Source organism: Nocardioides kongjuensis (genome assembly GCF_013409625.1).
Classification (GTDB): Bacteria; Actinomycetota; Actinomycetes; order Propionibacteriales; family Nocardioidaceae; genus Nocardioides; species Nocardioides kongjuensis.
The window spans coordinates 4,719,181-4,831,922 of sequence record NZ_JACCBF010000001.1; the positions used below are offsets into that span (position 1 = coordinate 4,719,181).

Annotated in this window: 111 protein-coding genes and 1 tRNA gene (2 of these 112 only partly in view); 68 read left to right on the top strand and 44 right to left on the bottom strand. The window is 72.0% G+C overall.

Annotated features, from left to right (window positions below):
• From nadC to BJ958_RS22655, 4 genes are all read left to right on the top strand, one after another.
• On the top strand, positions 1–190 hold the 3' portion of the coding sequence (nadC, locus tag BJ958_RS22640) for a carboxylating nicotinate-nucleotide diphosphorylase (protein WP_218865943.1). Its footprint begins 725 nt before the window's first position; the window shows 190 of its 915 coding nt (coding positions 726–915); its start codon lies off the left edge, out of view; its stop codon occupies positions 188–190.
• 2 nt (positions 191–192) lie between these two features.
• Positions 193–969, top strand: a complete 777-nt coding sequence (locus tag BJ958_RS22645) for a type III pantothenate kinase (RefSeq protein WP_179729079.1) — start codon at positions 193–195, stop codon at positions 967–969.
• Between the two features lie 540 nt (positions 970–1,509).
• Positions 1,510–1,845: a histone-like nucleoid-structuring protein Lsr2 gene (locus tag BJ958_RS22650; RefSeq protein ID WP_179729080.1), complete on the top strand. Its 336-nt coding sequence runs from the start codon at positions 1,510–1,512 to the stop codon at positions 1,843–1,845.
• Between the two features lie 236 nt (positions 1,846–2,081).
• Positions 2,082–4,655: an ATP-dependent Clp protease ATP-binding subunit gene (locus BJ958_RS22655; protein ID WP_246319090.1), complete on the top strand. Its 2,574-nt coding sequence runs from the start codon at positions 2,082–2,084 to the stop codon at positions 4,653–4,655.
• A 103-nt stretch (positions 4,656–4,758) separates the two neighbouring features.
• On the opposite strand, the gene BJ958_RS22660 is transcribed toward BJ958_RS22655, so the two are convergent.
• Positions 4,759–5,085 (bottom strand): DMT family transporter, encoded by a 327-nt coding sequence (locus BJ958_RS22660; RefSeq protein WP_179729081.1) that lies wholly within the window; start codon positions 5,083–5,085, stop codon positions 4,759–4,761.
• Between the two features lie 80 nt (positions 5,086–5,165).
• Between BJ958_RS22660 and BJ958_RS22665 the strand changes: the two genes are divergently transcribed.
• Positions 5,166–5,750 carry a TetR family transcriptional regulator gene (locus BJ958_RS22665; protein WP_179729082.1) on the top strand — a complete coding sequence of 195 codons (585 nt, stop codon included), beginning with the start codon at positions 5,166–5,168 and terminating at the stop codon, positions 5,748–5,750.
• A gap of 6 nt (positions 5,751–5,756) precedes the next feature.
• Here the strand turns inward: BJ958_RS22665 and BJ958_RS22670 are convergent, their stop codons facing one another.
• Positions 5,757–6,653, bottom strand: coding sequence for an A/G-specific adenine glycosylase (locus BJ958_RS22670; RefSeq protein WP_179729083.1), 897 nt, complete (start codon positions 6,651–6,653; stop codon positions 5,757–5,759).
• 87 nt (positions 6,654–6,740) lie between these two features.
• Between BJ958_RS22670 and BJ958_RS22675 the strand changes: the two genes are divergently transcribed.
• Positions 6,741–7,481, top strand: a complete 741-nt coding sequence (locus BJ958_RS22675) for a hypothetical protein (protein WP_179729084.1) — start codon at positions 6,741–6,743, stop codon at positions 7,479–7,481.
• A gap of 62 nt (positions 7,482–7,543) precedes the next feature.
• Positions 7,544–8,842 (top strand): esterase-like activity of phytase family protein, encoded by a 1,299-nt coding sequence (locus BJ958_RS22680; protein WP_179729085.1) that lies wholly within the window; start codon positions 7,544–7,546, stop codon positions 8,840–8,842.
• Here BJ958_RS22680 and disA read toward each other — a convergent pair.
• Both disA and radA read right to left on the bottom strand, forming a co-directional pair.
• A complete protein-coding gene (disA, locus tag BJ958_RS22685) occupies positions 8,799–9,872 on the bottom strand; it encodes a DNA integrity scanning diadenylate cyclase DisA (protein ID WP_179729086.1) in 1,074 nt (357 codons plus the stop codon). The two genes, BJ958_RS22680 and disA, sit on opposite strands and share 44 nt — an antisense overlap.
• 121 nt (positions 9,873–9,993) lie before the next feature.
• The gene (radA, locus tag BJ958_RS22690) at positions 9,994–11,427 is read right to left on the bottom strand and encodes a DNA repair protein RadA (protein ID WP_179729087.1); all 1,434 of its coding nucleotides are present in this window, start codon (positions 11,425–11,427) and stop codon (positions 9,994–9,996) included.
• A gap of 80 nt (positions 11,428–11,507) precedes the next feature.
• On the opposite strand from radA, the gene BJ958_RS22695 reads away from it, so the two are divergent.
• Complete coding sequence (locus tag BJ958_RS22695; RefSeq protein ID WP_179729088.1) at positions 11,508–12,545, top strand: substrate-binding domain-containing protein; 1,038 nt, start codon at positions 11,508–11,510, stop codon at positions 12,543–12,545.
• Here the strand turns inward: BJ958_RS22695 and BJ958_RS22700 are convergent.
• The 3 genes from BJ958_RS22700 to BJ958_RS22710 all read right to left on the bottom strand — a co-directional run bounded on the left by BJ958_RS22700 (position 12,520) and on the right by BJ958_RS22710 (position 14,795).
• The gene (locus BJ958_RS22700) at positions 12,520–13,224 is read right to left on the bottom strand and encodes a methyltransferase domain-containing protein (protein WP_179729089.1); all 705 of its coding nucleotides are present in this window, start codon (positions 13,222–13,224) and stop codon (positions 12,520–12,522) included. The genes BJ958_RS22695 and BJ958_RS22700 overlap by 26 nt on opposite strands.
• Positions 13,225–13,313: 89 nt before the next feature.
• The gene (locus BJ958_RS22705; protein WP_179729090.1) at positions 13,314–13,952 is read right to left on the bottom strand and encodes a VOC family protein; all 639 of its coding nucleotides are present in this window, start codon (positions 13,950–13,952) and stop codon (positions 13,314–13,316) included.
• An 81-nt stretch (positions 13,953–14,033) separates the two neighbouring features.
• A complete protein-coding gene (locus tag BJ958_RS22710; RefSeq protein WP_179729091.1) occupies positions 14,034–14,795 on the bottom strand; it encodes a DUF3109 family protein in 762 nt (253 codons plus the stop codon).
• Positions 14,796–14,854: 59 nt separating this feature from the next.
• Here BJ958_RS22710 and BJ958_RS22715 point away from each other — a divergent pair, with 59 nt between their 5' ends.
• From BJ958_RS22715 to proC, 7 genes are all read left to right on the top strand, one after another.
• Positions 14,855–15,793 (top strand): Ppx/GppA family phosphatase, encoded by a 939-nt coding sequence (locus BJ958_RS22715; RefSeq protein WP_179729092.1) that lies wholly within the window; start codon positions 14,855–14,857, stop codon positions 15,791–15,793.
• A gap of 10 nt (positions 15,794–15,803) precedes the next feature.
• Positions 15,804–16,616 carry a sugar phosphate isomerase/epimerase family protein gene (locus tag BJ958_RS22720; protein ID WP_179729093.1) on the top strand — a complete coding sequence of 271 codons (813 nt, stop codon included), beginning with the start codon at positions 15,804–15,806 and terminating at the stop codon, positions 16,614–16,616.
• Complete coding sequence (locus BJ958_RS22725; protein WP_179729094.1) at positions 16,613–17,203, top strand: TetR/AcrR family transcriptional regulator; 591 nt, start codon at positions 16,613–16,615, stop codon at positions 17,201–17,203. Before BJ958_RS22720 ends, BJ958_RS22725 begins: the two co-directional genes overlap by 4 nt.
• A gap of 39 nt (positions 17,204–17,242) precedes the next feature.
• Positions 17,243–17,959 carry an ABC transporter ATP-binding protein gene (locus BJ958_RS22730; protein WP_179729095.1) on the top strand — a complete coding sequence of 239 codons (717 nt, stop codon included), beginning with the start codon at positions 17,243–17,245 and terminating at the stop codon, positions 17,957–17,959.
• Positions 17,956–18,690, top strand: coding sequence for an ABC transporter permease (locus tag BJ958_RS22735; protein ID WP_179729096.1), 735 nt, complete (start codon positions 17,956–17,958; stop codon positions 18,688–18,690). The genes BJ958_RS22730 and BJ958_RS22735 overlap by 4 nt, the downstream gene beginning before the upstream one ends.
• Positions 18,691–18,752: 62 nt before the next feature.
• Positions 18,753–19,610, top strand: coding sequence for a proline dehydrogenase family protein (locus tag BJ958_RS22740; protein WP_179729097.1), 858 nt, complete (start codon positions 18,753–18,755; stop codon positions 19,608–19,610).
• Positions 19,607–20,425 carry a pyrroline-5-carboxylate reductase gene (gene proC / locus BJ958_RS22745; RefSeq protein ID WP_343052770.1) on the top strand — a complete coding sequence of 273 codons (819 nt, stop codon included), beginning with the start codon at positions 19,607–19,609 and terminating at the stop codon, positions 20,423–20,425. The genes BJ958_RS22740 and proC overlap by 4 nt, the downstream gene beginning before the upstream one ends.
• A gap of 10 nt (positions 20,426–20,435) precedes the next feature.
• On the opposite strand, the gene BJ958_RS22750 is transcribed toward proC, so the two are convergent.
• The 4 genes from BJ958_RS22750 to BJ958_RS29215 form a co-directional block, all read right to left on the bottom strand.
• Positions 20,436–21,128: an HAD family hydrolase gene (locus BJ958_RS22750; RefSeq protein WP_179729098.1), complete on the bottom strand. Its 693-nt coding sequence runs from the start codon at positions 21,126–21,128 to the stop codon at positions 20,436–20,438.
• A gap of 43 nt (positions 21,129–21,171) precedes the next feature.
• Complete coding sequence (gene trpS / locus BJ958_RS22755; protein WP_179729099.1) at positions 21,172–22,140, bottom strand: tryptophan--tRNA ligase; 969 nt, start codon at positions 22,138–22,140, stop codon at positions 21,172–21,174.
• Positions 22,141–22,309: 169 nt separating this feature from the next.
• Complete coding sequence (locus BJ958_RS22760) at positions 22,310–22,930, bottom strand: TetR family transcriptional regulator (RefSeq protein ID WP_179729100.1); 621 nt, start codon at positions 22,928–22,930, stop codon at positions 22,310–22,312.
• Complete coding sequence (locus BJ958_RS29215) at positions 22,927–23,340, bottom strand: hypothetical protein (RefSeq protein ID WP_179729101.1); 414 nt, start codon at positions 23,338–23,340, stop codon at positions 22,927–22,929. Before BJ958_RS29215 ends, BJ958_RS22760 begins: the two co-directional genes overlap by 4 nt.
• Before the next feature lie 247 nt (positions 23,341–23,587).
• On the opposite strand from BJ958_RS29215, the gene BJ958_RS22770 reads away from it, so the two are divergent.
• The 4 genes from BJ958_RS22770 to BJ958_RS22785 all read left to right on the top strand — a co-directional run bounded on the left by BJ958_RS22770 (position 23,588) and on the right by BJ958_RS22785 (position 26,420).
• Positions 23,588–23,803 carry a helix-turn-helix domain-containing protein gene (locus BJ958_RS22770; protein WP_179729102.1) on the top strand — a complete coding sequence of 72 codons (216 nt, stop codon included), beginning with the start codon at positions 23,588–23,590 and terminating at the stop codon, positions 23,801–23,803.
• Positions 23,804–24,026: 223 nt separating this feature from the next.
• Complete coding sequence (locus BJ958_RS22775; protein ID WP_008356322.1) at positions 24,027–24,128, top strand: 30S ribosomal protein bS22; 102 nt, start codon at positions 24,027–24,029, stop codon at positions 24,126–24,128.
• A gap of 44 nt (positions 24,129–24,172) precedes the next feature.
• Entirely contained in the window at positions 24,173–25,234 is a 1,062-nt protein-coding gene (locus BJ958_RS22780) for an NAD-dependent epimerase/dehydratase family protein (protein WP_179729103.1), read from the top strand.
• A complete protein-coding gene (locus tag BJ958_RS22785; RefSeq protein WP_179729104.1) occupies positions 25,227–26,420 on the top strand; it encodes a lysophospholipid acyltransferase family protein in 1,194 nt (397 codons plus the stop codon). The genes BJ958_RS22780 and BJ958_RS22785 overlap by 8 nt, the downstream gene beginning before the upstream one ends.
• A 98-nt stretch (positions 26,421–26,518) precedes the next feature.
• On the opposite strand, the gene BJ958_RS22790 is transcribed toward BJ958_RS22785, so the two are convergent.
• The 3 genes from BJ958_RS22790 to BJ958_RS22800 all read right to left on the bottom strand — a co-directional run bounded on the left by BJ958_RS22790 (position 26,519) and on the right by BJ958_RS22800 (position 29,608).
• Positions 26,519–27,658, bottom strand: a complete 1,140-nt coding sequence (locus tag BJ958_RS22790; RefSeq protein WP_179729105.1) for a DUF5667 domain-containing protein — start codon at positions 27,656–27,658, stop codon at positions 26,519–26,521.
• 133 nt (positions 27,659–27,791) lie between these two features.
• On the bottom strand, positions 27,792–28,586 hold the full coding sequence (locus tag BJ958_RS22795) for a sigma-70 family RNA polymerase sigma factor (protein WP_179729106.1): 795 nt from the start codon (positions 28,584–28,586) through the stop codon (positions 27,792–27,794).
• Between the two features lie 134 nt (positions 28,587–28,720).
• Entirely contained in the window at positions 28,721–29,608 is an 888-nt protein-coding gene (locus tag BJ958_RS22800; protein ID WP_179729107.1) for an HAD family hydrolase, read from the bottom strand.
• Between the two features lie 41 nt (positions 29,609–29,649).
• Here BJ958_RS22800 and BJ958_RS22805 point away from each other — a divergent pair, with 41 nt between their 5' ends.
• From BJ958_RS22805 to hemB, 9 genes are all read left to right on the top strand, one after another.
• A complete protein-coding gene (locus BJ958_RS22805) occupies positions 29,650–31,281 on the top strand; it encodes a class I adenylate-forming enzyme family protein (protein WP_179729108.1) in 1,632 nt (543 codons plus the stop codon).
• A gap of 5 nt (positions 31,282–31,286) precedes the next feature.
• Entirely contained in the window at positions 31,287–31,523 is a 237-nt protein-coding gene (locus BJ958_RS22810; protein ID WP_179730343.1) for a glutaredoxin family protein, read from the top strand.
• Between the two features lie 160 nt (positions 31,524–31,683).
• Positions 31,684–32,376: a redox-sensing transcriptional repressor Rex gene (locus BJ958_RS22815; RefSeq protein WP_273518460.1), complete on the top strand. Its 693-nt coding sequence runs from the start codon at positions 31,684–31,686 to the stop codon at positions 32,374–32,376.
• Positions 32,373–33,680, top strand: coding sequence for a glutamyl-tRNA reductase (locus tag BJ958_RS22820; RefSeq protein ID WP_179729109.1), 1,308 nt, complete (start codon positions 32,373–32,375; stop codon positions 33,678–33,680). Before BJ958_RS22815 ends, BJ958_RS22820 begins: the two co-directional genes overlap by 4 nt.
• Complete coding sequence (gene hemC / locus BJ958_RS22825) at positions 33,677–34,699, top strand: hydroxymethylbilane synthase (protein WP_179729110.1); 1,023 nt, start codon at positions 33,677–33,679, stop codon at positions 34,697–34,699. Before BJ958_RS22820 ends, hemC begins: the two co-directional genes overlap by 4 nt.
• Positions 34,696–36,369: a bifunctional uroporphyrinogen-III C-methyltransferase/uroporphyrinogen-III synthase gene (locus tag BJ958_RS22830; protein WP_179729111.1), complete on the top strand. Its 1,674-nt coding sequence runs from the start codon at positions 34,696–34,698 to the stop codon at positions 36,367–36,369. Before hemC ends, BJ958_RS22830 begins: the two co-directional genes overlap by 4 nt.
• Positions 36,370–36,532: 163 nt before the next feature.
• Entirely contained in the window at positions 36,533–37,057 is a 525-nt protein-coding gene (locus tag BJ958_RS22835) for a SigE family RNA polymerase sigma factor (protein WP_179729112.1), read from the top strand.
• Positions 37,051–38,400, top strand: coding sequence for a hypothetical protein (locus BJ958_RS22840; RefSeq protein WP_179729113.1), 1,350 nt, complete (start codon positions 37,051–37,053; stop codon positions 38,398–38,400). The genes BJ958_RS22835 and BJ958_RS22840 overlap by 7 nt, the downstream gene beginning before the upstream one ends.
• A gap of 137 nt (positions 38,401–38,537) precedes the next feature.
• Positions 38,538–39,533, top strand: a complete 996-nt coding sequence (gene hemB, locus BJ958_RS22845) for a porphobilinogen synthase (RefSeq protein ID WP_179729114.1) — start codon at positions 38,538–38,540, stop codon at positions 39,531–39,533.
• Here hemB and BJ958_RS22850 read toward each other — a convergent pair.
• The 4 genes from BJ958_RS22850 to BJ958_RS22865 all read right to left on the bottom strand — a co-directional run bounded on the left by BJ958_RS22850 (position 39,493) and on the right by BJ958_RS22865 (position 43,350).
• Positions 39,493–40,500 (bottom strand): glycosyltransferase, encoded by a 1,008-nt coding sequence (locus BJ958_RS22850; RefSeq protein WP_179729115.1) that lies wholly within the window; start codon positions 40,498–40,500, stop codon positions 39,493–39,495. The genes hemB and BJ958_RS22850 overlap by 41 nt on opposite strands.
• Positions 40,501–40,504: 4 nt before the next feature.
• Entirely contained in the window at positions 40,505–41,431 is a 927-nt protein-coding gene (locus tag BJ958_RS22855; protein WP_179729116.1) for a Gfo/Idh/MocA family protein, read from the bottom strand.
• Complete coding sequence (locus BJ958_RS22860; protein WP_179729117.1) at positions 41,428–41,973, bottom strand: dTDP-4-dehydrorhamnose 3,5-epimerase family protein; 546 nt, start codon at positions 41,971–41,973, stop codon at positions 41,428–41,430. The genes BJ958_RS22855 and BJ958_RS22860 overlap by 4 nt, the downstream gene beginning before the upstream one ends.
• Positions 41,974–42,126: 153 nt before the next feature.
• Positions 42,127–43,350: a lytic transglycosylase domain-containing protein gene (locus BJ958_RS22865; protein ID WP_179729118.1), complete on the bottom strand. Its 1,224-nt coding sequence runs from the start codon at positions 43,348–43,350 to the stop codon at positions 42,127–42,129.
• A 222-nt stretch (positions 43,351–43,572) separates the two neighbouring features.
• Between BJ958_RS22865 and hemL the strand changes: the two genes are divergently transcribed.
• From hemL to ccsB, 6 genes are read left to right on the top strand one after another with little or no spacing between them, the layout of a single operon-like run.
• Complete coding sequence (gene hemL, locus BJ958_RS22870) at positions 43,573–44,883, top strand: glutamate-1-semialdehyde 2,1-aminomutase (protein ID WP_218866575.1); 1,311 nt, start codon at positions 43,573–43,575, stop codon at positions 44,881–44,883.
• Complete coding sequence (locus tag BJ958_RS22875; protein WP_179729120.1) at positions 44,880–45,575, top strand: histidine phosphatase family protein; 696 nt, start codon at positions 44,880–44,882, stop codon at positions 45,573–45,575. Before hemL ends, BJ958_RS22875 begins: the two co-directional genes overlap by 4 nt.
• Positions 45,572–46,150 carry a TlpA disulfide reductase family protein gene (locus BJ958_RS22880; RefSeq protein WP_179729121.1) on the top strand — a complete coding sequence of 193 codons (579 nt, stop codon included), beginning with the start codon at positions 45,572–45,574 and terminating at the stop codon, positions 46,148–46,150. Before BJ958_RS22875 ends, BJ958_RS22880 begins: the two co-directional genes overlap by 4 nt.
• Complete coding sequence (locus tag BJ958_RS22885) at positions 46,143–46,907, top strand: cytochrome c biogenesis CcdA family protein (protein WP_179729122.1); 765 nt, start codon at positions 46,143–46,145, stop codon at positions 46,905–46,907. Before BJ958_RS22880 ends, BJ958_RS22885 begins: the two co-directional genes overlap by 8 nt.
• Positions 46,904–48,502 carry a cytochrome c biogenesis protein ResB gene (gene resB / locus BJ958_RS22890; RefSeq protein ID WP_179729123.1) on the top strand — a complete coding sequence of 533 codons (1,599 nt, stop codon included), beginning with the start codon at positions 46,904–46,906 and terminating at the stop codon, positions 48,500–48,502. Before BJ958_RS22885 ends, resB begins: the two co-directional genes overlap by 4 nt.
• Complete coding sequence (gene ccsB / locus BJ958_RS22895; protein ID WP_179729124.1) at positions 48,499–49,476, top strand: c-type cytochrome biogenesis protein CcsB; 978 nt, start codon at positions 48,499–48,501, stop codon at positions 49,474–49,476. Before resB ends, ccsB begins: the two co-directional genes overlap by 4 nt.
• A gap of 12 nt (positions 49,477–49,488) precedes the next feature.
• Here the strand turns inward: ccsB and BJ958_RS22900 are convergent, their stop codons facing one another.
• On the bottom strand, positions 49,489–49,728 hold the full coding sequence (locus tag BJ958_RS22900) for a hypothetical protein (protein WP_179729125.1): 240 nt from the start codon (positions 49,726–49,728) through the stop codon (positions 49,489–49,491).
• Between the two features lie 82 nt (positions 49,729–49,810).
• On the opposite strand from BJ958_RS22900, the gene BJ958_RS22905 reads away from it, so the two are divergent.
• Positions 49,811–50,074 (top strand): DUF4229 domain-containing protein, encoded by a 264-nt coding sequence (locus BJ958_RS22905; RefSeq protein WP_179729126.1) that lies wholly within the window; start codon positions 49,811–49,813, stop codon positions 50,072–50,074.
• A 48-nt stretch (positions 50,075–50,122) separates the two neighbouring features.
• On the opposite strand, the gene BJ958_RS22910 is transcribed toward BJ958_RS22905, so the two are convergent.
• The 5 genes from BJ958_RS22910 to BJ958_RS22930 form a co-directional block, all read right to left on the bottom strand.
• On the bottom strand, positions 50,123–51,004 hold the full coding sequence (locus BJ958_RS22910; protein WP_179729127.1) for a 1,4-dihydroxy-2-naphthoate polyprenyltransferase: 882 nt from the start codon (positions 51,002–51,004) through the stop codon (positions 50,123–50,125).
• 10 nt (positions 51,005–51,014) lie between these two features.
• Positions 51,015–52,304, bottom strand: coding sequence for an MFS transporter (locus tag BJ958_RS22915; protein WP_179729128.1), 1,290 nt, complete (start codon positions 52,302–52,304; stop codon positions 51,015–51,017).
• Between the two features lie 60 nt (positions 52,305–52,364).
• Positions 52,365–52,757 (bottom strand): MAPEG family protein, encoded by a 393-nt coding sequence (locus BJ958_RS22920; RefSeq protein WP_179729129.1) that lies wholly within the window; start codon positions 52,755–52,757, stop codon positions 52,365–52,367.
• Positions 52,754–53,743, bottom strand: a complete 990-nt coding sequence (locus BJ958_RS22925) for an ATP-grasp domain-containing protein (RefSeq protein ID WP_179729130.1) — start codon at positions 53,741–53,743, stop codon at positions 52,754–52,756. Before BJ958_RS22925 ends, BJ958_RS22920 begins: the two co-directional genes overlap by 4 nt.
• Before the next feature lie 67 nt (positions 53,744–53,810).
• Positions 53,811–54,785: a glutamate-cysteine ligase family protein gene (locus BJ958_RS22930; RefSeq protein WP_179729131.1), complete on the bottom strand. Its 975-nt coding sequence runs from the start codon at positions 54,783–54,785 to the stop codon at positions 53,811–53,813.
• 55 nt (positions 54,786–54,840) lie between these two features.
• Here BJ958_RS22930 and BJ958_RS22935 point away from each other — a divergent pair, with 55 nt between their 5' ends.
• Entirely contained in the window at positions 54,841–55,287 is a 447-nt protein-coding gene (locus BJ958_RS22935) for a MarR family winged helix-turn-helix transcriptional regulator (protein ID WP_179729132.1), read from the top strand.
• Here BJ958_RS22935 and BJ958_RS22940 read toward each other — a convergent pair.
• Positions 55,277–56,578: an MFS transporter gene (locus BJ958_RS22940; RefSeq protein WP_179729133.1), complete on the bottom strand. Its 1,302-nt coding sequence runs from the start codon at positions 56,576–56,578 to the stop codon at positions 55,277–55,279. The genes BJ958_RS22935 and BJ958_RS22940 overlap by 11 nt on opposite strands.
• 37 nt (positions 56,579–56,615) lie before the next feature.
• Between BJ958_RS22940 and BJ958_RS22945 the strand changes: the two genes are divergently transcribed.
• The 3 genes from BJ958_RS22945 to menD are packed head-to-tail and all read left to right on the top strand — an operon-like array spanning position 56,616 to position 60,168.
• A complete protein-coding gene (locus BJ958_RS22945) occupies positions 56,616–57,626 on the top strand; it encodes an AMP-binding protein (RefSeq protein WP_343052771.1) in 1,011 nt (336 codons plus the stop codon).
• The gene (locus BJ958_RS22950; protein ID WP_179729135.1) at positions 57,623–58,582 is read left to right on the top strand and encodes an o-succinylbenzoate synthase; all 960 of its coding nucleotides are present in this window, start codon (positions 57,623–57,625) and stop codon (positions 58,580–58,582) included. The genes BJ958_RS22945 and BJ958_RS22950 overlap by 4 nt, the downstream gene beginning before the upstream one ends.
• On the top strand, positions 58,579–60,168 hold the full coding sequence (gene menD / locus BJ958_RS22955) for a 2-succinyl-5-enolpyruvyl-6-hydroxy-3-cyclohexene-1-carboxylic-acid synthase (protein ID WP_179729136.1): 1,590 nt from the start codon (positions 58,579–58,581) through the stop codon (positions 60,166–60,168). Before BJ958_RS22950 ends, menD begins: the two co-directional genes overlap by 4 nt.
• On the opposite strand, the gene BJ958_RS22960 is transcribed toward menD, so the two are convergent.
• From BJ958_RS22960 to BJ958_RS22970, 3 genes are all read right to left on the bottom strand, one after another.
• Positions 60,165–61,289, bottom strand: coding sequence for a TIGR03032 family protein (locus tag BJ958_RS22960; RefSeq protein WP_179729137.1), 1,125 nt, complete (start codon positions 61,287–61,289; stop codon positions 60,165–60,167). The two genes, menD and BJ958_RS22960, sit on opposite strands and share 4 nt — an antisense overlap.
• A gap of 23 nt (positions 61,290–61,312) precedes the next feature.
• Positions 61,313–63,223, bottom strand: a complete 1,911-nt coding sequence (locus tag BJ958_RS22965) for an ELWxxDGT repeat protein (RefSeq protein WP_179729138.1) — start codon at positions 63,221–63,223, stop codon at positions 61,313–61,315.
• Between the two features lie 79 nt (positions 63,224–63,302).
• On the bottom strand, positions 63,303–63,980 hold the full coding sequence (locus BJ958_RS22970; RefSeq protein ID WP_179729139.1) for a hypothetical protein: 678 nt from the start codon (positions 63,978–63,980) through the stop codon (positions 63,303–63,305).
• A 141-nt stretch (positions 63,981–64,121) separates the two neighbouring features.
• Between BJ958_RS22970 and BJ958_RS22975 the strand changes: the two genes are divergently transcribed.
• The 20 genes from BJ958_RS22975 to BJ958_RS23070 all read left to right on the top strand — a co-directional run bounded on the left by BJ958_RS22975 (position 64,122) and on the right by BJ958_RS23070 (position 85,255).
• Complete coding sequence (locus tag BJ958_RS22975) at positions 64,122–65,987, top strand: cation:proton antiporter domain-containing protein (RefSeq protein WP_179729140.1); 1,866 nt, start codon at positions 64,122–64,124, stop codon at positions 65,985–65,987.
• A gap of 22 nt (positions 65,988–66,009) precedes the next feature.
• The gene (locus BJ958_RS22980) at positions 66,010–66,648 is read left to right on the top strand and encodes an MBL fold metallo-hydrolase (RefSeq protein WP_179729141.1); all 639 of its coding nucleotides are present in this window, start codon (positions 66,010–66,012) and stop codon (positions 66,646–66,648) included.
• Positions 66,649–66,720: 72 nt separating this feature from the next.
• Positions 66,721–67,380, top strand: a complete 660-nt coding sequence (locus tag BJ958_RS22985) for a hypothetical protein (protein WP_179729142.1) — start codon at positions 66,721–66,723, stop codon at positions 67,378–67,380.
• Positions 67,381–67,385: 5 nt separating this feature from the next.
• The gene (locus tag BJ958_RS22990; RefSeq protein WP_179729143.1) at positions 67,386–68,075 is read left to right on the top strand and encodes a demethylmenaquinone methyltransferase; all 690 of its coding nucleotides are present in this window, start codon (positions 67,386–67,388) and stop codon (positions 68,073–68,075) included.
• A gap of 11 nt (positions 68,076–68,086) precedes the next feature.
• Entirely contained in the window at positions 68,087–68,557 is a 471-nt protein-coding gene (locus BJ958_RS22995) for a hypothetical protein (protein WP_179729144.1), read from the top strand.
• A 184-nt stretch (positions 68,558–68,741) separates the two neighbouring features.
• Positions 68,742–69,098, top strand: coding sequence for an NADH-quinone oxidoreductase subunit A (locus tag BJ958_RS23000; protein ID WP_179729145.1), 357 nt, complete (start codon positions 68,742–68,744; stop codon positions 69,096–69,098).
• 49 nt (positions 69,099–69,147) lie between these two features.
• Positions 69,148–69,702 (top strand): NuoB/complex I 20 kDa subunit family protein, encoded by a 555-nt coding sequence (locus BJ958_RS23005; protein WP_141800511.1) that lies wholly within the window; start codon positions 69,148–69,150, stop codon positions 69,700–69,702.
• The gene (locus tag BJ958_RS23010) at positions 69,699–70,424 is read left to right on the top strand and encodes an NADH-quinone oxidoreductase subunit C (RefSeq protein ID WP_179729146.1); all 726 of its coding nucleotides are present in this window, start codon (positions 69,699–69,701) and stop codon (positions 70,422–70,424) included. The genes BJ958_RS23005 and BJ958_RS23010 overlap by 4 nt, the downstream gene beginning before the upstream one ends.
• Positions 70,424–71,761, top strand: coding sequence for an NADH-quinone oxidoreductase subunit D (locus BJ958_RS23015; protein WP_179729147.1), 1,338 nt, complete (start codon positions 70,424–70,426; stop codon positions 71,759–71,761). The genes BJ958_RS23010 and BJ958_RS23015 overlap by 1 nt, the downstream gene beginning before the upstream one ends.
• Positions 71,758–72,471 carry an NADH-quinone oxidoreductase subunit NuoE gene (nuoE, locus tag BJ958_RS23020; protein WP_179729148.1) on the top strand — a complete coding sequence of 238 codons (714 nt, stop codon included), beginning with the start codon at positions 71,758–71,760 and terminating at the stop codon, positions 72,469–72,471. The genes BJ958_RS23015 and nuoE overlap by 4 nt, the downstream gene beginning before the upstream one ends.
• Positions 72,468–73,778 (top strand): NADH-quinone oxidoreductase subunit NuoF, encoded by a 1,311-nt coding sequence (gene nuoF, locus BJ958_RS23025; RefSeq protein ID WP_179729149.1) that lies wholly within the window; start codon positions 72,468–72,470, stop codon positions 73,776–73,778. Before nuoE ends, nuoF begins: the two co-directional genes overlap by 4 nt.
• A complete protein-coding gene (locus BJ958_RS23030) occupies positions 73,775–76,198 on the top strand; it encodes an NADH-quinone oxidoreductase subunit G (protein WP_179729150.1) in 2,424 nt (807 codons plus the stop codon). The genes nuoF and BJ958_RS23030 overlap by 4 nt, the downstream gene beginning before the upstream one ends.
• Positions 76,195–77,499, top strand: coding sequence for an NADH-quinone oxidoreductase subunit NuoH (nuoH, locus tag BJ958_RS23035; protein WP_179729151.1), 1,305 nt, complete (start codon positions 76,195–76,197; stop codon positions 77,497–77,499). The genes BJ958_RS23030 and nuoH overlap by 4 nt, the downstream gene beginning before the upstream one ends.
• Positions 77,492–78,055, top strand: coding sequence for an NADH-quinone oxidoreductase subunit NuoI (gene nuoI, locus BJ958_RS23040; RefSeq protein ID WP_179729152.1), 564 nt, complete (start codon positions 77,492–77,494; stop codon positions 78,053–78,055). Before nuoH ends, nuoI begins: the two co-directional genes overlap by 8 nt.
• 26 nt (positions 78,056–78,081) lie before the next feature.
• Entirely contained in the window at positions 78,082–78,864 is a 783-nt protein-coding gene (locus BJ958_RS23045; protein WP_218866586.1) for an NADH-quinone oxidoreductase subunit J, read from the top strand.
• Positions 78,861–79,154 carry an NADH-quinone oxidoreductase subunit NuoK gene (gene nuoK, locus BJ958_RS23050; RefSeq protein ID WP_179729154.1) on the top strand — a complete coding sequence of 98 codons (294 nt, stop codon included), beginning with the start codon at positions 78,861–78,863 and terminating at the stop codon, positions 79,152–79,154. The genes BJ958_RS23045 and nuoK overlap by 4 nt, the downstream gene beginning before the upstream one ends.
• A gap of 11 nt (positions 79,155–79,165) precedes the next feature.
• Positions 79,166–81,109, top strand: coding sequence for an NADH-quinone oxidoreductase subunit L (nuoL, locus tag BJ958_RS23055; RefSeq protein ID WP_179729155.1), 1,944 nt, complete (start codon positions 79,166–79,168; stop codon positions 81,107–81,109).
• The gene (locus BJ958_RS23060) at positions 81,109–82,641 is read left to right on the top strand and encodes an NADH-quinone oxidoreductase subunit M (RefSeq protein ID WP_179729156.1); all 1,533 of its coding nucleotides are present in this window, start codon (positions 81,109–81,111) and stop codon (positions 82,639–82,641) included. Before nuoL ends, BJ958_RS23060 begins: the two co-directional genes overlap by 1 nt.
• Positions 82,641–84,242: an NADH-quinone oxidoreductase subunit NuoN gene (gene nuoN / locus BJ958_RS23065; protein ID WP_179729157.1), complete on the top strand. Its 1,602-nt coding sequence runs from the start codon at positions 82,641–82,643 to the stop codon at positions 84,240–84,242. Before BJ958_RS23060 ends, nuoN begins: the two co-directional genes overlap by 1 nt.
• Entirely contained in the window at positions 84,239–85,255 is a 1,017-nt protein-coding gene (locus tag BJ958_RS23070; protein ID WP_379144972.1) for a polyprenyl synthetase family protein, read from the top strand. Before nuoN ends, BJ958_RS23070 begins: the two co-directional genes overlap by 4 nt.
• 241 nt (positions 85,256–85,496) lie before the next feature.
• On the opposite strand, the gene rarD is transcribed toward BJ958_RS23070, so the two are convergent.
• Positions 85,497–86,405: an EamA family transporter RarD gene (gene rarD / locus BJ958_RS23075; RefSeq protein WP_179729158.1), complete on the bottom strand. Its 909-nt coding sequence runs from the start codon at positions 86,403–86,405 to the stop codon at positions 85,497–85,499.
• Between the two features lie 116 nt (positions 86,406–86,521).
• On the opposite strand from rarD, the gene BJ958_RS23080 reads away from it, so the two are divergent.
• Positions 86,522–86,968 (top strand): peptidase associated/transthyretin-like domain-containing protein, encoded by a 447-nt coding sequence (locus BJ958_RS23080; RefSeq protein ID WP_179729159.1) that lies wholly within the window; start codon positions 86,522–86,524, stop codon positions 86,966–86,968.
• A 79-nt stretch (positions 86,969–87,047) separates the two neighbouring features.
• Here BJ958_RS23080 and BJ958_RS23085 read toward each other — a convergent pair whose 3' ends face one another.
• Both BJ958_RS23085 and BJ958_RS23090 read right to left on the bottom strand, forming a co-directional pair.
• Complete coding sequence (locus tag BJ958_RS23085; RefSeq protein ID WP_246319852.1) at positions 87,048–88,130, bottom strand: 2-oxoacid:ferredoxin oxidoreductase subunit beta; 1,083 nt, start codon at positions 88,128–88,130, stop codon at positions 87,048–87,050.
• A gap of 17 nt (positions 88,131–88,147) precedes the next feature.
• Positions 88,148–90,127, bottom strand: a complete 1,980-nt coding sequence (locus tag BJ958_RS23090; RefSeq protein WP_179729161.1) for a 2-oxoacid:acceptor oxidoreductase subunit alpha — start codon at positions 90,125–90,127, stop codon at positions 88,148–88,150.
• Positions 90,128–90,492: 365 nt separating this feature from the next.
• On the opposite strand from BJ958_RS23090, the gene BJ958_RS23095 reads away from it, so the two are divergent.
• From BJ958_RS23095 to BJ958_RS23115, 5 genes are all read left to right on the top strand, one after another.
• Positions 90,493–91,527 carry an extracellular solute-binding protein gene (locus BJ958_RS23095; protein WP_179729162.1) on the top strand — a complete coding sequence of 345 codons (1,035 nt, stop codon included), beginning with the start codon at positions 90,493–90,495 and terminating at the stop codon, positions 91,525–91,527.
• An 83-nt stretch (positions 91,528–91,610) separates the two neighbouring features.
• Complete coding sequence (gene cysT / locus BJ958_RS23100) at positions 91,611–92,372, top strand: sulfate ABC transporter permease subunit CysT (RefSeq protein WP_343052772.1); 762 nt, start codon at positions 91,611–91,613, stop codon at positions 92,370–92,372.
• Positions 92,365–93,213, top strand: a complete 849-nt coding sequence (locus BJ958_RS23105) for a sulfate ABC transporter permease subunit (RefSeq protein ID WP_179729164.1) — start codon at positions 92,365–92,367, stop codon at positions 93,211–93,213. The genes cysT and BJ958_RS23105 overlap by 8 nt, the downstream gene beginning before the upstream one ends.
• Complete coding sequence (locus BJ958_RS23110) at positions 93,210–94,208, top strand: sulfate/molybdate ABC transporter ATP-binding protein (protein ID WP_179729165.1); 999 nt, start codon at positions 93,210–93,212, stop codon at positions 94,206–94,208. The genes BJ958_RS23105 and BJ958_RS23110 overlap by 4 nt, the downstream gene beginning before the upstream one ends.
• Positions 94,209–94,218: 10 nt before the next feature.
• Positions 94,219–94,668 (top strand): hypothetical protein, encoded by a 450-nt coding sequence (locus BJ958_RS23115; protein WP_179729166.1) that lies wholly within the window; start codon positions 94,219–94,221, stop codon positions 94,666–94,668.
• Here the strand turns inward: BJ958_RS23115 and BJ958_RS23120 are convergent.
• Complete coding sequence (locus BJ958_RS23120; protein WP_179729167.1) at positions 94,625–95,107, bottom strand: SRPBCC family protein; 483 nt, start codon at positions 95,105–95,107, stop codon at positions 94,625–94,627. The genes BJ958_RS23115 and BJ958_RS23120 overlap by 44 nt on opposite strands.
• 44 nt (positions 95,108–95,151) lie before the next feature.
• Here BJ958_RS23120 and lhgO point away from each other — a divergent pair, with 44 nt between their 5' ends.
• A complete protein-coding gene (gene lhgO, locus BJ958_RS23125; protein WP_179729168.1) occupies positions 95,152–96,351 on the top strand; it encodes an L-2-hydroxyglutarate oxidase in 1,200 nt (399 codons plus the stop codon).
• Here lhgO and BJ958_RS28800 read toward each other — a convergent pair.
• Together BJ958_RS28800 and BJ958_RS23135 are read right to left on the bottom strand one after the other, a co-directional pair.
• Complete coding sequence (locus tag BJ958_RS28800) at positions 96,330–97,094, bottom strand: lytic transglycosylase domain-containing protein (RefSeq protein WP_179729169.1); 765 nt, start codon at positions 97,092–97,094, stop codon at positions 96,330–96,332. The two genes, lhgO and BJ958_RS28800, sit on opposite strands and share 22 nt — an antisense overlap.
• A gap of 10 nt (positions 97,095–97,104) precedes the next feature.
• Positions 97,105–97,596, bottom strand: a complete 492-nt coding sequence (locus tag BJ958_RS23135; protein ID WP_179729170.1) for a YajQ family cyclic di-GMP-binding protein — start codon at positions 97,594–97,596, stop codon at positions 97,105–97,107.
• A 93-nt stretch (positions 97,597–97,689) separates the two neighbouring features.
• Here BJ958_RS23135 and BJ958_RS23140 point away from each other — a divergent pair.
• Positions 97,690–97,771 (top strand) — tRNA-Tyr (locus tag BJ958_RS23140).
• Between the two features lie 63 nt (positions 97,772–97,834).
• Entirely contained in the window at positions 97,835–98,347 is a 513-nt protein-coding gene (locus tag BJ958_RS23145; RefSeq protein WP_179729171.1) for a nuclear transport factor 2 family protein, read from the top strand.
• 28 nt (positions 98,348–98,375) lie between these two features.
• Here the strand turns inward: BJ958_RS23145 and BJ958_RS23150 are convergent, their stop codons facing one another.
• The 10 genes from BJ958_RS23150 to BJ958_RS23195 form a co-directional block, all read right to left on the bottom strand.
• A complete protein-coding gene (locus tag BJ958_RS23150) occupies positions 98,376–98,528 on the bottom strand; it encodes a hypothetical protein (protein ID WP_179729172.1) in 153 nt (50 codons plus the stop codon).
• Complete coding sequence (locus tag BJ958_RS23155; RefSeq protein WP_179729173.1) at positions 98,525–98,719, bottom strand: hypothetical protein; 195 nt, start codon at positions 98,717–98,719, stop codon at positions 98,525–98,527. Before BJ958_RS23155 ends, BJ958_RS23150 begins: the two co-directional genes overlap by 4 nt.
• Positions 98,720–98,835: 116 nt before the next feature.
• Positions 98,836–100,812 carry an eIF2A family protein gene (locus tag BJ958_RS23160; RefSeq protein ID WP_179729174.1) on the bottom strand — a complete coding sequence of 659 codons (1,977 nt, stop codon included), beginning with the start codon at positions 100,810–100,812 and terminating at the stop codon, positions 98,836–98,838.
• Between the two features lie 15 nt (positions 100,813–100,827).
• Complete coding sequence (locus BJ958_RS23165; protein WP_179729175.1) at positions 100,828–102,207, bottom strand: sugar transferase; 1,380 nt, start codon at positions 102,205–102,207, stop codon at positions 100,828–100,830.
• The gene (locus BJ958_RS28805) at positions 102,204–102,707 is read right to left on the bottom strand and encodes a glycosyltransferase (protein ID WP_179729176.1); all 504 of its coding nucleotides are present in this window, start codon (positions 102,705–102,707) and stop codon (positions 102,204–102,206) included. The genes BJ958_RS23165 and BJ958_RS28805 overlap by 4 nt, the downstream gene beginning before the upstream one ends.
• Positions 102,704–103,153 carry a UDP-N-acetylglucosamine--LPS N-acetylglucosamine transferase gene (locus BJ958_RS23175; protein ID WP_179729177.1) on the bottom strand — a complete coding sequence of 150 codons (450 nt, stop codon included), beginning with the start codon at positions 103,151–103,153 and terminating at the stop codon, positions 102,704–102,706. The genes BJ958_RS28805 and BJ958_RS23175 overlap by 4 nt, the downstream gene beginning before the upstream one ends.
• Positions 103,154–103,273: 120 nt before the next feature.
• Positions 103,274–104,713 (bottom strand): hypothetical protein, encoded by a 1,440-nt coding sequence (locus BJ958_RS23180; protein ID WP_179729178.1) that lies wholly within the window; start codon positions 104,711–104,713, stop codon positions 103,274–103,276.
• 282 nt (positions 104,714–104,995) lie between these two features.
• The gene (locus BJ958_RS23185; protein WP_246319092.1) at positions 104,996–105,682 is read right to left on the bottom strand and encodes a response regulator transcription factor; all 687 of its coding nucleotides are present in this window, start codon (positions 105,680–105,682) and stop codon (positions 104,996–104,998) included.
• Positions 105,683–105,687: 5 nt separating this feature from the next.
• Positions 105,688–107,130 carry a sensor histidine kinase gene (locus tag BJ958_RS23190; protein ID WP_179729179.1) on the bottom strand — a complete coding sequence of 481 codons (1,443 nt, stop codon included), beginning with the start codon at positions 107,128–107,130 and terminating at the stop codon, positions 105,688–105,690.
• 240 nt (positions 107,131–107,370) lie between these two features.
• Positions 107,371–112,742: the 3' portion of a PKD domain-containing protein gene (locus BJ958_RS23195; protein WP_179729180.1), read on the bottom strand. Its footprint extends 142 nt past the window's final position; only the last 5,372 of its 5,514 coding nucleotides appear in the window; its start codon lies off the right edge, out of view; it ends in the stop codon at positions 107,371–107,373.

Genomic DNA, 112,742 nt, shown 5'->3' on the forward strand with positions numbered 1-112,742 from the left:
GGCCGACATGGCCGAGGCGGTCCGGATCAACCAGGACGCCGGTGGCAAGGCCACCCTCGAGGCCTCGGGCGGGCTCACCCTGGAGCGTGCCCGGGAGGTCGCCGAGACCGGCGTCGACTTCATCTCCGTCGGCGCGCTCACCCACTCGGTCGACGTCTTCGACCTCGGCCTGGACTTCCGGACGAGCTGACCGTGCCGCTGCTCGCCGCCGACATCGGCAACGCCCACACCGTCCTCGGGCTCGTGTCCGACGGCGCGGTGCATGCCGACTGGCGGGTCTCGACGGCCGAGCACCGCACCGCCGACGAGTGGGGCGTGCTGCTGCGCGGCCTGCTCGGCACGCGGGAGGACGAGGTCACCGGGATCGCGGTGTGCGCGACGGTCCCGGCGGTCCTCAACGCGTGGCGCGAGATGCTGCCCGCGCACTTCCCCGACCTCCCGTGCGTCATCGTCGAGCCCGGTATCCGCACCGGCGTCCCCATCCTCGTCGACAACCCGCGCGAGGTGGGCACGGACCGCATCGTCAACGCGCTCGCTGCGGCCGCCGACTTCGAGTGCCCGGCGATCGTCGTCGACTTCGGTGGCACCGCCACGACGTACGACGTCGTCGACGAGCAGGGCCGCTACGTCGGCGGCGCGATCACGCCCGGCATCGAGATCTCCCTGGACGCGCTGAGCCGGGGTGGCGCCCAGCTGCGGATGGTCGAGCTGGTCCGCCCGCGCGGGGTGATCGGCAAGAACACCGTCGAGGCGCTCCAGTCCGGCATGGTCTTCGGCGTCGCCAGCCAGGTCGAGGGCATGGTCGAGCGGCTGACCTCTGCCCTCGGCGCGAGCGCCGGCGAGGTGTCGGTCATCTCCACCGGGTACCTCGCCCCGCTCGTCACCGACGAGTGCCGCTGCTTCACCCACCGGGCCCCCTGGCTGACCCTGCGCGGCCTGGAGAAGGTGTTCAGGCGCAACCAGCGCTGAACGTGATCACGCAAAGGCGGTCTTCCCGTCGAACGGGTCGCTGCCGGTGGGACTCCAGCTCTCCGTGCGGCTGTTCGCCGGTTTGGCTGCGTGGACCCGAATAGCCGACTGGACGTCACTGGTGTGCGTTGTCGACGTGCAGCTGCTGGTGATATTCGCTCGGATCGCCGTCACAGTGGTCGGAAGCAATTGCGCGCCACTCGTGATCTCGACTCCGAGGACATAGTCGTGGGGCCGCTGCGTCGTGATAAGTGTCGTCGAGGCTGCGCGCACCTGAGTGCCGGTGAATCCCGACGTGCTCGACCGTCGTCGTCCCGGATCGTGACGGTGGCCGACGCGGTCCTGTCGTGCGCCGGCTCGAACCGCGAATGGCGGCATGGGGGTTCCACCGTGGTCTTTCCGCCTTCGACAGCCGGTTTCGGCGCCGCGTCGTCGGCCTCGGCGAAAGGCCCGGAATAACTGCTAGTGTGAATTCGCCGGGCGATATCGGTGAATGTCGGTGTTCGCTCGAATATCCCTACTTCTCCCAGCGAGGAATTCATGGCTCAGAAGGTCAACATCGTGCTCGTCGACGACATCGACGGCACCGATGCCACCCAGACCGTCAGCTTCGGGCTCGACGGTGCCAATTACGAGATCGACCTCAATGACGAGAATGCCTCCGCGCTGCGCGAGGCGCTCGCGGCGTACGTCGGCCACGGCCGCAAGGTCGGCCGCGCCGGCGGCGGTGCGAAGCGGGGCGGCGGTCGAGCAGCGGCCACCGGCGGCACCTCCGCCAAGGAGATCCGCGAGTGGGCCCGCGACAACGGGTTCACGGTGCCCGAGCGGGGCCGGATCCCGGCCGACGTGCGCGAGGCCTACGAGTCCGCGCACTGACGGCGGCGGCGGAATCGCCGCTGAAGAGGTGATTCCGCCGCTTCTCGCCCTTTGCAACGGTCCAGAAGCAACAGGACCGGTCAGGAAGTCGTCGTACGCCGCCGCGGCGAGGCCGCCTGAGCCGTGGCCTGTTCGCTTTCAGCGCACAGGAATCGGGGGCTCCCATGGAACGCGTAGGGTGTGAGCGGGGTTGTAGACCCTGAGAACAACCCCGTGCGACGTGTGAGGAGCGTGCAATGTTCGAGCGGTTCACAGACCGTGCCCGCCGGGTGGTCGTGCTGGCCCAGGAGGAGGCCCGCATGCTCTCCCACAACTACATCGGGACCGAGCACATCCTGCTCGGGCTCATCCACGAGGGTGAGGGCGTCGCCGCCAAGGCGCTCGAGTCGCTGGACATCTCCCTGGAGGCCGTGCGCGCCCAGGTCGAGGAGATCATCGGCCAGGGCCAGCAGGCGCCGTCGGGGCACATCCCCTTCACCCCTCGTGCCAAGAAGGTCCTCGAGCTGTCGCTGCGCGAGGCGCTGCAGCTCGGCCACTCCTACATCGGGACCGAGCACATCCTGCTCGGCCTGATCCGCGAGGGCGAGGGCGTCGCCGCCCAGGTCCTGCAGAAGCTCGGCGCCGACCTCAACCGGGTGCGCCAGCAGGTCATCCAGCTGCTCTCGGGCTTCCAGGGCAAGGAGGGCACCGCGGCCGCGGCCAGCACCGGCAGCTCCAGCAGCGGCGACGCGCCGTCGTCCTCGCTGGTGCTCGACCAGTTCGGTCGCAACCTGACCCAGGACGCCCGCGAGGGCAAGCTCGACCCGATCATCGGTCGTGCTCAACAGATCGAGCGCGTGATGCAGGTGCTCTCGCGGCGCACCAAGAACAACCCGGTGCTCATCGGTGAGCCCGGCGTCGGCAAGACCTCGATCGTCGAGGGCCTGGCCCAGGACATCGTCAAGGGCAACGTCCCCGAGACGCTCAAGGACAAGCAGATCTACACCCTCGACCTGGGTGCGCTGGTCGCCGGCTCCCGCTACCGCGGTGACTTCGAGGAGCGCCTCAAGAAGGTGCTCAAGGAGATCCGCACCCGCGGTGACATCGTGCTGTTCATCGACGAGATCCACACCCTCGTCGGAGCGGGCGCGGCCGAGGGTGCCATCGACGCGGCCTCGATCCTCAAGCCGATGCTGGCCCGGGGCGAGCTGCAGACGATCGGTGCGACCACCCTCGACGAGTACCGCAAGTACCTCGAGAAGGACGCCGCCCTCGAGCGGCGCTTCCAGCCGATCCAGGTCCCCGAGCCGTCGATCGCCGACACGATCGAGATGCTCAAGGGCATCCGCGACCGCTACGAGGCCCACCACCGGGTGACCATCACCGACGAGGCGCTGGTCTCCGCGGCCACGCTCGCCGACCGCTACATCTCCGACCGCTTCCTGCCCGACAAGGCGATCGACCTGATCGACGAGGCCGGCTCGCGCCTGCGGATCCGCCGGATGACGGCACCCGCCGACCTGCGTGAGTACGACGAGCAGATCGCCGAGGTCCGCCAGCGCAAGGAGGCCGCGATCGACGGCCAGGACTTCGAGGCCGCCGCGCGGCTGCGCGACGAGGAGAAGCAGCTCATCCTCAAGAAGTCCGAGCGCGAGAAGCAGTGGCGCGCCGGTGACATGGACGAGGTCGCCGAGGTCGACGAGGAGCTGATCGCCGAGGTGCTCGCCGTGGCGACCGGCATCCCGATCGTGAAGCTCTCCGAGGAGGAGTCGACCCGACTGCTCAAGATGGAGGACGAGCTCCACAAGCGGGTCATCGGCCAGGAGGAGGCCGTCAAGGCGCTCTCCCGGGCGATCCGTCGTACCCGTGCCGGCCTGAAGGACCCGAAGCGTCCCGGCGGCTCGTTCATCTTCGCCGGCCCGTCCGGTGTCGGAAAGACGTGGCTGTCCAAGACGCTCGCCGAGTTCCTGTTCGGTGACGAGGACGCGCTGATCCAGCTCGACATGTCGGAGTTCGGCGAGAAGCACACCGTCTCGCGGCTCTTCGGCTCGCCCCCGGGCTACGTCGGCTACGAGGAGGGCGGCCAGCTCACCGAGAAGGTGCGCCGCAAGCCGTTCTCCGTCGTCCTCTTCGACGAGGTCGAGAAGGCCCACCCCGACATCTTCAACAGCCTGCTGCAGATCCTCGAGGAAGGTCGCCTGACCGACTCGCAGGGCCGGGTCGTGGACTTCAAGAACTGCGTCATCATCATGACCACCAACCTCGGCACGCGCGACATCGCCAAGGGCATCAACCTGGGCTTCAACCAGGCCGGTGACGCGGCGGGCTCGTACGAGCGGATGAAGGGCAAGGTCTCCGAGGAGCTCAAGCAGCACTTCCGGCCCGAGTTCCTCAACCGTGTCGACGAGATCATCGTGTTCCCGCCGCTGTCGCAGGAGCAGATCGTCGCGATGGTCGACAACATGATCGCCTCGGTCGAGGTGCGGATGCGCGACCGCGACATGCGGCTCGAGCTCACCGCGAAGGCGAAGAACCTGCTCGCCGAGCGGGGCTTCGACCCGGTCCTGGGCGCGCGGCCGCTGCGTCGCACGATCCAGCGTGAGATCGAGGACGTGCTGGCGGAGAAGATGCTCTACGGCGAGGTCGGCCCCGGTCAGATCGTGCTCGTGGACGTCGACGGCGAGGGCGCCAACGCGACCTTCACCTTCGAGGGCCAGAAGGTCGGCACCCTGCCCGACATGCCCCCGCTCGAGACGGTCGCGGAGACCATCGAGCCCGGAGACCTCGGTGACTTCGGTGACGGCGACCTCCCGGCCGCCGGCAACGACTGACCCGGCAGGAACTGGCGTCTGAATCACCTCGACCCGGCAGGAAGTAGCGCTACTTCCTGCCGGGTCGGCGTGTTTTTCGAGCCGGTTCGCGCCGGGTCGGCGGTCAGTGGGCTCCGGCGAGGTTGAGCAGCACCACGCCGAGCACGATCAGCGCGAGGGCGGCCGCCTTCATCAGGTCGAGCCGCTCGTCGAGGAAGAGGACGCCGACCACGGCCATGCCGGCGGTGCCGAGACCCGCCCACACGGCGTACGCGATCGAGACGGGCAGCTGCTTCACCACGAGGGCGAGCAGCCAGATCGACGTGGCGTACCCGGCCAGCACGACCGCGGTCCACATCGGGTCGCGGAAGCTGTGGGTGCGGGGGAGCGCGGCGCTCGCCGCGACCTCGACCCCGATGGCGGCCATCAGGAGCGCCCAGGCGATCGCCATGGCGCACCTTCCTCTCTGCCCGTCCTCACGGGCTGTCTGTAGCAACTGCTACATACTGTAGCACCTGCTACATTCGTGGTGTGGAAACGGGGACGGCCCGGGAGGGCGACCGGCGACGGCAGCTGGCCGAGGCGGCGACCGACCACGTCCTCGAGCACGGCCTGATCGGCCTCAGCCTGCGGCCGCTCGCGGCCGCGCTGGGGACCAGCGACCGGATGCTGCTGTACCACTTCTCCGGCAAGGACGACCTCGTCGCGACGGTCCTGCACACCTCGAACGAGCGGTCGATCGGACTGCTTCGCACGCTGCCGCCCACGTCCTCGGTGCGCGAGGCCGTCGTGGCGCTGTGGGAGGCGTCGACGCAGGGTCAGCTCGAGAGGTGCCAGCGGCTCTACGTCGAGGCCGCCGCGCTCGGGCTGCTCGGCAAGGAGCCGTACGCCAGCGTGGTCGGTCAGTCCAACCAGGCCTGGCTGCGGGCGCTGGCCGACCTGCTGGTCGGGGCGGGGTGCAGCCCCGGGCTCGCTCCCCGGGCGGCGAACCTGCTCGACGCGGCGATGATGGGTCTTCAGCTCGACCTGCCCCTGGACCGCGGGACCGCGGCCCTCGACCAGTCGGTGTCCGATCTCGCGGACGCCGTGGCGGCGATCGCCGCGTCGGGTGACTGAGCGTCGTCAGGGGAGCCGGTAGCGCCCGTCCGCGTCGAGCGTCGCCAGCCCGTCCTCGACGAGGGAGGCGAGGGCGCGTTCGCGCTGCTCGGCGTTCTCCCAGACCGTGTCGAGGCGGGCCTTCGGCACGGCGCCGGGCGCGTCGCGGAGCACCGCGAGCAGCCGGCCCCGGCACTGGCGGTCGGTGCCGGCGTAGGTCTGCACCTGGCGCGGCGGTCCGTCGTACGCCGGAGCGCCGGACTGCTGCCACGCGCACCGCGCGACGACCGGACAGCCGCCGCAGCGCGGCCGGTCGGCGGTGCAGACGAGGGCGCCGAGCTCCATCACCGCGACCGACCAGGTCGCGGCGGTCGGCGCATCCTGCGGCAGCAGCGATGCCCCGAGGTCGCGCTCGGCGCGGGTCACCGAGCGCGGCGGGAACTCGGTCCCGGTCATCGTGCGCGCCAGGACCCGCCGGACGTTGGTGTCGAGGACGACCTGGCGCTGGCCGAACGCGAAGGCCGCGACCGCGGCCGCCGTGTAGTCGCCGACGCCGGGCAGGGCGAGCAGGTCGTCGTACGACGCCGGCACCTCCCCACCGTGCTGCTCGGTGATCGCGACCGCGGCCCCGTGCAGCCGCAGTGCCCGGCGCGGGTACCCCAGCCGGCCCCAGGCCCGCACCGCCTCGCCCGACGACTCGGCCGCCAGCGCCGCCGGCGTCGGCCAACGTGCCAGCCACGCCTCGTGCACCGGCAGCACCCGCACCACCGGCGTCTGCTGCAGCATGAACTCGCTGACCAGCACCGACCACGGGCTCGCCTCCGGTCGGCGCCAGGGCAGGTCGCGGGCGTTCTCGTCGTACCAGTGCAGGACCGTCTCGACCAAGGGGTCCGCGGTGGTGCTCGGGGTGGCGCGCGTCGTCATCGTGGCCCATTGTGACGTGGCCCCCGATCGCGGGTGACGTCGGCGGGTCAGCCGGGTTCGCGGGACAGGGCTGACTACCGTCGTCCCATGCCCTCCTCCCGCCAGCTCCCGCCCGGGGTGTACTGGCGACGCCGGGCGTTCGTGCTCGGCATCGCCTTCGCGCTGGTGTTCGTCATCGCGCGCCTGCTGACCGCGGGAAGTGACGGCAGCTCGGACGAGAGGCCCGCCGCTGAGCAGGCCGGCGGTGAGGTCAAGGAGACCGCGGCCGGCGACGAGGGTGCCGACGCGACTGCAGGCGCGACCGGCGCCGCGACCGGCCCGGCCACGGTGCCGACGACCCCGACGCTCGCTGTGCCGGACGGGGAGTGCGCGGCTGCCGACGTGGTCGTCACGCCGTCCATCGCCCCCGGTGCCACCGCCGGCCGTGACGTGACGATCTCGCTGTCGCTGCAGACCCGGGAGTCGGAGGCCTGCACCTGGCAGGTCAGCGCCGACTCGCTCGTCGTGAAGGTCGCCCAGGGCGCCGAGGACGTGTGGACGACCCGCCAGTGCCAGCAGGCGATCCCGGCCCAGTCGGTCGTCGTACGCCGCGCGGTGCCCGCCACCATCCAGCTCACGTGGGCCGAGGCCCGCGAGTCCACCGACGGCTGCACCCGCCGTGCCGGCTGGGCTGACCCCGGCGACTTCACCGTCGCCGCCGCAGCGCTCGGCGGTGAGCCCGCAGAGGCGGACTTCACGCTCAGCGCCCCTGTCGCCGCCACCATCCAGGTCACGCCGAAGGCCGAGCACACCAAGAAGGCGAAGAAGTCGAGGACGCCGGTCAACTGATCCGCGTCCCGATGACCGGGCCCCACCTCGAGCAGCACACGGGCTGCTGCTGGCATCGCGCCATGCGTCAGCGCCCTCGGCTCCTCCTGGTCTCCGCTCTTGCCCTCGCGACCCTCTCCGTGCCGCTCGGCCCGGCCGTCCCACCCGGCAGCGCCGAGGTGACGACGACGGCGACAGCTGCGCCACGCCTGCTCGGCGTCACCACCATCGCGTCGGGACTGCGCTACGCCGGGACGACCGTGGGGGGCCTGTCGGGCATCGACCGCGATCCCCGCACCGGCGCCTACTACCTGATCTCCGACGACCGCTCCGAGGTCGGACCGGCGCGGTTCTACTCGGCGACCATCGACCTCTCGGCAGGTGCCCCCGACGTGCGGCTGACCGGCGCCAGCGTCCTGCTGCGGGACGACGGTGCCGCCTACCCGTCGCTGAGCGCCTGGACGGCCTCGGGCTGCCAGCAGGGCGCGCCCGTGTGCGACCGCCGGGCCACGGTCGATCCGGAGGACGTCCGCGTCGATCCACGCTCGGGCGACCTGTGGTGGAGCCAGGAGGGCGACCGGCAGACCGGGACGCCGCGGTTCCTCTCCGACCCGTCGATCCGGCGGGCGCTCCCGGACGGGACCTTCGCCGGCCAGCTCCGCCTGCCCGAGGCGCTGCACGTCGCCGCCGGCCCGTACGGCCCGCGGGCCAACCTCGGCCTGGAGGCCTTCACCTTCGCCGACTGCGGCCGCGAGGTGACCTCGGTCCTCGAGGGCCCGCTGCTGCAGGACGGTCCCGAGCCGACGGCGACGAACGGCGCTCTCGTGCGCCTGTCCGTCCAGAACCGCGGAGGAGCGCTGCAGGCGCAGTACGCCTACCCGCTCGACCCGGTCGGCGGAGCACCCGGTGCGAACGGTGTCGCGGCGGTGCTCGCCGATCCCGCGCGGCCGGGCCGCTACCTGGTGCTGGAACGCACCGTGGTGGTCGGGCAGGGGACCCGGATCCGGATCTACGGAGTCGACCTCCCGGCCCCGGGCAGCGCCGGATCCGGAGCCGCCACCGACGTCGCGGGGGTCGAGTCGCTGGCGAGCGGGCTGCCTGTCCGGCCCCTGTCCAAGGAGCTGCTGCTCGACCTCGCCGACCTCGGCGTCCAGCCGGGCATCGTCGAGGGGATCACCTGGGGACCGGCTCTTCCGACCGGCGAGCGAAGCCTGGTGATGGTCGCCGACGACAACTTCGCCGCGCGTGCGATCCCCGGCGTCGCTCAGGTCAGCCAGGTCCATCGCCGTCGCCGTCGCCGGGGGTCCGGCGGTCGCGCAGGGCGGGTGCTGAGCGGCCTCAGACGTAGCGCTCGAGGATGGTTGACTCTGCGAGCCGGCTGAGTCCCTCGCGGACGCTGCGGGCACGCAGCTCGCCCACCCCCTCGACGGCCTGCAGGTCGTCGATGCCGGCGGACAGCAGCTTCTGCAGCGTGCCGAAGTGGTCGACCAGGCCCTCGATGACGTTGGCGGGCAGCCGCGGCACCTTGGTGAGCAGGCGGTAGCCGCGCGGGGCGACCGCGCCGTCGAGGTGCTCGCCGGTGCCGATGCCGAGGACCTTCGCCACCGCCGACGGGTCGACGAGGTCGGTCGAGGACAGCTGCTCGAGCTTGCCGAGGAGGTCGCCCGGCTCGCGGCTGCGTCGCCGGGTCGGCGCGTAGTCGCGGATCACCAGCTCGCGCTCGGTGTCGACGCCGGTCACCAGCTCCTCGAGCTGCAGGGCCAGCAGGCGTCCGTCGGTGCCGAGCTCGAGCACGTAGTCCTCGATCTCGCGGGCGATCCGGCTGACCATCTCCAGGCGCTGGGCCACGACCGCGACGTCGCGCACCGTCACCAGGTCCTCGATCTCCAGCGCGGACAGCGTGCTGGAGACCTCGTCGAGGCGCAGCTTGTAGCGCTCCAGGGTCGCGAGCGCCTGGTTGGCGCGGGACAGGATCTGGCCGGAGTCCTCCAGGACGTGGCGGGTCTCCCCGACGTAGGCCGCGATGATCTGCATCGACTGCGACACGGAGATCACCGGGTGCCCGGTCTGCTTGGCGACCCGGTCGGCCGTCCGGTGGCGGGTGCCGGTCTCCTCCGAGGGGATGCTCTGGTCGGGCATCAGGTGCACCGCGGCACGGATGATCCGGTTCACGGCGCCGTCGACGATGATCGCGCCGTCCATCTTGGCCAGCTCGCGCAGGCCCGTGGCGGTGAACGGGACGTCGAGCTCGAAGCCACCCGTGCACAGGCTGTCGACCAGTCGGTCCTGGCCGAGCACGATCAGCGCTCCGGTCCGGCCGCGGAGGATCCGCTCGAGACCGTCGCGCAACGGCGTGCCGGGGGCGATGGACGCGAGGGCCTCGCGGAGTCGGGGATCGGCCGACGTGACCACTGGTGCTCCCTGCTGATGTGCTGCTCGGACAGGTCTCACCCTATCCGCGCGGGGTGTCCCTCATGCCTGGATATTCGTCAGGCGGTGTCCTCGGATGTGAGTGTCGGCGCCGAGTCCGCGTCTATTCGACCACCTCCAGCGCGTGCTTGGTTCGCCGGTCGAGGTGCAGCGCGACCAGGGCGGAGGCGACGTCGGGGACCTCGATCACCCGCATGCCGTCGACCTTGCGCTCCCGGCCGCCGCTGCGGCGGGCGCCCTGGGCGGTGCCGGGGTCGGCGGGGACGACGGCCATGGCGAAGCCGAGCCGGGCGGCCTCGGCGAGCCGCTGCGGCAGGTCGCGGACCCGGCGCAGCTCGCCGGAGAGGCCGATCTCGCCGAGAGCCACGACGCCGGCGGGCGGAGCGCTGACGAAGTGGGCGGAGGCGATCGCGACCGCCAGGGCGAGATCGGCACCGGGGTCGCTGAGCCGGGCGCCGCCGACCGTCGAGGCGAACACGTCGTGCTGGTGGAGCCGGATGCCGCAGTGCTGCTGCAGCACGGCGAGGATCATCGCCAGCCGGGAGCTGTCGATGCCGGAGGTGGTCCGTCGCGGTCGCTCGGCGGGGGAGAGGGTCACCAGACCCTGCACCTCGGCCAGCAGGGGGCGGCGACCTTCCATCGAGACGGCGACGCAGGTGCCGGGGACCCGTCCGTGGTGCCGCTCGACGAAGATGCCGGTGGGGTCCTCGACGGTGCGGATCCCGTCGGGGCCGAGGTCGAAGCAGCCGACCTCGTCGACAGGACCGAACCGGTTCTTGACCGCGCGGAGCATCCGGAACCGGGAGTTGCGGTCGCCCTCGAAGTGGAGCACGACGTCGACGAGGTGCTCCAGCACGCGCGGGCCGGCGATGGCGCCGTCCTTGGTGACGTGGCCGATCATCACCACGGTGATGTCGCGGCTCTTGGCCATCCGCACCAGCGCCTGCGCGACCTCCTTGACCTGGGTCACGCCACCGGGCACGCCGTCGACGCCCGAGGCGCTGATCGTCTGCACCGAGTCGATGACGACGGTGCTCGGCCGCACCTGCTCGATGTGGGTGAGGACCGCGCCCAGGTCCGTCTCGGCAGCGAGGTAGAGCTGGTCGTGGATGCCGCCGGTGCGGTCGGCGCGCAGCCGGACCTGGGCGGCCGACTCCTCGCCGGTCACGTAGAGCGTGCGCTGCCGGCCGGCGGCGGTGCGCGCGGCCACCTCGAGCAGCAGGGTCGACTTGCCGACGCCGGGCTCGCCGGCCAGCAGCACCGCGGCGCCGGGCACCAACCCGCCGCCGAGGACCCGGTCGAGCTCGGGCACGCCCGAGCGGTGGTGGACGGCCCGCTCGGCCGACACCTGGCCGATGGGGACGGCGGCACTCGTGACCGGGGCGGCCGCCGTGCGGCTGGAGGGACCGGCGCTCGCGACCGCGACCTCGGACACCGAGCCCCAGGCCTGGCACTCGCCGCACCGGCCCACCCAGCGTGCCGTGGACCAGCCGCACTCGCTGCAGCGATAGGTCGAACGTGTTTTCGAACCAGCCATGGCACGACAGTAGAGCAGACCGCCGACGGAACGGTCCTGGCACGCGGCGGCTGTGGAGAACGACGTGGAAGAATCGCGAGGTGGACACTCCTCGCCCGCCGGCCACCCTCGCCGACGTCGCCGAGCGGGCCGGCGTCTCCCGGCAGACGGTGTCCAACGCGATCAACAACCCCGACCTGCTCCGGCCCGACACCCTGGCGCGGGTGCAGGACGCCATCGAGCACCTCGACTACACGCCCAACCAGGCCGCCCGCCACCTGCGCACCCGTTCCTCGCACCTGGTCGGCCTGCGGCTGGGACCGGCGCAGGAGTTCACCGCCAACATGGCGATGGACCGGTTCGTGCACGCGTTGGTGGAGGCCTCGCGCGAGGCCGGCTACCACGTGCTGCTCTTCTCCGGCGGCCGCGTCGCGGAGGGCGAGCTGCCCGACCCTCTCGGTGGGTACGACGACCTGCTGCGCTCCACCGCGGTCGACGCGTTCGTCGTCACCGACACCTATCTCGGCAACCCGCAGACCATCGGTCTCGCCCAGCGCCGCGCGCCGTTCGTGGCCTTCGGGCGGCCCTGGGACGACCCGGGCGCGGCCCACCCGTGGGTCGACGTCGACGGCGCGGCCGGCATCGCCGCGGCCACCGAGCACCTGCGCGCGCAGGGCCACGAGCGGATCGCGTGGCTGGGCTGGCAGCCGGGCTCGCGCATCGGTGAGGACCGGCGGGCCGGCTGGCACCGCGCCATGACCGCGCTCGGTCTGCCGACCGCCGGCCTGGAGGCAGCCGTCGAGGACGGCGTCCTGGCCGGAGGACGTGCGGCCGCGTCACTGCTCGGGTCGAGTGCGCCGACGGCGTTCGTCTGCGCTTCCGACACGCTCGCGGTCGGCGTCCTGGGCGCATTGTCCGACCGCGGCCTCAAGCCCGGGCGCGACGTCGGCGTCGTCGGCTTCGACGACTCGCAGGTCGCCCAGGTGATGGGCCTGACCTCGGTCCGTCAGCCGCTCGAGGAGGTGGCGGTCCACCTGGTCGCCGCGCTCCGCGCCCTGCTCGCGCCCGGTCATGGGGCCGAGAGCGGCGTGCTGCTCCAGCCGACGCTGGAGGTCAGAAGCTCTTCGACCAGAGGTTGACCGCGTAGTCGACCTCGAGCCCCTGGTGCTCGCTGAGCACCTGGTCGGCGACCTCCCGGCTGAGCTCGATGCGCACGACGGCCTCCAGGTCCGCACGCGACGCGAACCGCCATCCCATGTCCACCCGGTCCAGCGTCCAGCCCCGCAGGCTCCAGAACCGCTCGGTCTCCTCGGGCGGGTCGAGGTGCGGGTAGCCGCGGCGGAACCAGCTCCCGAAGGTCGAGCGGGAGCCGTCGTTGTCGATGACGAGGGCGACCCCGCCCCGTCGTACGACGCGGTCGAGCTCGACCAGGCCGGGCTCGCAGCCGCGGCCGAAGAAGTAGGCCCAGCGCGCGTGCACGACGTCGACCGACGCGTCGGGGAGCGGGACCTGCTGCGCCGTGCCCTGCCGGACCTCGGCGTTGGCGACCTGACGCGTGCGCAGCCGGCGGGCCGCCAGCCGGGCGAGCCCGGCGTGCGGCTCGACGCCGACCACGTGCGCCGCCGTCGCCGCGAACGCCGGCAGGTGGAAGCCGGAGCCGCAGCCGAGGTCGAGCACGGTGCGGCCGCCCCAGTCGGCACGCGCCTGCATCGCTGCCCAGAGCCGGCCGTCGGGATCGGCGGCGCGGTTCTCGAGCTCGTACGTCGCGGTGTGGTGCCAGATGTTGGGGCTGGGCACGGTGCCGGGCGGCTGCTTCACGGCGAGGTGCTGCGGGATCGCCGCGGGTCGGGTGATGGTGCGCTGCGAGGCGCCCGAAGGGCGCCCGACCTGCGAGCGGAGCGAGCCAATCAGATGCGGACGATGCCGTTGGGCGTGAGCACCTGGGCGGCGAGGATGCCGGGCGTGCCGTGCGGGGCGACCCACTCGACCTTGACGTCCTCCAGCGGCGCCTCGACGGTCTCGCCGAGCCACTCGCTGACCCGCTGCGGGTCACCGGCGATCTCGATGCCCGCGAGGGACACGGTGCCGTCGGCGCCGGTCGAGGGGTGGAGGTCGGCGGGGACGTCCCACTGCAGGAAGAACGGCAGCTGCGGGTCGGCGATGAGGCCGTTGATGCCGATCTGCTTCCAGCGCAGCTCGGTGCCGTCGGGGCGGTGCCGCGAGCCGGGGACGGCCGAACGGCCGAGGCGCTCCTCGACGATGGTGATGTCGGGCACCGCGACGGCCCAGCCGAGCCAGCCGCCGCCGAGGGCGGAGCGGGCCTTGACGGCCTGACCGAAGGGCGCCTTGTCGGACGCCGGGTGGTCCAGCGCCTCGACGACCTCGAGGTAGGTGCGGTCGGTCAGCGGGAGGATCATGTTGCGCGTGCCGAAGCGGGGGTGGACGCCACCGTCGACGAACTCACGCCCGATCGCCGCACCCAGGCGGGCTGCCGTGCTCGCGAGTCCGTCGGGGCCGGCCGCGTAGGAGAGATGATCCAGGCGCATGCCAGACATTCTGAGCATGTCCTGAGAGGTCCGACGAATCGGGGTCCCTGTCTCTTGACGTCGAGACTGCTGGGTGAGGGCTCAGCGAGGGTCTGCCGGGTGCAGTGCGAGGGCCGATCGTGAGCGCAGGTGGGCCTCGCAGTGCCGCACCAGCTCGTCGTAGGCGTCCTGCCCCATCAGCGCCACGAGCTCGGCCGCGTTGGTGACGTAGACCGGCTCGACGCCGACGTGGGCCTCGGTGTTGCCGGAGCAGTACCAGTCCAGGTCGTGCCCGCCGGCGCCCCAGCCGCGGCGGTCGTACTCGGTGATGGTGACCTCGACGTACGACGTCCCGTCCATCCGCTCGACCTCGCGGAACGTACGCCGGATGGGCAGCTGCCAGCACACGTCCGGCTTGGTCTCCAGCGGGTTGAGCCCGAGCTCGAGCGCGAGGCCGTGCAGCGCGCAGCCGGCGCCGGCGCCGAAGCCGGGGCGGTTGGAGAAGACGCACGAACGCTGGCCGTCGACCTCGTGCATGCGGGTCTTCCGCTCGCCGTCCTCGTCCTTCTCGACCCAGTCCTTGCGCTTGACCGGGCGGCCCGGGTGGGACTGCCAGTGCGCCGGGGTCAGCTGGTCGACGTACGCCGCGACCCGCTTCTCGTCGGCCTTGTCGGCGAAGTGCGCGCCGAGGGTGCAGCAGCCGACGTCGGGGGAGTCGGCGTAGATGCCGGCGCAGCCGCTGCCGAAGATGCAGGTGAAGGACGACGTGAGCCAGGTGAGGTCGCACTTGAGGACCTCGGACTCGTCGGCCGGATTGGTGAACTCCACCCACGCACGGGGGAAGTCGAGCGGGACCTCGGGCACTCACCCCACAGTAGTGGTCGCGTGGTCGCGGGCGAGCCCGCGGCTAGTACCGTGGACACATGCGTCTGGGTGTGCTCGACATCGGCTCGAACACCGGCCACCTGCTGGTGGTCGACGCCCACGGAGGTGCGGCGCCGCTGCCGGCGTACTCCTACAAGGAGCCGCTGCGGCTGGCCGAGCACCTCGACGACAACGGCGACGTGTCGCCGACCGGCATCGCCGCGCTGACCGCGTTCACCGCGCAGGCGCTGGTGGTGGCCGAGGAGAAGGGCTGCGAGGAGATGCTGTCCTTCGCGACCTCCGCGGTCCGCGACGCCGGCAACTCCGAGCAGGTGCTGACCCACGTCGAGGCCGAGACCGGGGTGCGGATCGCCGTGCTGCCGGGCGAGGACGAGGCGCGGCTGACCTTCCTGGCCGTACGCCGCTGGTTCGGCTGGTCGGCCGGCCGCCTCGCGGTGTTCGACATCGGCGGCGGCTCGCTGGAGATCGCGGCCGGGTCCGACGAGCGGCCCGACGTCGCGTGGTCGCTGCCGCTGGGCGCGGCCCGGCTGGCCCGGTCCGAGTTCGCGGCCCAGCCCGACGAGGAGCAGCTGCGCCAGATCCGGCGCCGGATCCGGGCCGACATCGCCCGCGACGCCGGGCACCTCCTGCGCGCAGGTACGACGCACCGCGCGTCCGCGACCTCGAAGACCTTCCGCTCCCTGGCCCGGATCTGCGGCGCGGCGCCGTCCGCCGACGGCCCGCTGGTGCCGCGGACCCTGCCGCTCGCGGAGCTGCGCCAGTGGATCCCGAAGCTGGTCGCCATGACGCCCGAGGAGCTGGCTGCGCTGCCCGGCGTCTCCCCGAGCCGCACCCACCAGATCGTCCCCGGGGCGCTGGTTGCCGAGGCCTGCATGGACATCTTCGACCTGTCCGAGCTGGAGATCTGCCCGTGGGCCCTGCGCGAGGGTGTGATCCTCGAGCGGATCGACAAGCTCAGCGTCAACGACCCGTCATGAGTGCCCGGGCATGAACGACCCGGGCCGTCCCCGGATCGGGCTCTCCACGAGCTCGGTCTACCCGGAGTCGACGGCCCATGCGTTCGCCTACGCCGCGTCGGTCGGCTACGAGGCGGTCGAGGTGATGGTCGGCATCGACGCGCTGTCCCAGCAGGTCGACGCCGTGCGCCAGCTCTCCGAGCACCACGGGCTCCCGATCAGCGCGATCCACGCGCCCTGCCTGCTGTTCACGCAACGGGTCTGGGGCGTCGAGCCGTGGGGCAAGCTCGAGCGGTCCGCGGCCATGGCGAGGGAGGTCGGCGCCGAGGTCGTCGTCGTGCACCCGCCGTTCCGCTGGCAGAGGGAGTACGCGCGCGACTTCGTCAACGGCATCGCCGCGCTCGAGGAGTCCTCGGGCATCGCGTTCGCCGTGGAGAACATGTACCCGTGGCGGGCCTCGCGCCGTCGCCTCGAGATGTACCTGCCCGGCTGGGATCCCTCGGACGAGCCCTACGCCAACACGACGATCGACCTGTCCCACGCGGCGATCGCGCAGTCCGACCCGGTCGCGATGGCCGAACGGCTCGGTTCGCGGCTGCGGCACGTCCACCTGACCGACGGCACCGACTCCGCGAAGGACGAGCACCTCGTCCCGGGGCGCGGCGACATGGGGGCCGACGTCTTCCTGCGCCACCTCGCAGCGACCGGGTTCGCCGGTGAGGTGGTGCTCGAGATCAACACCCGGCGCTGCACGACGCGCGAGGAGCGGGAGGCCGACCTGCGCGAGTCGCTGGAGTTCGCGATCGAGCACCTGGGCGCCGTTCGGGCCGAGGGCGGCTCGTGACCGCCGCGACCCGCGGCCGGCGCCGTGGCAGCCCGGACACGCGCGCGGCCATCCTCGCTGCGGCCCGCGCCCGGTTCGCCGAGTCGGGCTTCGCCGGTACGACGATCCGCGGGGTCGCCGGCGACGCCGGCGTGGACCCGGCGCTGGTGCACCACTACTTCGGCTCGAAGGACGACCTGTTCGTGGCCGCCCTCGAGCTGCCGGTCGACCCGCGGGCCGTGCTCGCCGAGCAGGTCGTCGGCCCGGTCGAGGGCGCCGGCGAGCGGCTGCTGCGGGCGCTCATCGGCGTCTGGGACGACCCGGCGCTCCGGCCGGCGCTGCTCGCGATGGTGCGCCGGCTGATCGAGCCCGGCGGCGACGCGCTGTTCCGCGGCGGCTTCCTCCCCGTCGTGCTGGTGCCGCTGGGAGCGGCGCTCGGGGTCGACCGGCCCGAGCGGCGCATGCAGCTGGTCGCGAGCCAGGTGATCGGGGTGATCGTGCTGCGCTACGTCGTGCGTGCCGACGCGATCGTGGCGATGGACGTCGACACCCTGGTGGCGACGTACGCCCCCGTGCTCGACGGCTTCCTCGCCGGCCCCCTTCCCTGACCCTTGCGCGTGCCGACCGGGAGGCGCATTGTTCAACACATGATGAATTCCGTCGTCGAGGTCGCCGGGCTCCGTGTCGTGCGCGGCGGCACGACGGTGATCGACGGCCTCGACCTGGTCGTCGGCGCGGGGGTGACCGGCCTGCTCGGCCCGTCCGGTTGCGGGAAGTCCACGCTGCTGCGCTCGATCGTCGGGGTGCAGCGCGTCGCCGCCGGCTCGGTGACGGTGCTCGGCGAGCCGGCCGGCAGCGCGCCGCTGCGCGACCGCGTCGGCTACCAGACCCAGTCCTCCAGCGTGTACGACGACCTGACGGTCCTCGAGAACCTCCGGTTCTTCGCGCGGGTGCTGGGCCTGTCGCCCGCCGCGGCCGAGGACTCCCTGTCGGCGGTCGACCTGGGCGGTCGGCGCGATGCCGTCGTCGGCCGGCTCAGCGGCGGCCAGCGCTCCCGGGTCGGGCTGGCCGTGGCCCTGCTCGGCAACCCCAGGCTGCTGGTGCTCGACGAGCCGACCGTCGGCCTCGACCCCGTGCTGCGCCGCGACCTGTGGGCGCTGTTCCACCGCATCGCCGCGGCGGGTACGGCGGTCCTCGTGTCCAGCCACGTGATGGACGAGGCGGAGCGCTGCGACACACTGCTGCTGATGCGCGAGGGCCGGATCATCGCCCACGGCCCCCCGGCCGCGATCAAGGCGGCGCAGGGCGTCTCCGACATCGAGTCGGCGTTCCTGGCCCTCGTGGAGGGGAGGGAGACGGCATGACGCCCCGGGTGACCCTGGCGATCGCCGTACGCGTGCTGACCCAGCTGCGCCGCGACCACCGCACGTTGGCGATGCTGCTCGTGCTCCCGTGCCTGCTGCAGGTGCTGCTGTGGTGGATCTTCCAGGACCAGTCCTTCGTCTTCGACCGGATCGGGCCGGCCCTGCTCGCGATCTTCCCGTTCTTCGTGATGTTCCTCGTCACCAGCATCACCACGCTGCGCGAACGCTCCGGCGGCACCCTGGAGCGGCTGTTCACGATGCCGATGGGCCGCCTCGACTTCCTGGTCGGCTACGCGCTGGCCTTCGGTGCGATCGCCGCCGTGCAGGCCGCCCTCGCCGCGAGCGTCGCGATCGGGCTGCTCGACCTCGACCTGCGCGGCCCCGACGTGCTGCTCCTGCTCGTGGGTGTCGTCGACGCCGTCCTCGGCACGGCGCTCGGCCTGTTCGTCTCCGCCTTCGCCCGCACCGAGTTCCAGGCCGTGCAGTTCCTGCCGGCGATCGTGGTCCCGCAGATCCTGCTCTGCGGGCTGATCGTCCCGCGCGACCGCCTGCCCCAGGTGCTCGAGAAGGTCGCCGACGTGATGCCCCTGACCTGGGCGGTCGACGCGATGGAGCACCTCGCGACCACGACCCGCACCGGCGCGGTGTGGCGCGACGTCGGCATCGTCGTGGCGTTCGCCGTGGCGGCGCTCGCCCTCGGCGCGGCGACCCTCCGGCGTCGTACCGACTGATCGGCGTCACCGCAAGCCCCCGAAGGGCCGGTGGATGACCAGACACCCCCTACTTTTGGGGCATGCGACCGCTGCGGGACACCCTGACGCTGCTGTCCCGCAGCGCGCCGATGCGCCGGGTCCTGCGCCAGCTGGTGGCCGGTGAGCGGGTCGACGACGTGGTCCGGGCCGCCGCGGGGCTGGCCGCGCACGGGTTCCCGGTCGGCATCGACCTGCTGGCGGCGCCGGCGCGGACCGAGGCGGAGGCGTTCGCTGCCGTGGCGGCGTACCGGACCCTCCTCGACCGGCTCGCCGATGCCGGCCTGGCCGCCGGCACCGACGTGGCCGTCCGGCCGGAGGTGCTCGGCGAGCCGCTGCTCGGCGGCGCCCGCAAGGTCTGCCGCACCGCGGCCCGGGTCGGCGCCACCGTGACCGTGGAGCAGCCCGCGTCGGGCGATGTCGACGCGACCCTCGCCCTGGTCGCTGCGCTGCGAGCCGAGTTCCCCGACGTCGGGGTGGCCCTGCGTGCGGGAGAGCCCCGGACGGAGGACGACTGCCGGGCGCTGAGCGCCACCGGCAGCCGGGTGCGGCTCGAGCGCGGCGGCGCGACCGACGTGGCCGAGGTCGACAAGTCCTACGTGCGCTGCCTCAAGGTGCTGCTCGCAGGCGACGGCTACCCGATGATCGCCACCCACGACCCCCGGCTGGTCGAGATCGCGGCCGCCCTCGCGAGCAGGTACGGTCGCGCCCCCTCGACGTACGAGATCCAGATGCGCGACGGCATCCGGGTGCCCGAGCAGCGGCGACTGGCAGCGAGGGGCGAGCAGGTACGGGTCCGCCTGGCCTACGGCGCCGCGTGGCACGGCTACCTGGTGGGACGAGTGGCGGAGCGTCCCGCCGACCTGAGACTCTTCCTCACGTCGTTGGTCTCCAGAAGGTGAGTGAGCAGGGCGTGGGCGAGAAGCGGACCGCAGTCATCGGTGCCGGTGTGATGGGGGAGACCCTCCTGTCCGGCCTGATCCGGGCCGGCCGGAGCGCTGAGGCGCTCGTGGTCGTCGAGAAGCGGACCGAGCGCGCTGCCGAGCTCGCCGGGAGGTACGGCGTCCGCGTCGTCAACGACGTCACCGAGGCCGCGGTGGCCGAGACCGTCCTGCTCGTCGTCAAGCCGCAGGACATGGCCGACGTGCTCACCGAGCTCGGCCCGGCGCTGCGGCCCGGCCAGCTCCTGGTCTCCCTCGCCGCCGGCATCACCACCGGCTTCGTGGAGGCCCGTGTGCCCGACGGCGTCGCCGTCGTCCGGGTCATGCCCAACACGCCCGCCCTCGTCGACCAGGGCATGGCGGCGATCTCGCCCGGCACGCACTGCGACGAGAGCCACCTCGCCGAGGCCGAGGAGCTGATGGCGTCGGTCGGCCGCGTGGTGCGGGTGCCCGAGAAGCAGCAGGACGCCGTCACGGCGATCAGCGGCTCCGGTCCGGCCTACGTCTTCTTCGTGGTCGAGTCGATGATCGAGGCCGGCGTCCACCTCGGCCTGCCGCGCACCATCGCCCAGGAGCTCGTCATCCAGACCCTGGTCGGCTCGGCGACCATGCTGCGCGAGACCGGGGAGCACCCGGCGGTGCTGCGCGAGCAGGTCACCTCGCCCGGCGGTACGACGGCGGCGGCCCTGCGCGAGCTCGAGGTGCACCGCGTGCGTGCCGCCTTCCTCGCCGCCCTCGAGGCCGCCCGGGACCGCTCGCGCGAGCTCGGCTCCTGAGCGGTCCGGGTCAGGCCACCTCCGCCAGGCTGCGCACCGTCCGCACCCGCATGCCCGACCGCCGGGCGTCGTGGCGGCCGTGACGGTCGAGCAGGCGCGCCTGCAGCCCGGCCCGCTGCGCGCCGACGACGTCGTGGCGCAGGGAGTCGCCGACCATCAGCGTCGCGGCGGGATCGGCTCCGAGTGACGCGCACGCGGTCAGGTAGGACCGCGGGTCGGGCTTCGCGGCCGGGAGCGCGGAGGACGCGAACACCGGGACGTCGGAGCGGAGCAGGCCGGTGCGGCGCAGCTTCTCGGTCTGGATCGGGAGCTCGCCGTTGGTGAGGATGCCGACCGGCAGCCCCGCCGCGCGGGCCCGCGAGATCGCCGCAGCCGCGTCGTCGAAGGCCCGCCACGCGGCCCGGTAGCAGCCGAGGAAGCCCGCGTAGACGTCGTCGGCGAGGGTGTCGTCGGCCAGGTCCCAGCCCGGCAGGAAGTCGCGGATCCGCGCCCGTCGGTGCTCGAGGTAGCTGACCTCGCCCCGCTGGGCGCGCTCGTAGTGGCGCGCCTCGAGCACGAACCAGCGCTCCACGTGGGTCTCGAGCTCGGCCGGCGAGTCCGCGAGGCCGAGCCCGGACAGCCACGCCCGCACGCCGCGCTCGGAGGCGCCGCGGTGGTCCACCAGGGTGTCGTCCAGGTCGAGGAGCAGGGCCTGGAACGTCATGCGGAGCAGTCTGCCAGCGGCCACCGACACCGTTCGCGCCCCCTCACAACCCCATCGCCGTCCGCGCGGCTGCCAGCACCGGCGCGGTCACCTCGCGGCAGCGCTCGGCCCCGCTGCGGTAGGTCTCGCTCACGTGCACCGGGTCCGCGGCCAGCTCCCGGTACCTCGCCTGCAGCGGCGCCAGCTCGGCGACGACAGCGTCGGTGACGGCTGCCTTGAGCGCGCCGTAGGTCGTGATCCCCTCCGGCGACCCGCCACAGGCGGTGAGGATCTCGAGCAGGTTCGTGACGCCCGGCTTGGTCTCGCGATCGGACCGGACCGCTGCCGGCCCGGTGTCGGAGTCGGTGACGGCGCGGGCGACCTTGCGGCGTACGACGTCCGGCGGGTCGAGCAGCGCGATCGCCCCGGCGTCGGGTCCGGACTTGCTCATCTTGCTGGTCGGGTCGGCCAGGTCCATCACCCGTGCACCGGCCGTGGGCACGGTGATCTCGGGGACCGTGAACACCTCGCCGTAGGTGGTGTTGAAGCGCAGCGCGAGGTCGCGGGTGAGCTCCATGTGCTGGCGCTGGTCGTCGCCGACCGGCACGTGGGTCGGCCGGTAGAGCAGGATGTCGGCGGCCATCAGCACCGGGTAGGTGAGCAGCGAGGTCCGTACCGACTGCTGGCGGCGCGACTTCTCCTTGAACTGGATCATCCGGCCGAGCTCGCCCGTCGTGGCGACGCACTCGAGCAGGTAGGACAGCTCCGCGTGCGCCGGGACCTGGCTCTGCCGGAACAGGGTGCTGGCGTCGAGGCCGGCCGCCAGCAGCAGGGTCGACTGCTCGGTGATCGCGGCTCGCAGCACGTCGGGGGAGCGGGGCGTGGTCAGGGCGTGCAGGTCGGAGATGCCGTAGAAGCACTCGGCGCCGGCCTGGGCGGCCCGCATCGGTCGCAGCGCGCCGAGCAGGTTGCCGAGGGTCAGCCGACCGCTCGGGGTGAGCAGGGAGAGACGTCGAGACGGGGTGCTGGACATGGTGCTGGCTCCTGGGAGACGAGGCCCACGGGCGCCGGAACCGGTCCGGAGAAGCACGACGGCCGCCCGTGGGCGGCCGGTGGTGAAGGGTGTGTCGAGGAGGCGGCCGCCGTCAGGCGGGCCACCAGGAGAAGGTCATCGAGGTCGACACCCCACGATCATCGCACGCTCAGCCAGCGGCGCGCAGCGCGTCGAGGTCCGGCACCACCTCGCCCGGCGGCGTCAGCAGCCCGAGCATCGTGGCCGCGATCGCCCGCGCCCCCTGGTCGGCGGCCAGCTCACCGGCGTACACCGAGGTCGCAGCGGCATGGGTCACCGTGTGCATCGTCGTGACCAGCCAGGAGACGGGGAGGTCCGCGCGGAACCTGCCGGCGTCCCGGCCACGGCCGAGCAGCCGCTCGACGCGCTCGCGCGGCTCGTCGTGCGCCGCGGCCAGGTCGGCGGCCGGCAGGCTCTTCTCCGCGGCGACCACGAGGGCGCCGTAGCGCAGGGTCACCTGCCAGGTCGCCTCGATCAGCCGGACCAGCGCGGCCGCGGGATCCCCGGAGAGGTCGACGCCGCGCAGCGACACCTCCGAGTCCTGCATCGCCCGCGCGACCACCGCCGCCACGAGCACGCCCCGGTTCTCGAAGTGGCCGTAGAGGGTCACCCGGCCGACCCCCGCCGCCTTCGCGATGTCGTTGACGCTGGCGTCCGGGTCGCGGGCCAGGGTCGCGGTGGCCGCATCGAGGATGGCCTCCACGTTGCGGCGGGCGTCGGCTCGCTGCGGACGGTCGGTACGCGTGGTCACGACGCCATCATCGTCCGGTGGCACCCGGCGTACTCCTCCCACCGCCACGCCATCGCCGCCAGCATCAGCACGAACATCGCGACGTGACCGACCAGCATCAGGCCACCGGCGTCGAGCACGCCGGTCCAGTACAGGGGCAGGGCGACCGCGAACCCGGCGTACATGACGGCGCACATCTCGGCGACCGGGGCCCAGCGGTGGCCGCGCACGCGCATCCAGCCGGCCATCGGCAGCGCCATCGTGGTGGCCATGACGAGCGTCTCGACGCTCTCCGAGCGCAGCCACGAGGTGTCGCCGGCGGCGGTCGTCGTGAGCAGCCACAGCGGCCAGAGCACGGCCATGCCGATCAGCATGGCGGCGACCATCTCGCCGTAGTGGAGCGCGAACCTGCGGATCTGTCGGCTGGCCACCTGACACCTCCTGGAACGAAGTTGAACAACGATGTTCAAGATCGTAAGTCGAACACGCGTGTACGACAAGAGCCGCGGGACAACGTCCTCGTTCCAGGGGCGGTCAAGTCGACACGCCGGAGCGGGAAAGTTTCAATGGTGCATCTCTTCCCCACGAGTCACATCTGGCCCTATTCTCACGCCAGTGGCGTCCGGCGGATCACAGCTGGGGAAGGCGGTGACCTCGGACGCGGAAAGTTGGTGTGTCATGACTCCTTCGTCGCGCGAGCGCGCCGAGTCCCTGCCCGACCCGAAGTTCCTCACCATCGCCGAGGTCGCCTCGGTGATGCGGGTCTCCAAGATGACCGTCTACCGCCTGGTCCACGGCGGAGAGCTCCCGGCCGTCCGGGTGGGTCGCTCGTTCCGGGTCACCGAGGACGACGTCAACGAGTACCTGCGCAAGTCCTTCTACTCCGCCGGCTGAGGCCGATCCGGCACATGGCAGTCGCCGATGCAGGAATCGCCTCTTCAGAGGTGGTTCCTGCGCCGCCGTGCTCCTCGGTGGCGGTGCGATCTTCATCCCATCTCCTGCGCTGATTCACCGCGCTCACGAGGCTCCGGATAGGCTGACCCGGTGCTCCGGGGTCCCCGGGGCGTCGTACGTCACGCCGAGCGCGCCCGCGCCCGGCGCTCTGGAGAGGTTCCACGTGGGTTCTGTCATCAAGAAGCGCCGCAAGCGCATGGCGAAGAAGAAGCACCGCAAGCTGCTGAAGAAGACGCGCGTTCAGCGTCGCAAGCTCGGTAAGTGACCCGAGCAAGCCAGTAGCTTCCTGATTCTGAGGAGTCGGTGGAGATGGGCGCCGGACGCACGGTCCTGGTCACGGGGGTCTCGCGAGACCTCGGCCGAACCCTTGCGCGCACCCTGGCCACCGACCCCGGGATCGACCGGGTCGTCGGTGTCGACGTCGTCCCCCCGCGGGGCGACCTCGGCGACGTCACGTTCGTGCGCGCCGACATCCGCAACCCGGTCATCGCGAAGGTCATCGCCAAGGAGGACGTCGACACCGTCGTCCACATGAGCGTCATCGCGACCCCCGGCTCCGCCGGTGCCCGCGGCACCATGAAGGAGCTCAACGTCATCGGGACGATGCAGCTCCTCGCCGCCTGCCAGAAGGCGGAGGGGCTGCGCACCCTGGTCGTGAAGTCCTCGACGACGGCGTACGGCGCCAGCAGCCGCGACCCCGCCATGTTCACCGAGGACATGGAGCCGCGGCGGCCCGCGCGCACCGGGTACGCCAAGGACGTGGTCGAGGTCGAGCAGTACGTCCGCGGCTTCGCCCGTCGGCGTCCCGACGTCACGACCACGCTGCTGCGCTGCGCCAACGTCATCGGTCCGCGGGTCGTGAGCCCGCTGGCGTCCTATTTCCGGCTGCCGGTGATCCCGACCGTGCTCGGGTTCGACCCGCGCCTGCAGTTCCTGCACGAGACCGACCTCAACCGCGTCCTGCGCCACGCCGTGCGCGAGGACGTCGGCGGCACCTTCAACGTGGCCGGTGACGGCCTGCTCATGCTGTCGCAGGCACTGCGCCGCTCCGGGCGGCCCAACGTCGCCGTCCCGGGCATGGCCTTCGGCGGCCTCGGCTCGGTGCTGAAGTCGGTGCGCCGCGCCGACCTGTCGCCCGAGCTGGTCGCGTTCTTGACCTACGGCCGCGGTGTGGACACCACGCGGATGCGCAGCGAGCTCGGCTTCGAGCCGCACTACACGACGGCCTCGGCGTTCGCCGAGTTCGCCGCCTCGCTCCCGCCCGGCTCGCGCCGCACCGACCAGGTGCTCGGCGCGCTCGCCGAGCGCCTCCCTGCGGTCGACGACGACCGTCCCGCCCAGCTCACCCTCGCTGGAGGCACGGATGGCTGACGCCGAGATCATCCCGATCGGAACCCGCGGCCAGCCCGGCCGTGGCACCGGAAAGCGCCCGTCGGCCGCGGCCCGCGGGCTCGCGCCCAAGAGCGGTACGCCGCGCAAGGCGCCCGCGAAGAAGCCGGCCGCCAAGGCGCTGGCGAAGGACGCCCCGGTCGAGGAGCGGCCGCTCGTCGACGAGACCCCCGTGATCGATACGCCGTCGCTGCTCGACGCGCCGGCCGAGGTCCCTGCTGCGCCGCTGGTGGCGCCGGCCCGCACCGAGGAGCGTGGCACCAGCCCGCTCGCCGGCATCCCGGTCGGGGACTGGCTGGCGGGCTTCCAGCACGCCAGCAAGGAGCTGTTCGGCGACCAGTGGGAGCCCCAGCTGGCGCGCTTCCTGGCCTTCCTGCGGCGCCGGGTGACCGGCGACTACACCGTCGACGAGTACGGCTTCGACGCCGAGGTCACCGAGCGCTTCTTCATGGCCGCGCTGCGGCCGGTGGCGCAGAAGTGGTTCCGCATCGAGGTCCGCGGCGTCGAGAACATCCCGGCCGACGGTGGTGCACTGGTCGTGTCCAACCACTCGGGCACCGTCCCGGTCGACGGCCTGATGACGATGGTGTCGATCCACGACCACACCGGCCGCTTCCTGCGCCCGCTCGGCGCCGACCTGGTGTTCCGGCTGCCCGTGGTGGGCTCGGTGGCCCGCAAGGGCGGCGCCACCTTGGCGTGCAACGAGGACGCCGAGCGGATGCTGCGCGGCGGCGAGCTGGTCGGCGTGTGGCCCGAGGGCTTCAAGGGCATCGGCAAGCCGTTCTCCGAGCGCTACAAGCTCCAGCGGTTCGGCCGTGGCGGCTTCGTGTCCGCCGCGCTGCGCACCGGCGTGCCGATCGTGCCGCTGTCGGTGGTCGGCGCCGAGGAGATCTACCCGCTCGTCGGCAACATCCCGTCGCTGGCCCGCCTGCTCGGCGTGCCGTACATCCCGATCACGCCGTTCTTCCCGCTGCTCGGGCCGCTCGGCCTGGTGCCGCTGCCGTCGAAGTGGCTGCTCGAGTTCGGCGAGCCGATCCGCACCGACGAGTACGACGACGGCGCGGCCGAGGACCCGATGCTGGTGTTCAACGTGACCGACCAGGTCCGCGAGACCATCCAGCAGACGCTCTACAGCCTGCTCATGCAGCGGGAGTCCGTCTTCCGCTGACCCGTCGCACCGCGGCAGGGTTTCGAGACGCGTCGCTCGCTCGTCGCAGGCTCGAAGCGATGGAGCCGACGCTCCTCAGGCGTCGCGCAGGTGCGCGCTCACTTGCCGCCGAGCAGTCCGCCGACGATGCCGGTCAGGCCGTCGACCAGGCCGGGCACGAGACCGGGGTCGGTGGCGGTGCCGTCGGTCGTCTGGGAGCCGCCGTTGATGCCGAGGGTGTCGGTGAGGCCCTTGGTGACGCCCTCGACGGTCTCGCCCAGCGGCTTCTTCAGGTCCTTCGTCGGGTTCGGCACCGTCGGCAGGTCGACCGGCGGCAGCACCGGCGGGACGATCGGGGCGGTCGCGTCCGGCGTGGACGTCGCCTGCGGCGCCTGGTGCGGCTTCTTCGTCGGCAGCGGCGCCGCGTCGTCGACCGGGACCGTGACGTCGCCGGCGAGGACCGCGGCGAGTGGCAGGGCGGCGAAGTCGGGCAGCTCGGCGACAGCGCCGTCGGCGCAGCTCGGGCAGGCCTCCCACGCGGCGGCGTCGATCTGGCGGATCGTCTGGGTCGCGGTGATCAGCGGCGAGCGGCTGTCGGACGGGATGACCGGGGCGAGGCCGGCCAGCACGTCCATGCTCTCGCCGGCGAACGCGCGCAGGTCGGCGATCCGGTCGGACTTGCCGGTGGCCGCGTAGTCGTCGAGCGCGAACTCGGACGCCTGACGGGCCTGGTCGGTGAAGTCCTGCAGGGTCGCGTTGACCTCGTCGGCGCTGCGGTCGCGGGCGACCAGCGACTGGAGCTCGTCGAGGCGGGCCTCGGCGTGCGAGATGAGGGTGTCGGCCTTGGCGGCGCCGTCGGACTGGAGGTTGGTCTGGGCGTTCTCGAGGGCGCGCTTGACCGGGTAGAGCACGTCACCCGGCAGGGCGTCCTGCGAGGCCATCGCCATCGATCCGGTGGCGGAGACCACGGCGAAGCCACCGATGACCGCGGCCAGGCGGCGCTCGCGGGAGCCGCGGCGCTGGCGCGGGGTGAGGCGGACGGCCAGGGCCTCCTCGGCGCGAGCGGGCTCCCGCTCGGCGGCGGCGACCAGCTGGGTGCGCAGGGAGGACACGAACTCGGGGCGGGCGCTGACCGGCGGGACGGCGCGCAGCGCGGCGACCAGCTCGAGCAGCTCGGCGTGAGCCTCCGTGTCACCGGCGCGGCCGGAGACCAGAGCGTCGAACTCCTCGGCGCCGCGCGACCAGGCGTTCCCGCGCATCACAACGACCATCCTCGTGTCGGGAGGGTCCGCACTCCCGTGGAGCACGCCCTCGTGTTCTCTCGAACATCCAACGACAGGGATCGGTGGCTGGTTACGGTCCGTGCGGTCACACCGGAGTAGTCCGAAAGGATCATCGGATCCCCTCCGGCATCAGCTTCGCCAGGTTGCGCACGCCGCGGAGCTGGAGCTGCTTGATCGCGCCGTCGCTGCGCCCCAGGGCCGCAGCGGTCTCGGCGATGCTCATGCCCTGCAGGAAGCGCATGATGAGGCAGTCGCGCTGCTCGTTGGGGAGCTTGGTGAGCGACTCGAGCAGGATCTCGTTGGTGAGGCTGGCGAGCACGGCGTTCTCGGGACCCTCGGTCGCGTCGTCGTGCTGTCCCATGTCCTCGGTGGTCAGCTCGAGGCGGGTCCGGCCGGCCTTGAAGTGGTCGGTGGCCAGGTTGCGGGCGATGGTCATCAGCCAGGCGCCGAAGTCCTTGCCCTGCCAGCGGAACGACGACATGTTGCGCAGCGCGCGGAAGAAGGTCTCCGAGCACAGGTCCTCGGCGACGACGACCGAGCGGGTGCGGTAGTAGAGGAAGCGGTAGACCGACGGCTGGTAGTGGTCGTAGAGCTGGCCGAACGCCTCGGCGTCGCCGCCGCGGGCCAGCTCGACCAGCGCGATCAGGCGCTCGCGCGCCTCGGGCGAGTCCTCGGAGGAGGTGGCGAGGGTGGAGTCGCCGAAGCCGGCCGACGCCTCGCGGTCGTAGCCCTCGGTCTCGGCGTGGGCCTCGCTCAGCAGCCAGTGGTCGGCGCCACGACGACCGCCGGCGGGGCCGGCGGCACCAGCGCCACCGGCGAGGGCGGGCTCGGGGGACAGGGCAGCGAGCACGGCCGCGCGCAGGGCGTCCAGCCCTCGCGACAGGTCAGTGCGCTGCCAGGTCATGCGGGTCCCCTCCCTACTGCCCCCGGAGGGGATCCTACGGTGGATCCTTGCGCAGTGGTACTGGAACGCGACAACCGGTCGCCCGGATCCCGGACCACCCGAAAGGACCAGGTTACCGTCCGGTAGGGGGACCTTCAGGAGACGTGGCGACGCACCTGTCGCCGTACGACCGCACCGGCGATCGCCGCTCCGGTGGCGGCCGAGCCGGCGATCAGGCCCGCCCGGGCAGCCTTGCGGCCGGTCCGGTAGTCACGGATCCGCCAGCCGTTGGCGCGGGCGTGGGCGCGCAGCTTGGCGTCGGGGTTGATGGCGCACGGGTCGCCGACCAGGCTGAGCATCGGCAGGTCGTTGGAGGAGTCGCTGTAGGCCGAGCACAGGGACAGGTCCAGCCCCTCGCGCTCGGCGAGTGCGGTGACCGCGACGGCCTTCGCGGGCCCGTGCAGCATGTCGCCGACCAGCCTGCCGGTGTAGACGCCGTCGACGTGTTCGGCGACGGTGCCCAGCGCGCCGGTGAGGCCGAGGCGCCGGGCGATCAGGCTCGCGATCTCGATCGGCGCGGCCGTGACCAGCCAGACCCGCTGGCCCTGGTCGAGGTGCATCTGCGCGAGCGCCCGGGTGCCGGGCCAGATCCGGTGGGCCATGGCCTCGTCGAAGATCTCCTCGCCGATCTCCTCGAGCTCCTGCACGGTGTGCCCGGCGATGAACGCGAGCGCGGAGTTGCGGGCCTCGGCCACGTGCTCGGGGTCCTCGACGCCGGCGATGCGGAAGTACGCCTGCTTGTACGCCGCCCCGACCAGGTCGCGGGTCGTGAAGAACTTGCGCCGGTACAGCCCCTTGGCCAGGTGGAAGATGCTCGCGCCCTGCATCACCGTGTTGTCGACGTCGAAGAACGCCGCCGCCTTCGGGTCGACCGGGTGCGCGAGCGCGGTCTCGACCTCGGCTGCGGCCGCCGCTGCCTCGCCGGCCAGGCGCGAGCGCTGCTGCAGGTTGAGCCGACGGGGGCGGTCAGCGGGCGGCACCATGTGCCCCAGCCTAGAAGAGAGAAGGCACGTAGGATCCCTCCATGTCGTTGCCGGACGCCGCCGCTGCTGCTGTCCCCGACGTGGCCGCCCTCGTCGCGTCCGCCGCCGCCGAGCATCCCGAGCGGCTCGCCGTCGTCGAGGCGGGTGGTCGGGGACTGACCTGGGCCGAGCTCGAGGACGAGGTCGGCCGGGTCGCCACCGGGCTGGGACGCGCCGGCGTCCTCGCCGGGCACCGGGTGCTGCTCGCCCTTGGCAACCGGCTGGAGTTCGTGACCGGCTACCTCGGGGTGCTGCGGGCCCAGGCGGTCGCCGTACCCGTCAACCCGGGGTCGGTGCCCGCCGAGCTGGCGGCGATGCTCGTCGACAGCGGTGCCCGGCTGGTCCTCGCCGACGGGCAGACCGCGCCCGCGGTTCGTGACGCGGTGGCGCGCACCGAGGTGGTCGCCGCCGCGCAGGACGAGAACCGCCCGGCTCCGCGGGTGGTGCTGGTCGGCGTCGACGCGGACGAGCTCGGTCCCTCCGAGACCAGGTACGACGACCTGCGGGCCGAGGCCGCCGTTCCCGTTCCTCCGCTGCAGGACCCCGAGAAGCTCGCCGTGCTGCTCTACACGAGCGGCACGTCCGGTCGGCCGCGAGCCGCGATGCTCACCCACCGCGCGCTGCTGGCCAACGTCGACCAGGTCGCCTCGGTCGAGCCGCCGATGATCCACTCCGACGACGTCGTGCTCGGCGTGCTGCCGCTGTTCCACGTCTACGGCCTCGGTGCCGTGCTCGGCGGCGTGATCCGGCACCGCGCCAAGCTGGTGCTGGCCGAGCGCTTCGACCCCGAGGGCACCCTCGATCTGGTCGAGGACGAGGCGTGCAGTGTCGTTCCCGTCGCGCCGCCGGTGTTCGCGGCCTGGCAGCGCGTGGACGCGCTGGCCGAGCGGCTGGGGCCGGTGCGGATGATCCTGTCCGGCTCCGCCCCGCTCGCCGCCGAGACGGTCGAGGAGTTCGGCGCGCTGGCGCAGGTGCCGATCCACCAGGGCTACGGCCTGACCGAGGCCTCGCCGGTCGTGACCAGCACGCTGCGCTCGGCCGAGGTGAAGCCCGGCTCCGTGGGCGCCGCGCTCGACGGCATCGACATCCGGCTCGTCGACGACGAGGGCGCGCCCCTCGACGAGGCAGCCGTCGACGACCCCGGCGAGATCCAGATCCGTGGTCGCAACCTGTTCAGCGGCTACTGGCCCGACGGCCAGGACGGCCCCGCCGAGGACGGCTGGTGGTCCACCGGCGACGTCGGCTTCCTCGACGCCGACGGCGACCTCTTCCTCGTCGACCGGGTCAAGGAGCTGGTCATCGTGTCCGGCTTCAACGTCTACCCGAGCGAGGTCGAGGCGGTGCTGGAGGGAGTCGCGGGCGTGCGCCAGGCCGCCGTGCTCGGCGTACCCGACGAGCAGACCGGCGAGGCCGTCGTCGCCTACGTCGTCCCCGAGGCAGGCGAGTCCGGCGGCCCCGACGCCGAGGCCCTGGTGAGCGCGGTGCGGTCGGCGGCGGCCGAGCAGCTGGCGCCGTACAAGCGGCCGGTGCGGGTCGAGGTCGTCACCGCGCTGCCGCGCACCGTCACCGGCAAGATCCGCAAGGGCGTGCTGCGCGGCGCCGAGCGGCGCAAGGCGCTGGGGATCTTGGAGTGAGCGGCGTGAGCGCCCGGGTCACCCTCTACAGCCGGCCCGGCTGTCACCTGTGCGACGACGCCCGGGCGGTCATCGAGGCGGTCTGCGCGGAGCTCGGCGAGAGCTACGAGGAGCTGTCCATCGACGACGACCCGGTGCTCGCCGACCGGTTCGCCAACGAGATCCCGGTGACCTTCGTCGACGGGCGCCAGCACGACTTCTGGCGGGTCAGCCCCGACCGCCTGCGTGCCGCGTTGCGCTGAGCCGTGGGCCGGGCCGCCGCCGGACGTGGTGACGCTTACCACGTCCGGTCGCCGTACCTGATCCGGGGGCCTCTCGTCCATTTTGTTCCCACGTTCACAAACTCCTACAGTGATCGAGCCGCGTGATTGACGCCTGATCGGGCGGCTGGAAAGTGGAGCTGTGACCACACGGAGTTCGACGGATGCCGCCCGGGTCATCCCGGAGGCCACGGTCGCCCGCCTGCCCGTCTACCTGCGGGCGTTGACGGCGCTGGCCGACAGCGGGATCCGCACGTGCTCGAGCGAGGACCTCGCGTCCGCGGCCGGCGTCAACAGCGCCAAGCTCCGCAAGGACCTGTCCTACCTCGGCAGCTACGGCACCCGCGGTGTCGGGTACGACGTCGACTACCTCCGCTACCAGATCGCCCGCGAGATCGGGGTGACCCAGGACTGGCCGGTCGTCATCGTCGGCATCGGCAACCTGGGCCACGCGCTGGCCAACTACTCCGGCTTCCGCAGCCGCGGCTTCCGGGTCGTCGCACTGCTCGACGCCGACCCCGGGATCGTCGGGCGCGAGGTCGCGGGGGTCGTCGTACGCCCCTTCGACGACCTCGAGGAGATCGTCCGCGAGCACGACGTCGCGATCGGCGTCATCGCCACGCCCGCCGTCGCCGCGCAGGACGTCGCCGACCGCATGGTCGCCATCGGCATCACCAGCATCCTCAACTTCGCGCCGGCCGTGGTCGCGGTGCCCGAGGGCGTCGACGTGCGCAAGGTCGACCTGTCGATCGAGCTGCAGATCCTCGCCTACCACGAGCAGCGCAAGGCCAACGGCGCCGACGCGTCCACCGAAGCAGACGGAGGTGCGGCATGAGCGTCCTGGTCGTGGGCATCTCCCACAACTCCGCGCCGGTGTCGCTGCTCGAGCGGGTCGCGCTCGACCGCGACGGCGTGCACAAGCTGATCACCGACGCCGCGTCCTGCGAGCACGTCAGCGAGGCCACGGTGATCGCGACGTGCAACCGCCTCGAGATCTACACCGAGGTCGAGCGCTTCCACGGCAGCATCGAGCAGATCTCCCGCCTCCTGGTCGACCGGGCGGGCGAGACGACCGAGGCGATGCTCCCGCACCTCTACGTCCACTACGACGACGGTGCGATCTCCCACCTGTTCCAGGTCGCCGCGGGCCTGGACTCGATGGCGGTCGGCGAGGGCCAGATCCTCGGCCAGACCCGCGAGGCCCTGCGCCGCGGGCAGGAGCTCGGCACCGTCGGCTCGGCGCTCAACAACCTGTTCCAGCAGGCACTGCGGGTCGGCAAGCGCACCCGTGCGGAGACGGAGATCGACCAGGTCGCCCCGACCCTGGTCAGCGCCGCTCTCGACGAGACGACCAAGGTCGTCGGCGCGGTCGAGGGCAAGCACGTCGTCGTGGTCGGCGCCGGCGCGATGGCCGGTCTGGCGACCGCGACCGCCAGCCGTCTCGGCGCCGGGCGCCTCTCCATCGTCAACCGGTCGGTGGACCGCGCGGTCCGCCTGGCCGTGCAGTACTCCGGCGAGGCCGTCCGGCTGGCCGACCTCGGCGACGAGCTGGCCACGGCCGACATCGTGATCAGCTGCACCGGCTCGTCCGGCACGATCATCGACCGCGCGCTCCTGTCCCGCGTCCGCGGGGACGTCGAGCGGCCGCTGGCGCTGATCGACCTCGCGCTGCCCCACGACATCGCGCCCGACGTGGCCGACCTGGCCGGAGTGCGACGCGTCGGGCTGGCCGAGCTCGCCGACCTGCTCCACGGCGGCGTCACCGGCCGCGAGGTCCAGGAGGTGCGCCGGATCCTGGGCGAGGAGGTCACCGCCTTCCTCGCCGCCCGCCGCCAGGCCAGCGTCACGCCCACCGTCGTCGCGCTCCGCTCGATGGCCACCAACGTCGTCGACGCCGAGATGACCCGGCTCGAGGGCCGGCTGCCCGACCTCGACGACACGGTGCGCGAGGAGATCCGGCAGACCGTGCGCCGGGTCGCCGACAAGCTGCTCCACGAGCCGACCGTCCGGGTCAAGGAGCTCGCCAACGAGCAGGGCGCCGTCTCCTACGCCGCGGCGCTCGCGGAGCTGTTCGCGCTCGACCCGGACGCGGTCGACGCCGTCACCCGGCCCGTCGTGACCGAGGAGGGCCTGTCGTGACCAACCTGCGCATCGGCACCCGCCGCAGCCTGCTGGCGACCACCCAGTCCGGCCACGTCGCCGACGCCCTCGAGGCGCTCGGCACGCCGACCGAGCTGGTCGAGATCACCACCGACGGCGACCGCAGCCAGGCCAGCGGGGTCTCGCTGGTGGGCGCGCCCTCGACCGGGGTCTTCGTCAGCGCGCTGCGCGACGCGCTGCTCGCCGGTGAGGTCGACGTCGCCGTCCACTCGCTCAAGGACCTCCCGACCTATGCGACCGAGGGCATCGCGCTGGCCGCCGTACCTCCGCGTGAGGACCCGCGCGACGTCGTCGTCGCCCGCGACGGCCTCACCCTCGGCGAGCTGCCGCAGGGCAGCAAGGTCGCCACCGGCTCCCCGCGCCGGGTCGCGCAGATCGAGGCGCTCGGTCTCGGTGTCGAGCTGGTCGGGGTCCGCGGCAACGTCGACACCCGGATCGGCCGGATCGCCGAGGGCACCTACGACGCCGTCGTGCTCGCCCGCGCCGGCCTGGCCCGGCTCGGCCGGCTCGACGAGGTCACCGAGGTCCTCGACCCGCTCCAGGTGCTGCCGGCCCCCGGTCAGGGCGCCCTCGCCGTCGAGTGCCGCGCCGACGACACCGAGACCCTCGCGCTGCTCGCCCGGCTCGACGACCCCGGCACCCACGCCGCCGTCACCGCCGAGCGCACCTTGATGGCCACGCTCGAGGGCGGCTGCGCCGCACCGATCGGTGCCCTCGCCGAGGTCGCCGAGGGCGACGACGGGCCCGAGCTGTGGCTGCGGGCCGTGGTGCTCTCCGAGGACGGCGCGCTCGCCGTACGCCGCTCGGCGTCGGCCGCGCTCGGCACCGACCCCACGACCTGGCCGGCCGAGGCCGCCAAGCTCGGCGGCGACCTCGGCGCCGAGATGCTGGCCGACGGTGGCGACGAGCTGATGACCCAGCTGCGCGATGCGCAGTCGTCCACCCCCGAACCGAACGACCCCCCGTCCGCACGATCTGCAGAGGTGCACAACCCATGACGCGAGCCACGACAGCCAAGAAGGCTGCTTCGACTCCCGCCGCCGCCCAGGTCCACCCCGGAGGCCCCGGCTTCACGGCCTTCGTCGGCACCGGCCCCGGCGACCCCGACCTGCTCACCGTGCGTGCCGTCAGGTTGATCGAGGACGCCGACGTCGTGATCACCGAGGACCCGGGTCACGCCGACCTGGTCGCCGTGGTGCGCGCGCGTGCCGCGCAGGTCGGCGACGAGACGGCCGCGGAGCCCGAGATCGTCGACGGCGGGTTCGGTGAGGACGGCCAGCCGCTGACCCACGCCGCTCGGGCGAAGGTCGTCGTCAAGCAGGCCAAGCGCGGCCTGCGCGTCGTCCGCCTGCTCGGTGGGGACCCGTTCCTGTACGCGTCCGGGCCGGAGGAGGCCCAGGCGGTCGCCAAGGCCGGCCTCGCGTTCGAGGTCGTCCCGGGCGTCTCCTCGGTCGGCGCCGTCCCGGCCTACGCCGGCATCCCGCTGACCACCAAGGACCACCGCGAGGTGGCCGTGGTGACCTGCGGTGACAAGGTCGACTGGAGCCGGTACGCCGACACCCCGACCCTGGTGCTGCTCTCGGCCGTCGGCCAGATCGCCGACATCGCCAAGCAGCTCATCGCCATCGGCCGCTCGCCGCAGACCCCGGTCGCGATGACCCGGGTCGGCACGACCACCGAGCAGGAGACGATCACCTCCACGCTCGAGCACATCGCCGCCGACGTCCGTGCCGCGCGGATCGCCCCGCCCGCGATCACCGTCATCGGTGCCGTCGTCGACCTGCGCGAGAAGCTGTCCTGGTTCGAGACCAAGCCGCTGTTCGGCTGGCGGGTGCTGGTGCCGCGCACCAAGGAGCAGTCGGCGTCGCTGTCCAACCGGATCCGCGAGTTCGGTGGCGTCCCGGAGGAGGTCCCCACGATCTCCGTCGAGCCGCCGCGCAACCCGCAGCAGATGGACAAGGCCGTCCGCGGTCTCGTCGAGGGTCGCTACGAGTGGATCGCGTTCACCTCGGTGAACGCCGTCAAGGCGGTCCGCGAGAAGTTCGAGGAGTACGGCCTCGACGCCCGTGCCTTCTCCGGCCTCAAGATCGCCGCCGTCGGCGAGAAGACCGCCCAGGCGATCGCCGACTGGGGCCTGCGCGCCGACCTCGTCCCCTCGGGCGAGCAGTCCGCCGCCGGTCTCCTCGAGGACTGGCCCGAGTACGACGAGCAGCTGGACCCGATCAACCGGGTGTTCCTGCCGCGTGCCGACATCGCGACCGAGAACCTCGTCGCGGGCCTGATCGACCTCGGCTGGGAGTGCGACGACGTCACCGCGTACCGCACCGTCCGGGCCGCCCCGCCGCCGGCGCCGACCCGCGACGCGATCAAGACCGGCAAGTTCGACGCCGTCGTGTTCACGTCGTCCTCGACCGTGCGCAACCTGGTCGGCATCGCCGGCAAGCCGCACCCGTCGACGATCATCGCGGTGATCGGGCCGGCCACGGCCAAGACGGCCGAGGAGCACGGCCTGCGGGTCGACGTGCTGGCCCCCAAGCCGGACGTCGAGCTGCTCGTCGAGGCCCTCGCCGGCTTCGGTGCCAGCCGCCGTGCCGCGATGCTCGAGGCCGGCGAGCCGGTCACGAAGCCGAGCGACCGCAAGCCCTCGGCTCGGCGTCGCAAGGCCTGACCCGGCCCGAACTGGCTCGTTTCTCCCGCCGACCCGGCAGAAAGTGGCTCCTGCACAGGCCACTTCCTGCCGGGTCAGTGCATTTCGGGAGCCAGTTCGTGCCGGGTCGGTGCAACCTGAGGGCGTGGTCACCACGTTGGGTGCGTCATGGAGCGGATGACCGATGCGTGACGAGGACGAGTTCGTCGCCTTCGCCCAGGGGGCGCGCGACCGGCTGCGCCGCACGGCGTACCTGTTGTGCGGGGACTGGGACCGGGCGGCCGACCACGTCCAGGACGCGCTGATCCGGGTGTATGTCGCGTGGCCACGGCTGACCCGGGCCGGGCGCGAGTACGCCTATGCCCGCAAGGCGCTGGTCAGCGTCGTGCTCGACCACGCCCGGCGCCGGTCGAGCACCGAGCTGGTCGTCGAGGCCGACCACCAGCGGCCCGACGGGATCGACGTCGCCGAGCTGGTCAGTGCCCGGGAGGCCCTGCTGCAGATGATGGCCGAGCTGCCACCGCGGCAGCGGGCCTGCGTGGTGCTGCGGTACTTCGACGACCTCAGCGTCGCCGACACCGCGAAGGCACTCGGGTGCAGCGAGGGCACCGTCAAGAGCCAGACCGCGCGTGCGCTGGACCGGCTCCGCTCCGTGTTCGAGGACTCGTCGCTCGGCGAGCTGACCCTGGGAGGAGCGCAGACATGGTGAACGAGATGCGGACCCTGCTGCACGAGGCGGCGGCGACCCCGCCCGCCGACGACATCGACCTGGCGGCCGTGCTCGCCGGCGGCCGTCGGCGGGTACGACGGCGCCGGGCGCGCGTCGCCGGGGGCCTGGCCGTCGCGGTGGTCGGCGTGGTCGCCGTGAGCACGCTCGTCGGCCGCGGGTCCGACGGCCGGGACACGCCGGCGGCGAGCGTCGTACCGCGCCCGGACGGGCCGGTCGTCCGGCTGTCCGACGCCCACCGGGCCAAGGCGGGCGTCGACTACGACCTGCTGTCGTCGTACACGAACAAGGACCTCGACGCCGCCAACGGGCAGTACTACGACGGCGTCACCGACGACGGGAAGATCCTGTTCCGCGACGGCCCGCACGGGCCGCAGAACAAGATCCGCTACGCCCTGCTCGACCCCGCCACGGGCGCGAAGGACTGGCTGCCGCCGATCGACACGGGAGACCAGGTCTGGCCGACCGAGCTCGGTGCCGACCGGTTGGTGCTGGCCTACGCGCCACCCGACGACGGCGCCGACCTGGTGGGACGGCTCCGGGCCTACGTCTACGACCGGGCGGCCCGGTCCTGGTCGAGCGTCACCTGGCCCACGCTGCCCCGGGTGTCGGGTCTTCGCAGCCCGGTGATGGGGCCCGACGACCGGTTGTACGTCGGTGTCCCGGCGACGGTCGGCTCGCCGCCCCCCGGCGGCTGGCCGACAGGACCCGACGGGGAGGCCGACGACGCGGACGCCGAGGGTGACACCTACGACCTGTGGTCGGTCTCGCTGACGGATCCCTCCGACGTGCGCGACGAGGGCTTGCGTGTCGGTGCCGTCGCGTTCACCGGCGACACCATGGTCTGGAGCGCCCGCGCCAACGGGAAGAACGACCGGATCCACGTCCGCGACCTCGCCACCGGCGCCGAGCACGACTTCGACCCGCACTCCGGCAAGCGGTGCAACCTGCTCGGATTCGGGGCGGTGGGAGACCGGATCGTGCTCAGCCAGTACTGCGGCACCTACGACGACGGCCGCGACGACCGGGTCCAGGTCCTCACCACCGACGGCGACCTGGTCACCACGATCCAGGGCAGCGGCATCGACGGCTGGGCGACCGGCGGGCTCCTGCGGGTGACGTCCTACGCGCGCAACCGGGCCGGGACCTACGTCTACGAGCTCGACAGCGGCCGCTTCGTGCGCGTGTCCGACGCCAACTCGTCGTACGGGCTCGGTGGGCCGGTGCCCGACGGCTACCTGCTGTGGGACACGCCCGTCGGTAGGTCGAGCGGCCCGCAGGAGCCGATCCCCGGCGCCACCCAGTGGCTGGCGAGGTGGCGCTGAGGCCCGGCTGGGGAGCGGCTGGGGAGTGGCTGGGAGGCGGCGGGGGCCCTGCGGGACAATGGCGGGGTGAATCACCCCACGAAGCTCTGCGCCTTCCCCGCTGCGCTCTCCCGACGCACAACGTCGTGGGGACCCCGATGAACGAGATCCTGCGACCGATCGTCCGTCCCCGTCGCCTGCGGACCTCGGCGGCGATGCGCGACCTCGTCGCCGAGACCACCCTGCGTCCCGAGCAGCTGGTGCTGCCCGCGTTCGTGCGCGAGGGTGCCAGCGAGCCGACGCCGATCAGCTCGATGCCGGGCGTCGTCCAGCACACGCGGGACTCGCTGCGCAAGGCGGCGGTCGAGGCGGCGGAGGCGGGGCTGCGCGGGATCATGCTGTTCGGCGTGCCGCAGGCCAAGGACGCCACCGGGACCGGCGCCACCGACCCCGACGGGATCCTCAACGTCGCGATCGCCGACGTCGTCAGCGAGGTCGGCGACGCACTGGTCGTGATGGGCGACCTGTGCCTCGACGAGTTCACCGACCACGGCCACTGCGGCGTCCTCGACGCGGCCGGTCGGGTCGACAACGACGCCACCCTGGAGCGCTACGCCGACATGGCCGTCGTCCAGGCGCAGGCCGGCGCCGGCATGGTCGGGCCCAGCGGCATGATGGACGGCCAGGTCGCGGTGATCCGCGCGGCCCTCGACGGCGCCGGGCTCACCGACACCGGGATCCTCGCCTACTCGGCGAAGTACGCCTCGGCCTTCTTCGGCCCCTTCCGCGAGGCCGTCGACAGCTCCCTGCAGGGCGACCGCCGGACCTACCAGCAGGACGGGCGGCGCAACGCCAACGAGGGCGTCCGCGAGGCCCTGCTCGACATCGAGGAAGGCGCCGACGTCGTCATGGTGAAGCCGGCGCTGGCCTACCTGGACGTATTGCGCCGTGTGGCCGATGCGGCCAGCGAGCTCGGCGTGCCGACGGCGGCGTACAACATCTCAGGGGAGTACGCCATGCTCGAGGCCGCCGCGGCGCACGGCTGGATCGACCGCGAGCCCGCGATCCTCGAGACGCTCACCTCGATCCGGCGGGCCGGCGCGGACATCATCCTCACCTACTGGGCCACCGAAGCCGCCGGCCTGCTGCGCTGACCCGGAGCGCCGCGAGCTCCTCGGCGAGCGACTGGTTGCGGGCCCGCAGCCGCCGGATGGCCTTCCGCTTCCTCTCGAGCGCGGCGGACGCGGCCTCGAACGCCCCGCGGGTCCCCTCGAGGTGGGTCCAGAGGTCGGCGATCTCGGCGATGGCACCCTGGTGGGCCGTCGCGACGTCCTGGGCGTACGCCGTCGTGGCGATCAGGGCGGTCCCCAGCTCGGCGAAGGCGCGGGCGCGGAAGTCGCGCTGGGCGAGGTCGGCGCCGAGCAGCTCGGCGCTGATCCGCCGGTTCTCGGCCGCGCGCCGGGCCAGGTCGACGTCGGAGCGCTCCGCAGCCGGCAGGCTCACGCCCTCGACGGCGTGCCGGGTGGCCAGCCGCAGGCCCGGGGTGTCGAGGAACGCACGCCACATGTGCAGGTCGCTCCACACGTCGGTGGGCGCGGGCTGCCACCCGTGCACCAGGCTCCGGTACGCCGCGAGCCGGTAGCCCGCCACGCTGGGGCCGAAGAAGTTGAACCGCTCGGTGCGCATCCGCTCACGGGTGTGCGGGTCGGCGAGGTCGCCGAGGTGCACGGCGAGCCCGCCGTCGGTCAGCAGCCGGACCTGGAGCAGGTTGCCGAAGTCCGCTTCGGCGAGCAGCTGCTGCAGCTCGGTGAGGTGGCCGGGGAACCAGAGGTCGTCGTCGGCGACCTGCGCCACGAGCGGGCGCTCGAACTCGTCGACCTCCTCGAGCACACGGTGGCGGTGCGCCTCGCCGTGCCGCTCGCCCTTGGGCAGGTCGAGGACGCGGACCCGCGGGTCGCGATCGGCGTACTCCTGCGCGCAGGCGGCTGTCTCCGGCGGTGCGCCGTCGCAGATCACCACCAGGTCGAAGTCGGTGACCGTCTGCGCCAGCACCGACTCGATGGCGAGTGGCAGCATCGCTGGTGGGCGGTGCACGGGCAGCAGGATCGTGAACCCGGTCACCTGGTCACCCGGTCGCTCCCGGGAGCCCGGCCATCGTCCGCAGGGTGGCGATGGCCCCGACCACCGCGAGGGCGTCGCCCGCGCTGGACCGGGGCGGCGGGCCGCCCGCCAGGTGGTCGAGGAAGGCCCGCAGCTCCGCCTCGAGCGGGAGGTCCGCGCCGACGGGTCGCTCCCGGGTCTCGGGGGTGATCTCGACCCCGTCGACGGTGCCGGCCAGGACGATCCGGTCGTCCCACGAGTCGGCCAGCTGGCCGGAACCGTGCTCACCGACCACGACGACCGTGCGACGGTTCACCGGGTGGTCGGCGGACACCTCGCAGGTGACCAGCGGTCCGTCGTCGTCGCGCAGGACCGCGAGCAGGCCGGTGCCCGAGGCATCGGGCGCGACCGCGAACCGCGGCTGGGGTACGCGGCCGAGGATCTCGACCGCGATCGACAGGTCGTGGGGCAGCAGGATCCACACCGCGTCGACGTCGCGGTGCGGGTTGCCCCAGCCGAGCCGGTGGCTGGTGATGCTGCGGATCGGTCCGAAGGCTCCGTTGCGGGCCAGTCGGGCGAGCTCGACGACGCCCGGGTGGTAGCGCCACTTGTCCATCACGAAGATCCGCTCGCCGGCGGCCGCGACCAGCTCTGCGGCGGAGGTCGGGTCCGCGGTGAGCGGCTTCTCGACGAACATCGGGCGGTCGCGGGGGAGCAGTGCGCGCACGCACTCGGCATGGCGCACCGTGACCGGCGCGACGACGTACCCGTCGGCGTCGGGGAGCTCCCCGGCCGAGGGCACCACCGAGGCGGCCCCGCTCGCGAGGGCGGCCTTCCGTGAGGCCTCCGACGGCACGGCGACGTGCACCTCGGCGCCGAGCGCCCGCAGGTCCCGGAAGATCAACCGTCCCCAGCGGCCGAAGCCGACGAGGCCGACGACGGGCGCGCTCACCGCTCGGCTCCGGAGAGGTACGCCGAGCGCATGGTCGCGAAGTCCGGTGCCTCGCGGTCTCGCCGGGACAGCAGCGGAGCAGAGTCCAGCCGCCAGTCGAGGCCGAGTGCGGGGTCGTCGTACCTGCAGCCGAGCTCGTCGGCGACGTTCCAGTACCGGTCGACGCCGTACAGGTGGACGCTCGGCACCGGGAACCAGAAGCCGTGGCACACGCCGGGCGGGATCGCGACGGCCGTCGGCTGGTCGGCGTCGATGGTCAGCTGCGTGGACCGCCCCGAGGTCGGGCTGTCGGGGCGCAGGTCGTGCAGACCAAGGACCAGGGTGCCGGCGAGGACGGTGAGGTAGTCGTGGTGGGTGACGTGCACGTGCACCCCGCGCAGCACGCCCGCACGGGAACGGACCGCGTTCCACTGGACAGGGCGGACGTCGAGCGGCCACTCGTCGCGGAACACCTCCACGAACTGACCTCGCTCGTCCGCGTGGGCGGTGAGGTCCACGACCTGCACGCCGGCCGGCACGGTGTCCTCGGTCGTGACCACCACGTCTCCTCCTCCGGCCTCGGTCGACGCCGCGGGCCACGGTAGCCGGTGGGCGAGGTGCCCGGGCGGCTTTCGAGACGGCCGGTGAGGCCGGTGGAAAGACGAGAGCCCCGGGCTGGGGGGCAGTTCCGGGGCTCTCGCGGGTCGTGCGTGGGGCTACGGCTTGAGGCCGTAGCTGAGCAGGCAGTTCAGCAGCTGGACCGACTGGGTCAGCTTCGGGAACTCGTCGCGGCACTGGGTCGCGGCCTGCTGGCTGGTCAGCAGGCCCAGGACGCCGCTGATCAGGTTGGAGGTCACCGCGCCGACGCCGTCGTCGACGGTGTCGAGCGGGGCGGGGAGCGGCGGGAGGGCCGGGGCCGACGGGGTCTTGCCGCCACCGGTGCCGCCACCCGTGCCGCCGCCGTTGCCGCCACCGGTGCCGCCGTTGCCGCCGTTGTCCACGGGCGGAGCCGGGACGGTCGGGTCGGCGGACGGGGTGCCGGTGGAGGTGCCCTTGGCGCCCTTGCCGCTCTTGAACTTGCCGGGGCCGCGGACGTCGAAGCTCGGCGGCTCGGGGACGACGTAGCCTGCGGCGGTCGAGTTGTTCGGCACCGAGGTGAAGTCGCCGGCGAGGTAGGCGTTCATGATCTTGAGGACCAGGTCGACGTAGGCCTGGCTGTGGTTGTAGCGGTAGACCGCGGCGCGCTGGCCGACGACCGTGGAGAGGTCGCCGTCGCCCGAGCAGAGGTAGACGGCGGCGGCCAGGGCCGCGTCGTCGATGTCCTGCGGGTTGCGGGCGGCGTCGTCGTCGGCGTCCACGCCGACGACCTGCCAGGTCGACGGGATGAACTGCATCGGGCCGACCGCGCGGTCCCACTGGGTGTCGTTGTCGTAGACGCCCGCGTCGGTGTCGGAGATGGCCTTGGTGCTGGCCTGGCCGTCGAGCGCCGGGCCGTAGATGCCCGGGGTGGCCACGCCGTCGTTGTCGAGGACGTTGCCGCCGTGGCGGCCGTGGTTGGACTCCACGCGACCGATCGCGGCGATGAGCTGCCAGGTGATGTTGCAGGACTCGTCGGCGGAGTTGATGACCGTCTCGGCGCGCTGGTAGGCGGCCAGGGCGGCGGCAGGAATGGCGTTGGTGGACGCGGCGGAGACGATGCCCGCCTCGTTGCCGTCCTCGAGTCCCTCGATCGAGGCCGGGTCGGAGAGGCTCGCGGGGTCCTCGATGGACTCCTCGGGGACGCTGGTGCCGTCGGTCACCTGACCGGGCGTCTCGGCGGCCTGGACCGGCGAGCCGATCCCGCCGATGCCGGCGACGGACGCGGTCCACGCTGCGGACAGCAAGGCGAGCGGAATGATGGTGGCGACGCGCTGCAGCCGCCCCAGACGCTTCCTCGACATGTGTAACTCTCTCCCCTGGCCACGAGTGGCCCCGTTCGCGCGGGCTCTCCCTCAGTGCCCACCTGTGCACCGAGTCAACGAATCGTGACACACCCGCGTTACGGGTGTCACATGATCCCGCACACAAGTTGGTGAACGTGCTATGGGCGTGGCGCACAAGACAGGTGGCCGGGATGAGGGCCATTGGGACCCATCGGCGACAATGGCGCGGTGTCCGCACCCCTGACCTCGACCTCCGAGGCCCTCTTCGCCCGGGCCCGTGCCGTGACCCCCGGTGGCGTCAACTCGCCGGTCCGTGCGTTCAACGCCGTCGGCGGTACGCCGCGCTTCATCCGCTCGGCCTCCGGGCCGTGGCTGACCGACGTCGACGGCAACGAGTACGTCGACCTGATCTGCTCCTGGGGGCCGATGCTCCTCGGCCACGGACACCCCGCCGTGCTCGACGCCGTCCAGGCCGCCGTGGGCCGCGGGACGTCGTACGGCACCCCGACGGAGGGTGAGGTGGCGCTGGTCGAGGCGATCGTCGCGCGCACCCCGGTCGAGCGGCTGCGCCTGGTCACCTCGGGCACCGAGGCGACGATGTCGGCGATCCGGCTCGCGCGCGGCTTCACCGGCCGCGACGTGGTCGTGAAGTTCGCCGGCTGCTACCACGGTCACGTCGACTCGCTGCTCGCCGCGGCGGGCTCGGGCCTGACCACCTTCTCCATCCCCGGCACCCCGGGGGTGCCCGCGAGCTCCACCGAGCTGACCCTGGTGCTGCCCTACAACGACCGCGAGGCGGTCGCGGCGGTCTTCGCCGAGCACGGCGACCGGATCGCCTGCCTGATCACCGAGGCCGCGCCGGGCAACATGGGCGTCGTCCCGCCTGCTCCGGGCTTCAACAAGTTCCTCGCCGAGACCTGCCGCGCCCACGGCGCGCTGTTCATCAGCGACGAGGTGATGACCGGCTTCCGGGTCTCGAAGGCCGGCCAGTGGGGCACCGACGGCGCGGTCGAGGGCTGGGTCCCCGACCTGATGACCTTCGGCAAGGTGATGGGCGGCGGCTTCCCCGCCGCGGCGTTCGGCGGTCGCGCCGACGTGATGGCCCACCTCGCACCCGAGGGTCCCGTCTACCAGGCCGGCACCCTCGCCGGCAATCCCGTCGCGACCGCCGCCGGCCTCGCCACGCTCACCGCCGCGACCGACGAGGTCTACGCGCGCCTCGACGTCGTCGCCGGCGCGCTGCGCGCCGGGATCGCCGAGACGTTCACCGCCGCCGGGCTCCCGCACGTCATCCAGTCGACCGGCTCGATGTTCTCGGTGTTCCTCACCGACGCCCCGGTGACCAACTTCGCGCAGGCGCAGGCCACCAGCGTGCCGGCGTACGCCGCCCTCTTCCACTCGATGCTCGACCAGGGCGTGCACCTTCCTCCGTCGGCCTTCGAGGCGTGGTTCGTCTCGTCGTCGCACGACGACCGCGCCGTCCAGCGGGTCCTCGACGCCCTCCCGGTGGCCGCCCGCGCCGCCGCTGCAACCTACGGAGCAGCACTGTGAGCACCCCCGACACGATCGTCCACCTGGTCCGCCACGGCGAGGTCCACAACCCCGAGGGCGTGCTCTACGGCCGCCGCGACGGCTTCCACCTCTCCACCCGCGGCCGCGCGATGGCCGACCGGGTCGCCGAGGCCCTCAAGGGCAACGACATCACCGTCATCCGCTCCTCGCCGCTCGAGCGCGCGCAGGAGACCGCCGCGCCGCTCGCCTCCGCGCTCGGCCTCGAGGTCGGCCGCGAGGCGCGGGTCATCGAGTCGGCCAACCGGTTCGAGGGCCTGACCTTCGGCAAGGGCAACAACGCGCTGCGCAACCCGCTGCTGTGGCGCCACCTCTACAACCCGTTCAAGCCGTCGTGGGGTGAGCCCTACAGGGAGATCGTCGCGCGGATGATGGCGGCGGTCCACGACGCCCGCCGCGACGCCGCCGGCCACGAGGCCGTGCTGGTCTCCCACCAGCTGCCGATCTGGACCACCCGGCTGGCCGCGGAGAAGCGCTCCTTCCTCCACGACCCGCGCAAGCGCCAGTGCACGCTGTGCTCGATCACGTCGTTCGGGTTCGCCGGCGAGGAGCTGGTCGAGATCTCCTACGCCGAGCCCGCCATCGACCTGATCCCGACCGGCGACATCGCCGCGCCGTTCTCCGCCGGTGACGCTCCGGAGGAGAACCGGCCCGAGGGGACGCCCTCGGCATGAGACGCACCGCTGTCGCCGTCCTGCTCGGCGTGGTCCTCCTCGCGTCCGGGTGCTCCCGGGTCGGGGGGACCGGCGACCTCGAGTACATCAACGGCGACCAGCAGGTCGTCCTCGTCAAGGACGGCGAGCGGCAGCCGCCGCTCGACATCAGCGGCAAGACGATCCAGGGCGACCCGCTCGACATCGCCGACCTGCGCGGCAAGGTCGTGGTGCTCAACGTGTGGTGGTCCGGCTGCGGCCCCTGCCGCAGCGAGATGCCGATGCTGGTGGAGGCCGAGGACGAGCTGGGCAAGGACCAGCCCGACCAGGTCGCCTTCGTCGGCATCAACATCCGCGACCTCGCCCCCGAGACCGCCGCCGCGTTCGAGAAGGACCGCGGCGTCGACTACCCCTCGCTCTACGACCCCGGCAGCGAGACCCTGCTCGACATGGGCAAGTACGCGCCGTACGCGCCCCCGGCCACACTGGTCCTCGACCGCGAGGGCCGGGTCGCCGCGCTGATCAACGGGCCGATCCCGTCGAGGACCACGCTGACCAGCGTCGTCGAGGACACCCTGGCGGAGTCCGATGGGTGAGTGGTTCCGCGAGCAGGCCATGGTCGGCGGGCTCGGCATCGCCATCCCGGTCGCGATGATCGCCGGTCTGGTCTCCTTCTTCTCCCCGTGCGTGCTCCCGCTGCTGCCGGGCTACCTGTCGTACGCCACCGGCCTGTCCGGTGCCGACCTGGCGGCCGGTGAGGCGAGCCGGCGCCGTGGCCGGATGCTGCTCGGGTCGGTGCTCTTCGTGCTCGGCTTCGCGGTCGTCTTCGTCTTCGCCGGTACGGCCTTCGGCGGACTCGCCTCGCAGCTGCAGCGCTGGCAGGACGTGGTCACCATCGTCCTCGGCGCGGTGCTGATCGTGCTGGGCCTGGTCTTCGCCGGCCTCGTCCCGTGGCTGCAGCGCGACGTACGCATCCACAGGCTGCCCGGCGTCGGGCTCGGCGCCGCGCCGCTGATCGGCGCGCTGTTCGCGATCGGCTGGACGCCCTGCGTGGGGCCGACCTTCGGTGTCATCCTCAACCTCACCTACGCCGACGGCGGCACCGCTGCCCGCGGCGCGCTGCTCGCTCTGTGCTACGCGCTGGGCCTCGGCATCCCGTTCGTCGTCGTCGCGCTGGCCTACAACCGCACGGTCGGCGCACTGAAGTGGGTACGCCGCCACCAGGCGGTCGTGATGCGGGTCGGCGGCCTGTTCCTGGTCGCCATCGGCCTGCTGATGGTCACCGGCTGGTGGGACCACCTCGTCCAGTGGGCGCAGCTGCGCACCGTCGCCTTCGGGGAGACCGCCGTATGAGCGGCACCGAGCGCCGTACGCCCGAGCGCCGTACCGACGAGCGCAGGCCCGGCGAGCTGACCGCGCGCGAGCTGGGCCGGTGGACGTGGCGGCAGATCACCTCGATGCGGACCGCCCTGCTGCTGCTCCTGCTGCTCGCGCTGGCTGCCATCCCCGGATCGGTGATCCCGCAGGCCGACGTCGACTCGCTCGCCGTCACCCGCTGGAAGGACGAGCACCCGAAGCTGACGCCGGTCTACGAGAAGCTCGACCTCTTCTCGGTCTACAGCTCGCCGTGGTTCTCGGCGGTCTACCTGCTGCTCGTGCTCTCGCTGGTCGGCTGCATCATCCCGCGCCTGTTCGTCTACTACCGCGCGCTGCGCGCCCAGCCGCCCGCGGCGCCGCGGCACCTGAGCCGGATGCCGGTGCAGGCGTCGTACACGACCGAGCGGACGCCGGCCGAGGTGCTCGAGGAGGCCCGGCGCGTGCTCGGCCGCCGCCACCGGCTCCGCAGGACCGGCGCTGACGACGACTTCGTCTCCGCCGAGCGCGGGTACGTCCGCGAGGCCGGCAACCTGGTCTTCCACCTGTCCCTGCTGATCGTGCTCGCCGGTGTCGCGATGGGCAGCCTGTGGGGCTACCAGGGCGGCGTGATCCTGGTGCAGGGCACGACGTTCAGCAACAACCTCACGCAGTACGACGACTTCAAGCCCGGTGGCCTGTTCCGCCAGGACCAGATGAAGAACTTCCGGTTCACGGTCGACAAGTTCTCCGTCGACTGGCTCAAGAAGGGACCGCGCTTCGGCCAGGCCCGCAAGTTCGAGGCCGGGCTGACCTACCGGGTCGGCGACGGGAAGCCGCAGGACTACGACCTCAAGGTCAACCACCCGCTCGAGGTCGACGGCACCGACGTCTTCCTCATCGGCCACGGCTACGCGCCGGTGATCACCATCCGCGACGGCTCCGGCGAGGTCGTCTGCACCGGTCCGACCGTCTTCCTGCCGCGCGACGCCAGCTTCTTGTCGTACGGCGTCGTGAAGTGCCCGACCGCGAAGCCCGGCCAGATCGGGCTCGACGGCCTGTTCTTCCCGAGCTTCGAGATGCAGAACGGGAACCCGGTCACCGTCTTCGGCGACGACCTCAACCCGACCCTGTCGATGCTCGCCTACACCGGCGACCTCGGGCTCGACGACGGTCGCTCGCAGTCGGTCTACGTCCTCGACAAGGCGAAGGCGACGCAGATCAAGAAGGCCGACGGCAAGCCGCTGCGCGTCGACCTGCAGCCCGGCGACACCCTGCAGCTGCCCGACGGGCTCGGCTCGGTGACCTTCGACCGGGTCGACCCGTGGATCCGGGTCCAGATCAGCCAGACCCCCGGCAAGGGGATCGCGCTGACCGGCGTGATCCTCGCGCTCATCGGCCTGTGCTGCTCGCTCTTCATCCGGCCCCGCCGGGTGTGGGTCCGGGCAGTGCCGGCCGGTACCGACGGGGACGGCAGTGGCACCCTGGTCGAGGTCGCCGTGCTCGACCGTTCCGGCAATGGTGAGATGGACGAGGTCCTCGCCGCCGTGCTCGACCAGCTCCAGGAGGAACCCGAGATCGTGAGGCAGTCATGAGCAACACCGCGTGGGAGACGCTGAGCAACCAGGCCGTCGCGACGGCCGGCATTGTCTACTTCCTGGCCCTGGTGGTCTACCTGGCCGAGTGGGCCTCGCTGCGCCAGCCGGCGGCCGACCGCGAGCTGGTGGGCGCCGGAGCCGCGACCGACGCACCGAGGGCGGCGGAGCCCGAGCCCGAGGCCGCGCGGACGGCGTTCCTCGGCCGCCTCGGCATCCTGCTCACCTCGATCGCCGTCGCCGCCCACTTCGTGGCGCTGGTCGGGCGCGGCATGGCCGCGGACCCGAACCGGGTGCCCTGGGGCAACATGTACGAGTTCACGCTGTCGGGCACCTTCGTGGTCGCCCTGCTGTACGTCGTGCTCTACAGGAGGTTCGGCCTCGGCTGGATGGGCCCGCTCGTCGTCGGCTTCGTGGTCGCGACCCTCATGGTCGCCGTGATCTGGCTCTACGACGCGGTCGCACCGCTGACCGAGGCGCTCAACTCGCCGTGGCTGGTCATCCACGTGATGTCCGCGATCACCGCCACCGGTGCCTTCACCCTCGGCGGCATCGCCTCGGCCATGTACCTCGTCCGGATGCGTGCCGAGCGCCGCGCGGCCGCCGCGCAGCGCCCGCTGAGCCGCTGGCTCGAGCGGGTCCCGCAGCTCGACGCCCTCGACCGCCTCGCCTACCGCGTCCACGCGTTCGCGTTCCCGGTGTGGACCTTCGCCGTCCTCATCACCGGGCCGATCTGGGCGCACGAGGCCTGGTCGCGCTACTGGAACTGGGACCCCAAGGAGGTGTGGGCGTTCATCACCTGGGTCGTCTACGCCGGGTACCTCCACGCCCGCGCCACCGCCGGCTGGAAGGGCCGCAAGGCCGCCCTGCTCGCGCTCGTCGGCGTCGCCACGCTGTGGTTCAACTTCATCGGCATCAACTACTTCTCGACCACGAGCCAGCACTCCTACGCGGCCGAGCGCATCGTCCCCTGACGGGGCCGGGCCTCAGACGTCGGGGGAGTCCGGCGGCTGCGGCCGGTCGCGGTGCCGCTCCTGCTGGCGGCGGCGCCACTCGAGGTCGCGCAGGAAGCCCTCGTCGTCGTCCGGGGCCACGGGACGCGTCGGCGGGTGCGGCTTCGGCGTACGACGCCGCGCCGGCTGGTCGCCGTTCCCGTGGTCCTGCAGCCAGCGGACCGCGAGGTAGGTCACGGCCGCGAAGACGAGGACGACGAGCAACAGCTTCACGTCTCCAGAGTAGGACGTGGGCGGTGAGATCGTGCCCCGTCCCGATGACCTTCTCCCGTCTCCTGCGGCCTAGGCTGGACGCGTGAAGGAGTTCTGGATCTACACGGCCCTGCGGGCCGGCCTGTTCGTCGGTGCGTTCTGCGTGGTGGGCGGTGTCTGGCTGCTCCTCGCCGACACCGTCAACGTGCTGTGGGTCATCGTGATCGCCTTCCTGGTCAGCGGTGTCGCGTCCTACGTCCTGCTCGAGCGGCAGCGCTCGGCGTTCGCGGCGAAGGTCGAGAACCGCGCGGGCCGGATCACCGAGAAGTACGAGGAGATGCGGTCCAAGGAGGACGGCGAGGACTGAGCCGGGTGGCGCGGAGAGCCTCGGCTCCTCCGCTCCGCTCGCTCCTCCTCAGCCCACGACCAGGCCGACGCCGGCCAGCACGGCCCAGACCAGCTCGGCCACACCGGTCTTCTGCAGCACCGGGATCAGCGCGGGGCCGCGGGCTCCGCCGAGGACGATCCGCGCGCCCGCGACGGCGGGCAGCAGGAAGCCCAGGCCGAGCAGGGCCCACCAGGTGGTGACGGCCGCGAGCACGACGACCGCTGCGGCGGACAGGCCCACGAGGACGGCGTAGAAGCCACGCGTGCGACGCTCGCCGAGCCGCACGGCCAGCGTCATCTTCCCGGCGACCTCGTCGGTGGGGATGTCGCGCAGGTTGTTGGCGACCAGGATCGCGCAGGCCAGCGCCCCGACACCGGTGCCGGCGGCGAGGGCTGCCCAGCCGCTGGTCCCCCACCGCTCGGTCTGCACCCAGGTGGTGCCGACGACGGCGACCAGGCCGAAGAACACGAAGACCATGACCTCGCCCAGGCCGAGGTAGCCGTAGGGCTTCTTGCCGCCGGTGTAGTACCAGGCGGCGAGCACGCTGAGCGCGCCCACGAGCAGGAGCCACCACGACGTGGTGGCGGCGAGGACCAGGCCGGCGACGCCGGCGACCCCGAAGGACAGGAAGGCCGCGCGCTTGACCGCGCCCGGGCTGGCGAGGCCGGAGCCCACCAGGCGCAGCGGGCCGACCCGCTCGTCGTCGGTGCCGCGGATGCCGTCGGAGTAGTCGTTGGCGTAGTTGACCCCGACCTGGAGGGCCAGGCTCACCACGGCGGCGAGCAGCGCCTTCCACCAGACGCCGCGGTCGTCGTACACGGCGACGGCGGTGCCGACGACGACCGGCGCGACCGCGGCCGGGAGGGTGCGGATGCGGGCGCCCGCGATCCAGTGCGCTGCAGTGGCCATAGCGGTCGATTCAAGCAGGCTGGGTCGCGGTGGCGTCCAGCCGGGTCAGGTGCCGCTCGGCGGCGCGGGCGGCCGGGTGGATGAGCACGGCCGCGACCAGGACGATCCCGGCGATCACGAGCCAGCCCGGGGTGCCCCACTCCATGGCCAGGAAGGTGTACGCCGCAGGGGCCCAGACCGTGCCGAGCGTGTAGCCGAGCTGCGAGACGCCCTGGTACTCGCCGCGCCGCGCGGGATCGGACAGCTCGGCCTGCAGGCCCCACTCGCCGGCCGACTGGAACAGCTCGGCGCCGGTCACCGTGACGTGGCCGATCCAGACCAGCGCGATCGTCACCCAGCCGACGGTGTCGTGGGTGACCAGCACGATCCCGCAGGACAGCACGAAGAAGAACGCCCCGCGGCGCTGGGCGCGCAGCGAGTCGGCCACCGTCGTGACGCCGCGGGCGGCGGCGACCTGCAGCAGCACCGCCATCACCGTGTTGGTGCCGAACAGCCACGCCAGCAGCACGTGCGGTGCGTCGGTCTCCTCGACGAGCCACAGCGGGATCACGACGTTGAGCAGCACCTGGTGGGTGCCGAGGACGCCGCCGCAGACCGCCATGGCGACGTAGCCCTTGTTGCGCAGTGCGCTGCGCCGGTCGCCGCGCACGCCGTCCACGGCCGTGTCGAGGACCTCCTCCAGCGGTGCCTCCTCGGCGTGGTGTGCGACGGAGGGCAGCCGGGAGACCAGGGTGGCGTTGAGGATGAGCAGTGCGGCGGTCGCCACCGGCACGGCGCGGATCACGTGGTCGTCGTTGGTCGCCAGGGCGATGCCGGCGAGCAGTGCGCCGAGCGTGTAGCCGACGTTGCGGGCCGCGCGGAAGTAGGCGTTGGAGGAGACGCGCTCCTCGCGCGGGAAGACGTCGAAGCGGTAGGCGTTGCGGGCCGACCGGCTCGCCGACGTCACGTTCTCCAGCACGATCATCATCGCGATGAACGTGAGCAGACCGCCGACGGTCAGCCAGGCCAGGTAGAGCAGTGCCTCGACCAGCGAGGCGATCGCCCAGACCCGCTTGGCGCCGTACCTGTCGGAGAGCTTGCCCAGTGGTACGGCGAGCAGGAAGGTCACCAGGCCCGCGACGGACAGGCCCAGGCCGACCCGGGCCGCGGAGAGCCCGACGATCTGCGTGAAGAACACCGCGCTTCCGGTGAGGAAGACCCCGTCGCCGAAGGCGGAGAGGACGGACTGGCCGGACAGGCGGCGGACGAGCGGGGTGGGTCCGGCGAGGCGGGCGACCCGGTCCGAGAGAAGGGTGGGCATCGAGAGGAGAACCTATGCCCCGCGCCCGCCGGGTGTCGAAGGACTTCCGGGGGATCCGGGTCACATCGCGACGAGTGCCGTCACGCCGAGCGCGACGCCGGACAGGTAGGTCAGCATCGCGCCGGAGTCGCGGACCGGGCCGTGCGCGGCGAGCGTCCAGGTCAGCATGCCGAAGGCGTGCACGAACCGGGCCGTGGTGGCGGCGACGGCCAGCGCGTCGAGCCACCATCCGTCGGTCAGTGTCGAGCAGACGACGAGGAGAACGACGAGCGTCGGGACGTACTCGGCGGCGTTGCCGTGCGCCCGCTGCGCGATGAGCAGGCGGTCGGCCGGGTCGGTCGGCATCTGCGGCCCCTCCGCGCCCCGGATCGCCCGGTGCCGGGTGACGTTGGCGCCGAGGACGAACAGCAGGATGCCCATCAGGGCGATGCAGGTGATCACGATGGTGCTCATGCGATGGCCTCTTCTCTCGGGAGGACGTGCGGGAGGACGTGGGGGAGGAGCCGGCGCAGGGTCGCGCCGGACAGGTCGGTGCCCAGCAGGGCGTCGGTCTTGCTCGTGCCGCCGGGGCAGGTCACGTTGACCTCGATCAGCCGGCCGTCGATCACGTCGAGGCCGGCGACGGCGATGCCGTGGCGGGCGAGCAGCGGGGCGACCGCGGCGACGATGCGCCGGTCGGCGGCGTCGACGCTCGCGGGCGCGGACGGCGGACCGATCCGGAAGTCACCGGGCTCGAGGTGCCGCAGCACCGCTCCGATCAGCTCGCCGTCGACGAGGAACAGCCGCTTGTTGCCGCGGGACACGGCACCGAGGTGGGCCTGGGCGATCACGTGCCGCCGGCCGCCGGAGGTCGCCGACTCGGCCAGCGCCCGGGCGGCCGCGTCGTCGTGGAGCAGCCACACGTCGAGACCGCCGAAGCCGTCGACCGGCTTCACCACCACCGCGCCGTGCTCGGCCACGAACCGCCGTACCTGCTCGGGATCCGGGCTCACCAGGGTCGGTGGGCACAGCTCCGGGAAGCGCAGTGCGACCAGCTTCTCGTGCAGCGCCCGCACGCCCGCCGGTCGGTTGACGACGCGGGTGCCGGCGGACTCGACCAGGTCGAGGAGGTAGGTCGTGTGCAGGTACCGCGCGTCGACCGGCGGGTCGATCCGCAGCAGCACGAGCTGGGCGGTGGCGGCGACGTCGACCGTGCCCGGTGACCCGACGTGGCACCAGGGGCTGCTGACCCGCCACCGGTGGTCGCCCCCGCGGCTGCGCGGCCCGATCGTCACCGGGGCGGCCCGGGCGACCACGCGCCCGGCGCGCACCTCGAGGTCCTCGGGCGTGCAGACCCGGACGGCGATGCCGAGGTCCTGGGCCGCGGCGACCAGGCCGACGGTCGCGTCGACCGCCGGGTCCAGGCCGGCCCACGGGTCGGCGACGACCAGGATGCTCACCGGGGTCCCCGCGACGTCGTGTGCCGGGGGAGCGCAGCGGGCCAGGCGCAGGACTTCGTGGGGTGGTTCACGCCGCTGCCCTCCGCGTGGAGCCGGCCAGCAGGGCCAGCCCGCGCCCGGCGTCGCAGGTGCCCGCGGCGGCGTCGGCCCAGTGCTCGGCGAGCCGGTCGCGCTCGCCGGAGAGCGAGGCGAGGGCGGCGCGACGGTGCTCGTCGTCGTACAGGAGGCGGGCGAGGCCGTGCAGCAGGTCGGCGACCTCGCGGGCCGGACGGGCGTCGGGGAAGCGGACCTCCAGGTAGCGCCCGCGGGGGCGCACCGGCGGGAACAGGGTGCTCAGGTGCGCCTCGACGCCCGCGCCGAGGAAGTCGGTGGCCCCGGCCGCGAACGAGGCGTACGCCGTGACCGGGTCCTCGCCGTGCAGCAGCCGGTCGTCGAAGGCGGTGCGCCCCGGGTCGACCGACAGCCAGGTGGTGAGCCGGCCATCGGGGCCGGTGCTGCGCGCGGTCGCGGCGGCGAGGAACGGGCCGGCGAGCAGCAGCACGCGCCACTGCTCGACGCCGGCGGAACCCGGCCACCAGTCCAGGCAGGCCTGGGTGGAGGCGGTGGACCGCATCATCCGGCGTCCGGCCGGGCCGACCGCGTCGAGGTGGCGCTCCATGGCGTCGTACCGCGGGGTGCGCAGGCGTCGCGGCGTGGCCGGCTCGCAGCGACGGACCGGCCGGGCGTCGAGGACGATCGAGTGCGGCTGGAGGTCGCGCCCGAGCGCGTCGGTGACCTCGGCGAGGTGCCGGGCGGCGGCGTCGGGTGACGGGGCGGACGGCAGGCTGAGCTCCACCTGGCCGCCGGGCTCGAAGCTCAACCACGGCGCGTACCAGCGGCCTGCGGTCGCCTCGCGGACCCGCGCCGGCGCGACGCTGCCACCGCTGAACAGGCCCATCGCGAAGAGCTCCTGCTCGACGGCGACCCGCACCGTCCGGGTGCTGCCGGGCAGCTGCGGGCGGAACAGCCGGGCCACTGCGGACCGGATCGATCGTGCATCCATGGCATCTCCTGATAATGTAAGGCTGCCTGTCGATAATGGAAGGTAACCTGTCGATATGTCAAGAGAACTGATCCGGCCGGACCGGGAGCCGCTGATCGCGCTCGTCGACAAGACCGCTCGGGTGATGCGAGCGGACATGGTCGCCGGTGCGCACCGCGCCGGGTTCGCCGAGGTCGCGCCGTCGCACAACGCGGTGTTCGCGACCCTGCCGCCCGAGGGCGCTCGCGCCGCCGACATGGCCGCCCGGGCCGGGATCACCCGCCAGTCGATGGGCGAGGTGGTCCGCGACATGGTGCGGCTGGGGATGCTCGAGATGGTCCCGGACCCGACGGACGGCCGGGCGAAGCTGGTGACCTACACCGACTACGGCAGGCAGGTCGCCCAGGCCGGCATGGACCACATCAACGCCCTCGACCGGATGTTCCGCGACGAGCTCGGCGAGGCGGAGTACGAGGCCGCACGCCGCGTCCTCGCGCGCGTCCGGGAGCTGCTCACGCCGTGACCGTGGGCGCGTGCTCCCCGTCGTCGACCGAGCGGAAGTTCCGCTCGGCGAAGCGGCGTGCCGCCCGCACCGAGGGCCCCAGCCCGATCGAGGCGGCGAGGATGATCGCGGCGATCACCAGCCACCCCTCGGCGCCCCAGGTCAGGGCGAGGAAGGTGTAGACCGCCGGCGACCACTGGAAGCCCAGGGCGCCGGCGACCTCCTGGACGCCCTGGTACTCCCCGCGCCGGTCGGGGTCGGAGAGCTCGGCCTCGAACGACCAGCTGGCCGCCGAGATGGCGAGCTCGGCGCCGGTCACGGTCACGTGCCCGAGCCAGACGAGCAGCATGGTGATCAGGCCGACCGTCGAGTGGGTGATCATCGTGATGACGCACGAGGTCACGAAGAAGGCCGAGGAGATCCACACGTAGCGCAGGGCGTCGTCGAGGGTCCGCACGCCCTTGGAGGTGTAGGCGGGCAGGAAGATGCACAGCACCGTGTTGGTGCCGAACAGCCAGGCGAGCAGGACCTGCGGCGCGTCGGTGGCCTCGACCAGCCACAGCGGGATCACGACGTTGAGCAGGATCTGGTTGGTCCACATCACGCCGAGGAAGAAGGTCGTGAGGATCCAGCCGACGTTGCGCAGTGGTCCGGGGCCGGAGGGCCGGACGCGGGCCTCGCCGCTGGAGACCCGCAGGTCGTGCGGCGCGGCGGGCAGTCGGGTGATGCCCACGGCGTTGAGCACCATCAGCACCGCCGTGACCACCGGGGTCCACCGGATCACCTCGAGGCTGCCCGTGGCGAGCGCGAGGCCACCGACCAGGGCGCCGAAGGTGTGGCCGATGTTGAGCCAGGAGTACATGTAGGACTGTGTCTGGACCCGGGTCTCGGGCGGCAGCACGTCGTAGACGTAGGCCTGGTGGCTCGACCGGCCGAAGGCGGTGAAGGCGCCCATCAGCGCGGCCGCGACGACGTACTGCCCGAAGCCGTCGACGAACGGCAGCGCGAGGAACACCAGCGCGCGGGCCACCGCCTGCGCCGCCCAGATCCGCTTGGGCCCGACGCGGTCGATGATCCGGCCCGCCGGGTAGGAGAACGCGAACTGCGCGATGCCCATGATCGTCAGCGCCAGGCCGGCGCGACCCGCGGACATGCCCACGACCTTCGTGAGGAACACCGCGCTGCCTGTCATGAACGCGCTCTCGCCGAGCGCGAAGACCATGCCCTGGGTCGCGAGTCGTCGCGGGAGACCGGCAGGTGGCATCAGGCGGGCGAAGAACCCGCGCGGATCGCCCGAGAGAGGAGTGCTCATCACGGACATGATCTCGCCGGGGACTAGCGTCTGTCGCGTGGATTTCTGGTCGCCCGACGCAACGCCTGTCAGCGTGGTGGCGCAGGCGCGTGCCTGGCTCGACGGTCCCGACGACGTCGACCTGGTCGTCGCCACGTCCGGGTCGACCGGGCAGCCCAAGCGGGTGCGGGTCCCGCGGGCCGCGGTGCTGGCGTCCGTCCGGGCCTCGGCCGCGCGGCTGGGCGCGAGCGGGCCGTGGGTGCTGGCCCTGCCGCCGTCGTACGTCGCGGGGGTGCAGGTCGTCGTCCGCTCGCTGGTCGCGGGCCACGAGCCGACGCTGCTCGAGCGCGACGGGTGGCCGACCGGGGACGGGTGGTTCGTCTCGCTCGTGCCGACGCAGCTGACCCGGATGCTCTCCTCGGAGCCCGACCTGGAGGCGTTGCGGCGGGCGCACACGGTGCTGCTCGGCGGCGGCCCGATCGGCGCCTCACTGCGCGCGCGGGCCGCGGACGCCGGCGTGCACGTCGTCGCGACCTACGGCTCGGCGGAGACCGCCGGCGGCTGCGTGTACGACGGGATGCCGCTCGACGGGGTCGCCGTGGCGCTGGGGGAGGGCGGCCGGATCCGGATCGCCGGGCCCACCCTCTTCACCGGGTACGACGGCCGCCCGGACCTGACCGCTGAGGTGCTCGTCGGCGGCTGGTTCCTGACCTCCGACGCCGGCCGACTCGACGAGGACGGACGGCTGGTCGTCATCGGGCGGGTCGACGACGTGATCGTCACGGGTGGGCTCAACGTGCCCGGGCCGGCGGTGGCCGAGAGGCTCCGCGGGCATGCTGGGGTCAGCGCGGCCGAGGTGCTCGGCGTACCGGATCCGGAGTGGGGCAACCGGGTCGTCGCCTTCGTCGTGGGCACGGCCGACCTGGAGGAGCTGCGGGACTGGGTGGGCGCCGCGCACCCGCGTGCCTGGGCGCCGCGTCAGCTGGTCCGGCTGGACGCGATCCCGCTGCTGGCCAACGGGAAGACCGACCGGCAGGCGCTGCTGGCGCTGGTGCAGGTGGGGCGATGAGGGTCGTCTCGATCGCGATGCGGACCCGGTTCCGCGGGATCACGCTCCGCGAGGCGGCGCTGCTGCCCGGCGTGGCGGGGTGGGGGGAGTGGAGCCCGTTCCTGGAGTACCCGCCCGAGGTGGCCGAGCCGTGGCTGCGCTGCGCCGAGGAGGCGGCAGCGGGGTTGTGGCCGGCACCCCTGCGTGACCGGGTCCCGGTCAACGTGACCGTGCCGGCGGTCGGGCCCGAGCGGGCGCACGAGATCGTGCTCGCCGGCGGCTGCCGGACCGCCAAGGTCAAGGTCGCCGAGCCCGGACAGGTCCTCGCCGAGGAGGAGGCCCGGCTGGAGGCGGTCAGGGACGCGCTCGACACCCTCGGCCCCGGCGGCCGGATCCGCGTCGACGCCAACGGCGGCTGGTCCGTCGACGAGGCGGTCGCCGCGATCGGCCGGCTGGACCGGGCTGCCGGCGGCCTGGAGTACGCCGAGCAGCCGGTCGCGTCCGTCGAGGACCTCGCGCTCGTGCGGCGCCGGGTGTCCGTGCCGGTCGCGGCCGACGAGTCGATCCGCCGCGCCGAGGACCCCTACCGGGTGCGCGAGCTCGACGCGGCCGACATCGCGGTGCTCAAGGTGCAGCCGCTGGGCGGGGTCCGCGCGTGCCTGGAGATCGCCGAGCGGATCGGCCTGCCCGTCGTGGTCTCCAGCGCGCTGGAGACCTCCGTCGGGATCGCGGCCGGCGTCGCGCTCGCGGCCGCCCTGCCCGAGCTGCCGTACGCCTGCGGTCTCGCCACGGTGCAGCTGCTCACCGGCGACGTCGTGGACGACTCGCTGCTGCCGGTCGGCGGTGCCCTGCCCGTCGTACGACCTGCGGTCGAGGCGGCGCGGCTCGACGCCCTCGCGGCCGCGCCGGAGCGGGTGGCGCACTGGGAGGCCCGGCTCGCGCAGGTGCGGGCGGTGCGGAAGGATCAGCGTCCATGACGGACAGCTCGTTCGCGCTCGCGGACGCCCTCGTCGACCGGCTCCGGCGAGCCGGCGTGAGCGAGGTCGTGGTGGCGCCCGGGTCGCGCAACGCCCCGCTGGCGATGGCGCTGTGGGCAGCCGCGCAGGCCGGAGGGCTCCGGCTGCACACGCGGATCGACGAGCGCACGGCCGGCTTCCTCGCGCTCGGCCTGACGAAGTCGGGCGCCCGGGCCGCCGTGCTGACCACCTCCGGCACCGCCGTCGCCAACCTGCACCCGGCCGTCCTCGAGGCCGTGCACGCCGGCGTCGGCCTGGTCGTCGTCTCGGCCGACCGCCCTGCCCGCCTGCGCGGCACCGGCGCCAACCAGACCACCGACCAGGTCGGCATCTTCGGCGGCTTCGTGTCGACGTACGACATCGCCGCGGTCGCCGACCTCGCGGCCGTGCCCGTCCCGTGGGACAGCGTCGTCCACCTCAACCTCCAGCTCGACACCCCGCTCGTGCCGCCCGCGGCGCGCACCCCGTGCGAGCTGGCCGCGATCGAGCCGGAGTCGCGACCGGAGCGCACGAGGCGCGGTCCCAGTCCGCTGCAGCCCGGCCCGCGGACGGTCGTGGTGGCGGGGGACGACGCGAGCCAGCGGGCGCGGCAGCTGGCCGAGACGGCCGGGTGGCCGCTGCTCGCCGAGCCGTCCAGCGGCTCGCGCACCGGCGACAACGCGCTGCGCACCTACCGCCTGCTGCTCGGCACCGACCTCGGGGCCCGCATCGAGCGGGTCGTGGTGTTCGGCCGGCCGACGCTGTCCCGGCCGGTGACCCGGCTCCTCGAGCGCGCGGACGTCGAGGTGCTCGTCGTGCCCGGCCCCGGTGTGTGGCCGGTGCGTCCCGACGGGTCCCGCACGATCGACGGGCCGACCTGGGCCGGCGACCAGCCGGACGACCCGGCCTGGCTCGACGCCTGGCGCACGGCGGACCGCGAGCTCGGCAGGCGCATCGACCAGCTGCTGGCCGAGCAGCCCGCACTGACGCCGTACGACGTCGCTGCGGTCACCCACGCCGCCCTCCCCGCCGGGGGCCTGCTCGTCGTCGGCGCCTCGAGCCCGATCCGCGACCTCGACATCATGGCCCGCCCGCCCTCGGTCGGCACCCACCGCAAGGTGATCGCGAACCGTGGTCTGGCCGGCATCGACGGCACCATCAGCACCGCGATCGGCGCCGCGCTGGGTCGGCCCGACGGCACGCGCAACCTTGCCCTGATGGGCGACCTGACCTTCCTGCACGACCAGACCGCGCTCGTGCTCGGACCCGACGAACCCCGCCCGGACCTGACGATCGTCGTACCGAACGACGACGGGGGCGCGATCTTCTCGATGCTCGAGCAGGGCGCCCCCGAGCACGCGGCGTCCTTCGAGCGGCTCTTCGGCACGCCGCACGGCCACGACCTCGCCAGCCTCTGCGCGGCCGCCCGGATCCCGCACCTGCGGGTCACCTCGCGCCCGGAGCTGGAGCAGGCGCTGGCCAGCCCCAACGGCGGCATCGAGGTCGTCGAGGCCGTCGTGTCCCGCGCAGGACGTCGTGACCTGGACCTGCGGATCCGGTGCCTCTAGGCGATCCAGATCTCGCCGGTGTCCGGACCGCTCAGGGCGGGGCACCGGACGTCGGGCAGCACCTGGACGTCGAAGATCTCCTCGACGGCGGTGGTGAACTCGAAGGTCGCGACGGTCGTCCCGGTCGCCAGGTCGATGACGCCGAGGCCGCACTTGAGCTGGTCGTGGTACTCCGCGAGGGGGACCTCGCCGAAGATGGCGGTCTCCCGGATCCGCGAGAGCCCGACGAACGCGAGGCCGTCGTGGATCGCGAGCCCGCGGGCGTAGCCGGGCAGGGCCGCGACGACGTCGCGGCGCCCGGAGGCGAGGTCGACGCGCTGCAGGTGACCCATCCCCGAGTTGAGGACGTAGAGGTGCCCGTCGTGCCACCGCGGCGAGTGCGGCATGACGATCCCAGTGGTCACCGGCTGGCCCGAGGCGACGTCGAGGACCATGCCGCTGGCCTTCGGCAACCGGCGCCACCCGGTCGGCTCGTCGGTGGCGGCCATCAGGCTGACGTACGCCGGCCGGCCGTCGCGCAGCGCGAGCCCGTTGAGGTGGCACCGGTCCTCGGCGGCCAGCGAGGTGATGAACGGCGGGCGCCAGCGCGGTACGAAGTTGTGCTCCGCGCGCTCGGGAGCCGTGAGCCCGACGAGGCAGGAGAAGGCGGTGTTCACCATCCAGAGCTCGGGTGCGCCGTCCGCGTCGCGTCCCCAGACCATCTCGTGTCCCTGCACGGGGCCGGTGAAGGTCGAGCTGCGCGGCAGGTAGCAGCCGTCGTACCGCGCACCGGGGAGCCGGCGGGCGATGTCGGGGAAGGAGCGCAACGACCACACCTGGTTCTTCGAGCCCACCGTGAGGCCCGGGCCGGTGCGCCCGGCTGCACTGGGCGCGTCGGCCGGGTCCACCGCGACTCCCATCGCCCGGTCGAAGTGCCGGAAGGACAGGTTGACCCGCCCGTCGTCCACTCCGACCGCGACCAGCTGGCCGGCCTGGTAGGTGGAGACCAGCAGCGAGCACCCGGCCTTCGTCAGGATCTCCGGCAAGGACGCGCTGTGGGTCCAGGACACCGGCGTACCGATGTCCTTCCCCGCGGGCCTGTCGCTCGCCGTGGCGTCCTCGATGTCCGCACTCGTGGGCATGGCAGAGTGTTGCACCGGTCCCGTCAGCTGCAGGACGCGGCCTGGTTGGCGGCGGCGGCCGCGGCGGCCGCCTTGGCCTTCTTGAGCTTGGCCTTGGCCTTCTTGATCTTGGCCGCGTTGTGCGACTTCTTGGCCTTCTTGAGCTTGGCCTTGGCCTTGGTCACCTTTGCGGCGGCATCGGCGGACGCGGTGGTCGCCGGTGCGCAGGCCGGGTTCACGGCTGGGGCACCGCCGGTCCCGCCCGTGCCGCCGGTCCCGCCGGTCCCGCCGGTCCCGCCCGTGCCGGGGTCGGCGATCCCGCGCACCCACAGCTCGCGTCCGTGCGCGGCGTCGGATCCGGTGAAGAACAACGCCGTGCCGACCGCGGCGAACCCGTTGGGCGAGGAGGAGTTCGGGTAGGTCTCGGTGTGACCGTCGTAGGTGTAGGTGTACGTGCCGGGGTAGAGGTCCTGGACCAGTGCCGTGCCGCCGGCAGTGCCGTCGGACGACCACAGCTCGCCACCGTGGTCCGGGTCGTAGCCCCGGAAGAAGAGCGTGCTGCCGATCATCGCGCCGGCGCCGGAGGAGTGGGAGTACGAGTACGTGCCGCTCCCCGCTCCCGGGTTGATGTCCTTGACCAGGACGGTGCCGGCCGCGGTGCCGTTGGACCTCCACAGCTCGCGGCCGTGGGCGTCGTCGCGTGCGGAGAAGTAGAAGGTCGCACCCGCGGAGGCCAGACCGTGCGGGTCGGACTGGTTCGTGTACGTGTCGGTGTGCTCGACGCCCTCGTCGTCGGTGTAGGTGTAGGTGGTGGTCCCGGGGTAGATGTCCTTGACCAGCGTGGTGCCCACCGCGGTGCCGTCGGACTTCCACAGCTCACGGCCGTTGGTCCCGTTGTCGGCCGAGAAGAACAGCGTGTTGCCGATGGCGGACACTGGCCGTGGGCCGGCGCTGTTGGGGTAGGTGAAGGTCTCGGTGTGCTCGACGCCCTCGTCGTCGGTCCAGGTCTCCGTGTAGCTGTAGGTCCCGGGATAGATGTCCTTCACGAACGCGGTGCCGCCGGCCGTGCCGTCGGACTTCCACAGCTCGCGACCGGTCGTCTCGTCCCAGCTCGAGAAGAAGAGCGTGGTGCCTGCGGCGGAGAAGTCGGCCAGGCTGGAGCCGTTGGGCCAGGTGTAGGTGTGCTCGACGCCCTCGTCGTCGGTGTAGGTGGAGGTGCTGGTCCCAGGGGTGATGTCCTTGAGCAGCACGGTCCCGGCGGTCGTGCCGTCGGACCTCCACAGCTCCTGGCCGTGGTCGGCGTCGTTCGCGGCGAAGTAGAGGGTCCCGCTGGCAACCGCGAATTCGTTGCCGTACGAGCCGTAGTACTCGCCATAGCCGTAGGACGAGCCAGCCGGCCCCGGGTTGATGTCCTTGACCAGCACCGTGCCTGCCGGGGTGCCGTCCGTCTTCCAGACCTCGCGGCCGTGGTCCGGGTCGTAGGCGGAGAAGAAGACGCTGCCGCCGAGCGCCACGAAACCGCTGGGCCCGGAGCTGTTGGGCTCGGTGTAGGTGTGCACGACACCGCCGTCGTCGGTGTAGGTGTCGGTGTAGGAACCCGGGTAGATGTCCTTGACCAGCACCGTGCCGGCGGACGTGCCGTCCGACTTCCACAGCTCGGTCCCGCCGCCGTCGGTGGAGGCGGCGAAGAAGACGGTGTTGCCGAGGACGGCCTTGTCGCCCGGGTAGCTGCTGTCGGTGCCGGGCCGGATGTCGGCGACGACGTGGGGGTCGGTCGAGGCGGCGAGGGCGGGCGCCATGCCGAGCCCGGACAGGCCGAGAGCGGTCACCGCGACAGCAGCGCCTGACCGGGCGCTGGCCTGGCGGAGGCGGCGGCGGCGCTGCTTGCGCTCGGCCTTCTGCGCTGCCCGGCGCTGGATCGACTTCTCGCGTGCCTGACGCTGCCCCATGCTCATGCGGGCGAAGGTAGTGATGCCGCGCACGGGCAGGACGAAAGTCCCGGAAATCTTTACCTGTGGCGGCGTTCCGGTCTAGTCAGGATCCGCATCGGTGGCTCAGGAAGTCCACGAGGGCCGGCGCGAACCGCGCGTAGACGTCCTCCGTGAGCTGCTCGATCCGGTCCTTGTCCTCGGCTTCGAGGGGGCCCTCCCGGCCGTCCGTGCCGACGACCTGACCGACGCGGCGGTAGTAGCTGCGCAGGCCCTCGACGTCCTGCGCAAGCGCCGGTGGGGGTGAGATCTCGCGCAGCAGCTGCAGGTTGGCACCGACCTGGTGCCGGACCTCCGTCGTGGTCGCGTCATCCGTGACCGGCGACAGCGGAGCGCGCTGTGAGCCACCCCAGCACGCCACGCCACTCGGTTCGGCCGCTCCTGGGGCCCTGCCACCCTGGCCGGATCGGCCGCCGTTGCCCCGGGCCTTTCCGGGGCCGCGGCCGTCGGCCGGTCCGCCCGCGCTGTTGGTCGGGGTGCCAGTCGGCGTGCCGGTCGGGGTGCCGGCGGGGGCATCGGTCCCGGACGCCTGCGGGCCGGGTGTCGTGCCCGACAGCCCTTCGCTCGGCCCCGCCGTCGGCGTGGACGTGACGTCCGAGGTCGACCGAGCGGTCGACGTCGCGTCGGTGTCGTCACGCTGGAGCACCCAGGCCAGCGCGCCCACGGCGACCAGGACGACGATCGCGGCGGCGATCCAGCGGCGGTTCGGTCGGAGCGTGGGCATGCCCGGGATCGTAGGTGCGGCGTGCCGGACGCGAACTCGAATCCGCGAATCCGCCATGTTCCTGGTGACGGGAATCCGCGCGTGGCCCCCTAGGTTGGGCGTGCAAGCCGTGCGACCAGCCACCCAGACAAGGACGGACCCGTGGAGATCGCCTTCCTGCTCGTCGCCATCGCGGCCACGGTGCTCGCCGTGACCGCGATCTCGGAGCACGTCGAGGTCCCGGCACCGCTCACGCTGGTCGTGGTCGGCGTCGCGGCGTCGTACGTCCCGGGTGTGCCGGAGCTGCGCCTCGAGCCCGAGGTGGTGCTGCTCGGCCTGCTCCCGCCGCTGCTCTACTCCGCCGCGGTCAACACCTCGCTCGTCGACTTCAACGCCAACCGACGCCCCATCCTGCTGCTGTCCGTGGGCCTGGTCGCCTTCACGACCTTCGGTGTCGCGGCGGTCATCCGCATGGTCATCCCGGAGGTGGAGTGGCCGCTGGCGCTCGCCATCGGCGCGGTCGTCGCGCCGCCCGACGCCGTCGCCGCGACCGCGATCGGCCGTCGGATCGGCCTGCCGCGGCGGATCGTCACGATCCTCGAGGGTGAGTCGCTGTTCAACGACGCCAGCGCGCTGGTGGCGTTGCGGGCGGCCGTCACCGCCATCGGTACGACGGTCACCGCCTGGCAGGTCGGCCGCGACTTCGTCATCGCGGCCGGGGGCGGCGTGGCCGTCGGCGCGCTGACCTTCGTGGCCGTGGGCTTCCTGCGCAAGAAGGTCACCGACCCCCTGATGGACACCGCCATCTCGCTGGTGATCCCGTTCGCGGCGTACATCGTGGCCGAGAAGATCCACGCCTCCGGCGTGGTCGCGGTCGTGGTGGCCGGCCTGGCGCTCGGGCACGTCGCGCCGGTCCTGCAGACCGCGCAGTCGCGGATCGCGGAGCGGATGAACTGGCGCACGATCGCCTACGTCCTGGAGAACACCGTCTTCCTCCTCATCGGCCTGCAGGCCGACTGGCTGCTCAACGAGGTCGGCAAGAGCGAGTTCGGGGTCGGGACCGTCGCGGCTGCCTGCGCCGCCGCCTTCGTCGCCGTCGTCGTGCTGCGGATGGTGTGGGTCTTCGCCGGTCAGGCGCTGCTCTTCCGCCACGGCCCCGACCCGGTGACCGGGGAGCAGCGCTCGTGGCGCTACTCGTTCCTCATCGGCTGGGCCGGCATGCGCGGCGTGGTCACCCTGGCCGCGGCGTTCACGGTCCCCGAGCACACGGCCCACCGGGAGGTGCTGCTCATCGTGGCCTTCACCGTCGTGGCCGGCACCCTGCTGGGCCAGGGGCTGACGCTGCCGATGATCGCCCGCAGGCTGCACGTGCCCTCGCCCGACCCGCACGACGACGCCCTCGCCCGGGCGACCCTGCTGCAGCAGGCCGCGAAGGCCGGCATCCACCGGCTCGACGAGCTGGCCGCCGACTGCGACGACCCCCACCAGGTCCGAGCCCTGATCGTCCAGCGGATCGAGCAGCGCAACTTCGCCGCCTGGGAGCGGCTCGGCACCACCGCGGGCGAGGAGAGCCCGAGCGACCTCTACTCCCGCTGGCGCGGCGAGATGATCGAGGCCGAGCGCCGCCGGGTCCTCGAGATCCGGTCCACCGGGTCGGTGCCCTCGGAGATCGTCAGCGAGGTGCTCGCGATGCTCGACGTCGAGGAGTCGATGCTCGACGCGGCCGAGGCCGCCCGTGCCGACCTGCGCGACACCAGCCGCGTCCAGCGCTACGACGGGTGCGAGCACCTCGCGCACGCCCCGCTCCTCGACCCGCCCGACGAGCCGGCCTGTGCCGCGTGCCTCGCCGAGGGCACCCGCTGGGTCGCGCTGCGGATGTGCCTGTCCTGCGGCCAGGTCGGCTGCTGCGACTCCTCCCCGAGCCGGCACGCGACCGCCCACTTCCGCTCCACCCAGCACCCCGTCATGCGCTCGGTCGAGCCGGACGAGGACTGGCGCTGGTGCTACGTCCACCACCAGACCGGCTGAGCCGCAGGACTACCGTGGCGCCATGCGCCTCACCAAGTTCGGCCACTCCGCGGTCCGGCTCGAGCACGCCGGCACGACGCTCGTCCTCGACCCCGGTTCCTGGAGCCAGCGCGAGTGCGTCGAAGGCGTCGACGCGGTGCTCATCACCCACGAGCACCCCGACCACTACGCCCCCGAGCACCTGCGTGCGACGGATGCGCCGATCTTCACCATCGACGCGGTCGCGGCCCAGATCCGTGAGCACGCGCCCGACCTGCTCGAGCGGGTCACCGTGGTCGCGCCCGACGAGACCTGGACCATCGGCGACATCGCGGTTCGTGCCGTGGGGGAGCTGCACGCGGTGATCCACCCCGAGCTGCCGCGCTTCCACAACAGCGGCTACCTGCTGACCGCGGGGGAGAGCACCGTCTTCCACCCGGGCGACGCGCTGACCCCGCCGGGCGTGCCGGTCGACGTGCTCCTGGCGCCCGTGTGCGCGCCCTGGATGCGGGTGTCCGAGGGGGTCGACTTCGCGCGCGAGGTCGGCGCGGCCCGTAACGTCGCGATCCACGACCGGGTGTTCTCCGCCGAAGGGCTCGGCGTCGCCGACGCGCAGTTCGGCCGCTTCCTGGAGGCCGCCGGCCAGGAGTACGCGCGACTGGCCGACGGCACCGACCTCTGATCCGGGCCAGGACCCGATCTCTCTGAGCGGCCCGGTCAGCAGACGCTCAGGTCGACCCGGCATGATGGCCTGATGCCGATCGCTCGATCCACCGTCGTGGGCGCCACCACCGGCGTCCTCCTCCTCGCCGGAGCCGTGGGCTTCGGTGTCGGCCTGCCGAAGGTCGTCGACGACCCGGCTGCGGTGCCCACGCTGCCGACCAAGCTCGACAACCGCTTCGTCGCGCTCCAGGCGATCACGCCGGAGCAGGCGGGCGCGACCTCGCCCGACCAGGCCGCGCAGATCAAGACCTTCACCGACCGCGCCGCCAAGTCGGAGGCGGAGACCCGCAAGATCCTGGTCAAGCAGTACGACGCCGCCGCCGTCCGTGCCTACATCGACGTGCCCGCGGCGTCCGCCTCCTCGCAGTCCATCCCGGCGCAGATCGCGGTGACGGTCATCCCGGGCGACGCCGGCCTGGTCAACCCGAGCGGTCCGTTCGTCGTCGACGAGTCGGGCTCGCACTACACGCTCGAGGTCATCCACGGCAGCCACTGCGCCGTCGCCTGGAACGAGCCGGTCGACCAGACCGCCGGCACGCCCACCGGCCAGAAGCCGACGGGCGCCGACTACCGCGTCCAGTGCCGCAAGGAGGTCGACGGGCTCACCTACGACCTCTACACCAACGGCCTGACGCCCAACGAGGTCGCGTCGTACGTCGACAAGGTGCTCGAGCTCACCGGGAAGGCCTGACCGGCGTGGCCCGTGCAGCCCTCGACAAGCAGCCGGCCGACGTCCGCCGGATGTTCGACACGGTCGCGCGACGCTACGACCTGACCAACGACATCCTGTCCTTCGGCCAGGACCGTCGCTGGCGACGCGACGTGCTCGCCGCGGTCGACCCGTCGTACGGCGACCGGGTGCTCGACCTGGCCGCCGGCACCGGCACCTCCAGCCAGCCGTTCCTGGACGCCGGCGCGGAGGTCGTGCCGTGCGACTTCTCGATCGGGATGCTCCAGGTCGGCAAGAAGCAGCTGCCCCACCTGCCCTTCACCGCCGGTGACGGCACCAGGCTCCCGTTCCGCGACGCCACCTTCGACGCGGTCACGATCTCGTTCGGCCTGCGCAACATCGTCGACCCGCTGGCGGGCCTCGCGGAGATGCGCCGGGTCACCAAGCCCGGCGGCCGGCTGGTGGTGTGCGAGTTCAGCCACCCCACGTGGAGCCCGTGGCGCACGGTCTACATCGAGTACCTGATGAAGGCGCTCCCGGCCGTCGCGCGCACCGTCTCCTCGGCCCCCGACGCCTACGTCTACCTGGCCGAGTCGATCCGCGCCTGGCCCGACCAGCGCGGCCTGGCCGACCTGATCGCCGAGGCCGGCTGGACGAGGCCGGAGTGGCGCAACCTGTCGGGTGGCATCGTCGCCCTGCACCGCGCCACGGCCTGACGGGCGAGCGCGTGGACCCGCTCGCCGACCGCGTCGAGTGGACGGTCACCAGCGAGGAGCAGACCGCCCTCATCCGTACGTCGACGTGGCGCCTGTGGCGCAGGCTCGCGCTCTACCTCGTCGTCCTCTTCGCCTGCGGCATGGCGGTGCTCGGCTCGGCTCGCTGGGGCGTGCCCGGCCTGGCCCTCGGACCGGTGGCCGGCGTGGTGATGGGGGCCTGGTTCTGGCTGTCGGCCCGCTCGTCGGTGCGCCGGATGCTGCTCGCCGCCTACCCGGTCGGTGCCACGGTGGCCGCGGAGGCGACCGAGGACACCCTGCGGCTCGAGACGGCGGCCGGGGCCAGCGACCTGCCCTGGGACCGACTGGTCCTGGCGTCGCCGGGCCCCGTCGTCGTCCTGGCCCGCGACGCGGTCGACAGGCAGTGGATCACGCTCCCGCGCCAGCTGGTGCCGGACGCCTGGCTGCACCACCTCGCGGCCTGAGGTCGCGCGGAGGAATTACGCAACCCTCTCGTTGCTGAATCCGCAGGTCAGGGCGGGTTTCGGCCTGCGCGAGCGTGCCGGACGGCTTCGATGGCCACCCCCCTGTGACGAGGTCTGCGGGCAGTGGCAGGATGTGTGCCACACCACTAGTGATTCTGTTCACAAGATCACGAGAGGGAGGCTCATGGAGCTCTACACGCCGGTACTGGTGCTGGCGGCGCTGGCTGCGTTGTTCGCGGTCGGGTCGGTCGTCATGAGCACGATGGTGGGGCCGCGGCGCTACAACCGCGCCAAGTACGACTCCTACGAGTGCGGCATCGAGCCGACCCCCCAGGCGCTGACGGGCCGCTTCCCGGTGAAGTACTACATCACCGCGATGCTCTTCATCGTCTTCGACATCGAGATCGTCTTCCTCTACCCGTGGGCCGTGCGCTTCGACGCCATGGCCTGGTACGGGCTGATCGAGATGGTCCTGTTCATCGCCACGGTCTTCGTGGCCTACGCCTACGTGTGGCGCCGCGGCGGACTGGATTGGGATTGAGGACCACGGTGCACGTCAGCGGATCGCGGTCCTCAACGGGAGGTAGATGATGGGTGTCGAGGAGAAGCTCCCCAGCGGAGTCCTGCTGAGCACGGTCGAGGGCCTCGCCGGCTACATGCGCAAGGCCAGCTTCTGGCCCGCGACCTTCGGCCTGGCCTGCTGCGCGATCGAGATGATGACGAGCGGCGGCCCGAAGTACGACCTCGCGCGGTTCGGCATGGAGGTCTTCCGGGCCAGCCCGCGCCAGGCCGACCTGATGATCGTGGCCGGCCGGGTCAGCCAGAAGATGGCGCCGGTGCTGCGCCAGATCTACGACCAGATGGCCGAGCCCAAGTGGGTGCTCGCGATGGGCGTGTGCGCCAGCAGCGGCGGCATGTTCAACAACTACGCGATCGTCCAGGGCGTCGACCACGTCGTCCCCGTCGACATGTACCTCCCCGGCTGCCCGCCGCGCCCGGAGATGCTCATCGACGCGATCCTCAAGCTGCACGACAAGGTCCAGCACACCCCGCTCGGTGCCAACCGCCAGGCGCAGATCCGTGAGCTCGAGGCCGAGGGCCTGGTCGCCCTGCCGACCAGCGACATGAGGGGGATGCTGCGGTGAGCGACGAGAAGCCGGCCGAGAAGTCCGTCGAGCAGCGCGCCACCGACCAGTCGCCCGAGAACGCCCCCGAGGCCCTCGGCGAGCCCGGCCTCGAGGTCCGCGCCGTCGGCGAGCGCCACGGCATGTTCGGCGTGAAGGGCTCCGGCGACACCAGCGGGTACGGCGGCCTGGTGGCCCCCGTGGTCCTGCCCGGTGCCGCGCAGCGCCCCTACGGCGGCTGGTTCGACACCGTCGCCGACGTCTTGGACCCGCTGATCGAGCAGGTCGTGATCCACCGCGGCGAGATCACCTTTCACGTCCACCCCGACCACCTCGTCGAGGTGGCGAGGAAGCTCCGCGACGACCCGAGCCTGCGCTTCGAGCTGCTCTCGGGAGTCAGCGGCGTGCACTACCCGGGCGACACCGGGCGCGAGCTGCACGCGGTCTACCACCTGATGTCGTTCACCTGGAACCGCCGGGTCCGGGTCGAGGTCGCCGTACCCGACAGCGACCCGCACCTGCCGTCCCTCGTCCCGGTCTACCCGGCGGCCGACTGGCACGAGCGCGAGACCTGGGACATGTTCGGCCTGCAGTTCGACGGCCACCCGGCGCTGACCCGGATCCTGATGCCCGACGACTGGCCGGGCCACCCGCAGCGCAAGGACTACCCGCTCGGCGGCATCCCCGTCGAGTACAAGGGCGCCAGCGTGCCACCGCCGGACCAGCGGAGGAGCTACAACTGATGAGCACCGACTTCTACGCCGACGGCACCGACACCGCCGAGGGCAAGGTCTTCACCGTCACCGGCCAGGACTGGGACGAGATCGCCGCCGACATGGGCGAGGGTGACGCCGCCGAGCGCATCGTCGTCAACATGGGCCCGCAGCACCCGTCGACGCACGGCGTGCTCCGGTTGATCCTCGAGATCGAGGGCGAGACGGTCACCGAGGCCCGCTGCGGCATCGGCTACCTCCACACCGGCATCGAGAAGAACATGGAGTTCCGCTCCTGGACGCAGGGTGTCACGTTCTGCACCCGGATGGACTACCTCTCCCCGTTCTTCAACGAGATGACCTACGTGCTGGGCGTCGAGCGGTTGCTCGACATCGAGGACGACATCCCCGAGAAGGCCCAGATCATGCGGGTCCTGCTCATGGAGCTGAACCGGATCTCCTCCCACCTCGTGTGCATCGCCACCGGAGGCATGGAGATCGGCGCCCTGACGGTGATGACCATCGGGTTCCGCGAGCGTGAGCTGGTTCTCGACCTGTTCGAGCTGATCACCGGCCTGCGGATGAACCACGCGTTCATCCGTCCCGGCGGTGTCGCGCAGGACCTGCCGCCCGGTGCCCTCGACGAGATCCGATCCTTCGTCGCGCTGATGAAGAAGCGCCTCCCGGAGTACGCCGCGCTCTGCAACGCCAACCCGATCTTCAAGGCACGCCTGGAGAACGTCGGCCACCTCGACCTCGAGGGCTGCATGGCGCTCGGCCTCACCGGCCCGGTGCTGCGCAGCACCGGCTACGGGTTCGACCTGCGCAAGGCACAGCCCTACTGCGGCTACGAGACCTACGACTTCGACGTGCAGACCTGGGACACCGCCGACTCCTACGGCCGCTTCCGCGTGCGCCTCAACGAGATGCACGAGTCCCTCAGGATCATCGAGCAGGCCGCCGACCGGCTGGCGCGGCTCGAGGGGGCGCCGGTCATGGTCGCCGACAAGAAGGTCGCCTGGCCCAGCCAGCTGTCCATCGGCAGCGACGGCATGGGCAACAGCCTCGACCACATCCGCCACATCATGGGCGAGTCGATGGAGGCCCTGATCCACCACTTCAAGCTGGTGACCGAGGGCTTCCGGGTCCCCGCCGGGCAGGCCTACGTGCCGGTCGAGTCGCCGCGCGGCGAGCTCGGCGCCCACGTCGTCTCCGACGGCGGCACCCGTCCGTTCCGGGCGCACTTCCGCGACCCGTCGTTCAACAACCTCCAGGCGATGGGCGTGATGAGCGAGGGCGGCCAGATCGCCGACGTCATCGTCGCCATCGCGAGCATCGACCCGGTCATGGGAGGCGTCGACCGATGAGCACCCAGCCCCTCGACGACAAGACGATCGCCGAGCTGCGCGAGATCGCCGAGCGCTACCCCGAGGCGCGCTCGGGCCTGCTGCCGATGCTGCACCTGGTGCAGTCGGTGCAGGGCCGGATCACCCCCGAGGGCATCGAGGCCTGCGCCGCGATCCTCGAGATCAGCGCCGCCGAGGTCAACGGCGTCGCGACCTTCTACACGATGTACAAGCGCCACGGCGTCGGCGACTACCACGTCGGCGTCTGCACCAACACGCTGTGCGCGGTGATGGGCGGCGACGCGATCTTCGAGCGGCTCAAGGACCACCTCGACATCGGCAACGACGAGGTCGCGGTCCAGCGGCAGGGCGACTCCCGCACGGTCAGCCTCGAGCACATCGAGTGCAACGCCGCCTGCGACTACGCGCCGGTCGTGATGGTCAACTGGGAGTTCATGGACAACCAGACCCCCGAGTCGGCGGTCCAGATGGTCGAGGCGCTGCGGGCCGGCCACGAGGTCAGCTCGACCCGCGGCCCCAAGCTCTGCACCTGGCGGGAGGCCGAGCGGGTGCTCGCCGGCTTCCCCGACGGCCGCGTCGACGAGGGACCCTCTGCGGGCTCGGCCTCGCTCGCCGGTCTCGAGATCGCCCGCCAGCGCGGCTGGCACGCCCCGGACCCGGCGGCCGCGCCCGCCGTCGAGGCCGCACAGAAGTCGGAGACCGACGCATGACCGACGTGCTGACCCCCGTCCTCACCGACATCTGGGACGCCGAGCAGTCCTGGAAGCTCGCGACGTACGCCGGCAGGGGCGGCTACTCCGCCCTCGACGTCGCGTTCGCGATGAGCCCCGACGACGTGATCGCCACCGTCAAGGACAGCGGCCTGCGCGGCCGCGGCGGCGCCGGGTTCCCGACCGGCATGAAGTGGTCCTTCATCCCCCAGGACAACCCGAAGCCCAAGTACCTCGTCGTCAACGCCGACGAGTCCGAGCCGGGCACCTGCAAGGACATCCCGCTGATGATGGGCAACCCCCACGTCCTCGTCGAGGGCGTCATCATCAGCTCCTACGCCATCCGCGCCAACAAGGCGTTCATCTACATCCGCGGCGAGGTCGTCCACGTCATCCGCCGGGTGCAGGCCGCCGTCGCCGAGGCGTACGCCGCCGGCCACCTCGGCAAGGACATCCACGGCTCCGGCTACGACCTCGACGTCGTCGTCCACGCCGGTGCCGGCGCCTACATCTGCGGCGAGGAGACCGCCCTCCTCGAGGGCCTCGAGGGCCGGCGCGGACAACCGCGCCTGCGCCCGCCGTTCCCCGCCGTCGCCGGCCTCTACGCCAGCCCGACGGTCATCAACAACGTCGAGTCCATCGCCTCGGTCCCGGCGATCGTCAAGAACGGCGCTGCCTGGTTCGGCTCGATGGGCACCGAGAAGTCCAAGGGCCACGGCATCTTCTCGCTGTCCGGGCACGTGCAGAAGCCAGGACAGTACGAGGCGCCGCTCGGCATCACGCTGCGCGAGCTGCTCGACCTCGCCGGCGGCATCCGCGAGGGCCACCAGCTGAAGTTCTGGACTCCTGGCGGATCCAGCACGCCGTTGCTCACGGCCGAGCACCTCGACGTACCCCTCGACTTCGAGGGCGTCGGCGCGGTCGGCTCGATGCTCGGCACCCGCGCGCTGCAGATCTTCGACGAGACGGTCTGCGTCGTGCGCGCGGTGCTGCGCTGGACGGAGTTCTACAAGCACGAGTCCTGCGGCAAGTGCACGCCCTGTCGCGAGGGCACCTGGTGGCTGGTGCAGGCGCTCACCCGCCTGGAGAACGGCCAGGGCAGCGAGGCCGACCTCGACCAGCTGCTCGACCAGTGCGACAACATCCTGGGCCGCTCGTTCTGCGCGCTCGGCGACGGCGCGACCAGCCCGGTGTCGAGCTCGATCCAGCACTTCCGCGAGGAGTACCTCGCGCACCTCGCCCAGGGTGGCTGCCCGTTCGACCCCGCGCGGTCGACGGCCTGGTCCGGAACGGAGGTCTCGGCGTGAGCGCCCCGGAGATCGAGAAGACCGACCTGGTCACCGTCACCATCGACGGCGTCCAGGTCAGCGTCCCCAAGGACACCCTGGTGATCCGCGCCGCCGAGCAGGTCGGTGTGCAGATCCCGCGGTTCTGCGACCACCCGCTGCTGGCGCCGGTCGGCGCGTGCCGGCAGTGCCTGGTCGACGTGCCCGATGCCGGCAACGGCCGCGGGTTCCCCAAGCCGCAGGCCTCCTGCACGCTGCCGGTGGCCGAGGGCATGGTCGTCAGCACCCAGGTCACCAGCCCGGTCGCCGACAAGGCACAGCAGGGCGTGATGGAGCTGCTGCTCATCAACCACCCGCTCGACTGCCCGGTCTGCGACAAGGGCGGCGAGTGCCCGCTGCAGAACCAGGCGATGTCCAACGGCCGGGCCGAGTCGCGCTTCTCCGACGACCGCAACCGCGGCGTGAAGCGGACCTTCCCCAAGCCGATCAACCTCTCGCCGACGGTGCTGCTCGACCGCGAGCGCTGCATCGTGTGCCAGCGCTGCACCCGGTTCGCCGACGAGATCGCCGGCGACCCGTTCATCGCGCTGGTCGAGCGCGGCGCCCAGCAGCAGATCGGCATCGCCGAGGACGCGCCGTTCCTGTCGTACTTCTCCGGCAACGTCATCCAGATCTGCCCGGTCGGTGCGCTCACCTCCGAGCAGTACCGGTTCCGCTCGCGGCCCTTCGACCTGGTCTCGACGCCCGGCATCGCCGAGCACGACGCCTGCGGGTCCGCGATCCGCGTCGACCACCGCCGCGGCACCGTGCTGCGCCGCCAGGCGGGCAACGACCCCGACGTCAACGAGGAGTGGATCAGCGACAAGGACCGGTTCGCCTTCGCCTACGCCCACGGCGACGACCGGATCACCTACCCGCAGGTCCGCGACGAGGACGGCTCGCTGCGCGCGGCGTCGTGGCCCGAGGCGTTCGCCGTCGCCGCCCGCGGTCTCGCTGCCGCCAAGGAGGCCGGTGGCGTCGGCGTGCTGACCGGTGGCCGGCTCAGCGCCGAGGACGCCTACGCCTACGGGAAGCTCGCCCGGGTCGCGCTCGGCACCAACGACATCGACTTCCGGGCCCGCCCGCACTCCGCGGAGGAGGCGGCCTTCCTCGCCGCGTCCGTCGTGCTGACCGGCCCCGGCAACGGCGGTGTCACCTACGACGACCTCGAGTCGGCCGCGAAGGTCGTCCTGGTCGGCCTGGAGCCCGAGGACGAGGCCGCCGCGATCTTCCTGCGGCTGCGCAAGTCGGTCCGCGCCGGCGGGACCGAGGTCATCAGCCTCGCACCGTTCACGACCCGCGGCCTGGCGAAGCTGTCCGCCCGCGTCCTCCCGACCGTGCCCGGCGACGAGCCGGCTGCCCTGCGGGCCCTGGCCGGCGAGCTGGACGCCACCACCGTCGTGCTCGTGGGGGAGCGGCTCGCCACGGTGCCCGGCGCGCTCACGGCCGCCGGCGAGGTCGCCGCATCCACCGGAGCCCGGCTGGCCTGGGTGCCGCGCCGCGCCGGTGACCGCGGCGCGCTCGAGGCCGGCTGCCTGCCGACCCTGCTGCCCGGCGGACGCCCGGTCGAGGACCCCCGGGCCCGGGTCGACGTCGCCGCCGCCTGGGGCGTCGAGCACCTGCCGGAGGCCGAGGGCCGCAGCGGTGACGCGATCCTCGAGGCGTTGTCCAGCGGCGAGCTCGGCGGCCTGGTGATCGCCGGCGTCGACCCGCTCGACACCAGCAACCCGACCGCAGCGCTGGCCGCGATCGACGCGGCCGGCTTCGTGGTCGCGCTCGACCTGCGCCGCACCGAGGTCACCGACCGGGCCGACGTGGTCTTCCCGGTCGCGCCCACCACCGACAAGGCCGGCACCTTCGTCAACTGGGAGGGCCGGGTCCGCACCTGGGAGGCCGCCCTGCACAACCCGGCCTCGCTGCCCGACCTGCGTGCCCTGGCCGGCATCGCCGACGAGATGGGCGCCCCGCTGGGCTTCCGCACCGTCGACGAGGTCCGCGCCGAGATGGCGCAGCTCGGGCCGTGGGACGGTGAGCGGCCGCGTCTCGACTCCTCCACGCTCGTTCCTGACGAGGGCCACCCGACGGGCTCGGGCACGGTGCGGCTCGCCACCTGGAAGCAGCTCCTCGACAACGGCTCGCTCCAGGACGGCGACAAGTTCCTCAAGGCGACCGCCCGCACGCCGGTCGCCCTCGTCACGCCCGCGGACTTCGACCGCTACGGGCCGACGGTCACCCTCACCGGTGACCGCGGGTCGATGACGCTGCCGGCCGAGATCTGCGACGACCTCGTCGAGGGCGTGGTCTGGGTGCCGGCCAACTCGGTCGGCAACGGCGTCCTCGCCGACCTGGCGTCGCCGGGCGCCACGGTCACCATCACGGGAGCGGAAGGGGTGCACGGGTGAGCCAGTCGCTCGCACTGTTCGGCAAGGACCCCTGGTGGGTCGTCGGTCTGAAGACCCTCCTGATCTTCGTGATCCTGGTCCTGCTCACGCTGTTCAACATCTGGTGGGAGCGCCGGGTCGTGGCCCGGATGCAACACCGGATCGGCCCCAACGTGCACGGCCCCTTCGGCCTGCTGCAGTCGCTGGCCGACGGCGTGAAGCTGGCCTTCAAGGAGGACCTGATCCCCAAGGCCGCCGACAAGGTGGTGTTCGTGCTCGCCCCCGTGATCGTCGTGGTGCCGGCGTTCGTGACGTTCAGCGTCATCCCGTTCGGCCCGGACGTGAACTTCTTCGGGCACCGCACGCCACTGCAGCTCACCGACATGCCGGTGGCCGTGCTCTTCGTGATGGCGATCGCCTCGATCGGCATCTACGGCATCGTCCTCGGCGGCTGGTCCAGCGGCTCGACGTACTCGCTGCTCGGCGGCCTGCGCTCGAGCGCGCAGATGATCTCCTACGAGGTCGCCATGGGCCTCGCGCTGGTCGCGGTGTTCATGTACGCCGGCTCCATGTCGACCAGCGAGATCGTCGCCGCGCAGGGCGACTGGTGGTTCGGGCTGATCCTGCTGCCGTCGTTCGTCATCTACACGATCGCCATGGTCGGTGAGACCAACCGGGCGCCCTTCGACCTCCCCGAGGCCGAGGGCGAGCTGGTCGGCGGCTTCCACACCGAGTACTCCAGCCTGAAGTTCGCGCTGTTCTTCCTCGCCGAGTACATCAACATGGCGACCGTCTCCGCGCTCGCGACCACGCTCTTCCTGGGCGGCTGGCACGCGCCGTTCTGGATCGACCACGTCTGGGCCGGCGCCAACGAGGGCTACTGGCCGGTGCTGTGGTTCTTCGGCAAGGTGCTGTCCTTCATCTTCGTGTTCATCTGGCTGCGCGGCTCGCTGCCGCGACTGCGCTACGACCAGTTCATGGCGTTCGGCTGGAAGCGGCTGATCCCCGTCTCGCTGGTCTGGATCGTCGCGGTCGCCACCATGCGGGCCGCCCGCAACGAAGGCGTGTTCGGCGAGAGCTTCGGCACCAACCCGCAGTTCTGGCTGATCCTGGCCGGCGTGCTGCTGGTGGTCCTGCTGGTGACCTTCTTCGTCCCGGAGAAGGACGAGGAGGCCACCGTCGAGCCGGCCCGGCCGCGGGCCGGGGGCTTCCCGGTGCCGCCGATGCCCGCGGGCGGTGCCGTCCGCGGCGCCGCCGCTCCGCTGGTGTTCCGCACGTCCGACACTGAGACCGTCCGCGATTCAGGGGTGAGCAATGGCTGACCAGCCCAAGGGTCCGTCCCTCAAGGAGCAGTTCTGGGACCCGGTCGCCGGGTTCGGGGTCACCTTCCGGACGATGTTCCGCAAGGTCGTCACCGAGCAGTACCCCAAGGAGAAGTTCCCCACCGCGCCGCGCTTCCACGGCCGCCACCAGCTCAACCGCTGGCCCGACGGCCTCGAGAAGTGCGTCGGCTGCGAGCTGTGCGCCTGGGCGTGCCCGGCCGACGCGATCTACGTCGAGGGCGCCGAGAACATCGACCAGCCGGACAGCGACGGCATCTCGCAGCGCTACAGCGCCGGTGAGCGGTACGGCCGCGTCTACCAGATCAACTACCTGCGCTGCATCCTGTGCGGGCTGTGCATCGAGGCCTGCCCGACCCGGGCGCTGACGATGACCAACGAGTACGAGCTCGCCGACGACAGCCGCGCCAGCCTGATCTACGAGAAGTCCGACCTGCTGGCGCCGCTGCTGCCCGGCATGGAGCAGCCGCCCCACCCGATGCTGCTCGGCAACGACGACGACTACTACCGCGGAGACTTCAAGGGGGCCGAGCAGTGACCGCCTTCTGGGTCCTCGCGCCGATCATGGTGCTCGCCGCGCTCGGCATCCTGTTCGTGCGCAAGGCCGTCCACGCCGCGCTGCTGCTGGCGGTCGTGATGATCAGCCTCGCCGTGCTGTACGCCGTCCTGGAGGCGCCGTTCCTCTTCGCGGTGCAGATCATCGTCTACACCGGCGCGATCCTGATGCTGTTCCTCTTCGTGCTGATGCTGGTCGGCGTCGACGCCTCCGACTCCACGGTCGAGACGATCAAGGGCCAGCGTCCGCTGGCCTGGCTGGTCGGCCTCGCGTTCGTCGTGGTGATGGTGGTCGGCCTGACCCAGCTCACCTTCGGCACCGCGGTCGGCCTCGACGAGGCCAACTCCGGCGGCAACGTCCAGGCGCTCGCCGACCTGCTGTTCTCGCGCTACGTCTTCATCTTCGAGGCCACCAGCGCCCTGCTCATCACCGCCGCCGTCGGCGCGATGGTGCTGGCCCACCGCGAGCGCCTGACCCCGAAGCGCACCCAGGCGAGCATCGCCGCCGACAAGATCCGGGCGTACGCCGAGACGGGCGCCCACCTCGGCCCGCTGCCGCCACCGGGCGTCTACGCGCGTCACAACGCGGTCGACACCCCCGCCCTCCTGCCCGACGGCAGCCCGGCTCCCGCATCGGTCTCCCGGGTGCTCGCGGCTCGCGGCACCATGCAGAAGACCGGCTTGCGCGACATCGACGTGATCACCGACCAGCTCGGCGTCGATCCCGCCGAGATGCCCGAGGAAGCCGGCAAGGCCGGGGCCACGGCGTCGAGCGAGGAGGACGTGAAGTGACCGAGTACGTCGTCCTCAGCGCCATCCTGTTCACGATCGGCTCGATCGGGGTGCTCACCCGCCGCAACGCGATCGTCGTGTTCATGTGCGTCGAGCTGATGCTCAACTCCTGCAACCTGGCGTTCGTCGCCTTCGCGCACCAGCACGGCAACCTCGACGGCCAGATCGCCGCCTTCTTCGTGATGGTGGTGGCGGCGGCCGAGGTCGTCGTCGGCCTCGCGATCATCATGACCATCTTCCGGACCCGTCGCTCGGCCTCGGTCGACGACGCGAGCCTGCTGAAGTTCTAAAGGATCAGACGATGCACGCACTCACCGCGCTGACCCTCAAGGCCAGCGAGACGCACGTCCCCGTGGTCTCGCCGACCGACGCCGACGGGCCGTTCACGCTGCTGTGGCTGATCATCGCGCTGCCGCTGCTCGGCGCCGCCGTGCTGCTGCTCGGCGGCCGCTACACCGACAGGTGGGGCCACCTGCTCGGTACGGCGACCTCCGCGACCTCGTTCGTGATCAGCCTCGTGCTGTTCGTGAACCTGCTCGGTCGCGACGAGGGGGACCGTCAGGTCTCGCAGCACCTCTACGACTGGATCGACGCCGGCAGCCTGCACATCGGCATGGACCTGCTCTACGACCCGCTGTCGGCGCTCTTCCTGCTGCTGATCACCGGCGTCGGCTCGCTGATCCACGTCTACTCGATCGGCTACATGGCCCACGACCCCCGCCGGCGCCGGTTCTTCGCCTACCTGAACCTGTTCGTCGCGGCCATGCTCATGCTGGTCCTCTCGGAGAACTACGTGGGCCTGTTCCTGGGCTGGGAGGGTGTCGGCCTCGCGTCGTACCTCCTCATCGGGTTCTGGCAGCACAAGCCCTCGGCCGCCGCCGCGGCCAAGAAGGCGTTCGTCATCAACCGGGTCGGCGACATGGGCATGGGCCTGGCGATCTTCCTGATGATCGTCACCTTCGGCACCACCAGCTTCAGCGGCGTCAGCGCCCTGGCCGGCGGTGCGACCGAGACCACGCTCAACTGGATCGGCGTGCTGCTCCTCGTCGGCGCATGCGGCAAGTCGGCACAGGTCCCGCTCCAGGCCTGGCTCCTGGACGCGATGGAGGGCCCCACCCCGGTCTCCGCCCTCATCCACGCCGCAACCATGGTCACCGCCGGCGTCTACCTGATCACCCGGTCCAACTTCGTCTTCGAGCTCGCGCCCACCGCCCAGACCGCGGTGGTCATCGTGGCCACCGTGACCCTGCTGTGGGGCGCGATCATCGGGTGCGCGAAGGACGACATCAAGAAGGGCCTGGCCGGCTCCACGATGAGCCAGATCGGCTACATGATGCTCGGCGCCGGCCTCGGCGTCGCGGGCTACGCCTTCGCGATCTTCCACCTGCTGACGCACGGCTTCTTCAAGGCCAACATGTTCCTCGGCGCCGGCTCGGTGATGCACGCGATGGACGACGACGTCGACATGCGCCACTACGGCGCCCTGCAGAAGGCGCTGCCCATCACCTTCGCGACCTTCGCCCTCGGCTTCCTCGCGATCATCGGCATCCCGCCGTTCGCCGGCTTCTGGTCGAAGGACAAGATCATCGAGGTCGCGCTGACCGAGAACCCGGTCGTGGGCATCTGCGCGCTGCTGGGCGCGGGCATCACCGGCTTCTACATGACCCGGATGATGCTGATGACCTTCTTCACCGAGAAGCGCTGGGAGAAGGGCGTCCACCCGCACGAGAGCCCGCTGGTGATGACCATCCCGCTGATGGTCCTCGCCGCGCTGTCCGCCCTCGGTGGCCTGATGCTCGCCGGCAACTGGATCGTCGACTTCCTCGGCCCCGTCGTCGGCCATGCCGAGCACGAGGAGCCGCCGCTGCCGGTGATCGTGCTCACCCTGATCACGATCGCCGTGGTCGCCGCCGGAGTGGCACTGGCCTGGGTCCTGGTCGGCCAGCGCGACGTACCGCGCACCGCCCCGGCCGACGTCTCCTTCGCCACCAGGGCCGCCCGTGCGGACCTCTACGGCGACGCCATCAACGAGGGCCTGGTCGTCAACCCCGGTCGCGCCACGGTGCGCGCTCTCACCGACGGTGACCGCACCCTCGTCGACGGCCTCTTCACGGGCGGTACGACGGTCCTCGCCGGCACCGGCGAGCTGCTCCGGCGGCTCCAGAACGGCTACGTCCGGTCCTACGCCCTCGGCATCCTCGGTGGCGCACTGCTCGTCGTCCTGACCCTGGTGGTGGTGAACTGATGTTGAGCTTGCTCGTCTGGCTGCCGATCGCCGGTGCGGTCGCCGTCGCGCTTCTCCCGCGCACGGTCAGCAAGACCGCCGGTCTCGGCGTCGCGTTGGCGACCCTGGTCGTCGGCGTGGTCGTCGCCGCGTCGTACGACGCCGACGGCGGCCGCCAGCTCACGGAGGAGCACGAGTGGATCGAGGCGTTCGGCGTGCACTACGCCCTCGGCGTCGACGGTCTCGGCCTGCTGCTGGTCCTGCTGACGGTCCTGCTCGTCCCGCTGGTGCTCGGCGCGGAGTGGTTCAAGGCCGACGCCGAGGGCTCGGCCGGCGCCCGCGCGTTCGTGGCGTGGACCCTCGCGCTCGAGGGCCTCTCGCTCGCGGTGTTCTGCGCGACCGACGTGTTCTTGTTCTACGTCGTCTTCGAGGCGACGCTGATCCCGGCGTACTTCCTGGTCGGCGGCTTCGGTCGCGAGGGCCGGGGCGCCGCGGCCCTGAAGTTCCTGATGTTCCAGCTCGCGGGCGGCCTGATCCTGCTGGCCGCGGTGATCGGCCTCTACGTCGTCTCCGCCCAGCAGGGTGAGCCGTCCTACCTGCTGTCCGACCTCGAGAAGCTCGACATCGGCACCGAGGCCGGCCGCTGGCTGTTCTTCGGCTTCTTCATCGCCTTCGCGATCAAGGCCCCGCTGTTCCCGTTGCACACGTGGCTGGCCGACACGACCGAGAAGGCGACGCCCGGCACCGGCGTGCTGCTCGTCTGCATCCTCGACAAGATCGGCACCTTCGGGATGATGCGGTTCTGCCTCGGCATCTTCCCCGAGGCCTCGCAGTGGGCGACCCCGCTGGTGATCACCCTCGCGCTGATCTCCGTGGTCTACGGCGCCTTCATCGCGATCGGCCAGGACGACATCTTCCGCCTGATCGGTCTCACCTCGCTGAGCCACTTCGGTCTGATCACGCTGGGCGTCTTCACGATGACCAGCCAGGGCGGCACCGGCGCGATCCTCTACATGATCAACCACGGCCTGGGCACCGCCGCGCTCTTCCTGGTCGCCGGCTACCTCTACGACCGCAGCGGCACCTCCTCGATCCGCGAGATGCGCGGCGTCGAGAAGGTCGCGCCCGTCCTGGCCGGACTGCTGCTCGTCGCCGGTCTGGCCACGCTCGGCCTTCCCGGCCTCTCGCCGTTCGTCAGCGAGTTCCTGGTGTTCGTCGCCGCCTTCGACTACGGCTGGTACGTCGGCGCGATCGCCGTCACCGCGGTCGTCCTGTCCGCGATCTACGTGCTGTGGATGTACCAGCGCACCATGACCGGTCCCACGCCGCCGGAGGTCGAGGCGACGACCAGGGACCTCGGCGTCCGTGAGGTCGCCGCCGTCGCTCCGCTGGTGGCCGCGCTCGTGTTCTTCGGGTTCTACCCCGCACCGCTGCTCGACGTGAGCAACCCGATGGTGGGCGACCTGATGCACCAGATGGGGATCCAGGACGACGCACCGACCGTCGTCCACGCCGACCTTGATGCCGGCCACGAGGGCGAGGGGGCCAACTGATGGAGTTCGTGAAGCCCGAGCTCGAGTACGCCGAGCTGCTGCCGATCCTCATCGTCCTCGGCGGCGCCTGCGTCGGCGTCGCGCTGGAGGCCTTCCTGCCACGCGGCACCCGCCGGCTGCCCCAGGTCGGCCTCGCCGCCGTCACCGTCCTCGCCGCGCTCGTGTCGACCGTCCTCGTCGGCACGAACCTCGACGTGCACAAGGGCGCCGACGGCGCCGAGGGACGCGGCCTGGTCGGCGCGATGGGCAGCGTCGTCGTCGACGGCCCGACGGTCTACCTGTGGGGCCTGCTCCTCGTCTTCGCCCTCGGCGGCATCGCCCTCTTCGCCGAGCAGCGGCTCGAGGGTGGCGTCTCCGCCTTCACCGGCCAGGCAGCCGCGCTGCCGGGCACCGAGGGCGAGCGGGAGGCCTCGACCCGCGGTCTGGAGCACACCGAGGTCTACCCGCTCCTCCTGTTCGCCGTGAGCGGCATGCTGCTGTTCCCGGCGTCCGGTGACCTGCTCACCATGTTCGTCGCCCTGGAGATCCTCTCCCTGCCGCTCTACCTGCTCTGCGGCCTCGCGCGCCGGCGCCGCCTGCTGAGCCAGGAGGCGGCGATGAAGTACTTCCTCCTCGGCGCCTTCGCCTCCGGGTTCTTCCTCTACGGCGCCGCCCTCGTCTACGGCTACGCGGGCTCGGTCTCCTTCGCCGGGATCAACGAGGCGGTCCGTGCCGGCACGGCCAACCACGGCCTCCTGCTGGCCGGCATCGGCCTGCTCGCCGTCGGCCTGCTGTTCAAGATCGGCGCCGCGCCCTTCCAGGCGTGGACCCCCGACGTCTACCAGGGCGCGCCCACCGCGGTCACCGCGTTCATGGCCGCCGGCACCAAGGTCGCCGCCTTCGGTGCGCTGCTCCGGCTGCTGTACGTCGCCTTCGGCGGCGAGCGCTGGAGCTGGCAGCCGATGCTGTGGGTGATCGCGATCGCCTCGATGGTCCTCGGCGCGGTCCTGGCCATCGTCCAGAACGACGTCAAGCGGATGCTGGCCTACTCCTCGGTCGCCCACACCGGTTTCATCCTGGTCGGCGTCCTGGGCGTGCAGAGCGCCGGCGAGCTCGCGAAGGGGCAGTACACCTCGCTCGAGGGCGTGCTCTTCTACCTCACCACCTACGGCTTCGCCATGATCGGCGCCTTCGCGATCGTCACGCTGGTCCGCGACGCGGGCGGCGAGGCGACGGCGTACGAGCGCTGGGCCGGCCTGGGCCGGACCTCGCCGCTGGTGGCCGGCGCCTTCGCCTTCTTCCTGCTCTCCATGGCCGGGATCCCGCTCACCGCGGGCTTCATCGGCAAGTGGGCCGTGTTCACCTCGGCGCTGTCCGCGGGGGCGTGGCCGGTGGTCCTCGTGGCGATCGCGTGCAGCATCCTGGCGATCACGTTCTACGTGCGGCACATCCGGCTGATGTTCTTCACCGAGCCCAGCGCGGACGGTGCCGGCGTGGTCACCCGGTCCTCGCTGCTGACCTCCGCCACGATCGCGGTGTGCCTGGTCGCGACCCTGGTCATGGGCGTGGTGCCGGGCCCGGTTCTCGATCTCGTGACCCGTACGGGAGACTTCATCAGGTGAACACACCTGGGGCCGAGCTTGCGCTGCCGATCGACGACTCCGCTCTCGCCGACCGCCTGCGGGCACGGATGGCGACGGTCGAGGAGGCTCTCTACGGGCACGCGTCCAGCCGGGCGCCGTACGTCACCGAGGCGGCGCGCCACCTGCTGGCCGCCGGGGGCAAGCGGTTCCGGCCCTTGCTGGTGCTCCTGGCGGCCGAGGCCGGTCCCCGGCCCGACGCCGACGAGGTGCTCACCGCGGCCTGCGTCGTCGAGATCACCCACGTCGGCTCGCTCTACCACGACGACGTGATGGACGAGGCCGCGCTGCGCCGCGGCGAGGACTCGGCCAACGCCCGCTACGACAACCTGGTCGCGATCCTCACCGGCGACTGGCTGTTCGCGAAGTCCTCGGAGCTGACCGCCCAGCTGGGTCCCGAGGCCGTCCGCATCCAGGCGGAGACGTTCACCCGTCTCGTCGAGGGCCAGATCCTCGAGACCGTGAAGCCCGGCCCCGACGAGGACGCCCTGGCCCACTACCTCGAGGTCGTCGCCGGCAAGACCGGCTCCCTGATCGCCACCTCGGCCCGCTACGGCGCGCTGTTCTCCGGCGCCGCGCCCGAGGTCGTCACCGCGCTCACCGAGTACGGCGAGTTGGTCGGCACCGCGTTCCAGCTCTCCGACGACATCCTCGACATCGCCTCCGAGAGCGAGGAGTCCGGCAAGACGCCCGGCACCGACCTCAAGGAGGGCGTGCCCACCCTGCCGGTCCTCATGGCCCGGGCCTCGACCGACCCGGCCGACGCCCGCCTGCTCGAGCTCCTCGACCCGTCCCGGTCCGACCTGGCCGCCGATGCCCAGCTGCACGCCGAGGCCCTCGACCTGCTCCGCAAGCACCCCGCGATGGCCCAGGCGCAGGCGTACGTCGTCGCCCGCGCGCAGGAGGCCAAGCAGCGTCTCCAGGCCCTCCCCGAGGGCTCCGTCCGCACCGCCCTCGAGGCGTTCGCCGACGTCGTGGCGGTCCGCTCCGCCTGAGCCGGCTGCCGGATGAGCGGCCCCTCCGGCGTACGTCGCCCGATCCGGCAGTGATCGGCGAGACCTCTCACACGGTCGGCCGTTCCGTTGCAGCATCCGCTCGGCGAACACGAGTAAAAGGGCTAACTTTGTCATCATGACGTCGCTGGCCACGAACCAGGACCTCGAGCGCTCGTTCCGAGTGACCCCTTGAACGCCTCGCGCGGCGGCGACGTGCACCCCGTCCGCCGCCGCGCCTGGCTCAGACCGCGCAGGACTCCGCCGCGAGGGCGAGCTGGCGACGGTGGTGGCGCAGCGCCTCGGCGGTGAGGACGAGGAGCGCCAGCCAGACGAGCGCGAACCCGATCCAGCGGCCGGTGGGCATCTGCTCGCCGAGCAGGGTGACGCCGAGGGCGAACTGGATGGACGGCGTGAGGTACTGCAGCAGGCCCAGGGTGGTCATCGAGACCCGGGTGGCCGCGCCGCCGAAGCACAACAGGGGGACGGCGGTGACCACGCCGCTGGCGACCAGCAGGAAGACGTGGCCGGGGCCCTCGCCGGCGAAGTGGGCGCGGCCGGTGCTGCCGAGCCAGACCAGGTAGCCGAGGGCGAACGGCGCGATGACCGCGGTCTCGAAGGCGAGGCTCTCGATCGCGCCGACGCCGGCGGACTTCTTGGCCAGCCCGTACGTGCCGAAGGAGAGGGCCAGGACGAGCGCGATGACCGGGGGCCGGCCGTAGTCGACGGTGAGCACGACGACCGCGGCGAACCCGATGGCCAGCGCCGTCCACTGCACGGGCCGCAGGCGCTCGCCGAGGACGAGGACGCCGAGCAGCACGGTGACGAGGGGGTTGATGAAGTAGCCCAGCGACGTCTCGACCACGCGGTCGGTGTTGACGCCGTAGATGTAGGTGCCCCAGTTGGCGGTGATGGTGGCGGCCGCGACGACCAGCAGCAGTGCCGTACGACGGTCGCGGAGCACCGCCCGGAGCGCGTCCGCCCGGCGCAGCGCGACCACGAGCACGCCCATGACGACCAGGGACCAGACCATGCGGTGGGCGAGGATCTCGAGCGCGCCGCTGGGTTTGAGCAGCGGCCAGTACAGGGGAAACGCACCCCACATCAGGTAGGCGAGGAACCCGAGGGTGAATCCGCGGCGCTGGTCCGACACACTGGGACCCTAGCGACGTGGTGCTGCCTTGCATGGGGCGAGGTGGTTTCAGGTCCTGGCCAGGTGGGCACGAAGGCCGTGTCCACGAACGACCCGATCTCGAGGGGGAGTCCCCGATGCGATTCACTCGCACCATCACCGTCCTGGTGGCGGCACTGACCGCCGCCCTGCTGGGCCTGACGCTGGCGCCGACCAGCGCGCAGGCCGCCGATTCCATCCAGGTCCAGCCGGCCAAGGCCGTCGTCGCCGCGAAGGGTGTCACCCCGCGTACTGTCGGCATCGCCGACTGTGGTCCCCACCCGGCTGCCGGTTGCTACGGCAAGCGCCTGTGGGCGAAGTTCGCCACCAACCCGCTCGCGCCGGGCGTGAAGATCTCGCTCTACGTCAAGCGCAACGGCCACTGGGTCCGGATCGCCAAGGTCAAGACCAAGGCCGACGGCCTGACCAAGAAGATCTACGTGCGCGCCGAGCGTCGCAAGACCACCCGCTACAAGGTCGTCGCCAAGGGCGACGCCGTGTACGCGAAGGCGGTCGACAAGTTCAAGGTGACCCCGCGGTACTGACCGCCGTCGCCCTGCGCAACACGAAACGCGCCGCCGAGCTGGGCTCGGCGGCGCGTTTCGTCGTTCGCGGGGCGGACCGTCAGTCGATGGTCCAGGTGTCTCCGGCGTTGATGAGGGCGGTCAGCCGCTCCTCGGGCGTGCCTTGGGCGGCGGCGGCCTCGCTGGCGGTGGCGACCTGGGCACGCGCCTGGTCGTCGTACGTCGGCCGCTCGACCTGGCGGAAGATGCCGATCGGGCTGCGGTTGAGGTAGCCCGCGTCGGTGAGCCGCGAGATCGCGAACGCCGTGGACGGGTCCGGGTCCTGCGCGTCGTGGACGATGATCGCCTCGGCGGCCACGGACGCGGTGTCCGCGACCTCGACGCCGCCCCCGGCGCCGCGGACCAGGGCCTTGTCGCCCAGGCCGGTCGCCTCGTCGCGCACGCCGAACGTGATCGGCTCGCCGTGGGTGAGCGGGATCAGGGCGTGCGCGTTGTCGCGGTCCTTGATCGCGTCGAAGGCACCGTCGTTGAAGATCGGGCAGTTCTGGTAGATCTCGACCAGCGAGGTGCCGCGGTGCGCGGCCGCGGCAGCGAGCACCGCGGTGAGGTGCTTGCGGTCGGAGTCGATGGTCCGGGCCACGAAGGACGCCTCGGCGCCCAGCGCCAGCGAGACCGGGTTGAACGGGTGGTCGAGCGAGCCCACGGGGGTGGACTTGGTGACCTTGCCGACCTCGGAGGTGGGGGAGTACTGGCCCTTGGTGAGGCCGTAGATCCGGTTGTTGAACAGCAGGATCGTCATGTTCACGTTGCGGCGCAGCGCGTGGATCAGGTGGTTGCCACCGATCGAGAGCGCGTCGCCGTCACCGGTGACCACCCACACCGACAGGTCCTCGCGGGCCGTGGCGATGCCGGTCGCGATCGACGGCGCGCGGCCGTGGATCGAGTGCATGCCGTAGGTGTCGAGGTAGTAGGGGAACCGCGAGCTGCAGCCGATGCCGGAGACGAACACGATGTTCTCGCGGCGCAGGCCCAGGTCGGGCAGGAAGGACTGCACGGCCTTGAGGACGGCGTAGTCGCCGCAGCCGGGGCACCAGCGGACCTCCTGGTCGCTGGAGAAGTCCTTGGCCGTCTGGGTCTCGCCCTCGGCGAGGGTGGGGACCAGAGCGGTGCCCAGGGCGGGCATGGGGAGATCGATGGTGCTCATGCGTTCGGAGCCTCCTCGTGGTCGGCGGGAAGGTTGAGGCCGTGCTCGCCGAGGTCGACCTCGCGACCCTCGGCGTCGCCGACGAGCACGCCGATGGCCTCGGCCAGCTCGGCGGCCTTGAGCGGCAGGCCGTAGACGTGGTTGTAGCCCTGGGCGTCGACGAGGTACTCGGCGCGCAGCATCTTGGAGAGCTGGCCGAGGTTCATCTCGGGGACGAGGACCTTGTCGTAGCCCTTGAGGATCTCGCCGAGGTCCTTGGGGAACGGGTTGAGGTGGCGCAGGTGCACCTGCGCGACGTTGTAGCCGGCGCGGCGGACCCGGCGGCAGGCGGCGCCGATCGGGCCGTACGTCGAGCCCCAGCCGATCACCAGGACCTTGGCCTCGCCCGACGGGTCGTCGACCTCGAGCGGCGGGAGCGAGTCGGCGATGCGCTGGATCTTCTCCTGGCGCAGCCGGACCATCTGGTCGTGGTTGGCCGGGTCGTAGGAGATGTTGCCGTGGCCGGTCTGGAGGGTGCCGGCCTTCTCGAGGCCGCCGATGCGGTGCTCGAGGCCCGCGGTGCCCGGGATGGCCCACGGGCGGGCCAGGGTGTCGCGGTCGCGGGCGTAGGGCCAGAACTCCTCGACCTGCTCGCCCTTGGCGTTGGTGGAGGTGTGGTTGGGCCCGGTCGCGAAGCCCGGCTCGATCTTCGGCAGCTCGTCGATGGACGGGATCGCCCACGGCTCGGAGCCGTTGGCGAGGTAGCCGTCGGAGAGCAGGAAGACCGGGGTGCGGTAGGTGATCGCGATCCGGGCGGCCTCGACCGCGGCAGCGAAGCAGTCGCCGGGCGACTGCGGCGCGACGATCGGGACCGGCGCCTCGCCGTTGCGGCCGTACATCGCCTGCAGCAGGTCTGCCTGCTCGGTCTTGGTCGGCAGGCCGGTCGAGGGGCCGCCGCGCTGGACGTTGACGACGACGAGGGGGAGCTCGGTCATCACGGCCAGGCCGATCGCCTCGGACTTGAGCGCGATGCCGGGGCCCGAGGTGGTGGTGATCGCGAGCTGGCCGGCGAACGAGGCGCCGATCGCGGCGCCGATGCCGGCGATCTCGTCCTCGGCCTGCAGCGTGGTCACGCCGAACGCCTTGTGCTTGCTCAGCTCGTGGAGGATGTCGGAGGCCGGGGTGATCGGGTACGACCCGAGGAACACCGGCAGCTCGGAGCGCACGCCCGCGGCGACCAGGCCGTACGACAGGGCCAGGTTGCCGGTGATGTTGCGGTAGGTGCCGGCGTGCATCCGGGCCGGCTTGATCTCGTACTGGACGACGAAGGTCTCGGTGGTCTCGCCGTAGTTCCAGCCGGCCTTGAAGGCGGCGATGTTGGCGCCGAGGATGTCGGGGACCTTGGCGAACTTCTTCTCCAGGAACGCGATGGTCGGCTCGGTCGGGCGGCCGTACATCCACGACAGCAGGCCCAGCGCGAACATGTTCTTGGCCCGGGCGGCGTCCTTGCGGGACAGGCCGAACTCCTTGACCGCCTCGACGGTGATGCCGGTCAGGTCGACGGGCTGGACCTGGAAGCCGGCCAGGATGTCGTCGACCTCGCCCAGCTTGTCGAGCGGGTTGGAGGTGTAGCCGGCCTTGTCGAGGTTGCGCTTGGAGAAGTCGTGGGTGTCGACGATGATCGTCGCCCCGCGCGGCAGGTCGCCCAGGTTGGCCTTCAGGGCCGCCGGGTTCATCGCCACCAGCACGTCGGGTCGGTCGCCCGCGGTGAGGATGTCGTGGTCGGCGAAGTGGATCTGGAACGACGAGACGCCGGGGATGGTGCCCTGGGGCGCACGGATCTCGGCGGGGAAGTTGGGCAGCGTCACCAGGTCGTTGCCGAACACGGCCGACTCCTGGGTGAACCGGTCACCGGTCAGCTGCATGCCGTCACCGGAGTCACCGGCGAACCGGATGATGACCCGGTCCAGCTGCTTGACCTGCTTGGTCTGGCTCACACCTGCTCCACTTCTCTCGACATCGACGTCGGCCGTGGGGAAGCGGCGACGGCGTCAGGTGGGTCGATTCTAGAAGCAAACTAGAACACGTTCCACCTTCCGGTGAATGTCTTTCGTCGTCCCCCGTGGCCTGCGTGCGACGCGGCGCTCGAAAACTCCTCACCACGATAGACCGCCACGCCCGCGCACCCCGCCCCGTGCCGCCTGATGAGCCTCCCGGGGGCCCGTGGAGGCGTGTGACCTCCGTCATGTCGTCGATTTGTCTAGAACCGAGTCACTTAACTCTCTAATGTGTATTATTCCGATCTAGTTTGAAGGAACCGGCCACCCGAGAGGCCGGCCTGAGCAAGCAAGGAATGGGTGCAATGAAGCGAGTTCTCAAGGCTGCGGCCCTGGCGATGACCGGCGCTCTGGCGCTGACCGCCTGCGCCAGCGCCGACGGTGGCAGTGGCGACGACAAGGGCTCGACGGTCAACATCGTCGGGTTCGCCGTCCCGGAGGCCGGCAACAAGGCCGCCGCGGCGGAGTTCAACAAGACCGACGCCGGCAAGGACGTGAAGTTCTCCGGCTCCTACGGCCCCTCGGGTGACCAGAGCCGCAAGGTCGCCGACACCAAGGGCAAGGACGTCGACTACGTCGTCTTCTCGCTCGAGCCCGACATGACCCGCCTGGTCGACGCCGGTCTCGTGGCCGACGACTGGAACGCCGGCCCCAACAAGGGCATCGTCTCCAAGTCCGTCGCCGTGATCGCCACCCAGAAGGGCAACCCGCTCGGCATCAAGGACTGGGACGACCTGACCCGCGACGACGTCAAGATCGTCACCCCCGACCCGGCCAGCTCCGGCTCGGCGAAGTGGAACATCCTCGCGCTCTACACCTACGCCAAGCAGAACGGCGCCACCGAGGAGCAGGCGGACGCCTTCTTGAAGAAGGTCTTCAAGAACGTCACCACCTGGGCGGCCAGCGGCCGCGAGGCGACCGAGGCCTTCAAGAAGGGCGTCGGCAACGTGCTGCTCACCTACGAGAACGAGGCCATCCTGGCCCGGCAGAACGGCGAGGACCTGGACTACATCGTCCCGCCGCACACCTTCCTGATCGAGAACCCGGGTGCCGTGCTGAAGAAGTCCGACCCGGCCGCGAAGGACTGGCTGGACTTCGTCCTCAGCGACGCAGGCCAGACCGCGTTCGTGGAGAAGGGCTTCCGCCCCGTCGGTGACCTCGACATCTCCGGCATCGAGGTCCAGGGCGCCAACGACCCGGCCAACCCCTTCCCGACCCCGACCTCGCTGAGCACCGCGGCCGACCTCGGTGGCTGGAGCGCCATCAACGCGGAGTGGTTCGGCAAGGACGGCGAGAAGCTCCGCTTCGACAAGCTGTACGCCGAAGCGACCAAGCAGTGACGGACACACTCGTTGCACCCCCTGGGCCGGCTCGCACGACGAGCCGGCCCAGCGGGCTGTTCCGCCTCACTCCCGCCTCGGGGGTGGGGCTGGGCGTGGCCCTGGTCTGGTTCAGCGTCCTCGTGCTGCTGCCGCTCGCGGCGGTCGTCGGGGCCGCTGCCGCCGGCGGCTGGAGCGCGTTCTGGGGCACCCTGACCGACGCGCAGACCTTCGCCGCGCTGCGGCTGACCGTCGTCGAGGCCGCGGGCGTCACCGTCGTCAACGCCGTCATCGGCACCGTCGTCGCGTGGGTGCTGGTCCGTGACCAGTTCTTCGGCAAGCGGGTCCTCGACGTCGTCATCGACATCCCGTTCGCCCTGCCGACGATCGTCGCCGGCCTGGTCCTGCTCAGCCTGTGGGGCCCGGAGAGCCCGGTCGGCGTGAACATCGTGAACACCCGCCAGGGCATCTTCCTGGCGCTGCTGTTCGTGACGCTGCCCTTCGTCGTGCGCACGGTCCAGCCGGTGCTGCTCGAGCTGGACGCCGACGTCGAGGAGGCGGCGGCGTCACTGGGCGCCTCGCGGCTCACGACGTTTCGCCGGGTGATCCTGCCGAGCCTGGTGCCGGCGATCGCGGCCGGCTCCTCGCTGGGCTTCGCACGGGCGATCAGCGAGTTCGGCTCGCTGGTCCTCATCTCGGGCAACACGCCCTACGAGACCGAGGTCGCGTCGCTGAAGATCCTCAAGTTCCTCGAGGGCGACAACCAGGCCGGGGCGGCGGCCGTGGCCGTGCTCCTGCTGATCGTCGCGGTGCTGACGATCGTCGTGCTCGACGTCTTGTCCAGGAGGGTGGCGCGCCGTGGCTGACACCCGACAGATCCGGGCCCGTCGCGGGCTCGTGGCGTACCTCCTGCGCACGCTGGTGATCGTCTACCTGGCCGTGCTGGTCATCTGGCCGCTCTACGAGGTCGGCAAGCAGACCTTCGCCCCGAGCAAGGCGGGCGCGGAGGGTGGCTTCTCCGCCTTCCTCGACCGGCTCAGCGACCCGTCGGTCACCTACGCCTTCAACCTGACCGGGACCGTCGCGTTCTGGGCGGTCCTGATCAACACCCTGTTCGGGGTGGGCATCTCGCTGCTCATCGTGCGCTACCAGTTCCCGGGCCGGCGGATCCTCTCGGTGCTCGTCGACCTGCCGATGTCCGTCTCGCCGGTCGTCGTCGGTCTGGCGCTGGTGCTGGCCTACAGCACCGGCAAGGGCTGGTTCGGCGAGGCGCTGGCCTCGATGGGCTTCTACGTCATCGGCACCACGCCCGGCCTGATCATGGCGACCGCCTTCGTCAGCCTGCCGCTGGTGATCCGCGAGATCGTGCCCGTGCTCGAGGAGATCGGCACCGACGCCGAGATGGCCGCCAGCAGCCTCGGCGCCAACGGCTGGCAGACCTTCCGGCGGATCACGCTGCCCAGCATCAAGTGGGCGGTCGTGTACGGCGTCGTGCTCAGCATGGCCCGCTCGCTCGGCGAGTTCGGTGCGGTGAAGATCGTCAGCCCCGGCGCCGAGTTCCGTGGCGAGACCACCACCCTCCTCATCCAGAACCGTTACAACAACTACGAGGAGCCTACGGCGTACGCCGCCGCGTTCGTGCTCGTGCTGGCCTCCGTGCTGGCCCTCGTCGTCGTCTCCCTGATCCGCAAGGAGGATCACGCATGAGCATCGAAGTGAGGGGTGTCGGCAAGCGCTACGGCGACTTCGTCGCCCTCGACGACATCAACGTCTCCCTGCCGACCGGTCAGCTGACCGCCCTGCTCGGCCCCAGCGGTGGCGGCAAGTCCACCCTGCTGCGCATCATCGCCGGCCTCGAGACCGCCGACACCGGCACGGTCGACATCGAGGGCGTGGACGCCACGAAGCTGCCGCCGCAGAAGCGCAACGTCGGCTTCGTGTTCCAGCACTACGCCGTCTTCAAGCACATGACGGTGGCGAAGAACGTCGCGTTCGGCCTGGAGATCCGCAAGCGGCCCAAGGCCGAGGTGAAGGCGAAGGTCGCCGAGCTGCTCGAGCTCGTGCACCTCTCGCAGTTCGCCCACCGGCTGCCCTCGCAGCTGTCCGGCGGCCAGCGGCAGCGCCTCGCGCTCGCCCGCGCGCTCGCGGTGGAGCCCTCGGTGCTGCTGCTCGACGAGCCGTTCGGTGCGCTCGACGCGAAGGTCCGCAAGGAGCTGCGCGACTGGCTGCGCCGGCTGCACGACGAGGTGCACGTGACGACCGTGTTCGTGACCCACGACCAGGAGGAGGCCCTCGAGGTCGCCGACGAGATCGTGGTCATCAACGAGGGCCGGATCGAGCAGATCGGCAGCCCCGACCAGCTCTACGACGAGCCGGCCAATGACTTCGTGATGGGCTTCCTCGGTGCGGTGACCCGGCTCGGGCCGGTGGTGCTGCGGCCCCACGACATCGAGGTCGCGGTGCAGCCCGGCGTGCCCGGTGCGGCGGCGGGCGTCGTCCAGCGTGCGCTGCGGGTCGGCTTCGAGGTGCGTCTCACCGTCGACGTCGAGGGGCAGGAGGAGCCGGTCCTGGTGGTGCTCTCCCGCACCCACGCGCGGGCGCTCGACCTGGAGCTCGGCAGCAGGGTCTGGCTCAGTCCCACGACCGGCGCGACGACGGTCCCGGTGCTCGGGGTTCCGCGGGAGGCCGTGACCTCCGCCTAGTCTGGGGCGTGTGAGCTATCTGCGGGCGACGCGGGTCCTGTGCTGGCTGCTCGGGATCGCGGTACTGGTGTCGGTCGTCCACTACGTCGACAACTACGTCAACCACGACGACTTCCCGGTGCCGGGTCCCGACTCCGCCGTGCCCGCCCCGTCCGCGACGCTCGTCGCCGTCGGCTGGTTCGTGTTCACCGCCCTCGGGGCGGTGGGCCTGCTGCTGTGGTTCCGCCGTCACATCACCACGTCGGCGGTCTTCCTCACCGGCTACTCGGTCTCCGGGCTGATCGGCATCGCCCACTACACGGTCCCTGGCGCCACCGACATGGTCTGGTGGCGCCAGGCGCACGTGCTCGCCGACATCGTGTGCGGCGCGGCGGTCCTGGGCTTCGCGCTGTGGGCGGCGAAGAACTCCGACGACCTCATCCCGCCCGGCGCGAAGCCTCCTGCTCGGCCCGCTTCCTGAGGCCCTCGGCGTGACGGCGGAAGCCGTCGGCGACCCGGCCGGGGCCGGCGAGGCGGACGAGCGGGCCGCTGAACTCCTCGACGGTGGCGTACGTCGTCGGCCCGCCCGGGTGCTGTGTGAGCCGTTGGTGGCGCACGCCCCTGACCAGTCCGAGCCTCGAGGGCAGGCCCTCGTAGACGTAGGACATCAGCGCGGTCGTCGTACCGCTGGCGGGGTCGGTGGTCGGGCCGTCCAGTGCGGTGATCCGCTCGGGGGAGCGCGTGCGCCTGCCGTTGGCCCACACGACGTGGAGCACGATCGGGTTGCCGACGGCGGCGGGCTGCGCCGTCTCGGCGCGCTCGACGAAGGGGTTCCACTCGCCGTACCGCTCGGTGTCGGTCATCACGGCCCACACGACCTCGAGCGGGGCGTCGATGTCGATCTGCGCGGAGGGGTTCACGGGGTCATCATGGCGGAGTCGGACCGGCCCGCGATGATGGTTGCGTGAGTGCGGGCACGATCGGCATCGTCGGCGGCGGGATCGTCGGCCTGGCCGTGGGCCGGGAGCTCGCGCGCCGGCGCCCGGGCGTGCGGATCGTGGTCCTCGAGAAGGAGGACCGGCTGGCCGCGCACCAGACCGGCCACAATTCCGGCGTCGTGCACGCCGGCATCTACTACCGGCCGGGCAGCCTCAAGGCCGAGCTGTGCACCCGCGGCCGGGCGCTGATGCGCGACTACTGCGCCGAGCACGCGATCGCGTACGACGAGTGCGGCAAGCTCGTGGTCGCGGTCGATCCGGCCGAGCTCGCCCGGTTCGAGGCGCTCGCGCGCACGGCGCGGGAGAACGGCGTGCCCGGGCTGCGCCGGCTCGACGGCGCGGCGATCCGGGAGGTCGAGCCGCACGCCGCCGGCCTGGCCGCACTGCACTCGCCGCGGACCGCGATCACCGACTACGTCGCGGTCGCCGAGGCGATGGCTGCCGAGATCGCCGCCGCTGGGGGAGCCGTGCACCTGCGCGCCGAGGTCACGGTCGTGGCGCGGGTCGCCGGCGGCCTGTCGGTCCTCGCCGGGGGCGACGAGCACCGGGTCGATGAGCTGGTGGTCTGCGGCGGGCTGCAGTCCGACCGGCTGGGCCGGCTCGTGGGCGGACCCGCGACGCCGCGGATCGTGCCCTTCCGGGGCGAGTACATGAAGGTGGCCCCGGCCAAGGAGGACCTGGTGCGGGGCATGGTCTACCCGGTGCCCGACCCGGCGTACCCGTTCCTGGGGGTGCACTTCACCCGCCGCGTCGGCGGCGGGCTGGAGGTCGGGCCGAACGCCTTCCTCGCGTTCAGCCGCGACGGGTACGGGCGGGCGTCACTCTCGCCGCGCGACCTCGCGGACACCCTGGCGTACGGCGGGTTCTGGAGGTTCGCGCGCAGGCACTGGCGCACCGGCGTCGGCGAGCTGCGCGGGGTGCTCTCGCGCACGGCGTACATGCGCGGCGCGCAACGCTACGTCCCCGCCATCGGTCCCGACGACGTCACCCGTGCCGGTCTCGGGCTGCGCGCCCAGGCGGTCGGGGCCGACGGGTCGCTGGTCGACGACTTCGTCATCCAGCGCAGCAACGGGGTCAGCGTGGTCCGCAACGCGCCGTCACCGGCCGCGACGTCGAGCCTCGCGATCGCCGAGCACGTCGTCGATCAGCTGGACCGTGAGGCGTAGACGTTGGCCAGGTTCGCGATGTCGGCGACGTAGGCGTCGGAGTGGTTGAAGCTGAAGATCGCGCGGCGCCACGTGTCGGGGTCGGCGAGGTCGCCGGCGTGGCACAGGTAGCGCGCCGCCGCGAGCGCGGCGTCGTCGATCTGGTTGGGGTCGCTGAGCCCGTCGCCGTTGCCGTCGGCGCCCCAGGTCTCCCAGGTGGACGGGATGAACTGGAGCGGTCCGATCGCGCGGTCCCAGGCGGTGTCGCCGTCGAGCACCCCACCGTCGGTGTCGCGGACCGCGCCGAACGCGCCGCCGTCGAGGACCGGCCCGAGGATCTGCGGGCGCGGGACGCCGTCCTCGCCGAGCACCGAGCCGTGCACGCTGCCGTGGGTGGACTCGATGCCGCCGATCGCGGCCAGGCTGTTCCACGCGACCCGGCATCCGGGCTGCTCCGCGGCCACCCGCAGGTGTGCCCGCGCGTATGCCGCCAGGGCTCGCGGCGCGATCCCCGTCTGCGCCGCCACCCGGGCCAGCCAGGCGTCGTCGGGCCGGTAGGGGTCTGTCGCCGGCTGCGCGGGTGCGGCCGGCGCGACGGGCGCCGGGGCACCGGTGAGCGCGGGCGCCTGCGCCGCCGGGTCCGGGAACGGCGTACGACGCGAGCCCGCGTCGTACGCGAACGCCACGCCGACGCCGATCACCAGCGCGACCATGACCACCGCGAGGCCGATCGCACCGGCCAGGTAGCGGTCGGGACGGGGCATCAGGGCTGGATCAGCGGTAGTTGGTGAACTGGACCGCGAAGTCGTAGTCCTGCGCCTTGACCAGCGCCTGCACGGCCTGGAGGTCGTCGCGCTTCTTGGAGGAGATCCGCAGCTCGTCGCCCTGGATCTGTGCCTTGACGCCCTTGGGGCCCTCGTCGCGGATCAGCTTGGAGACCTTCTTGGCGTCCTCGGAGCTGATCCCCTCCTTGAGGGTGATCGAGATCTTGGAGACCTGGCCGGACTGGCGCGGCTCGGAGGCGTCGAGGATCTTGAGGGACTGGTTGCGCTTGATCAGCTTGTCCTGGAAGACGCTGAGCACGGCGTTGGCCCGGTCGTCGGCGGACGCGCTGATCTCGATCGCGTGCTCGCCCTTCCACTCGATCGTGGCGCCCGTGCCCTTGAAGTCGAAGCGGGTCGAGATCTCGCGCGCCGTCTGCCCGAGCGCGTTGTCGACCTCCTGGCGGTCGATCTTGGAGACGATGTCGAACGAGGAGTCGGCCATGGGTGTGTCACCTGCTGATTCGGAGGGGTCGGTCCTGCTGCGCTATTGTTCCGCGTAGTGGTCCGGTCGCCAAAAGCGGTCGGACGACACCGAGGCAGGTTGCCCGAGCGGCCAATGGGAGCGGACTGTAAATCCGTCGGCTTTGCCTTCGAAGGTTCGAATCCTTCACCTGCCACGGCACGAACCGCCCCTGGCCCGCGGAGACGCGGACCAGGGGCGGTTTGCTTTACTCACCGTCGTGACCGACGCCGACCGCCGCGAGATCCACGACACCGTGCTGCGCTACTGCCGCGCGGTCGACCGGCTCGACTACGACGGCATCCGGGCGGTGTACGCCGCGGGCGGTGTCGACCACCACACCGGATTCAGCGGGACGGCGGACGACTACGTGGCGTGGCTGCGAGAGGTGCTGCCGCGGCTCGACGGGACGATGCACGTCATCGGCAACCACCTGGCGGAGGTGGCCGGCGACGAGGCGGTGGCGGAGACCTACGGCACCGCCGTGCACTGGGGCACCCCGGCGGAGGACGCGCGCCGGAACTTCACCACCGGCTTCCGGTACGTCGACCACTTCGTCCGCACGCCGGCCGGCTGGCGGATCCGGGAGCGGTTCGCCGTGCGGGAGTGGACCCGCAGCGATGCGGGACGGCTGCTCGCGCCGGAGGGCGCCGGCCCCCGGGGCCGCCGCGACGGGAGCGATCCGCTCGTCGTCATGCGGCAGGCGGTGCTCGGGGAGCGCGCCGCCGGCTGACGCCACCTCAGGTGACGCGCAGCGTCGATCAGTCCGGCGGCTCCGCGAAGCGTGTCGCCGTCGCCGTGTCCGGGCCGGGGGCGGTGAGGCCCTCCACGTCCACCACCGCCGACTCGAGCTGCTCGACGATGCTGCGTGCCTGGTCGAAGGTGCACGGCACTGCCGCGGCCTGCGTGCTCACAGGCGGACGATCAGTCGGGCGGCCCGGTACCGGAGCCCCAGGCTGCGCAGGGATGCGCGGTGCGTCCTCCCGGAGCTCCCGCGGAGGAACTCGGCGAGCTCCTCGTCAGTGGGGGCACGACCGACGAGCCGGATGAAGTGGTGGACGGCCGCGCGGTCTTCCTCACGCGATCTCCTGATGTCCTGTGCCATGGCCGACTCTCCTGCTGCCGGGCGCCGGGAGCGGCGCTCGTGGGACACCGCCGCTTCCGGACGGTACCCACCGCGGGTACCCCGGGGCGGGGGACGCATACCTCGCCCCTCCGGTCCTAGGGTCCCTGGAAGGGGAACAACGCCCGCGACGCCCAGCCCGAGCCGGACGGGGCGATCGGGGTGGCGGTGCCCGCCACCGCGCCGGTGGGCGTCCAGTCGGCCCGGGTCAACGAGCCGTCGGTACCGGCGAACCACAGCTTCCCGTCCGCGACGAAGGCGCCCCGCATCCCGCTGTAGCCGACGCCGGTGACCGACGGGAACGAGTACAGCTGCTGGCCGACCACACCGGACTCGACCTCGAAGCCGCGGCGGAACAGCTGGGACGAGCCGGCCTTGGTGAAGTAGATCCAGCCGCGGTCGTAGAAGAGGCTGGTGAGGAGCGGGACGTCGCCGTTGTGCCAGTCGGACTGGAAGACGAGCTGGTCGGCGGCGTTGACCGTGCTCGGCGCGCCGTACGTCGTGCCGTCGAAGGTACGACGCGTCAGCGTGCCGTTGGCGTAGGCCGTGTAGAGGCTGCCGTTGACCATGAACGCGCCGACCGTCGTACCCCACCCGGTGCCGTTGGGTGCGTCGGTGGGAGCGGTGGCCGTCGTCCCGTCGAAACCGACGCTGACCAGCTGCGCGCCGCCGCTGGCCACCCGGTAGACGGTCGCGGGCAGGGTCCCGACCCGGCGGGCGGGGAGGGTCGCGCCCGAGGAGAGCGGCACGAAGGCGACCTTGCGGTGCGTCTCGTTCGCGAACACGTCGGTGTCGGAGCCGACGAACAGGCCCTCGGGTGTGGCGACCATGTCCTTCACGCCGACGCCGAGGGTGCGGGTCGGGTTCCAGGAGTAGGGCATCCCGTTGGCCACGTCCAGGGCACCGATGCCCGGCCGCGACACGGCGCCCTGGCCGGCGGCGTCGCCGCGGGTGGGGTTGTTCTGCCAGCGCATGTGGCCGCCGACGTACACGACGTCGGCCGTGACCTCGGTGTCCCAGGTGGTGTCGCCGCCGGTGTAGGCCACCCAGGTCGGGCGGACGTTCGTGCCCGTGGCGGCGGACTCGTAGCGGGCGACGCCGTCGCAGCCGCTGGTGCCGGCGACGGTGGCGCTGCCGCCGTACGCGCCGGTGGTGGAGACGACGAAGAAGCTGCCGTCGGGGGAGAACTCGACGTCGGTCATGTAGGTCTCGAACGAGGAGCTGCAGGCCGACTCGTACTGCGTCGTGTAGTAGTTGGCGAGCGCCATGGCGGCCCCGGAGATGTCGAGGACGGCGAACTGGTGACGGCGGGCGCCGTTGACGGTGTTGAAGTTGCCGACCAGTACCAGCTTGCCGTTGGCGGGGTCGGTCGCGATCTTCTGGACGTTGGTGATGCCGCCGTTGTGCACGCCCGCGATCACGCCGGTGTAGTAGGGGTCGCGGGCGCCGGTGGTGGCGTTGAGCGTGCCGAGCGCGGCGCTCGGCTGACCCTGCAGGTGGGTGAACTTGCCGGCCACCCACAGCCGGTTGCCGATGACCGACAGGTCGCGCACCTGACCGTTCAGGCTGCCCGGCTGGAAGGCCGCGATCCGGTTGCCGGTCGCGACGTCGGCCTTGTACAGGCGGCTGACCGCGACGCTCGTGCCACCGGAGGTCGCGCTGGTGAACGCGCCGCCGATGTAGACCGAGGTCCCGTCGGCAGCAGGCGCGAGCGTGTAGACACGGTTGTTGGGGTTGGGGACGAAGGTGGTGGACACCTGTCCCGTGAACGCGTTGAAGGCGAACAGGTTCACCCGCGGGATGTCGGTCGAGCTGTTCGCGTTGCGCACCCGCGTGAACGTGCCGCCGACGATGACCATGTCGCCGACCCGGGTCATCGCGTAGACGGCGCCGTCCATCACGTGCGGGGTGAAGCCGACCGGGTCGACGTCCACGATCCGCCCGTTCTGGGGCGCCGAGTTGCCGGTGTCGGCCGCACGGGCCGGCGGTGAGAGCGTCGCGGCCAGGAAGGTGGCGACGACGATCCCCACGAGGAGCACGAAGCCGGTGCTCCTGCGCGCGTTCACGGTTCCCATGCGAGGTGGTTCCTTTCAGTAGGCGCCGCGGCCGCTGAGGACGGCACCGGCAGTGCGGAGCAGGATCCGGGCATCGAGCAGCAGCGACCAGTTGTCGACGTACTGCTGGTCGAGGTGGACCGTGTCGTCCCAGGACAGGTCGGAACGGCCGGAGACCTGCCACAGACCGGTGATCCCGGGGCGGACGACCAGGCGGTGCCGGACGTCGGGCAGGTACGCCGCGACCTCGGACGGCAGCGCAGGGCGTGGACCGACGAGGGACATGTGGCCGAGGGCGACGTTGATCAGCTGCGGCAGCTCGTCGAGCGACGTACGGCGCAGCCAGCGCCCGACGCGGGTGATGCGCGGGTCCCGGTGGATCTTGAAGAGCGGGCCGCTGGCCTCGTTCAGCGCGACCAGGTCGGGCGCGACGGCCGCGGCGTCGCAGGTCATGGTGCGCAGCTTCCACATCGTGAACGGCGCGTCGTCCCGGCCGACCCGGGTCTGCCGGAAGAACGCGGGCCCCGGCGAGTCGAGCCGGATCGCCAGTGCCAGCAGCAGCAGGAGGGGCGACAGCACGAGGAGGGCGACCACGGCTACGGCGCGGTCGAGGAGGTGCTTGACCAGGTGGGACGGGCCGAACCGGCGGGGAGCGCCGAGGTGGAGGAGGGGCAGCTGCTCTGCCAGGTCGAGCCGGGTCCGTCCGACGGGTGAGCTCAGCAGCCCGGTCCAGACGAAGATCGCGACACCGGCCTCCTCCAGCTGCCAGCACAGGCGCTGGAGGTCGGGCGCAGGGAGGGTCGGGTCGGGGGCGAGGATCACCGCGTCGGCGTCGCCCTCGCGGGCTGCGTCGACGCAGGTGGAGATCGCCCCGGCGCCCACGACCTCGAACCGGTGGGACGGAGAGCTCTCGAGGCGCTCGAGCAGGCTGGGCAGCACGTCCGTGGTGCCCGCGACCACGACCCGGTGGCTCACCCCCCGCAGCCGGACGCCGCTGCGGGCGACGGCCGCCATCACCCCGCGCGCCATGCCGCTGAGGCCGGCACTCGCGAGGCACACCGCGGTGACGGTGCGTGCCGACAGGGGGTACCCGACCACGTCGGCCGCCAGCAGCGCACCGGTCGGCAGCACCAGGGCGGCCACCAGCAGGCGCCGGACGCGGGCGCCGAGGTGACCGGGCAGCTGGTAGTCGCCGGTGGCGCACACCGCGACCACCCACATCGGCACGAACAGGAACGCCGGCGCGAGGCGGGAGATCGCGTCGGGCACCAGGCCCGCGACGAGGACGACGAGGAGCGCGGCCACGGCGTCCGACACGGCGAGCATGCGGCCGGCGTGGTGCAACGGTGCCGCAGCCCGGGACTCCCCGTGCTCGGCCGTCATCACCGCCGTCGTGCGGGCACCCAGGACCGTCATCGGTGCACGAGGTCTTCGACGAGCGCCTCGAACCGGGCGAGCGTGGGGGAGACCCGATGCTCCGTGGGGGTGTGGTGACCGGTCAGCACGGCGAGCGAGAGCCGGGTCGCGAGCTCCTCCTCGTCGTACGCCGTCACGACGAGACCGGTCCGGGAGACGAACCGTGCGAACCGCTGCTGGTGGTCGTCGACGTGCTCGCCCAGGCGCGGGTCGCGCGGGACCACGATCGGCAGGTGGCCGTGCTCCCGGGCGTCCATGATCGAGCCGGGGCCGCCGTGCGTCACGACGGCGTCGGCGCGGTCGAGCAGGTCGCCCAGCGCGCCGGGCGCGAGCAGGGCGCTCCCGCCGACACCGTCGGGGAGTGGAGTGGAGCCGTGCTGCACGTGGAAGGAGAACAGGCCCTGCTCGGACAGGCTGACGACCCAGCGCACCAACCGGTCGAACCGGTGGTGGTCGGTGCCCAGGAAGACCGCGACGAGCGGTGGCTGCGCCCGCGTCACCACAGCTCACCGACCAGGACCGAGGAACGGTACAGGTGCTGCTGCTCGGGCCACTGCACGAGGAACAGGTCGGTGGCCGGTCGGCACAGCTTGCCGGTCAGGGTGCGGGTCTCGACCCGGTCGTAGACCTCGAGGTAGATCGACGAGGTCTGCCGGCGGTGACGCAGCCAGAAGTAGGGGACGGCGACAGCGGCGCCGGTCGAGACCACGACGTCCGGGGCGAACTCGTCGAGCACGTGGTGGGCCTGCACGGAGTTGCGCGCGAGGTTGACCAGGTTGCGGGTCGTCGGGTGGTGCGCCCAGGTCACGCTCTCGCCCTCGAGCTTGGCGACGGCGTCCGCGGTGTCGAAGGTGACCCAGTGCCGGTCGTGCTTCTCCCACCAGGGGCGCAGGCACATCAGCTGGGCGAGATGACCTCCCGAGGAGGAGACGAGAAGCACCCGCATGACGCGCTCCCGGAGCTTGGTGGCTGACGGTGATCCCCTGACCTTAGGGAGGCGTCGAAACGCTGACATGCCCCAAATACGGCATGTCTGAGCCGTTCCGCCGAGCGCCGGCGAAGGCCGTCAGGCGGCGTAGTCGCCGGCGAGCACGATCGCCTGTTCCTCGAGCAGGTGGTACTCGGCTCGGGTGATGGTGGTGGTGCCGCTGCCGGTGACGAGGCGGTGGAGGCCGTGGGGTGTGCCCCAGACCCACTTGTCGGGTCCGAGCTGCAGGACGGTGTAACCGAGGTGGGTCTTGGCTCGGTGGTGATGTCGCGACAACGGGGTGTCGTTGTGGTCGCCGGTCTGACCGGGTGGACCGTTCTTGTCGTAGGGCGTGGTGTGGTCGTGGTCGGGTGCCCGGCCGTGCTGGGTGAAGAGGCGGGTGGCGTGGGGGAAGACGTCGCCGATGGTGCGGAGCTCGGTGCGGTGTTTGACGTCGGTGGGGTGCTCGTAGCCGTTGACCGAGCGGCCGGTGTGGAGGTCGATGACCGGGGTGAGGGTGACGTGGGCGTGGCGGCGGAGCAGGTCGCGGACCTGGTCGAGCAGCCGTGGGCCGAGGCCTTCGACGCGGGCCAGCGGGCCGAGGGTGCCGTCGGCCTGTTGGGCGAGGTGGACGACGATCTCGGCCGTCGGGGCAGCCGGGGCAGGGGTGGGTTCGGGCTCGTCGCCTCCCTTCGCGTCTTCCTCCTCGATCTGGTGGAGGAACGCGAGGACGGCGGCGGGGTCGGCGAGCATCGCGAAGGCCTCGGCGCGCCAGTGGTCCATCCCCAGCGGCTCCTCGCCCTCAGCGGGCGGTGCTGCCTGCTCGGCCAGGGCGGTGGCGAGGTGCTCGACCATGGCGGCGTGCTCGAGGGCGTCGGCCTCGTCGAGACGGGCGAACACCGTTGCGACCCCGGCAGTGGTGCCGGTGCCGTCGGTGTCGTCGGTGTCGTTGATCTGGGAGCCGGGTCGGGGTGTGGGGTACCAGACGCCCTTGGTCTTCTGGTTGTCGGTGATCCGCTTCGCGTGGGCGACCGGGTCGGCCTCGATGATCTTGGCTTCGGCGATCGTGAGGATCCGTGCGGGTGCTTCGTCCAGTGCGGCGGCGACCGCGTCGTCGACGATCCGGGCCTGGTGGCGGTCGAGCTTGCGGGACCAGCGGGCGACCTTGCGGGCCACCCACACCTCGCAGCGTCCGGCCTTCACGCCGGCCCAGACCTTCGGGAGGCGGTGGCGCAGGTCGAACGCGTCCGCCAGGGCGTTACGGGTGGTCAGCACGCCCTCGTGGCGGGCGATCGCGATCTCGACCAACGCCAGGTCCTGGACCTCCGGCGTCCCGTCCCCACCGAGGGTGATCAACCGCGGACCGCCGAACCTCACGGGCACGGCGTCGGGCTCGGCTTGCGGGTCTCCGGAGTGGAGGTCGGCCCAGGCGAGCAGCAGCTCGAGCTTGTCGACCTCGACCTCGCGCGCCATCCGGACACGGTCTTCGGCCGCGTGGAGCAGCTGCTCCGGTGTGGCGTCCGAGAGGTCCGAGATCATGCTTGATTTTATCGCACACATGTTCGAACAGCCAGTGTCGTGCAGCGAGTTTCGCATTGTTTCTAGCGGGTTCTCGAGGTCGCGGCCGGTCGCGCGCTACCTCGTTGATCCCGGGGAGAACCGCAACCCGACAGCGGAACCCGACCCCCTACGGAGCTCTCTCGTCGCTGCGCCTTTTCAAGACTGTGCCCGCTACGCAACCGAGACTCATGGGCGAGCGGCCGGGCGGGCCTGGCAATGGAGGCTCGCCGACGTCCCTCACCCCTCGACCACCGGCAGACCTCACCCCTGGGGCGGGTGCCAGCCGACCTTGTAGGCCGCGCCGACGGCGGCGAGCTGGGAGCTCATCTCCATCTTCGCCAGGATCGACTTCACCTGCGTGCGCACGGTCGCCTCGGACACCACGCTGTCCCGGGCGATCTCGCGCACCGGTGCACCGCGCATCAGGGCGCCGAGGACCTCCATCTCGCGGCGGGTGAGGCGGTCGAGCCGGGTGCGGATGTCGCGGACCTCGTCGCGGTCGTGGAGAGCCAGCTCGATCAGCGAGCCGCGCTCCTGGGCGTTCATGAGCGGCAGCCCGTCGCGGGCCCGGCGGACGGTGGCGACGACCTCGTGCAGCGGGCAGGTCTTGACGAGCACGGCCTTCGCGCCGCGGCGCAGGCACTCGCCGCGGCGGGCGCTCTCGCCGCTTCCGGTGACCACGACCACGGCGATGCCGGCAGCGGCGAGGGGCGTGATCAGCCGCATGCCGTCGCCGACGCGGCCCAGGTCGAGGTCGAGCAGGATCACCCGGGGGGCGCTGCGCAGGGCGGTCGCGAGCACGGTCGCCAGGGTGGTGTGCTCGTCGGTCAGGTCGATGCGGCGTACGGCGTAGCCCTCGGCCTCGAGGGTCAGCGAGACCGACTCGGCGAACAGGGCGTGGTCGTCGATGATGGTGATCCGCATCGGGCGGGGGCGTCCGGTCGACATCGGCGTCAGCTCGCGGCCGCGGCCGTCGTGACCGACGGCTCCCGGGACTCCGACGACGACATGAGCAGTGCTGCGCCGGCGTCGACGTCGAGGCCGGCGTTGCGCAGCGTGACCACGAAGGTCGCTCCGCCGCCACGGCCGGAGGGGTCGTGGTGCAGCGAGCCACCGAGCTCGAGCATCAGCCGGTGGGCCCGTTGGAGTCCGATGCCCTGGCCGGTCGAGCCGGAGCCGCGGGCTCCCCACTGGAAGAGCCGGTCCTCGAGGCCGGGCTCGATGCCCGGTCCTCGGTCGGAGACCCGGATCTCGACGCAGTCCCCGGTCACCTGCGACACGACGGTGGTGGCGTGCCCGTGAGCATGCCGGTGGGCGTTGGTGAGGAGCACGTTGAGGACCTCCGCGAGGGCGTCGGGACGGGCGAGGACGCGGTGCCCGTCGGGGTGCCAGTGCACTCGGTGACCGAGCGCCTCCTGGGCGATGACGAGGGGCTCGACGACGTCGTCGACCGCGAGCTCGGCGAGCTGGTCGGGACCGTCGTCGGTGCAGGTGCGACCGAGGCGCGCCGCCTCTGCGTCGACCATGTGCTTGAGTGCCAGTCGGCGCGGTCCCGGCGGGACCTGGTCGCTGGCGAGGAGGTGGACGCCCGCGACGATCCCCGCGGTCGCGGCGCGCATCTCGTGGACCACCTCCCGGTCGTGCTGGACGGTCGCCTCCGCCTCGGCGGCCCGCAGCACGAGGCTCGCCTCGCGGGAGCTGTGCTCACGCAGCGAGGCGCCCAGCAGTCCGATCGCGGTCGTGGCCACCAGCGAGCTGCACAGCACCACCCCGACCATCACGACCGGCGGCGGCGACGACGCCTCGACGAGGGTCGCCCAGGCCCGGGCCGCGAAGATCACGAAGACGCCGCACGCGATCCGCTGGGCTGCCCAGTGAGGCAGCGGGGAGCGCAGCAGGCGCACCGTCACGAGGACCGTGACGCCGGCGATCGCCGCCAGCACCAGCACGTCCTGCCACTGGCCGACCGTGAGGAACGGCGCCGGGTCGGTGAGGATCTGACCGAGCCGGACCGCCAGCACGCCGAGCCCCAGCAGCAACCCACCGAGCATCGGGTTGAAGCGCGGCGCGTGCTGGTCCCGGGTGCCGACGGAGAAGACGCCGTACAGCACCAGCACGGTCACCAGGTGCCCCGCGGTGAGCCGGTAGCTGTGCCCGCCGCTCGCCGGGTCCCCGAGCGACATCATCACGAGCGGCAGGTCCTGGACGGCGACCAGCGTCGCGGCGGTCGCCAGCCGGGCCTTGACCAGGCTCTGCTCGATGCTCACGTCGAAGCTCAGCGCGAGCGCACTGCCGAGCAGGACCAGGTCGGCCAGCACCATGCTCAGGTGCCCGGCCGCAGCCACGGACTGGGTCGACGGGTCCTCGAGGAGCAGGACGCCGTACGGGTGGAGCATCAGACACGCGAGGAGCACGGCCCACCACAGGGGCGCGCGATCAGCTGCTCTCGGCGAGGAGACTGACGGCCGCCCAGCCACCGCCCGAGAGAGCGCTCGGCGAGAGCGCCGGGACTGACGGCCCTGGTGCGGACCGGTCATGCTGGCGATTATGCGCGGGTGTCCGGCCCCACGTCGAGGAAGACCTCAACGTACCCAATTTTTGGGCCTGCTCGGCGTGTCGGTGCGGCGTCACCGTCCTCAGGGTGTGCTCACCGTGACCTGGCGGGTGGTCGTCGTGGCGACCCCCCAACCGTCGGTCACGGTCAGCTGGACGGTGTAGGTGCCGGCCGCCGGGAAGGTGTGGGACACCGAGCTCGTGGTCGCGTTCGCGGTGCCGTCGCCCCAGACCCAGCGGTAGGTGATCGTGTCGCCCGCATCCGGGTCGCTCGAGCCCACGGCCGAGAAGTTGCAGACCAGGCCCGAGCACGCCGGCGGGTTCAGCACGGCCACCGGCGCCCGGTTTCCGGGCGGTGTCGTGATCGTGACGGTCTGCGTCGCGGTGCCGGTGTCGCCCCACTCGTCCCGCGCGGTGAGCGTGACGGTGAAGGTGCCCGGCGTCGCGTAGGTGCGGGTCGGGAGCGGACCGGTGCCGGTGCCGTTGCCGAAGTTCCACGAGTAGGTCAGGGTCGCGGCGTTCTCGTCGGTCGAGCTGCGGGCGTCGTAGGTGCAGACGTTGTTGGTGCAGCTGACCGTGAAGCTCGCCACCGGCGGGTTGTTGGGCGGGTGGGTGACGGTCGCATGCCTCTCGGACACCGCGCTGACGAAGTTGTGCTGGTCGATCGCCCGCACCTGCACGGTGTAGGCCCCGGCCGGGATCACCGGAGTCGTGTAGGAGAAGTTCGAGCCGGGGGTGCCGGGACTGTTCAGGAACGCCGTGCGCCAGCTCGGCGTGGTGCTGGTGAAGGTCCCCGTCGAGCTCATGTACTGCCCGGCGGAGTTCACGATCCCGACCTGCACCTGCTGCATCGCCTGGTCGTCCTCGGCCCGGCCGCTCACGAAGATCTTGCCGTCGGGGAACTCGGCGCCCTCGGTCGGGCTCAGCAGCGCGTCGGTCAGCACCGGCGGCTGGTCGCCCGGGTAGATCGGGTAGCGCGACGTCGCCCCGGTCGTCGACGGGTCCTGCTGGCCTGCCGTGTCCCAGGCGTACGCCGTGACGTTCCAGTCACCCTGGGTCGGCAGCGCCCGGTTCAGCGTCCAGGTGGTGCTCGTCGCCCCGGGACTGGCCAAGGTGGCGTCCAGGTAGGCGAGCGAGGCGGACATGGTGCCGTCCGGCTGCAGGTAGCGGCTGGTGTCGGCGTCGCGGAGCGACACGGCGACGCGGGCGACGCCCTTGTCGTCCGTGGCTGCGCCCGAGAGGTTCAGCAGCAGCACCTGCTGGCCGGTGATCGTCCCGGTCGGCGTGATCGTCGCGTTGGGCGGGTTGTCGCCCGGGATGGTGGCGTTGAGGGTCAGCCGGCCCTGGTTGGCCGACGACGTCGACAGGCCGATGTTGTCGTCGGCGCTGACCGTGAACGTGTAGCTGCCGGGGCTGAGGTTGAACGGCGTCGTGTAGCTCCAGTTGTAGCTTCCCTGGTTGATGTTGACGGGCGAGATCCGGTAGGAGCCCGCGATCACGTTCGTGCCCCAGGAGCCGTCGGCCGCCAGCCGCTCACCCGTTGACGTGTTGCGCAGCGTCACCCACACCTGGTGCAGGGACTGGTCGTCGTTGGCCGAGCCCGCGAACGTGATCGGGCTGCCGGGTGTCACCGTCACCGGCTGGACCGCCGTCGGCGGCACCATCGACACCGGCTGGCTGATCGACACCGTCGGCGCCTGTCCGGTGGTCGTCACGATCCAGCGCCGGTCGGCGGTGTCGAGCGACGACTGGCCACCCGTGTCGGAGGAGCGTGCCTGCGCCCACCACTCGTCCTCGAAGGGCACGGTGACCTCGTAGGACCAAGTGGTCGACGTCGCGCCCACCACGTCGGGCGTGATCTGGAACGAGTTGTAGGTGAAGGACACGGTGCCGTCGTCCTGCAGGTAGCGGTTCTGCGTGTCGCGCAGGGTCAGGCTGACCCCGTTGACGCCGATGTCGTCGGCCGCGCTGCCGGTGATGGTGAAGGTCGTCTGGGCCTGCGGGCTCGGCGGGCCCGTGATGCTGGTCGTCGGCGGCGCGTCGGCGGTCCCGAAGGTCTCGAACTTCTTCGACGCCTTGGTGTTGTCACCGGTGCCGTTGCCCGCCACGGCGCGGGCACGGACCAGCAGCTCGCGGTTGGTGGCCATGGTGAGCGGCAGCCGCCAGGTGCGGGTCGGGCCGGTGCCCGGGTCCAGGGTCGCGTTGAAGGTGTTGAGCGTCGTCGTGCCCCACGTGGTGAGGTCGTCGTTGAGGTAGCGGTTGGTGTTGCGGTCCTGGATCTCGACCTCGACCCGGTTGATGCCCGAGGCCGCGGTCGCCGTGCCGGTGATCTCGTACTGCTCGTTCACCGGCTCGATCCGGCCCTCGATGGGCGCGGTGATCGTGGTCTGGGTGCCGTTCTGCGCCGGCACGCTGTTGAAGTCGAGGAAGGCGATCCGGCCGACGTTGTAGCCGCCCTTGGTGTTGCCGTCACCGCCCACGAACAGGCCGCGCGGCGTCGCCTCGAGGTGCTTGTCGCCCTCGTTGGAGTTCGACGACACGAACCACTCCAGGGCGTGCCCGTCGACCGGGTCGAGCGCCGCGAGGTGGGCGCGCTTGACCACCGCGTCGCCCAGGGCGTACGCCGACAGCCCCTGCCCGGTGCCGTAGCCGACGTCGTCGAGACCGGGCCACGGCAGCGGTGCGGTCGCCGACTCGGACCACTGGAAGTGGCCGCCGACGTAGATGCCGGCCTCGGTGATCACGACCGAGTACGTCGAGTCGAACTGCCGGGTGATCCACACCGGCTGGGCGTTCGGGTCGTCGTTCATGTTGAACCTGATCACCGTGTCGTTGATCGGTGGGCGGTCGCCGCCCGAGCCGCTGGTCACGATGAAGTAGGAGCCGTCCGGCGAGATGTCGCCGCCGTAGGCGCGCTGGATGCCGCCCACGAACTGCAGGTTGTCCTGCCACAGCGTGGTCTTCCACGGCGTCAGCTTGTTGGTGCGGGTGTTGATGATCGCGACGCCGTACCGGTCCTGGCCGTTGACCTGGCGACCGGTGTGGACCACCAGCAGCCGGCCCTCGTCGCGGCTCAGCCTCAGCCGCTGCACGGCGAGGTCGCCGTTGGTGCCGATGCCGCCGGTGATGTTGTTGACGAAGTCGCTGCGGACCGCGCCGGTGACACCGTCGAGAGCGGCGAGAGCGCCGCGCGGCACGTTGTTGATGGTGCTGAAGCGGCCGCCGGCGTACACCGTCGTGTTGGTGACGGCCAGCTCGTTGACCTTGCCGTTGGCGTTCGCGACGAAGCCGGCGATCGGCGCACCGGTCGCAGGGTTGATCTGGGCGATGGCCTTCCTGGTCTGGCCGTTCACGGTGCCGAAGGTGCCGGAGATGTAGAGCTTCGTGCCGTCGGGCGTCGCCTCGACCGCGTCCACGCCGCCGTTGGTGAAGGTCGGCCGGAAGGTCGTGTCGACCTGTCCCGTGCTCCAGTTGTACGCCGCCAGGCTGGGCTGGTTGATGATCGCGCCGTTGTTGGGCTGCCGGATCGAGGTGAACGTGCCGGCGATGTAGACCCGGTTGCCGACGACCTCGATGTCCCAGATCTCACCGTCGGTGATGGTCGGCTGGTCGGTGCGCGGCGTGTCCGGCACCAGCCCGGCGTGACCCGGCGCCGGGTCGAGCGGCACCGCCGTCGCGGTGCCCGTGGTCTGGTCGGTGTGGCCGTGGCCGTCGTTCACCGTCAAGGTGACGGTCCGGTTGCCGGTGGTCGCGTAGGTGTGTGACGGGTTGACGCCCGTCCCGGTCTGCCCGTCCCCGAACTGCCACGTGTAGGTCAGCGCGTCCTTGTCGAGGTCGTAGGAGTGCGACGCGTCGAACTCGCAGGTCATGCCGGCGCAGCCGGTCGAGAAGTCGGCGACCGGGGGCTCGTTGGTGGAGGTCGCGTCGACGCCGGGGTCGATGACGACCGAGAGGAGCATGTCGCGCGAGACGGACGTGCTGGTGGTGGCAGTGCGCCCGGGGAGGGGACCGACCGGCACGGCGCCGTCGGAGTCGCCGAGGATCGCGCTCACCTTGCCGGTCCCCGAGGCCGCGGCCTGGGTCCGCGTCTTCTCGCTGGCGGGCAGGGTCCACACGGTGTCGGTGGAGGACTTCTCGCTCCACACGTTGACCAGCCACGAGTTCGCGTTGGCCGCGGTGACCGCCGGTGCGGTGTGACTGGTGGCCGGGGCGTCCGCACCCCCCAGAGCAGACGCCCCGACCACGGCCGGTCCGGTGCTGCGGTAGGCAGCCACCGTCATCGCGGACTTCACGTACGTCGTGCCGCTCGACACGGTGACGTCGCGGCCGGCGTCGGCCGCGGTCGCACTGCGGGTCCAGGCCCGGCCGCGGATCCCGTTGCCGTCGCGGGTCTGGATCAGGGTCCAGCCGGCGGGGTCCTCGATCGGGACGGTCGTGGTGTTCGTGACGAGGAAGAGGACGAGCCGGTCGCCGGGCTCGACGGTGCTGGGGATGGTCACCGAGCGTCCGGGCGCGTTGCCGGCGGAGCTGGCCGCCGCGACGTACTGGATCTGCCCGGCGGTGACCGCCACGTCCGGGCTGACCTGCCGGGTGGTGACGTCCTGGTGGCTCCCGTCGCTGACGGTCAGGGTCACGGTGCGCTGCCCGGCGGAGGCGTAGGTGTGGCTGGGGGTGCGTCCGGTGCCGGTCTGGCCGTCGCCGAAGGCCCACGCGTAGGTGAGGGTGTCGCCGTCCGCGTCGGTCGAGCCGGACGCGTCGAAGGAGCAGGTGAGCCCGCTGCAGCTCGCCGTGAAGGAGGCCTGGGGCGCCGTGTCACTGAGGTCGCCGGGGTTGATCACGACCGAGAAGGTCGCGCTGCGCGAGGCCGCGGAGGTGAGGGTCGCGGTGCGGGCGGGCGCCGTACCGGTGGCGACCGGTGCGTTGGAGTCGCCCCACACGCCGCTGACCTTGCCGCTGCCGGTGGTGGCCGCGGTGGTGCGGCTGGTCGTGCCCGCGGGCACGGTCCAGGTGCTGTCGGTGGACGACTTCTCGGTCCACACGCCGACCAGCCAGGAGCCGGCGGCGGCCACGGGGATCGCGGGGGCGTCGACGCTGGTGCTCGACGTGTCCGAGCCACCGGCGAGCGCGGTGACCGACGGGGCGAGGCCCGTGCTGCGGTAGGCGCCGACCGACATGAACGACTTCGCAGCGGCGGTCGTCGTGACCGTCACGTTGACGTTGGCGTCGGCGGCGACGGCGGTCCGGGTCCACAGCCTGCTGCGGATGCCGTTGCCGTCGCGGCTGGCGAGCGGGTTCCAGCCGGCCAGGTCGGGGATCGCCTCCGTCGTGTTCGTGGTGAGCTCGAGAAGCAGCACGTCACCGGCCTGGACGGTGCTGGGGATCCGTACGACGTGCGCCGTCCGGTTCCCGGCGGTGCTCGCCGCGTCGACGAAGGAGACGGCGCCGGGGGCGGCCT

Coding starts and splice junctions, on each gene's coding strand:
- trpS (WP_179729099.1), bottom strand. CDS start 22,140: ATGTCCAGCACCCCGTCTCGACGTCTCTCCCTGCTCACCCCGAGCGGT.
- BJ958_RS23165 (WP_179729175.1), bottom strand. CDS start 102,207: ATGACGGTCCTGGGTGCCCGCACGACGGCGGTGATGACGGCCGAGCAC.
- BJ958_RS22960 (WP_179729137.1), bottom strand. CDS start 61,289: ATGCCCACGAGTGCGGACATCGAGGACGCCACGGCGAGCGACAGGCCC.
- BJ958_RS23155 (WP_179729173.1), bottom strand. CDS start 98,719: ATGGCACAGGACATCAGGAGATCGCGTGAGGAAGACCGCGCGGCCGTC.
- BJ958_RS22795 (WP_179729106.1), bottom strand. CDS start 28,586: ATGACCTGGCAGCGCACTGACCTGTCGCGAGGGCTGGACGCCCTGCGC.
- nuoN (WP_179729157.1), top strand. CDS start 82,641: ATGGAGTTCGTGAAGCCCGAGCTCGAGTACGCCGAGCTGCTGCCGATC.
- BJ958_RS22880 (WP_179729121.1), top strand. CDS start 45,572: ATGAGACGCACCGCTGTCGCCGTCCTGCTCGGCGTGGTCCTCCTCGCG.
- BJ958_RS22910 (WP_179729127.1), bottom strand. CDS start 51,004: ATGGCCACTGCAGCGCACTGGATCGCGGGCGCCCGCATCCGCACCCTC.
- resB (WP_179729123.1), top strand. CDS start 46,904: ATGAGCGGCACCGAGCGCCGTACGCCCGAGCGCCGTACCGACGAGCGC.
- BJ958_RS22780 (WP_179729103.1), top strand. CDS start 24,173: ATGGGCGCCGGACGCACGGTCCTGGTCACGGGGGTCTCGCGAGACCTC.
- BJ958_RS22750 (WP_179729098.1), bottom strand. CDS start 21,128: ATGACGTTCCAGGCCCTGCTCCTCGACCTGGACGACACCCTGGTGGAC.
- BJ958_RS22835 (WP_179729112.1), top strand. CDS start 36,533: ATGCGTGACGAGGACGAGTTCGTCGCCTTCGCCCAGGGGGCGCGCGAC.
- BJ958_RS22680 (WP_179729085.1), top strand. CDS start 7,544: ATGCGTCAGCGCCCTCGGCTCCTCCTGGTCTCCGCTCTTGCCCTCGCG.
- BJ958_RS22705 (WP_179729090.1), bottom strand. CDS start 13,952: ATGCGCCTGGATCATCTCTCCTACGCGGCCGGCCCCGACGGACTCGCG.
- BJ958_RS22785 (WP_179729104.1), top strand. CDS start 25,227: ATGGCTGACGCCGAGATCATCCCGATCGGAACCCGCGGCCAGCCCGGC.
- menD (WP_179729136.1), top strand. CDS start 58,579: ATGACGGACAGCTCGTTCGCGCTCGCGGACGCCCTCGTCGACCGGCTC.
- ccsB (WP_179729124.1), top strand. CDS start 48,499: ATGAGCAACACCGCGTGGGAGACGCTGAGCAACCAGGCCGTCGCGACG.
- BJ958_RS22650 (WP_179729080.1), top strand. CDS start 1,510: ATGGCTCAGAAGGTCAACATCGTGCTCGTCGACGACATCGACGGCACC.
- BJ958_RS22715 (WP_179729092.1), top strand. CDS start 14,855: ATGCGTCTGGGTGTGCTCGACATCGGCTCGAACACCGGCCACCTGCTG.
- BJ958_RS22950 (WP_179729135.1), top strand. CDS start 57,623: ATGAGGGTCGTCTCGATCGCGATGCGGACCCGGTTCCGCGGGATCACG.
- BJ958_RS23095 (WP_179729162.1), top strand. CDS start 90,493: ATGAAGCGAGTTCTCAAGGCTGCGGCCCTGGCGATGACCGGCGCTCTG.
- BJ958_RS23190 (WP_179729179.1), bottom strand. CDS start 107,130: ATGCTCCACCCGTACGGCGTCCTGCTCCTCGAGGACCCGTCGACCCAG.
- BJ958_RS22655 (WP_246319090.1), top strand. CDS start 2,082: ATGTTCGAGCGGTTCACAGACCGTGCCCGCCGGGTGGTCGTGCTGGCC.
- nuoL (WP_179729155.1), top strand. CDS start 79,166: ATGCACGCACTCACCGCGCTGACCCTCAAGGCCAGCGAGACGCACGTC.
- BJ958_RS23085 (WP_246319852.1), bottom strand. CDS start 88,130: ATGCCCGCCCTGGGCACCGCTCTGGTCCCCACCCTCGCCGAGGGCGAG.
- BJ958_RS22935 (WP_179729132.1), top strand. CDS start 54,841: ATGTCAAGAGAACTGATCCGGCCGGACCGGGAGCCGCTGATCGCGCTC.
- BJ958_RS22735 (WP_179729096.1), top strand. CDS start 17,956: ATGACGCCCCGGGTGACCCTGGCGATCGCCGTACGCGTGCTGACCCAG.
- BJ958_RS23045 (WP_218866586.1), top strand. CDS start 78,082: ATGGTGCTCGCCGCGCTCGGCATCCTGTTCGTGCGCAAGGCCGTCCAC.
- BJ958_RS28800 (WP_179729169.1), bottom strand. CDS start 97,094: ATGCCCCGTCCCGACCGCTACCTGGCCGGTGCGATCGGCCTCGCGGTG.
- BJ958_RS22830 (WP_179729111.1), top strand. CDS start 34,696: ATGACGCGAGCCACGACAGCCAAGAAGGCTGCTTCGACTCCCGCCGCC.
- BJ958_RS23160 (WP_179729174.1), bottom strand. CDS start 100,812: ATGGGAACCGTGAACGCGCGCAGGAGCACCGGCTTCGTGCTCCTCGTG.
- BJ958_RS22970 (WP_179729139.1), bottom strand. CDS start 63,980: ATGCCCACGCTCCGACCGAACCGCCGCTGGATCGCCGCCGCGATCGTC.
- BJ958_RS22915 (WP_179729128.1), bottom strand. CDS start 52,304: ATGCCCACCCTTCTCTCGGACCGGGTCGCCCGCCTCGCCGGACCCACC.
- nuoF (WP_179729149.1), top strand. CDS start 72,468: ATGACCGACGTGCTGACCCCCGTCCTCACCGACATCTGGGACGCCGAG.
- BJ958_RS22805 (WP_179729108.1), top strand. CDS start 29,650: ATGTCGTTGCCGGACGCCGCCGCTGCTGCTGTCCCCGACGTGGCCGCC.
- BJ958_RS22930 (WP_179729131.1), bottom strand. CDS start 54,785: ATGGATGCACGATCGATCCGGTCCGCAGTGGCCCGGCTGTTCCGCCCG.
- BJ958_RS23060 (WP_179729156.1), top strand. CDS start 81,109: ATGTTGAGCTTGCTCGTCTGGCTGCCGATCGCCGGTGCGGTCGCCGTC.
- radA (WP_179729087.1), bottom strand. CDS start 11,427: ATGGCTGGTTCGAAAACACGTTCGACCTATCGCTGCAGCGAGTGCGGC.
- BJ958_RS22865 (WP_179729118.1), bottom strand. CDS start 43,350: ATGTCGAGGAAGCGTCTGGGGCGGCTGCAGCGCGTCGCCACCATCATT.
- BJ958_RS23135 (WP_179729170.1), bottom strand. CDS start 97,596: ATGGCCGACTCCTCGTTCGACATCGTCTCCAAGATCGACCGCCAGGAG.
- BJ958_RS22920 (WP_179729129.1), bottom strand. CDS start 52,757: ATGAGCACCATCGTGATCACCTGCATCGCCCTGATGGGCATCCTGCTG.
- BJ958_RS22740 (WP_179729097.1), top strand. CDS start 18,753: ATGCGACCGCTGCGGGACACCCTGACGCTGCTGTCCCGCAGCGCGCCG.
- BJ958_RS22820 (WP_179729109.1), top strand. CDS start 32,373: ATGAGCGTCCTGGTCGTGGGCATCTCCCACAACTCCGCGCCGGTGTCG.
- BJ958_RS22675 (WP_179729084.1), top strand. CDS start 6,741: ATGCCCTCCTCCCGCCAGCTCCCGCCCGGGGTGTACTGGCGACGCCGG.
- BJ958_RS22800 (WP_179729107.1), bottom strand. CDS start 29,608: ATGGTGCCGCCCGCTGACCGCCCCCGTCGGCTCAACCTGCAGCAGCGC.
- BJ958_RS22940 (WP_179729133.1), bottom strand. CDS start 56,578: ATGAGCACTCCTCTCTCGGGCGATCCGCGCGGGTTCTTCGCCCGCCTG.
- BJ958_RS22660 (WP_179729081.1), bottom strand. CDS start 5,085: ATGGCGATCGCCTGGGCGCTCCTGATGGCCGCCATCGGGGTCGAGGTC.
- BJ958_RS22885 (WP_179729122.1), top strand. CDS start 46,143: ATGGGTGAGTGGTTCCGCGAGCAGGCCATGGTCGGCGGGCTCGGCATC.
- BJ958_RS23000 (WP_179729145.1), top strand. CDS start 68,742: ATGGAGCTCTACACGCCGGTACTGGTGCTGGCGGCGCTGGCTGCGTTG.
- BJ958_RS23175 (WP_179729177.1), bottom strand. CDS start 103,153: ATGCGGGTGCTTCTCGTCTCCTCCTCGGGAGGTCATCTCGCCCAGCTG.
- BJ958_RS22770 (WP_179729102.1), top strand. CDS start 23,588: ATGACTCCTTCGTCGCGCGAGCGCGCCGAGTCCCTGCCCGACCCGAAG.
- BJ958_RS22985 (WP_179729142.1), top strand. CDS start 66,721: ATGCCGATCGCTCGATCCACCGTCGTGGGCGCCACCACCGGCGTCCTC.
- BJ958_RS22730 (WP_179729095.1), top strand. CDS start 17,243: ATGATGAATTCCGTCGTCGAGGTCGCCGGGCTCCGTGTCGTGCGCGGC.
- BJ958_RS22790 (WP_179729105.1), bottom strand. CDS start 27,658: ATGCGCGGGAACGCCTGGTCGCGCGGCGCCGAGGAGTTCGACGCTCTG.
- nuoI (WP_179729152.1), top strand. CDS start 77,492: ATGGCTGACCAGCCCAAGGGTCCGTCCCTCAAGGAGCAGTTCTGGGAC.
- BJ958_RS23005 (WP_141800511.1), top strand. CDS start 69,148: ATGGGTGTCGAGGAGAAGCTCCCCAGCGGAGTCCTGCTGAGCACGGTC.
- BJ958_RS23110 (WP_179729165.1), top strand. CDS start 93,210: ATGAGCATCGAAGTGAGGGGTGTCGGCAAGCGCTACGGCGACTTCGTC.
- BJ958_RS23185 (WP_246319092.1), bottom strand. CDS start 105,682: ATGTCGACCGGACGCCCCCGCCCGATGCGGATCACCATCATCGACGAC.
- BJ958_RS22670 (WP_179729083.1), bottom strand. CDS start 6,653: ATGACGACGCGCGCCACCCCGAGCACCACCGCGGACCCCTTGGTCGAG.
- BJ958_RS22980 (WP_179729141.1), top strand. CDS start 66,010: ATGCGCCTCACCAAGTTCGGCCACTCCGCGGTCCGGCTCGAGCACGCC.
- hemB (WP_179729114.1), top strand. CDS start 38,538: ATGAACGAGATCCTGCGACCGATCGTCCGTCCCCGTCGCCTGCGGACC.
- nuoE (WP_179729148.1), top strand. CDS start 71,758: ATGAGCACCCAGCCCCTCGACGACAAGACGATCGCCGAGCTGCGCGAG.
- BJ958_RS22720 (WP_179729093.1), top strand. CDS start 15,804: ATGAACGACCCGGGCCGTCCCCGGATCGGGCTCTCCACGAGCTCGGTC.
- BJ958_RS23180 (WP_179729178.1), bottom strand. CDS start 104,713: ATGATCTCGGACCTCTCGGACGCCACACCGGAGCAGCTGCTCCACGCG.
- BJ958_RS22840 (WP_179729113.1), top strand. CDS start 37,051: ATGGTGAACGAGATGCGGACCCTGCTGCACGAGGCGGCGGCGACCCCG.
- BJ958_RS23015 (WP_179729147.1), top strand. CDS start 70,424: ATGAGCACCGACTTCTACGCCGACGGCACCGACACCGCCGAGGGCAAG.
- BJ958_RS23080 (WP_179729159.1), top strand. CDS start 86,522: ATGCGATTCACTCGCACCATCACCGTCCTGGTGGCGGCACTGACCGCC.
- BJ958_RS22965 (WP_179729138.1), bottom strand. CDS start 63,223: ATGAGCATGGGGCAGCGTCAGGCACGCGAGAAGTCGATCCAGCGCCGG.